This window comes from Natronobiforma cellulositropha (genome assembly GCF_025629245.1).
GTDB classification, from domain to species: Archaea; Halobacteriota; Halobacteria; order Halobacteriales; family Natrialbaceae; genus Natronobiforma; species Natronobiforma cellulositropha.
The window spans coordinates 278,772-386,756 of record NZ_JANZXN010000015.1; the positions used below are offsets into that span (position 1 = coordinate 278,772).

120 protein-coding genes, 2 tRNA genes and 1 pseudogene (2 of these 123 running past the window's edge) are annotated in these 107,985 nt (G+C 65.8%); 67 read left to right on the forward strand and 56 right to left on the reverse strand.

The window, feature by feature from the left end:
* Nucleotides 1-178: the 5' end (the start) of an AAA family ATPase gene (locus tag N0B15_RS07055; RefSeq protein ID WP_263018919.1), read on the reverse strand. Its footprint begins 773 nt before the window's first position; the window shows 178 of its 951 coding nt (coding positions 1-178); its start codon is at nt 176-178; its stop codon lies off the left edge, out of view.
* A 115-nt stretch (nt 179-293) separates the two neighbouring features.
* On the opposite strand from N0B15_RS07055, the gene N0B15_RS07060 reads away from it, so the two are divergent.
* The 3 genes from N0B15_RS07060 to N0B15_RS07070 all read left to right on the forward strand — a co-directional run bounded on the left by N0B15_RS07060 (nt 294) and on the right by N0B15_RS07070 (nt 4,861).
* Nucleotides 294-378, forward strand: a tRNA-Ser gene (locus N0B15_RS07060).
* A gap of 727 nt (nt 379-1,105) precedes the next feature.
* Entirely contained in the window at nt 1,106-4,012 is a 2,907-nt protein-coding gene (locus N0B15_RS07065) for a DUF1508 domain-containing protein (protein WP_263018920.1), read from the forward strand.
* 99 nt (nt 4,013-4,111) lie between these two features.
* A complete protein-coding gene (locus N0B15_RS07070) occupies nt 4,112-4,861 on the forward strand; it encodes a 4-phosphopantoate--beta-alanine ligase (RefSeq protein WP_263018922.1) in 750 nt (249 codons plus the stop codon).
* A gap of 14 nt (nt 4,862-4,875) precedes the next feature.
* Here N0B15_RS07070 and N0B15_RS07075 read toward each other — a convergent pair whose 3' ends face one another.
* The 3 genes from N0B15_RS07075 to N0B15_RS07085 form a co-directional block, all read right to left on the reverse strand.
* Nucleotides 4,876-5,277, reverse strand: a complete 402-nt coding sequence (locus N0B15_RS07075) for a hypothetical protein (RefSeq protein ID WP_263018924.1) — start codon at nt 5,275-5,277, stop codon at nt 4,876-4,878.
* Between the two features lie 74 nt (nt 5,278-5,351).
* Nucleotides 5,352-6,893 (reverse strand): flippase, encoded by a 1,542-nt coding sequence (locus N0B15_RS07080; protein WP_263018926.1) that lies wholly within the window; start codon nt 6,891-6,893, stop codon nt 5,352-5,354.
* Nucleotides 6,894-7,005: 112 nt separating this feature from the next.
* Entirely contained in the window at nt 7,006-7,389 is a 384-nt protein-coding gene (locus N0B15_RS07085; RefSeq protein ID WP_263018928.1) for an FxLYD domain-containing protein, read from the reverse strand.
* 333 nt (nt 7,390-7,722) lie between these two features.
* On the opposite strand from N0B15_RS07085, the gene N0B15_RS07090 reads away from it, so the two are divergent.
* Entirely contained in the window at nt 7,723-8,649 is a 927-nt protein-coding gene (locus tag N0B15_RS07090) for a sulfide-dependent adenosine diphosphate thiazole synthase (RefSeq protein ID WP_263018930.1), read from the forward strand.
* A 46-nt stretch (nt 8,650-8,695) separates the two neighbouring features.
* On the opposite strand, the gene N0B15_RS07095 is transcribed toward N0B15_RS07090, so the two are convergent.
* Entirely contained in the window at nt 8,696-10,531 is a 1,836-nt protein-coding gene (locus N0B15_RS07095; protein WP_263018932.1) for a histidine kinase N-terminal 7TM domain-containing protein, read from the reverse strand.
* Nucleotides 10,532-10,769: 238 nt separating this feature from the next.
* Between N0B15_RS07095 and N0B15_RS07100 the strand changes: the two genes are divergently transcribed.
* Nucleotides 10,770-11,537: a DUF7001 family protein gene (locus tag N0B15_RS07100; RefSeq protein ID WP_263018933.1), complete on the forward strand. Its 768-nt coding sequence runs from the start codon at nt 10,770-10,772 to the stop codon at nt 11,535-11,537.
* An 85-nt stretch (nt 11,538-11,622) separates the two neighbouring features.
* On the forward strand, nt 11,623-12,030 hold the full coding sequence (locus N0B15_RS07105) for an acyl-CoA thioesterase (RefSeq protein WP_263018935.1): 408 nt from the start codon (nt 11,623-11,625) through the stop codon (nt 12,028-12,030).
* Nucleotides 12,031-12,072: 42 nt separating this feature from the next.
* Here the strand turns inward: N0B15_RS07105 and N0B15_RS07110 are convergent, their stop codons facing one another.
* Both N0B15_RS07110 and N0B15_RS07115 read right to left on the reverse strand, forming a co-directional pair.
* Nucleotides 12,073-12,753, reverse strand: a complete 681-nt coding sequence (locus tag N0B15_RS07110) for a class I SAM-dependent methyltransferase (protein ID WP_263018936.1) — start codon at nt 12,751-12,753, stop codon at nt 12,073-12,075.
* Nucleotides 12,754-12,766: 13 nt separating this feature from the next.
* Nucleotides 12,767-13,669, reverse strand: a complete 903-nt coding sequence (locus N0B15_RS07115) for a thiamine-phosphate synthase family protein (protein ID WP_263018938.1) — start codon at nt 13,667-13,669, stop codon at nt 12,767-12,769.
* Nucleotides 13,670-14,152: 483 nt separating this feature from the next.
* Here N0B15_RS07115 and N0B15_RS18310 point away from each other — a divergent pair.
* Nucleotides 14,153-14,412 (forward strand): annotated as a pseudogene (locus N0B15_RS18310) (hypothetical protein); the annotation flags it as partial.
* Nucleotides 14,413-14,629: 217 nt separating this feature from the next.
* Here the strand turns inward: N0B15_RS18310 and N0B15_RS07125 are convergent.
* Together N0B15_RS07125 and dcd are read right to left on the reverse strand one after the other, a co-directional pair.
* A complete protein-coding gene (locus N0B15_RS07125) occupies nt 14,630-15,622 on the reverse strand; it encodes a transposase (RefSeq protein ID WP_263018940.1) in 993 nt (330 codons plus the stop codon).
* A gap of 64 nt (nt 15,623-15,686) precedes the next feature.
* Nucleotides 15,687-16,298, reverse strand: coding sequence for a dCTP deaminase (gene dcd, locus N0B15_RS07130; RefSeq protein WP_263018941.1), 612 nt, complete (start codon nt 16,296-16,298; stop codon nt 15,687-15,689).
* Nucleotides 16,299-16,449: 151 nt separating this feature from the next.
* On the opposite strand from dcd, the gene pth2 reads away from it, so the two are divergent.
* A complete protein-coding gene (pth2, locus tag N0B15_RS07135) occupies nt 16,450-16,788 on the forward strand; it encodes a peptidyl-tRNA hydrolase Pth2 (RefSeq protein ID WP_263018942.1) in 339 nt (112 codons plus the stop codon).
* A 71-nt stretch (nt 16,789-16,859) separates the two neighbouring features.
* On the opposite strand, the gene N0B15_RS07140 is transcribed toward pth2, so the two are convergent.
* Nucleotides 16,860-17,111: a hypothetical protein gene (locus N0B15_RS07140; RefSeq protein WP_263018943.1), complete on the reverse strand. Its 252-nt coding sequence runs from the start codon at nt 17,109-17,111 to the stop codon at nt 16,860-16,862.
* Between the two features lie 107 nt (nt 17,112-17,218).
* Here N0B15_RS07140 and truD point away from each other — a divergent pair, with 107 nt between their 5' ends.
* The 6 genes from truD to N0B15_RS07170 all read left to right on the forward strand — a co-directional run bounded on the left by truD (nt 17,219) and on the right by N0B15_RS07170 (nt 20,365).
* The gene (truD, locus tag N0B15_RS07145) at nt 17,219-18,559 is read left to right on the forward strand and encodes a tRNA pseudouridine(13) synthase TruD (protein WP_263018944.1); all 1,341 of its coding nucleotides are present in this window, start codon (nt 17,219-17,221) and stop codon (nt 18,557-18,559) included.
* Between the two features lie 74 nt (nt 18,560-18,633).
* On the forward strand, nt 18,634-19,350 hold the full coding sequence (locus N0B15_RS07150) for a DUF2103 domain-containing protein (protein WP_263018945.1): 717 nt from the start codon (nt 18,634-18,636) through the stop codon (nt 19,348-19,350).
* 53 nt (nt 19,351-19,403) lie between these two features.
* The gene (locus N0B15_RS07155) at nt 19,404-19,598 is read left to right on the forward strand and encodes a hypothetical protein (protein ID WP_263018947.1); all 195 of its coding nucleotides are present in this window, start codon (nt 19,404-19,406) and stop codon (nt 19,596-19,598) included.
* A 51-nt stretch (nt 19,599-19,649) separates the two neighbouring features.
* Nucleotides 19,650-19,919 carry an eL43 family ribosomal protein gene (locus N0B15_RS07160; protein WP_263018948.1) on the forward strand — a complete coding sequence of 90 codons (270 nt, stop codon included), beginning with the start codon at nt 19,650-19,652 and terminating at the stop codon, nt 19,917-19,919.
* A 29-nt stretch (nt 19,920-19,948) separates the two neighbouring features.
* A complete protein-coding gene (locus tag N0B15_RS07165) occupies nt 19,949-20,083 on the forward strand; it encodes a DNA-directed RNA polymerase subunit P (RefSeq protein WP_263018949.1) in 135 nt (44 codons plus the stop codon).
* 21 nt (nt 20,084-20,104) lie between these two features.
* A complete protein-coding gene (locus N0B15_RS07170) occupies nt 20,105-20,365 on the forward strand; it encodes a KEOPS complex subunit Pcc1 (protein WP_263018950.1) in 261 nt (86 codons plus the stop codon).
* 32 nt (nt 20,366-20,397) lie between these two features.
* Here N0B15_RS07170 and N0B15_RS07175 read toward each other — a convergent pair whose 3' ends face one another.
* A complete protein-coding gene (locus N0B15_RS07175) occupies nt 20,398-20,976 on the reverse strand; it encodes a cadmium resistance transporter (RefSeq protein ID WP_263018951.1) in 579 nt (192 codons plus the stop codon).
* A 164-nt stretch (nt 20,977-21,140) separates the two neighbouring features.
* Between N0B15_RS07175 and N0B15_RS07180 the strand changes: the two genes are divergently transcribed.
* The 5 genes from N0B15_RS07180 (at nt 21,141) to N0B15_RS07200 (ending at nt 23,652) form a co-directional block, all read left to right on the forward strand.
* A complete protein-coding gene (locus N0B15_RS07180; RefSeq protein WP_263018953.1) occupies nt 21,141-21,515 on the forward strand; it encodes a prefoldin subunit beta in 375 nt (124 codons plus the stop codon).
* Nucleotides 21,516-21,519: 4 nt separating this feature from the next.
* The gene (locus N0B15_RS07185) at nt 21,520-21,807 is read left to right on the forward strand and encodes a DUF3194 domain-containing protein (RefSeq protein WP_263018954.1); all 288 of its coding nucleotides are present in this window, start codon (nt 21,520-21,522) and stop codon (nt 21,805-21,807) included.
* A 119-nt stretch (nt 21,808-21,926) separates the two neighbouring features.
* A complete protein-coding gene (locus tag N0B15_RS07190) occupies nt 21,927-22,355 on the forward strand; it encodes a hypothetical protein (RefSeq protein ID WP_263018955.1) in 429 nt (142 codons plus the stop codon).
* A 1-nt stretch (nt 22,356) separates the two neighbouring features.
* Nucleotides 22,357-23,322 carry an alpha/beta fold hydrolase gene (locus tag N0B15_RS07195; RefSeq protein ID WP_263018956.1) on the forward strand — a complete coding sequence of 322 codons (966 nt, stop codon included), beginning with the start codon at nt 22,357-22,359 and terminating at the stop codon, nt 23,320-23,322.
* Between the two features lie 192 nt (nt 23,323-23,514).
* On the forward strand, nt 23,515-23,652 hold the full coding sequence (locus N0B15_RS07200) for a DUF7331 family protein (protein ID WP_263018957.1): 138 nt from the start codon (nt 23,515-23,517) through the stop codon (nt 23,650-23,652).
* A gap of 134 nt (nt 23,653-23,786) precedes the next feature.
* Here the strand turns inward: N0B15_RS07200 and N0B15_RS07205 are convergent, their stop codons facing one another.
* The gene (locus N0B15_RS07205) at nt 23,787-24,341 is read right to left on the reverse strand and encodes a GMP synthase subunit A (protein ID WP_263018958.1); all 555 of its coding nucleotides are present in this window, start codon (nt 24,339-24,341) and stop codon (nt 23,787-23,789) included.
* Between the two features lie 91 nt (nt 24,342-24,432).
* Here N0B15_RS07205 and N0B15_RS07210 point away from each other — a divergent pair, with 91 nt between their 5' ends.
* Together N0B15_RS07210 and N0B15_RS07215 are read left to right on the forward strand one after the other, a co-directional pair.
* A complete protein-coding gene (locus N0B15_RS07210; protein WP_263018959.1) occupies nt 24,433-24,570 on the forward strand; it encodes a hypothetical protein in 138 nt (45 codons plus the stop codon).
* A 76-nt stretch (nt 24,571-24,646) separates the two neighbouring features.
* Complete coding sequence (locus N0B15_RS07215; protein ID WP_263018960.1) at nt 24,647-24,844, forward strand: hypothetical protein; 198 nt, start codon at nt 24,647-24,649, stop codon at nt 24,842-24,844.
* 1 nt (nt 24,845) lies between these two features.
* On the opposite strand, the gene N0B15_RS07220 is transcribed toward N0B15_RS07215, so the two are convergent.
* The 3 genes from N0B15_RS07220 to N0B15_RS07230 form a co-directional block, all read right to left on the reverse strand.
* Nucleotides 24,846-26,372 (reverse strand): (R)-citramalate synthase, encoded by a 1,527-nt coding sequence (locus tag N0B15_RS07220; protein WP_263018961.1) that lies wholly within the window; start codon nt 26,370-26,372, stop codon nt 24,846-24,848.
* A 231-nt stretch (nt 26,373-26,603) separates the two neighbouring features.
* Nucleotides 26,604-27,251, reverse strand: a complete 648-nt coding sequence (locus N0B15_RS07225) for a class I SAM-dependent methyltransferase (RefSeq protein ID WP_263018962.1) — start codon at nt 27,249-27,251, stop codon at nt 26,604-26,606.
* A gap of 151 nt (nt 27,252-27,402) precedes the next feature.
* Entirely contained in the window at nt 27,403-27,750 is a 348-nt protein-coding gene (locus N0B15_RS07230; protein WP_263018963.1) for a DUF192 domain-containing protein, read from the reverse strand.
* 146 nt (nt 27,751-27,896) lie between these two features.
* On the opposite strand from N0B15_RS07230, the gene N0B15_RS07235 reads away from it, so the two are divergent.
* Both N0B15_RS07235 and N0B15_RS07240 read left to right on the forward strand, forming a co-directional pair.
* Complete coding sequence (locus tag N0B15_RS07235; protein WP_263018964.1) at nt 27,897-29,639, forward strand: hydroxysqualene dehydroxylase; 1,743 nt, start codon at nt 27,897-27,899, stop codon at nt 29,637-29,639.
* A 48-nt stretch (nt 29,640-29,687) separates the two neighbouring features.
* The gene (locus N0B15_RS07240) at nt 29,688-30,272 is read left to right on the forward strand and encodes a DUF7097 family protein (protein WP_263018966.1); all 585 of its coding nucleotides are present in this window, start codon (nt 29,688-29,690) and stop codon (nt 30,270-30,272) included.
* Here the strand turns inward: N0B15_RS07240 and N0B15_RS07245 are convergent, their stop codons facing one another.
* Nucleotides 30,273-30,470 carry a DUF5800 family protein gene (locus N0B15_RS07245; RefSeq protein ID WP_263018968.1) on the reverse strand — a complete coding sequence of 66 codons (198 nt, stop codon included), beginning with the start codon at nt 30,468-30,470 and terminating at the stop codon, nt 30,273-30,275. It abuts the gene before it with no gap.
* Between the two features lie 125 nt (nt 30,471-30,595).
* On the opposite strand from N0B15_RS07245, the gene N0B15_RS07250 reads away from it, so the two are divergent.
* The 5 genes from N0B15_RS07250 to N0B15_RS07270 all read left to right on the forward strand — a co-directional run bounded on the left by N0B15_RS07250 (nt 30,596) and on the right by N0B15_RS07270 (nt 36,135).
* Nucleotides 30,596-31,456 (forward strand): polymer-forming cytoskeletal protein, encoded by an 861-nt coding sequence (locus N0B15_RS07250; protein WP_263018970.1) that lies wholly within the window; start codon nt 30,596-30,598, stop codon nt 31,454-31,456.
* A gap of 170 nt (nt 31,457-31,626) precedes the next feature.
* Complete coding sequence (locus N0B15_RS07255) at nt 31,627-32,490, forward strand: electron transfer flavoprotein subunit beta/FixA family protein (protein WP_263018972.1); 864 nt, start codon at nt 31,627-31,629, stop codon at nt 32,488-32,490.
* 1 nt (nt 32,491) lies between these two features.
* Nucleotides 32,492-34,075, forward strand: a complete 1,584-nt coding sequence (locus tag N0B15_RS07260; protein ID WP_263018974.1) for an electron transfer flavoprotein subunit alpha/FixB family protein — start codon at nt 32,492-32,494, stop codon at nt 34,073-34,075.
* Between the two features lie 5 nt (nt 34,076-34,080).
* Complete coding sequence (locus tag N0B15_RS07265) at nt 34,081-35,775, forward strand: FAD-dependent monooxygenase (RefSeq protein ID WP_263019214.1); 1,695 nt, start codon at nt 34,081-34,083, stop codon at nt 35,773-35,775.
* 3 nt (nt 35,776-35,778) lie between these two features.
* Complete coding sequence (locus N0B15_RS07270; RefSeq protein ID WP_263018976.1) at nt 35,779-36,135, forward strand: DUF8055 family protein; 357 nt, start codon at nt 35,779-35,781, stop codon at nt 36,133-36,135.
* Between the two features lie 81 nt (nt 36,136-36,216).
* On the opposite strand, the gene N0B15_RS07275 is transcribed toward N0B15_RS07270, so the two are convergent.
* A complete protein-coding gene (locus N0B15_RS07275) occupies nt 36,217-36,723 on the reverse strand; it encodes a hypothetical protein (RefSeq protein ID WP_263018978.1) in 507 nt (168 codons plus the stop codon).
* Nucleotides 36,724-36,988: 265 nt separating this feature from the next.
* On the opposite strand from N0B15_RS07275, the gene N0B15_RS07280 reads away from it, so the two are divergent.
* Nucleotides 36,989-37,720, forward strand: a complete 732-nt coding sequence (locus N0B15_RS07280; protein ID WP_263018979.1) for a bifunctional helix-turn-helix transcriptional regulator/GNAT family N-acetyltransferase — start codon at nt 36,989-36,991, stop codon at nt 37,718-37,720.
* A gap of 25 nt (nt 37,721-37,745) precedes the next feature.
* Here the strand turns inward: N0B15_RS07280 and moaA are convergent, their stop codons facing one another.
* On the reverse strand, nt 37,746-38,714 hold the full coding sequence (moaA, locus tag N0B15_RS07285) for a GTP 3',8-cyclase MoaA (protein ID WP_263018981.1): 969 nt from the start codon (nt 38,712-38,714) through the stop codon (nt 37,746-37,748).
* A gap of 173 nt (nt 38,715-38,887) precedes the next feature.
* On the opposite strand from moaA, the gene N0B15_RS07290 reads away from it, so the two are divergent.
* The 5 genes from N0B15_RS07290 to N0B15_RS07310 all read left to right on the forward strand — a co-directional run bounded on the left by N0B15_RS07290 (nt 38,888) and on the right by N0B15_RS07310 (nt 42,028).
* On the forward strand, nt 38,888-39,547 hold the full coding sequence (locus N0B15_RS07290) for a helix-turn-helix domain-containing protein (protein ID WP_263018983.1): 660 nt from the start codon (nt 38,888-38,890) through the stop codon (nt 39,545-39,547).
* A gap of 67 nt (nt 39,548-39,614) precedes the next feature.
* Nucleotides 39,615-39,803 carry a hypothetical protein gene (locus tag N0B15_RS07295; RefSeq protein WP_263018984.1) on the forward strand — a complete coding sequence of 63 codons (189 nt, stop codon included), beginning with the start codon at nt 39,615-39,617 and terminating at the stop codon, nt 39,801-39,803.
* A 73-nt stretch (nt 39,804-39,876) separates the two neighbouring features.
* Entirely contained in the window at nt 39,877-40,998 is a 1,122-nt protein-coding gene (locus tag N0B15_RS07300; protein WP_263018986.1) for an amidohydrolase family protein, read from the forward strand.
* Between the two features lies 1 nt (nt 40,999).
* Nucleotides 41,000-41,365: a Rieske (2Fe-2S) protein gene (locus N0B15_RS07305; protein ID WP_263018987.1), complete on the forward strand. Its 366-nt coding sequence runs from the start codon at nt 41,000-41,002 to the stop codon at nt 41,363-41,365.
* A gap of 141 nt (nt 41,366-41,506) precedes the next feature.
* Entirely contained in the window at nt 41,507-42,028 is a 522-nt protein-coding gene (locus N0B15_RS07310; RefSeq protein ID WP_263018988.1) for a GNAT family N-acetyltransferase, read from the forward strand.
* On the opposite strand, the gene N0B15_RS07315 is transcribed toward N0B15_RS07310, so the two are convergent.
* The 6 genes from N0B15_RS07315 to N0B15_RS07340 all read right to left on the reverse strand — a co-directional run bounded on the left by N0B15_RS07315 (nt 42,021) and on the right by N0B15_RS07340 (nt 47,122).
* Nucleotides 42,021-42,767 carry a class I SAM-dependent methyltransferase gene (locus tag N0B15_RS07315; protein WP_263018990.1) on the reverse strand — a complete coding sequence of 249 codons (747 nt, stop codon included), beginning with the start codon at nt 42,765-42,767 and terminating at the stop codon, nt 42,021-42,023. The two genes, N0B15_RS07310 and N0B15_RS07315, sit on opposite strands and share 8 nt — an antisense overlap.
* Before the next feature lie 34 nt (nt 42,768-42,801).
* Nucleotides 42,802-43,110: an AzlD family protein gene (locus tag N0B15_RS07320; protein ID WP_263018991.1), complete on the reverse strand. Its 309-nt coding sequence runs from the start codon at nt 43,108-43,110 to the stop codon at nt 42,802-42,804.
* Nucleotides 43,103-43,852, reverse strand: a complete 750-nt coding sequence (locus N0B15_RS07325; protein ID WP_263018992.1) for an AzlC family ABC transporter permease — start codon at nt 43,850-43,852, stop codon at nt 43,103-43,105. Before N0B15_RS07325 ends, N0B15_RS07320 begins: the two co-directional genes overlap by 8 nt.
* 4 nt (nt 43,853-43,856) lie before the next feature.
* Complete coding sequence (locus tag N0B15_RS07330) at nt 43,857-44,969, reverse strand: mandelate racemase/muconate lactonizing enzyme family protein (RefSeq protein ID WP_263018993.1); 1,113 nt, start codon at nt 44,967-44,969, stop codon at nt 43,857-43,859.
* 86 nt (nt 44,970-45,055) lie between these two features.
* Nucleotides 45,056-46,516, reverse strand: a complete 1,461-nt coding sequence (locus N0B15_RS07335) for an RtcB family protein (protein ID WP_263018994.1) — start codon at nt 46,514-46,516, stop codon at nt 45,056-45,058.
* 78 nt (nt 46,517-46,594) lie between these two features.
* A complete protein-coding gene (locus N0B15_RS07340) occupies nt 46,595-47,122 on the reverse strand; it encodes an archease (protein ID WP_263019215.1) in 528 nt (175 codons plus the stop codon).
* A gap of 142 nt (nt 47,123-47,264) precedes the next feature.
* Here N0B15_RS07340 and N0B15_RS07345 point away from each other — a divergent pair, with 142 nt between their 5' ends.
* The 5 genes from N0B15_RS07345 to N0B15_RS07365 all read left to right on the forward strand — a co-directional run bounded on the left by N0B15_RS07345 (nt 47,265) and on the right by N0B15_RS07365 (nt 51,547).
* The gene (locus N0B15_RS07345; protein WP_263018995.1) at nt 47,265-47,744 is read left to right on the forward strand and encodes a GNAT family N-acetyltransferase; all 480 of its coding nucleotides are present in this window, start codon (nt 47,265-47,267) and stop codon (nt 47,742-47,744) included.
* Between the two features lie 60 nt (nt 47,745-47,804).
* Nucleotides 47,805-48,983 carry a DNA primase small subunit PriS gene (gene priS / locus N0B15_RS07350; RefSeq protein WP_263018997.1) on the forward strand — a complete coding sequence of 393 codons (1,179 nt, stop codon included), beginning with the start codon at nt 47,805-47,807 and terminating at the stop codon, nt 48,981-48,983.
* Nucleotides 48,984-49,101: 118 nt separating this feature from the next.
* A complete protein-coding gene (locus N0B15_RS07355; protein WP_263018998.1) occupies nt 49,102-50,019 on the forward strand; it encodes a hypothetical protein in 918 nt (305 codons plus the stop codon).
* 54 nt (nt 50,020-50,073) lie between these two features.
* Nucleotides 50,074-50,523, forward strand: a complete 450-nt coding sequence (gene bcp / locus N0B15_RS07360; protein WP_263018999.1) for a thioredoxin-dependent thiol peroxidase — start codon at nt 50,074-50,076, stop codon at nt 50,521-50,523.
* A 166-nt stretch (nt 50,524-50,689) separates the two neighbouring features.
* Nucleotides 50,690-51,547, forward strand: coding sequence for a dihydrolipoyllysine-residue succinyltransferase component of 2-oxoglutarate dehydrogenase complex (locus tag N0B15_RS07365; RefSeq protein WP_263019001.1), 858 nt, complete (start codon nt 50,690-50,692; stop codon nt 51,545-51,547).
* A 42-nt stretch (nt 51,548-51,589) separates the two neighbouring features.
* Here the strand turns inward: N0B15_RS07365 and N0B15_RS07370 are convergent, their stop codons facing one another.
* Both N0B15_RS07370 and N0B15_RS07375 read right to left on the reverse strand, forming a co-directional pair.
* A complete protein-coding gene (locus tag N0B15_RS07370) occupies nt 51,590-53,845 on the reverse strand; it encodes a CDC48 family AAA ATPase (RefSeq protein ID WP_263019002.1) in 2,256 nt (751 codons plus the stop codon).
* Complete coding sequence (locus N0B15_RS07375; RefSeq protein WP_263019003.1) at nt 53,842-54,090, reverse strand: DUF7127 family protein; 249 nt, start codon at nt 54,088-54,090, stop codon at nt 53,842-53,844. The genes N0B15_RS07370 and N0B15_RS07375 overlap by 4 nt, the downstream gene beginning before the upstream one ends.
* Before the next feature lie 295 nt (nt 54,091-54,385).
* Here N0B15_RS07375 and N0B15_RS07380 point away from each other — a divergent pair, with 295 nt between their 5' ends.
* A complete protein-coding gene (locus N0B15_RS07380) occupies nt 54,386-55,171 on the forward strand; it encodes an alpha/beta fold hydrolase (RefSeq protein WP_263019004.1) in 786 nt (261 codons plus the stop codon).
* Between the two features lie 141 nt (nt 55,172-55,312).
* On the opposite strand, the gene N0B15_RS07385 is transcribed toward N0B15_RS07380, so the two are convergent.
* The 3 genes from N0B15_RS07385 to panB all read right to left on the reverse strand — a co-directional run bounded on the left by N0B15_RS07385 (nt 55,313) and on the right by panB (nt 58,126).
* Nucleotides 55,313-55,981: a CPBP family intramembrane glutamic endopeptidase gene (locus N0B15_RS07385; protein ID WP_263019005.1), complete on the reverse strand. Its 669-nt coding sequence runs from the start codon at nt 55,979-55,981 to the stop codon at nt 55,313-55,315.
* A 128-nt stretch (nt 55,982-56,109) separates the two neighbouring features.
* On the reverse strand, nt 56,110-56,985 hold the full coding sequence (locus N0B15_RS07390; RefSeq protein ID WP_263019006.1) for a hypothetical protein: 876 nt from the start codon (nt 56,983-56,985) through the stop codon (nt 56,110-56,112).
* 328 nt (nt 56,986-57,313) lie between these two features.
* Nucleotides 57,314-58,126 carry a 3-methyl-2-oxobutanoate hydroxymethyltransferase gene (gene panB, locus N0B15_RS07395; RefSeq protein WP_263019008.1) on the reverse strand — a complete coding sequence of 271 codons (813 nt, stop codon included), beginning with the start codon at nt 58,124-58,126 and terminating at the stop codon, nt 57,314-57,316.
* Nucleotides 58,127-58,308: 182 nt separating this feature from the next.
* Between panB and N0B15_RS07400 the strand changes: the two genes are divergently transcribed.
* The 3 genes from N0B15_RS07400 to N0B15_RS07410 all read left to right on the forward strand — a co-directional run bounded on the left by N0B15_RS07400 (nt 58,309) and on the right by N0B15_RS07410 (nt 61,867).
* Nucleotides 58,309-59,088, forward strand: a complete 780-nt coding sequence (locus tag N0B15_RS07400; RefSeq protein ID WP_263019009.1) for an ABC transporter ATP-binding protein — start codon at nt 58,309-58,311, stop codon at nt 59,086-59,088.
* Nucleotides 59,085-61,517, forward strand: a complete 2,433-nt coding sequence (locus tag N0B15_RS07405; protein WP_263019010.1) for a type II CAAX endopeptidase family protein — start codon at nt 59,085-59,087, stop codon at nt 61,515-61,517. The genes N0B15_RS07400 and N0B15_RS07405 overlap by 4 nt, the downstream gene beginning before the upstream one ends.
* Nucleotides 61,518-61,612: 95 nt before the next feature.
* A complete protein-coding gene (locus tag N0B15_RS07410) occupies nt 61,613-61,867 on the forward strand; it encodes a DUF5822 domain-containing protein (RefSeq protein ID WP_263019011.1) in 255 nt (84 codons plus the stop codon).
* 34 nt (nt 61,868-61,901) lie between these two features.
* On the opposite strand, the gene N0B15_RS07415 is transcribed toward N0B15_RS07410, so the two are convergent.
* A complete protein-coding gene (locus N0B15_RS07415) occupies nt 61,902-62,447 on the reverse strand; it encodes an HAD family hydrolase (protein ID WP_263019013.1) in 546 nt (181 codons plus the stop codon).
* A gap of 84 nt (nt 62,448-62,531) precedes the next feature.
* Here N0B15_RS07415 and N0B15_RS07420 point away from each other — a divergent pair, with 84 nt between their 5' ends.
* A complete protein-coding gene (locus N0B15_RS07420) occupies nt 62,532-62,996 on the forward strand; it encodes a hypothetical protein (RefSeq protein ID WP_263019014.1) in 465 nt (154 codons plus the stop codon).
* A gap of 10 nt (nt 62,997-63,006) precedes the next feature.
* On the opposite strand, the gene N0B15_RS07425 is transcribed toward N0B15_RS07420, so the two are convergent.
* The 3 genes from N0B15_RS07425 to N0B15_RS07435 form a co-directional block, all read right to left on the reverse strand.
* A complete protein-coding gene (locus N0B15_RS07425; RefSeq protein ID WP_263019016.1) occupies nt 63,007-64,188 on the reverse strand; it encodes an acyl-CoA dehydrogenase family protein in 1,182 nt (393 codons plus the stop codon).
* A 64-nt stretch (nt 64,189-64,252) separates the two neighbouring features.
* Nucleotides 64,253-64,918, reverse strand: a complete 666-nt coding sequence (locus tag N0B15_RS07430) for a helix-turn-helix domain-containing protein (protein ID WP_263019017.1) — start codon at nt 64,916-64,918, stop codon at nt 64,253-64,255.
* A 168-nt stretch (nt 64,919-65,086) separates the two neighbouring features.
* Nucleotides 65,087-66,340, reverse strand: coding sequence for an HAD family hydrolase (locus tag N0B15_RS07435; RefSeq protein ID WP_263019018.1), 1,254 nt, complete (start codon nt 66,338-66,340; stop codon nt 65,087-65,089).
* A gap of 119 nt (nt 66,341-66,459) precedes the next feature.
* Here N0B15_RS07435 and N0B15_RS07440 point away from each other — a divergent pair, with 119 nt between their 5' ends.
* The 4 genes from N0B15_RS07440 to N0B15_RS07455 all read left to right on the forward strand — a co-directional run bounded on the left by N0B15_RS07440 (nt 66,460) and on the right by N0B15_RS07455 (nt 69,272).
* Complete coding sequence (locus N0B15_RS07440; RefSeq protein ID WP_263019019.1) at nt 66,460-67,533, forward strand: glucose 1-dehydrogenase; 1,074 nt, start codon at nt 66,460-66,462, stop codon at nt 67,531-67,533.
* On the forward strand, nt 67,530-68,165 hold the full coding sequence (gene gfcR / locus N0B15_RS07445) for a transcriptional regulator GfcR (RefSeq protein WP_263019020.1): 636 nt from the start codon (nt 67,530-67,532) through the stop codon (nt 68,163-68,165). The genes N0B15_RS07440 and gfcR overlap by 4 nt, the downstream gene beginning before the upstream one ends.
* A 65-nt stretch (nt 68,166-68,230) precedes the next feature.
* Nucleotides 68,231-68,572, forward strand: coding sequence for a glutaredoxin family protein (locus tag N0B15_RS07450; protein WP_263019021.1), 342 nt, complete (start codon nt 68,231-68,233; stop codon nt 68,570-68,572).
* A gap of 118 nt (nt 68,573-68,690) precedes the next feature.
* Entirely contained in the window at nt 68,691-69,272 is a 582-nt protein-coding gene (locus N0B15_RS07455) for a DUF7110 family protein (protein ID WP_263019022.1), read from the forward strand.
* Here N0B15_RS07455 and N0B15_RS07460 read toward each other — a convergent pair.
* Nucleotides 69,262-69,729 carry a hypothetical protein gene (locus tag N0B15_RS07460; protein WP_263019024.1) on the reverse strand — a complete coding sequence of 156 codons (468 nt, stop codon included), beginning with the start codon at nt 69,727-69,729 and terminating at the stop codon, nt 69,262-69,264. The genes N0B15_RS07455 and N0B15_RS07460 overlap by 11 nt on opposite strands.
* Before the next feature lie 104 nt (nt 69,730-69,833).
* On the opposite strand from N0B15_RS07460, the gene N0B15_RS07465 reads away from it, so the two are divergent.
* Complete coding sequence (locus N0B15_RS07465; RefSeq protein WP_263019026.1) at nt 69,834-71,069, forward strand: ATP-binding protein; 1,236 nt, start codon at nt 69,834-69,836, stop codon at nt 71,067-71,069.
* A 6-nt stretch (nt 71,070-71,075) separates the two neighbouring features.
* On the opposite strand, the gene N0B15_RS07470 is transcribed toward N0B15_RS07465, so the two are convergent.
* Together N0B15_RS07470 and N0B15_RS07475 are read right to left on the reverse strand one after the other, a co-directional pair.
* Nucleotides 71,076-71,711, reverse strand: a complete 636-nt coding sequence (locus tag N0B15_RS07470) for a hypothetical protein (RefSeq protein ID WP_263019027.1) — start codon at nt 71,709-71,711, stop codon at nt 71,076-71,078.
* Nucleotides 71,712-72,071: 360 nt separating this feature from the next.
* Nucleotides 72,072-72,731 (reverse strand): phosphate ABC transporter permease, encoded by a 660-nt coding sequence (locus N0B15_RS07475; RefSeq protein WP_263019028.1) that lies wholly within the window; start codon nt 72,729-72,731, stop codon nt 72,072-72,074.
* Nucleotides 72,732-72,940: 209 nt separating this feature from the next.
* On the opposite strand from N0B15_RS07475, the gene N0B15_RS07480 reads away from it, so the two are divergent.
* Nucleotides 72,941-73,912, forward strand: a complete 972-nt coding sequence (locus tag N0B15_RS07480; RefSeq protein ID WP_263019029.1) for a phosphoadenosine phosphosulfate reductase family protein — start codon at nt 72,941-72,943, stop codon at nt 73,910-73,912.
* 57 nt (nt 73,913-73,969) lie between these two features.
* On the opposite strand, the gene N0B15_RS07485 is transcribed toward N0B15_RS07480, so the two are convergent.
* Together N0B15_RS07485 and N0B15_RS07490 are read right to left on the reverse strand one after the other, a co-directional pair.
* Nucleotides 73,970-74,503 carry a DUF7122 family protein gene (locus tag N0B15_RS07485; RefSeq protein ID WP_263019030.1) on the reverse strand — a complete coding sequence of 178 codons (534 nt, stop codon included), beginning with the start codon at nt 74,501-74,503 and terminating at the stop codon, nt 73,970-73,972.
* Nucleotides 74,503-75,417, reverse strand: a complete 915-nt coding sequence (locus tag N0B15_RS07490; protein ID WP_263019031.1) for an RsmB/NOP family class I SAM-dependent RNA methyltransferase — start codon at nt 75,415-75,417, stop codon at nt 74,503-74,505. Before N0B15_RS07490 ends, N0B15_RS07485 begins: the two co-directional genes overlap by 1 nt.
* Before the next feature lie 133 nt (nt 75,418-75,550).
* On the opposite strand from N0B15_RS07490, the gene N0B15_RS07495 reads away from it, so the two are divergent.
* The 8 genes from N0B15_RS07495 to N0B15_RS07530 all read left to right on the forward strand — a co-directional run bounded on the left by N0B15_RS07495 (nt 75,551) and on the right by N0B15_RS07530 (nt 82,927).
* Complete coding sequence (locus N0B15_RS07495; RefSeq protein WP_263019032.1) at nt 75,551-76,249, forward strand: hypothetical protein; 699 nt, start codon at nt 75,551-75,553, stop codon at nt 76,247-76,249.
* 36 nt (nt 76,250-76,285) lie between these two features.
* Entirely contained in the window at nt 76,286-77,026 is a 741-nt protein-coding gene (locus N0B15_RS07500) for a proteasome assembly chaperone family protein (RefSeq protein WP_263019033.1), read from the forward strand.
* A 161-nt stretch (nt 77,027-77,187) separates the two neighbouring features.
* Nucleotides 77,188-78,558, forward strand: a complete 1,371-nt coding sequence (locus N0B15_RS07505) for a geranylgeranyl reductase family protein (RefSeq protein WP_425494214.1) — start codon at nt 77,188-77,190, stop codon at nt 78,556-78,558.
* Nucleotides 78,559-78,665: 107 nt separating this feature from the next.
* Entirely contained in the window at nt 78,666-79,895 is a 1,230-nt protein-coding gene (locus tag N0B15_RS07510) for a digeranylgeranylglycerophospholipid reductase (protein WP_263019034.1), read from the forward strand.
* A 97-nt stretch (nt 79,896-79,992) separates the two neighbouring features.
* Nucleotides 79,993-80,775 (forward strand): aldo/keto reductase, encoded by a 783-nt coding sequence (locus N0B15_RS07515; protein WP_263019217.1) that lies wholly within the window; start codon nt 79,993-79,995, stop codon nt 80,773-80,775.
* A gap of 137 nt (nt 80,776-80,912) precedes the next feature.
* Nucleotides 80,913-81,659, forward strand: a complete 747-nt coding sequence (locus N0B15_RS07520; RefSeq protein WP_263019035.1) for a hypothetical protein — start codon at nt 80,913-80,915, stop codon at nt 81,657-81,659.
* A gap of 76 nt (nt 81,660-81,735) precedes the next feature.
* Nucleotides 81,736-82,242, forward strand: coding sequence for a DUF411 domain-containing protein (locus N0B15_RS07525; protein WP_263019036.1), 507 nt, complete (start codon nt 81,736-81,738; stop codon nt 82,240-82,242).
* A gap of 58 nt (nt 82,243-82,300) precedes the next feature.
* On the forward strand, nt 82,301-82,927 hold the full coding sequence (locus N0B15_RS07530) for a universal stress protein (RefSeq protein ID WP_263019037.1): 627 nt from the start codon (nt 82,301-82,303) through the stop codon (nt 82,925-82,927).
* 71 nt (nt 82,928-82,998) lie between these two features.
* Here the strand turns inward: N0B15_RS07530 and acnA are convergent, their stop codons facing one another.
* The 3 genes from acnA to N0B15_RS07545 all read right to left on the reverse strand — a co-directional run bounded on the left by acnA (nt 82,999) and on the right by N0B15_RS07545 (nt 87,724).
* The gene (acnA, locus tag N0B15_RS07535; protein WP_263019038.1) at nt 82,999-85,746 is read right to left on the reverse strand and encodes an aconitate hydratase AcnA; all 2,748 of its coding nucleotides are present in this window, start codon (nt 85,744-85,746) and stop codon (nt 82,999-83,001) included.
* A 536-nt stretch (nt 85,747-86,282) separates the two neighbouring features.
* A tRNA-Glu gene (locus N0B15_RS07540) sits at nt 86,283-86,357 on the reverse strand.
* Between the two features lie 101 nt (nt 86,358-86,458).
* Complete coding sequence (locus N0B15_RS07545) at nt 86,459-87,724, reverse strand: helix-turn-helix transcriptional regulator (RefSeq protein WP_263019039.1); 1,266 nt, start codon at nt 87,722-87,724, stop codon at nt 86,459-86,461.
* 166 nt (nt 87,725-87,890) lie between these two features.
* Between N0B15_RS07545 and N0B15_RS07550 the strand changes: the two genes are divergently transcribed.
* Nucleotides 87,891-88,469 (forward strand): MBL fold metallo-hydrolase, encoded by a 579-nt coding sequence (locus tag N0B15_RS07550; protein WP_263019040.1) that lies wholly within the window; start codon nt 87,891-87,893, stop codon nt 88,467-88,469.
* Between the two features lie 28 nt (nt 88,470-88,497).
* On the opposite strand, the gene N0B15_RS07555 is transcribed toward N0B15_RS07550, so the two are convergent.
* From N0B15_RS07555 to rpl7ae, 7 genes are all read right to left on the reverse strand, one after another.
* The gene (locus tag N0B15_RS07555; RefSeq protein ID WP_263019041.1) at nt 88,498-88,770 is read right to left on the reverse strand and encodes a DUF5827 family protein; all 273 of its coding nucleotides are present in this window, start codon (nt 88,768-88,770) and stop codon (nt 88,498-88,500) included.
* Nucleotides 88,771-88,880: 110 nt separating this feature from the next.
* Nucleotides 88,881-89,483, reverse strand: coding sequence for a superoxide dismutase (gene sod, locus N0B15_RS07560; protein ID WP_263019042.1), 603 nt, complete (start codon nt 89,481-89,483; stop codon nt 88,881-88,883).
* A gap of 219 nt (nt 89,484-89,702) precedes the next feature.
* Nucleotides 89,703-90,065, reverse strand: a complete 363-nt coding sequence (locus tag N0B15_RS07565) for a DUF7344 domain-containing protein (protein ID WP_263019043.1) — start codon at nt 90,063-90,065, stop codon at nt 89,703-89,705.
* Nucleotides 90,066-90,430: 365 nt separating this feature from the next.
* Nucleotides 90,431-90,895 (reverse strand): nucleoside-diphosphate kinase, encoded by a 465-nt coding sequence (ndk, locus tag N0B15_RS07570; RefSeq protein WP_263019044.1) that lies wholly within the window; start codon nt 90,893-90,895, stop codon nt 90,431-90,433.
* Nucleotides 90,892-91,251, reverse strand: a complete 360-nt coding sequence (locus N0B15_RS07575; protein WP_263019045.1) for a 50S ribosomal protein L24e — start codon at nt 91,249-91,251, stop codon at nt 90,892-90,894. Before N0B15_RS07575 ends, ndk begins: the two co-directional genes overlap by 4 nt.
* A gap of 2 nt (nt 91,252-91,253) precedes the next feature.
* Nucleotides 91,254-91,478 carry a 30S ribosomal protein S28e gene (locus tag N0B15_RS07580; protein ID WP_263019046.1) on the reverse strand — a complete coding sequence of 75 codons (225 nt, stop codon included), beginning with the start codon at nt 91,476-91,478 and terminating at the stop codon, nt 91,254-91,256.
* Nucleotides 91,479-91,489: 11 nt separating this feature from the next.
* Entirely contained in the window at nt 91,490-91,852 is a 363-nt protein-coding gene (gene rpl7ae, locus N0B15_RS07585) for a 50S ribosomal protein L7Ae (RefSeq protein WP_263019047.1), read from the reverse strand.
* A gap of 471 nt (nt 91,853-92,323) precedes the next feature.
* On the opposite strand from rpl7ae, the gene tmcA reads away from it, so the two are divergent.
* A complete protein-coding gene (tmcA, locus tag N0B15_RS07590) occupies nt 92,324-94,618 on the forward strand; it encodes a tRNA(Met) cytidine acetyltransferase TmcA (protein ID WP_263019048.1) in 2,295 nt (764 codons plus the stop codon).
* Nucleotides 94,619-94,631: 13 nt separating this feature from the next.
* On the opposite strand, the gene N0B15_RS07595 is transcribed toward tmcA, so the two are convergent.
* Nucleotides 94,632-95,357 (reverse strand): SDR family NAD(P)-dependent oxidoreductase, encoded by a 726-nt coding sequence (locus tag N0B15_RS07595; protein WP_263019049.1) that lies wholly within the window; start codon nt 95,355-95,357, stop codon nt 94,632-94,634.
* A gap of 279 nt (nt 95,358-95,636) precedes the next feature.
* On the opposite strand from N0B15_RS07595, the gene N0B15_RS07600 reads away from it, so the two are divergent.
* The 3 genes from N0B15_RS07600 to N0B15_RS07610 all read left to right on the forward strand — a co-directional run bounded on the left by N0B15_RS07600 (nt 95,637) and on the right by N0B15_RS07610 (nt 96,911).
* Nucleotides 95,637-96,122, forward strand: coding sequence for a DUF456 domain-containing protein (locus tag N0B15_RS07600; RefSeq protein ID WP_263019050.1), 486 nt, complete (start codon nt 95,637-95,639; stop codon nt 96,120-96,122).
* Nucleotides 96,123-96,366: 244 nt separating this feature from the next.
* Nucleotides 96,367-96,561 carry a cold-shock protein gene (locus N0B15_RS07605; RefSeq protein ID WP_263019051.1) on the forward strand — a complete coding sequence of 65 codons (195 nt, stop codon included), beginning with the start codon at nt 96,367-96,369 and terminating at the stop codon, nt 96,559-96,561.
* A gap of 173 nt (nt 96,562-96,734) precedes the next feature.
* Complete coding sequence (locus N0B15_RS07610) at nt 96,735-96,911, forward strand: DUF8014 family protein (protein ID WP_263019053.1); 177 nt, start codon at nt 96,735-96,737, stop codon at nt 96,909-96,911.
* 231 nt (nt 96,912-97,142) lie between these two features.
* Here N0B15_RS07610 and N0B15_RS07615 read toward each other — a convergent pair whose 3' ends face one another.
* The 6 genes from N0B15_RS07615 to mvk form a co-directional block, all read right to left on the reverse strand.
* Nucleotides 97,143-98,861, reverse strand: a complete 1,719-nt coding sequence (locus tag N0B15_RS07615; RefSeq protein WP_263019054.1) for a glutamate--tRNA ligase — start codon at nt 98,859-98,861, stop codon at nt 97,143-97,145.
* A 68-nt stretch (nt 98,862-98,929) separates the two neighbouring features.
* On the reverse strand, nt 98,930-99,499 hold the full coding sequence (locus N0B15_RS07620) for a DUF8159 domain-containing protein (protein WP_263019056.1): 570 nt from the start codon (nt 99,497-99,499) through the stop codon (nt 98,930-98,932).
* 126 nt (nt 99,500-99,625) lie between these two features.
* Entirely contained in the window at nt 99,626-100,684 is a 1,059-nt protein-coding gene (gene idsA3 / locus N0B15_RS07625) for a geranylfarnesyl diphosphate synthase (protein WP_263019058.1), read from the reverse strand.
* A 1-nt stretch (nt 100,685) separates the two neighbouring features.
* Nucleotides 100,686-102,038: a ribonuclease J gene (locus N0B15_RS07630; protein WP_263019060.1), complete on the reverse strand. Its 1,353-nt coding sequence runs from the start codon at nt 102,036-102,038 to the stop codon at nt 100,686-100,688.
* A gap of 241 nt (nt 102,039-102,279) precedes the next feature.
* Nucleotides 102,280-103,038, reverse strand: coding sequence for an isopentenyl phosphate kinase (locus N0B15_RS07635; protein ID WP_263019061.1), 759 nt, complete (start codon nt 103,036-103,038; stop codon nt 102,280-102,282).
* A complete protein-coding gene (gene mvk, locus N0B15_RS07640; RefSeq protein WP_263019062.1) occupies nt 103,035-104,018 on the reverse strand; it encodes a mevalonate kinase in 984 nt (327 codons plus the stop codon). The genes N0B15_RS07635 and mvk overlap by 4 nt, the downstream gene beginning before the upstream one ends.
* Nucleotides 104,019-104,169: 151 nt before the next feature.
* Between mvk and N0B15_RS07645 the strand changes: the two genes are divergently transcribed.
* Genes N0B15_RS07645 through phnE form a run of 3 tightly spaced genes read left to right on the forward strand, consistent with a single transcriptional unit; the run spans nt 104,170 to nt 106,782 of the window.
* Complete coding sequence (locus tag N0B15_RS07645; RefSeq protein ID WP_263019063.1) at nt 104,170-105,111, forward strand: phosphate/phosphite/phosphonate ABC transporter substrate-binding protein; 942 nt, start codon at nt 104,170-104,172, stop codon at nt 105,109-105,111.
* A 17-nt stretch (nt 105,112-105,128) separates the two neighbouring features.
* Nucleotides 105,129-105,833 carry a phosphonate ABC transporter ATP-binding protein gene (locus tag N0B15_RS07650; protein ID WP_263019064.1) on the forward strand — a complete coding sequence of 235 codons (705 nt, stop codon included), beginning with the start codon at nt 105,129-105,131 and terminating at the stop codon, nt 105,831-105,833.
* Nucleotides 105,826-106,782 (forward strand): phosphonate ABC transporter, permease protein PhnE, encoded by a 957-nt coding sequence (phnE, locus tag N0B15_RS07655; RefSeq protein ID WP_263019065.1) that lies wholly within the window; start codon nt 105,826-105,828, stop codon nt 106,780-106,782. The genes N0B15_RS07650 and phnE overlap by 8 nt, the downstream gene beginning before the upstream one ends.
* A 52-nt stretch (nt 106,783-106,834) precedes the next feature.
* Here phnE and N0B15_RS07660 read toward each other — a convergent pair whose 3' ends face one another.
* Entirely contained in the window at nt 106,835-107,746 is a 912-nt protein-coding gene (locus tag N0B15_RS07660; protein ID WP_263019066.1) for a phosphate/phosphite/phosphonate ABC transporter substrate-binding protein, read from the reverse strand.
* A 225-nt stretch (nt 107,747-107,971) separates the two neighbouring features.
* Here N0B15_RS07660 and N0B15_RS07665 point away from each other — a divergent pair, with 225 nt between their 5' ends.
* On the forward strand, nt 107,972-107,985 hold the 5' end (the start) of the coding sequence (locus N0B15_RS07665; RefSeq protein ID WP_263019068.1) for a thiamine-phosphate synthase family protein. 919 nt of this gene lie beyond the right edge of the window; the window shows 14 of its 933 coding nt (coding positions 1-14); the start codon lies at nt 107,972-107,974; its stop codon lies off the right edge, out of view.

Genomic DNA, 107,985 nt, shown 5'->3' on the forward strand with positions numbered 1-107,985 from the left:
TCGCGACGCTCTTGGCGGTGAGCGTCTTTCCGGTGCCGGGGACGTCCTCGAGTAAGACGTGGCCTCTCCCGACGACACCCAGGAGGACCGTCTCGAGGAACTCGCGCTCACAGATCACCGCACCCCCGATTTCGTCGAGGACGGTCTCACACTCTCGACTCGCTTGCGTAACGTCCATAGTCGATGCTCTGGGTGAGGGTCCATATCTCTTCTGGATCGCTGTCACTTCGACCCTCGCTCGAGGCCGGACGAATCGAAACCCATAAAATCGATACCCGGGTAGAAGGAAGTGAGCCGAGATAGCCTAGCCCGGCCAAGGCGGTAGATTCGAAATCTACTGTCCTCACGGACTCGGGAGTTCAAATCTCCCTCTCGGCGCTTTTCCGCGAACACTACCGCCGAGCACCGCGTAGCGTGTGCTCGGCAACCCGTGAGCGGAAAACGTGAAACAGGGAGATTTGAATCAGGGAGGTCGCACGCTCGCGAACGAATGTGAGCGAGACCGTCCGACCGTGGTTCAAATCTCCCTCTCGGCGCTTCTACGGCGCCCACCACCGATGAGCGGCGCGCAGCGACGCGAATTATCCGGTCGCCGTGAACGACACCGGGAATTTGAACGATACAGAGGTTCTGCGCGCAGCGCAGGTTCTCTGGAGTAGTTCAAATCTCCCTCTCGGCGCTTTTCCGCGAACATCACCGCCGAGCACCGCGTAGCGTGTGCTCGGCCCATCCGTGAGCGGAAAACGTGACACAGGGAGATTTGAATCAGGGAGGCCGCACGCTCGCGAACGGATGTGAGCGAGACCGTCCGACCGTGGTTCAAATCTCCCTCTCGGCGCTTCTACGGCGACCACCACCGATGAGCGGCGCGTGGAGGTGAGGTGGCGTGTCCCGTCGGCCTATTCCCGGCGAATCGGACCGCTCGAGAAGGTTCCATCGGTGTCGGGTCGCCGAGCGATCACGACTGGACGGGGGTCGATCACGCGACCTCCGTTCCGGCTACCGGTTCGCTCGTCGCGAGCGGGGGTTGAACCTTGTGTATTTTTCTTGATGGATAGCCAGAAGCTTATTACAGTTCGATTCAGTTATCGGCTCGAAATCGAAAATGGTCGGAAATACAGGCATCCGGAACGAACTGTACCGGTTGTACGAACACTACGTGGGAGAGCCGGATTCGGCGAAGGACGTCTACGGCTACTGGCTGTTCATCGTCGGCTACGTCGTGGGGGCGGCGGGCATCTTCGCGTTCATCGTCGGCTACGCTGGCGACATCGACTCGCTGATGTTGATCCGCATCTCTGGCGTGATGGCCGCGTCGGGACTCTCCGTCTTGCTGTTCGGTATCGTCCTCATGCTGCCGGTCAGAAAGCGCGGGATTCAGGCGAGTGCGGTCGGACTGGTCATCGCACTCGTCGGCGTCGGCTTCTTCGCGGCGGTCTATCCGAGTGACTGGTACGAACACGGCGCCGACTACAGCGTCGAGGTGACGGCCGTCTACGCGACCGGTATCGCGATCATCGCTGGCGTGACCGCACTGGTGCCGATCATCACCGGCCAGAAAGGCAAGTTCGTCGAGGAGGAGGGCGTGACCGACGAGCCGGCGATTCTCACCGGAGACTCGCTCGAGGCCGCCCAGTTCGCCGTCTTCCGCGACGAAGCGGGCGACTGGAAGTGGCACATCTTACACCTCGAGGCGCTCGCCGCCAGTGAGGGCTCGACGATCAACCGTCCCGAGACCGAAGCGAGCATCGAGCGGGTCAAATCACAGATCGGCTCTGCCGGGCTGATGGAGCTGACGACCTCCGCGTTCCGCCTCTACGAGGACCGCGAGGGGACCTGGCAGTGGACGCTCGTGCGCGACGACGGCAGCGTCGTCGGTGCGTGCGCCCAGCACTTCCCCGACCGCGACGGGGCGGAGCAGTCGGTGAGCTTCCTCAAAGACCGCGGTCCCGACGCGGACGTCATCGAAATCGATGGGGCGGCGTTCACCTACGTCGAAGAGCGCGACGAGTGGTACTGGCAGCTGCTCGACGACGACCGCCTGCCGCTGGCCTCGAGTGAGACCGGCTACTTCACTCAGAGCGACGCCGAAGAAGCCGCCCAGCGGTTCGCGGCGCGATTCGACCAGGCGCGGTTGCTCGACCTCGGCTCCGTCGGCGTCGAGCTGCGCGAGCGCGACGACGGCGGCGAGAGCTGGTGGTTCTGGCGGTTCGTCGACGAACACGACGAGGTGTTCGCCGAGAGTTCCGACGAGTTCCCCTCGCGCAGAGACGCCGAGGAGGCGGTCGAAGCGCTGTTGCCCGAACTCGAGTCTGCCTCGATCACCGTCGCCGGTGAGCCGACGTACGAACTGTATCAGGTCGGCGAGCGCTGGTCGTGGCGGCTCATCGACGAGACCGAACACCGTATCGCCGAGATTCCGGGTGCGGTCGAGAACGAATCCACGGCGAACGAGGGCGTCGGCAAGTTCCGTAGCCACGCGGAGGCAGCGGACGTCGTCGAGATCGAAGACGCCGAGTACGAGATCTATCCGACCGAGCCAATCGGCGAGAGCGGCCTGCCGGTCACCGCCGACGACGACGAGGCGGATTCCGAACCGACGCCCGTCCACGACGGCGGCGTCGAGACGGAGGAGCCTGCCGAACCGACGACCGACTGGAACTGGCGACTCGTCACCGAGGACCGGGAGGTCGTCGCCGCGAGCAACGAACCCCACGACGACCCCGAGACCGCGACCGAAGCGATCGACCGCGTCCGCGAACAGGCTCGAGAGGCGGACCTGATCGAGTTCGAGAACGCCGCGTTCCAGGTCTACGAGGCCGACTCCGGCGAGTGGCGCTGGCGGCTCATCGACGAAGACGGCAACGTCCTCGCCGACAGCGGCGAAGAACACACCAGCCGCGGTGACGCCGCCCAGGCGATGATGACGCTCAAAGAGCAGGCACCCGACGCCGAACTGCTCGAGATCGACACCGCGGCGTTCGAACTGTTCGTCGACGAGGACGGCGAGTGGGGCTGGCGACTCATCGACGAGGGCGGGAAACTCGTCGCCGAGGATCCGGCGACACACCCGACGCGCGCCGCGGCGAAGGCGGCGATGGACCGACTGCTCGAGCACTTAGAGTCCGACGTGCGGACGATGGACCGGGCGATCTTCCAGACGATCGCTGAGGAGGCCTGGCACTGGCAGTTCGTTCTCCCCTCCGGCGAGGTCGTCGCCGTCGACGCCGAGGCACACGCGACGCGTGACGAACTGGTCGAGTCGATTCCGGCGATCAAGGGGGCCGCGAGTGCGGGCCGAAGCTACACCATCGGCGACGTCGCCGTGCAACTGTACGGTACGGGTGAGTGGGGCTTCCGCCTGCTAGACCGCGACCGCGAGCTGCTCGCCGACTCGACGGTCACCTACGCCGACCGCGCCTCGGCGATGACCGCCGCCCAGCGCCTCGAGCGAAACGTCGCCGACGCGCCGGTGTTCAGCATCGAGGACGCGGCGATCCGGCTGACCTCGAGTGGTGGCTGGGGCTGGGAACTCGTCGACCGCGACCGCGAGGTGCTCGCGGGGTCGGTCGAAGCCGAACCGACGAAGGAGAACGCGATCGCCGCCGTCGAGGAGATCAGACGGCTGGCACCGCTCGCCGGCCGCGTCGACTTCGACGTCGCCTCGTTCGAACTGTTCGCCGAGGAAGAAGACTGCTGGCGCTGGCGGCTCATCGACGAGGACGGACGCACCGTGGCGACGGGTGCCGAGGAGTACGCCTCGAGCGACCGTGCCAACCAGGCGCTTGCGGGCGTGCGTGAGCTAATCGGCGAGGCGAGCATCCTCGAGATCGACAGCGTCTCGTTCGAACTCCACGCCGCCGAGGGTGGCTGGAAGTGGTCGCTCGTCGATAAGTACGGCGTGCAGATGTCCGAGAGCACGCAGGTCTACGAGACGCGAACGGCCGCCCGCGAGGCGATGAACGCCGTGAAGGCACACGCGCCCGACGGCTGGATCACCTTCACCGAGTAGACCGGGTTCCCGGTTCGACCAGCTTTTTTCGGCACGTCGACCCACGGCGAGTGAACCGAGAGTGTTTTTTCGTCTCTCACTCGAGTGCTCACCTGAGAGATGGACCGAGAGACGGATATTCCGGAGAGTCACCCACGGTACGAGTCGCTGCTGACGCGCCACCGGATCGAGGCGGGCGTCGAGAAGGGGATCACGAGCAAACAGGGGCTGATCGCCCAGGGGCGCGGCGAGGCGTTCGACTACCTGTTGGGTGAGGAGACGACCGAGAGCGCCGATGGTGCCGCCCGCGCCGCGGCGGCCCACCTCCTGCTGGCCGAGCGGCCGGTGCTCTCGATCAACGGCAACGTCGCCGCGCTGGTACCCGGAGAAGTCGTCGACCTCGCCAACGCCGTCGACGCAGCGCTCGAGGTCAACCTGTTCAATCGGACGGAGGCACGCATGGAAGCGATCGCCGAGCACTTACGCGAGCACGGAGCGACCGCGGTGAAGGGGCTGGCGGGAGACGGTGAGATTCCCGGACTCGAGCACGCGCGTGGGACCGTCGACGCGGACGGGATCTACGCGGCCGACGTCGTGCTCGTTCCGCTCGAGGACGGCGACCGTGCGCAGGCGCTCGCGGAGATGGGGAAAGTCGAAATTGTCATCGATCTGAACCCGGCGTCGCGCTCGCCACAGGTGGCGGACGTGCCCATCGTCGACAACGTGATGCGAGCGGTTCCGAACATCACGGCGCACGCGCAGACACTCGAGGGGACCGAGCGGGAGTCGCTCGAGCGCATCGTCGCCGAGTTCGACGCGGACGAGGCGCTCGAACGGGCCGAGACACGGATCCGAACCGGCCGGTTCTGATGGAGACGGGTCGGTTACCGATTCGTTCGCTGTGTCCGTTCGCTCTCGAGGCGATGACAGCCGACGACCAGTTGCTCGGGTATCTCCTCGACGGTTCGATAGAGGCTATCGAAGACGACGGCCACCTCGTCGAAGTTCGGCCCGCGCCTGGCCCGGAGCGGATCGTCGTCCCAGTGGACGAAGCCGCCGTCCTCGAGCAGCGGTAGATGCTGGTGTCTGAGACGGACACGCAGTTCTGCAGGGTCCGTCGACAGACCTGGGGAGGTCGCTGCTTCGGGGAGTGAAATGCAGCCATCCGGTGAGGCGTCGTCGAGCGCGACGAGTAGCTGTCGGCGCGGTTCGGCGGCCAGGGCCTCGAACACCCGGTCCCACCGTAGCGCCACGCGTTCGACCGTGTCGAGTGGCTCGATAGTCATCGTATGTGACTATTGCTAACAGACTATAATAATTGTGTGAAACACTCCCAGCGTGGCAGGTCGGTTCGGGGCGGTCACCGGGTGAGCCAGGAGACCACTTTTCCGAAGAGCCGTGACTCGAGGAGTTTGCGGATGCCGGGGCTGAACTGGGCGGCCATGCGGGCGTCGGCGTCGGTGAACGCGTCAGTCGCGATCAGCGAGAGGACGTAGGTGGTGAGGACGACGAGCGGGAGGGTGGCGACGATCAGGACGTCGGAGTCGAGGACCAGGACGACGGCCCCACCTGCGGCCGTCGCCGGAATCCCGGAGAGCACCACCTTCGCGAACTCGACGGTGAACAGGTGGACGCGGTCGAGGTAGTACAGTTCGCCGATGGTGAGGAGACCGACGAGGACGAGAGCACTGGCGGAGCCGATCGCCGCGCCCTCGATGCCGTAGATGGGGATCAGGAGAAACGAGAGGACGAAGTTCGCACCGAAGAGGACGAGCGTGTTGACGAAGACGATACGCGCGTAGCCCATCCCCTGTAAGAGCGTACTGTCCGGCCCGCCGAAGGTGACGTTGAACAGAAACGCCACGCAGAGCAGCGCGACGACGGTGCTCGCGGCCGCGTACTGTGGAGTGTAAAACACCGAGAGGAACGACGCCGCGCCGAGCGAGAGCGTGATGGCGATCGGCAGGGTGAAGCCGGCGATCCAGCGGGCAGCGACGCGAAAGCGCTGTTCGACGAGGTCGGTGTCGTCTCTCGTCTCCGCGATGAGCGGCTTGAACACCGGGGCGAGCGAGTTGAAGATGATCAGGAGTGCCGAGCCGACCATGTAGCCGACCCGGTAGATGCCGACGTCGTCGGACTCGAGGAAGAAGCCGAGGATGAAGTAGTCGACGTGGCCCATGAGGACGAAGACGACGCTCGTCATCGCCAGCGGGACGGAGTAGGTGAGCAGCGGCCACGCGGGGACGAACTCGGTGTCGACGGTGAGCAGCGGCCACGCTTTGTAGAGGAAGACGGCCGTGCCGACACTGATGGCGACGAACAGGCCGACGATGTAGCCGCCGATGAGACCGAGCAGTCCGAAGCCGACGAGCAAGAGGACGATAGTGGCCGTAAACCGGACGATCGGCCGGACGAGATCACGCATGATCACCCGGTACTGGAGCTTCTTGATGCTGTAGTAGGACGTCAGGAGCACGTTGTAGATAGCGAGCATCGGGATGGTGACGCTCAACAGCAGGAGGGCGATCTGGAGCGATGGCTCGTTGAAGAACGACCCGACGAACGCGGCGCTGTAAGCGAGGGTGGCTGCGACGAGCGTCGACGTCACCAGCACGGTCGCAGTCACCTGGACGATCACGCCCTTGGCCTTGCCGTGGTCGCCGTCGTCGAGGTACTGGGGAACGAAGTAGTCGATCGCCAGCGGCAAGCCGAGGTTCGCGAACACCTGCATGAAGAGGATAATCGACGTCGCCAGCACGAACAGGCCGTAGATCGACGGGCTGACGTACCGCGTGATCACCATGACGATCGCGAAGCCGAGGACACCGTTGATGACGTTTCCGGCGAACGTGATGCTCCCCTGCTTCGCCAGCACGGAGACGCCGTCGTCGTGATCTGTCATGCCAAGTGTGTCGGTTCCGACCCCCTTCCCGGTCCGTCTCTCTCGTCCCGTCCGGAGCCACCTGGTCTCTCGCGCTGTGTCAGCTCGTGGCCAGTATCCGACGCTCCCTCCCTCACACGGCGGTGATGACCTCGAGTTCGTACGCGTCGACCGCAGCGGCGCGCTCGCCGAAGTCGGGGAACTCGATCTCGAAGTGCCACTCCTCGTCTTCGGTCACTTCCGGGACGTTCTCGATGACGCGCTCGAGTTCCTCGTCCTCGTCGTCGTAGAAGGTCGCCCGGATCTCGACCAGGCTCAGTTCCCGCTCCCCGATGTTCCGGGCGACACCCCAGACGTAGACGCGTTCGTCTTCGGTCCCCGGATTGTCCCGCACGAGTTCGTCGTAGACGATCCGTACGTCCCGGGGTTCGGTGATCTCCTCTCCGTTCTCCTCGAGGACGTCGAGACAACCCGCGGTCGCCGCGACGGCGCAGACGAGGAACGCGCGCCGATACATTCGCAGTGATCCGTTGGACTGGCCGACTCTTGAGCGTTCGGGCGTCACCACGGCGGGTGTGGCGGTTCATCGCCACCGACACCCGGGAGCGCCGCTCGCAGTGGTCGGTCGCTCACACGGCGAGTTCGTCCGTCCCGGCCGACGCCGTCGCTCTCGAGCGACCGGCTCTCGCCCCTCGAGTGCGGTCATCGTTCTCACTCATCGGCGAGTCGACCATCTACTTTTCCACTCTGGATCCGCCGGTTTCGGCGAGTTTCAGCCTCGAGAGAGCGTATCTCGATCACGGGCGAGACACGACACCTTTTTCAACATTCAGTGGTATTACTCGGTTGTATGAGCGAGTTCGAGAAGTTCAGCGACGTCGGTGAAGCGGACGTAACGCGTGCGATTGGCCAGGAGTGGACCGAGGAGTTCATGGATTTCTCCGATTCGGACGTCATCATCATCGGTGGCGGCCCGTCGGGGCTGATGGCCGCGAAGGAACTTGCCGAGCGCGACGTGAAGACGATGGTCGTCGAGAAGAACAACTACCTCGGGGGTGGTTTCTGGCTCGGCGGCTTCCTCATGAACAAGGTCACCGTCCGGAGTCCCGCCCAGGAGGTCCTCGAAGACCTCGACGTCGACTTCAAGCAGTCTCGAGACAGCGAGGGACTGTACGTCGCGAACGGTCCCCACGCCTGTTCGGCGCTGATCAAAGCCGCCTGTGACGCGGGCGCGAAGATGCAGAACATGACCGAGTTCACGGACATCGTCATCCGCGAGGACCACCGCGTCGCGGGAATCGTGATGAACTGGACGCCGGTCCACGCCCTCCCACGCGAGATCACCTGCGTCGACCCCATCGCCGTCGAGTCCAAACTCGTCATCGACGCGACCGGCCACGACGCGATGGCGATCAACAAACTCGACGAACGCGGCGTACTCGACGCCCCGGGAATCAAGGCCGCGCGCGAACGCGGGCAGGTCATGGACAAGACCGGCGGCGACACCTACGGCGCACCCGGCCACGACTCGCCCGGCCACGACTCGATGTGGGTCGGCCGCTCGGAGGACGCCGTCGTCGAACACACCGGTCTCGTCCACGACGGCCTGTTAGCCTCCGGGATGGCCGTCGCCACTGCCTACGGTCTCCCGCGCATGGGTCCCACCTTCGGTGCCATGCTCATCTCCGGCAAACGCGTCGCCCAGGTCGCCCTCGACGAACTCGGCGTCGACGCACCCGACGTCGAACTCTCGAGTCGCGTTCCCGCTGACGACTGAGGTCTCACCACTGCGACAGACACGCACACTGCTTTTTGGGCCACGATCACCGCGAGCGGTCGCTCGCTGCCGGCGAGACGACACTCGAATCGGTCACGGCCCCGACTGGCGTCCCCACTCCACGCGCCTCACCCGCCGACCCGTTGCCGAGGCTACTGCCGTCGCCGTCACCCGAGTGAGGCGGGCGGACGTTCGCGATCTCGAAGCGAGCACCGCCGTCGTCGCTCTCGGTGACCGAGACGCTCCAGCCGTGAGCGGTAGCGACCGAGGCGACGATCGAGAGCCCCAGGCCCGTTCCATCCGCTGACGTGTAGCCGTACTCGAAGACTCGGTCACCGACCTCCGGATCGATCCCCGGCCCGTCGTCGGCGACAGCGAACCCCGTTCCCGACTCGAGTGGCTCGACGCGGACCGTCTCCGCGCCGTGGTCGGCGGCGTTGCGAAAGAGGTTCTCGAGCAGCGTTCTGGTGCGCGAGGGATCGGCACGAATCCGGTGTCCCGGCTCGATCGCGTTCTCGAAGACGACCGTACGCGTGTCACTCGTCAGCCACGCCTCCTCGACGACGTGGACGAGCGAGACGCGCTCGAGTTCGTCGATCGTCTCACCCTCTCTGGCGAGCGTCAACAGGTCGTCGATCGTCTCCTCGATGCGCTCGAGTGCGGCAGTGGCGTCGGTCAGGTGCTCGAGGTCGCCCGTCTCGCGTGTGAGTTCGACGTAGCCGCTCGCGACCGACACCGGATTTCGCAGGTCGTGTGAGAGCGCGCTCGCGAAGCGCTCGAGTTGCTCGGTCTTGTGTTCTAACTCGAGGGCGTGGCGCTCGAGGTCGGTCACGTCGCGCATGATGAGCGCGTAGCCGCGGGGTTCGCCGCGGCTCGAGACCTCGGAGACACTGATCCGGAGAGTGCGAGCCGAGTCGTGCGTCGAGACGCGGATCGCGTCCGCGAAGCCGGTCGCTCCGTTCCGGTCGAGTCGTTCGACGACCGCCCCCGTCCCGCCGCCATCACAGCGAGAGCCATCCGTGGGGGCGAGCAGTTCCGGGTGTGCCGCCTCGAGCGGGTCACCGATGGATTCGTGGAGGGTCGGGAAGAGGTCGTTCGCCGCCTCGTTGAAGTCGACCAGGATGGTGTTCGTATCGACGACGATGACCGCGTCTTCGATGGACTCGAAGATGGTCTCGTGGGCGAGCGGTGAGACGGTGAACAGGCCGGTACGAAAGAGCGCGATAGCCACGAGCACGCCGAAGACACCGCTTCCGTACTGGGTGTAGGGAAACCCCGGTGCGGGCACGAGCGTCGTGTCGCTGACCCAGGCGCTGGCCCAGATGACCAGGATGCCGACGAGTACCGCTCCCGCCTTCCAGCGTGAGTGTCGCCGCGGGAAGAAAAACTGCTGTGCGAAGAGGACGAACGCGACCATCGGAAAGAGACCGAGTACGGTGAACACGGCAACCCCGGTCGGGGAAAACTCGTGTGTGACGCGGTCGAACGGCTCGGTTTCGAACGCGAACCCCGTCGACATGACGCCGAGATACGGGTCCGTCACCCAGAGACCACCCGCGAGGAGTGGACTCGCGACGAGCAGTGCCCAGACCGGTCTCGTCAGCCAGTAGTCCCGTCCCGTGTAGTAGACGGCGAGGAGGAACCAGACCACCGGCAACAGCAGGCCAATCGAGAACCAGGCTCGGTACCAGAACACCTGCCACGCCATCGTCGGCCCCAGAAACTGGACGAGCGTGAGCAGCGCCATCGTCGCGTGGCCGACGAGCAGGACGACCATCGTCGTCCCCGCTCGAGTCCGAGTCCGCCCGCGGACCCACCACGCCGCGACGAGCGAGACGAGACCAACCAGTAGTAATCCGAATAGGTGAGCACCGTAGAGCACATCCACCTCTCCCAGGGGAACAGCAATACCTGTTGTGACATCGTCACGCGGGCGAGTCATCTACAGGCTGAGCAGGCTGAGTGCCTCGGGATCGTCCGAGAATCTCCGATTCTCGGGATGACGAGACGCCTTTGGTGTCTCGAACCACTGGACCCCGAGGCGGTTCACCGTTTTTTCCGATCTGACTGGCACGGGACCGTAACGCTTTCACGCTGTGGTATCACTGATGAATATATCGATGCTCGAGCGCGTCTGTCTCTACCGGGCCCCGACGACCGTCTGCGACGTCGACGCCGTCGCCGACTGGCTACGCGACCGTCTCGCGACTCCCGTCTCCATCCGTGAGCGCTTTCTCGAGCGCCACCGGAGCGACGACCTCGCCGAACACTTCGCACGGGCGCGGGTGCGCTCGCCGTACGACCGCGAGACGGGGAACACGATGCTCGGAACGATCCGGTACGAAGAGCGCGCACTCGAGCAGCCCGAATGCACGGGTGGCGTCCTCTACGACGGTTCGCAGGTCGCGCGGGCGCTCAACGTGGTCCTCCCCGCCGACGAACGCTCGCTCGAGACCGCCCACGTCGTCTTCCTCGACCGGGCGCTCGCGACCTGGGGCGACCACGACGGCCGCTGGCACAAACGGGTGAGTGTCCTCGGCCATCCGACGCTGCTCTCGGTCCCTGGACTCTACGAAGCACCGGCGAAACCGGAGGCGTACTACAAAGCACAGCAGAGTCAGGCCCTGCTCTCGGGTGACGCCCCGCCGCGGGAGGTCCTCGAGAGCACCGTCGACGGCGAGTTCCTCGTCGAAGACGACCCCCGAACCACCGAGGCACTCTGTGGCTACGCCCTGCAGGCGGTCCACTACCTCGAGACGGGCGAGGCGTTCTGTGACGACGAGCGCTGTCGCCTCTCCAACGCCCACTACCACGAAACGCTGATCCAGGCACAGCTTCGCGAGCCCGAGTTCTGTCCGCGCCACGCCCGCCGGTACGCACTCGAGTGAGTTCGCTCCGGGCGGCCGTGAGAACTCGCGACCGGCGGACGACGCAAACCGGTGGTCCCTTCCGCTCGACGCCCCTCTTCGACCCATGGACGACCCGTTCACCGTCGACGTCCACGTTCGCTACAACGACCTCGACACCTACGACCACGTCAACAACGCCGTCTACGCGACCTACCTGGAAGAGGCGCGCATCGCCTACCTCCACGAGGTCCTCGAGAGCGACCTCGAGACGTTCACGTTCGTCGTTGCCGACCTCGCCCTCTCGTTCGAACGTCCCGTGACGCTCACCGACGACCTCTCGGTGGCACTCGAGACGACGAGTCTCGGCCGTGCGAGTCTGACGATGGCCTACGAACTCACCGTCGGTGGCGGCGAGCGCGTCGCGACCGGTGAGACCACGCTGGTACACGTCGACCCCGAAGAGAAGCGGCCAGCATCGATCCCCGACGACGTTCGCGAGCGGGTCCTCGCCTACGAGGGACTCGAGGCGTAGCAGTCGGTACTCACCCGCCAGTCAGCCGAAGACGCCCACCAGCTAGCGGACGCGTCCGCCGGTCAGCCGAACCACACCACCGGTGTGCGTCTCGTGGGCGAGTGCCGCAGACCGTTCTCGCAGGCGCGCGTGAGCACTCGAGATTCGCCCGTCGAGCAGCCGTCTCGGATCGCGCTCGTAGCGAAGGCGCGTCGTCGGCGGCGTCGAGAGGACGACCACGGCGTGAAACAGTGCGTTCACCGGCGGCGCGTACCACGCTTCGCTGCTGGCGGCGTTGACGAGGACGACGTGGCCGCCCGGCCCGACGAGGCCACACCAGTCGTCGACCGCACACGCTGGCTTCTCGAGCATCCCCGTCACGAACGTCGCGAGCACGGCGTCACAGCGCTCGAGCGGCGGGGCGGTCGCGTCACCGCGGACGACCTGTACGTGCGGGTAGTCGGCGGTGAGCGCCTGCGCCCGTCTGAGCACCGGCTCGGTGAAGTCGACGCCGATTACGGTTCCCTCGGGACCGACGCGCTCGGCCAGATAGGGCAGGTTCGCACCCGTCCCACAGCCCATCTCGACGACCGTGTCGCCGCGCTCGAGTCGACAGGCGTCGGCGGCGCGCGCTCTGAGTGCGGCGATGCCCGGAGTCCGTCGCGCCAGCAGGTCGTAGAGGCGCGCCCACCGGCCGTAGAACGCCTGTGCGTCTTCGTCGCGCTCGCCGCTGCGATCACGCATAGCTACCCGTCACTCACGAGAGGAGGCGTTGAATCGTTTCCGCCACGGACTCCGGGTCGGGACCGAGGACGTACGTGATCGGCTCGATGCCGTCGGCACCCGTCTGATAGAGCACCGTCGCCTCGGGGTGGTCCTCGATGGCCGCGCCGACGCTCGAGGCGACGTCACCCGACTCGTCGAACTCTGCCGCGACGTGGCCCGCGTCCTCGAGCGCTGCCACCAGCTCCGGATCGTACCTGATGTTGCCCGCCGCTGCGGCCTCAGATCCGTGCCGACGCGCCGCGAGGAGGACGCTCGCGACGTGGCCGGAGACGCCGAACTCGGGTTCGCCCGGAATCGTCGCCTTCCCCTTCACGTCGAAGATGCGCCCCGGCACGCCCGCGACGTCGTCGACGTCCGTCGCGTCGGGCACGCACGCGACGAGGTTCGACCCGACGGCGGGGAGCAGTCCCGCGAACCCGCTCGCGTTCTCGAGACTGCGAAGGCCGCGCCGGAGCGAGGAGAGCACCCGCTCGCTCGTGCGTAAGTCGCTGTCGGGGTCGTGGACGCGAAAGCCGGCGTCGTGTGCCGTGAGCGCCGGGACAGCGTCCTCGTGGAGGGCTGCGAGAACGTCGCCCCCGGTCTCGAGTTCGCGGATCAACACTTCGATCTCGACGAGCGCCTGGACCGGGGTGACGTCACCGCTCGCCAGCCCGTCTGCGAGCTGGGTAACCAGTGCGTCGACGCGCTCGTCGGTGGCGATCTCTTCGTTGATCGTGACGTCCCCGTGGGCGTACTTCGACACCGCGCTCTGGCTGATCCCGAGCACCTCGGCGACGTCGCTCTGGGTGAGTCCCTGGGACCTGAGTTCGCCGGCCAGCTGCGAGCGGACGGTGGGTAAGAACTCCTCGACGACGATCTCTTCGACGAATTTCATTCAGTGGCCGTGGATAAGGGACCCCGGGGAATAACTCTGCGGTCGTGAACCGACGGAGGGTCCGGGAGAGGGTGTCATACAATTCATCTCATGCCACGAGCTTGGTTCGACCCGGATTTTCACCCTGTTCGTAGTTCGTGATGGCAACGATCACTCGGAGACACAGTCCAAGANCGAATGCTTTTACCAAGAAGGTTTGTACCAGCCGAACGAACGGTGTCTTCGCCTCAGATCATATGATTAGTTGATAGGTGTCGTACTCAAATAACTGGTCTGGTGTTCTGGTTCATGACCGACGCGCTCGCACGGTATCTCACCGTCGAGAGCGAGGATGATCTGACCCGGATCGTCTTCGGCGTTCTGGAGCTGCTCGCTGGAATCCTCGAGTTGCCCGAAGGAGTGTTTTCGACCGGCTGCGATGTCGATTTCTATATCCGCATCGACTCACGGACCTCTCAGGCCCCAGACACACTGATTTTTGCCGTCAACGGCTTTCTCACCGACGAGTTTGGTGGGACAAACTTCCCGCTCATTCACGCGTGTTCCAGGGGACCGCGAATCGTCCCGACGCCGCAACTAATCTTCGACTAAGTCCGGAACAGCCATATGGCCCGCAAGGAAGCGCGAACGCTACTTAGCGCGATCAGCCCCACCGGAGCTGGGACAACAGCCCATACGTCACCCAGTTGGTGCACTTCTGGAGGAGTGGGTTCATTCGCCCTCGAGCTCGTCGAAACAGTTGACAGCACGTGCTATAAGCTGGACGACGTCACGCAATTCCTTCGCGAGGTTCGCACCCTCGCTGAAGAACACTGACGCCCTGTGGCGATTCATCAACCCCCGAAAATGGACCTCGAGCACACCTTCTGCCGGTCGGTTTTTGTGCGCCCCGAGGGCTGAGGCGCACTTCCAGTTGCCTCGAGATTACCGATGAGTACCGAGGGTGTCATACAATTCATCTCATGCCACGAGCTTGGTTCGACCCGGATTTTCACCCTGTTCGTAGTTCGTGATGGCAACGATCACTCGGAGACACAGTCCAAGATACACTTCTACCCGCGCATGGGCGCGGCCTCGGGCGCGCAGCGTCCCGAGGCCGCAATCTGAACACGCACCAAACGTTCGCTCAACTTGCGTTCGGCGCTTGTACGTCTCAGCGAGGATCGAACGCTTGAGCGTGACATCCTCGGTAAATTCATTGATTCGGTCTTCGATGCGGTATTCGATATCGAGCGGATCAGTGGTGTTTCGTGCGTTGTACGGGGCGATCGGCACGACTCCTGCTTCCAGCAGGAAGTCGTGCCAATCGAGGATGTCGTAGCCACTGTCTCCGAGCATCCAGATCGGTTGCTTGACGGCGAGCGCGTCACGGGTGACGCGCATCGCCGTCTCCTTCGAGGCCTGTTTCGCCTGCGTAAACTCCGCTGCGATCGGAATCTTTGGCCCTGCGGAAACGATCGACAGGCCGAACCCGTAGTAGTACTCTTCGGCCGTTGGGTCGTAGTTCCACGAAGCGTCATCGTTCCACGCGAGGGCTTCGAGATCAGTCGAATCGATTCGGAAGGTAGAGTCGAGCAGGCCGCAGGCAGCGGCCTGTTCGACGAGGTGGCTGAACACGTCGTCAACGACGAGTCCGAGATCGGTGAGGAAGCGATCGACCGCGTCTCTTGACGGCGGTCGATCGAAGCCACAGCTGAACCAGACGGCCGTATTCTGGAGTTCTCGGGTAACTGGACGAGGACCGTAGATCCCCTTGTAGTGGCAGTGAAGAAACCCTCTGAAGAGTTCTGGCGGATGGTGGTCTCGTGTTCGCCCCCGCTCATCGGGGGCGAACACGTCATACTCACTGAGAAAGTCAAAGTCGAGGTATTCGAAGAGCGGAAGCGTCTCGACTGCCACGAGATTAAAGAACTCGTCTATCCAAGGCTCATCTTGCAGGGTCGCTGAACTCATTCCACCTCAGCGTTCACCCTGCTCTTTGGTATGCTAACTGTTCTATGACACCCTCTCCGGGAGGCTACTCGAGGTCGCGCCCGCTCGAGCGCTGGTCGCCGCCGAACTCGTGGTCACCGCCGATCCGCGAGGCCTGCGGGCCGTCCTGGTCCTGGTACTTCGAGCCGCGCCCGCTGCCGTAGGGGCGCTCTGCGGGCGTCTTCAGCTCCGTGAACGTCAGCTGTGAGACGCGCATCCCCGGCGTGAGCGCGACGGGTGCGGTGCCGAGGTTCGAGAGTTCGAGGGTGATCTGACCTCTGTAGCCCGGATCGCACAGCCCCGCCGTGGCGTGGACGACGACGGCGAGGCGGCCGAGCGAGGAGCGCCCCTCGACGTGGGCGATCAGGTCCGCGGGAATCTCGACGCGCTCGTGGGTCGTCCCCAGCACGAAGTCGCCGGGGTGGAGGATGAAGTCCTCGCCGTCGTCGACGACCGTCTCCGTCACGTACTCGTCGACTTCGTGGTCGGCCCCCGGGTGGATACACGGGATGTTCGTCCGCCGGAACTCGAGGAAGCGCTCGCCGAGGCGCAGGTCGACGCTCGCGGGCTGAATCTGGAGGTCGTAGTCGTCGATCGGCTCGATCACGAGGTCGCCCGCCTCGAGTCGGTCGAGGATGTCGGCGTCGGAGAGGATCATTACTCGCCAGTCGAAGCACCAGTCCTAAAACCTTCGCGAAAGGGAACCACTCGTTTCGCGAAAGGGGACCAACTCGCTCGCTCGAGGTCCCACTACAGCGCCAGCGCACGATATCACCGCGCATATAGCCCCGGAGACCCTCTCTCGAGCCATGAAACAGGCCATCGTCGCCAGGACCGACATCGGCATGGGGACCGGAAAGCTCGCCGCACAGGTCGCACACGCCTCGCTCTCGGCGTTCGAAAAGACCGACTCGAGGGCGGCCTCGGCGTGGAAAGGCGGCGGCCAGAAGAAGGTGGTCCTGAAGGCGAGCGACGAGCGAACCCTCTACGAACTCGCCGAGATCGCCGACCACGAGGGCGTCCCGAACGCCGTCATCCGCGACGCCGGCCACACCCAGTTAGAACCGGGCACCGTCACCGCCCTCGCGGTCGGTCCCGCCGAGGACGACCTGGTCGACCGCGTGACGGGCGACCTCTCCTTGCTGTAGTCTTCTCGGTGCGCACCGCTGGCGGGGGTTCTTCGGCGTCTCCGATGGAGTCTCCTCCGTAGGCGCTGTCGTCACCCAGTCACGGAGAGCCACAGCGCGACGGCGACGAACACACTCGAGAGGACGAGTGCGCCAGCGATGCCAGCCCGCTTCTCGAGTGCGCCCTCGTCGTACTCGAGGAGGGCGATCAAAACGGTGGCGGCGAGCACGCCGCCGATCGTGGCGGCGCTCACGCCGCCGCCGCTCAGCACGTTCGTGGCGACGAGTGTGGTGACTGCGACACCGATTATCGTGAGCCGCTCGTTCAGGGTCGTCGTTGCCATCGTGGGTTGGTCTGGGTTCGACCGCCCGGAGCTTAAGCCCACCAGACACAGCACGCACACACGAAACCCGAGGAGTCTTTTGGCCGTCGGACCCGAGAGGGAGACGAATGCGCCCGGCACACCCACTCGAGCAGGCCGTCGGCATCGAACACTACGTCAGCGACACCGACGGCGTCGGCGGCCGCCTGCGCGCGAGCGACGCCGACTTTCGCGTCCGCGAACTCGAGCGCTTCTCGACCGAGTCGCTCGAGGCGACGACGGACGCCTACCCCCACCTCGTCGTGCGGGCGACGCTCTCGGGCTGGGACACCAACGACTTCGTCTCCCGGCTCTCCGACGCGCTGGGGATGAGCCGCAGACGCGTCTCCTGGGCTGGTACCAAGGACAAACGGGCGATCACCACCCAGCTGTTTTCGATCTACGGTGCGGAACCCGCCGACCTCCCCGAGATCCGCGGCGTCGACCTCGAGATCGTCGGCCGAGCGGGGCGCGCACTCGAGTTCGGCGACCTCGCGGGCAACGCCTTCGAACTGGCCGTGAGCGACGCCGACCGCCCCGAGAACGCCCCGGCGATCACCGACGAGTTGCGCGCCTTCGCGGACGCCGACGGCGACCAGATCGGCGTCCCCAACTTCTTCGGCCAGCAGCGCTTCGGGAGCAGGCGCCCGATCACCCACGAGGTCGGACTCGAGATCGTCCGTGGCGACTGGGAGGGCGCGGTGATGGCCTACCTCGGCGGGCCGACGGCGAGCGAACCCGAGGAGACCCAGGCCGCCCGGGCGTTCGTCGAGGAGACGCGCGACTGGCAGGCGGCGCTCGAGCGCTTCCCCCGGGGACTCGGCTACGAGCGCTCGCTGCTCCACGGCCTGGCTGAGAGCGGCGAGGGCAGCGCCCCCACCCAGGAGACGTTCCGTGCGGCGCTCGAGCGTCTCCCCGACAACCTCCAGAAGCTGTTCGTCCACGCCGCCCAGTCCTACGCGTTCAACCTGATCCTCGGCGAGCGCCTCGAGCGCGGCCTGCCCTTCGACCGGCCGGTCGAGGGTGACGTGGTCTGTTTCGCGGATCGACAGGCACCCGAGGGGCTGGCGCTGCCGGACGTCGGACGCGAGCAACGCGTCTCCGAACGCCGCCTGCGCTCTGTCACCCGTCACTGTGAGCGCGGCCGGGCGTTCGTCACCGCCCCGCTGGTCGGCACCGAGACCGACGTCGCCGCGGGCGAACCCGGTGAGATCGAACGCGACGTCCTCGCGAGACTCGACCTCGAGCCGGGGGACTTCGACCTCCCGGACGACCATCACTCGAGCGGGACTCGACGGGCGATTCTCGTCACCACGGAACTCGAGACCGAGGCCGACCCGCTCTCGCTCGCGTTCTCGCTGCCGAAGGGCTCGTACGCGACGGTCGTGATGCGGGAGTACCTGAAGGTGGATCCGATCGACCTCGGCTGAGCGGACGCTCGCCCGAGCGCCCGAGTCGGGCGGTGAAACACACCGGTTTTAGGGAGCGACCACGAACGCCCGCTATGGAGTGTCGCCAGTGTGGTTCGCCCCTCGAGAGACCCGGGGACTTCTGTCTCGTCTGTGAGGGGGCGAACGCCGACGCGGTCGTCCTCGCGGCCACGCGCGAGCGAGCGACGCTGACGGTACTCGAGGGCGAGGAGGTGCTCGGCGAGACGACGATCACGACCACGCCCGAGGAGGGTGAGAACGAGGTCGTCGAACTGCGAAACTTCGCCGGACTGATCGGCGACGAACTGCGCCGCAAGCGCCCCGAAGAGGTGTTCGCTGCAGGCGATCGGGACGTGGTACGGAGCGTTCGCGAGGACGTCCACTACGCCTTCTACCGCGTCGACGAGACGGACCCGGTGGGGGACGTGCTCTCGCGTCGCGGGACGCGCGCGCTCGACGTGGTCGAGCGCCCCGTCAGCGAGAAGATCGGCGGCAGTCACACGACGCTCATCGGCGGCCGAGACGGGATGGGCGTCATCGCGTCGGTCGCGGCGCACCCGCACGTGAAGAAGGTGATTCCGGGACCGATCGACGCCGGCGGCAAAGGCTCGCAGTCGGGCCTGCGCGCGAAGGTGACCCGTTCGGACGACGGCGGGAACCTCAGACTGCTCGTCAGAGACGGCTCGAGCGTCCAGGAGAACCGCATCGTCACCACGGCTCGAGACCGCGAACTCGGCGAACGCGTCCGCGAAGACCTGAACGACGCGCTCGCCGAGGACGGGTTCCGGTGACCGACTCGCAGCCCCCAGCCTTTTCGGTCTCGATACTGTCAGATTCCTCCACCATGGTCGCCCGCGAAGACGCCGTGCTGGCGCTCGTCGCCGTGCTCGCCCTCAGTGGTCCCCTCCTCCGGACGTTCGTCACCGTCTCGGGACGGGGGACGGCCGTGCTCGCGATTCCGCTCGTCCCGGCGGGCTTTCTCGCGGCGCTCCTGGTGATCGTCGGCGAACTGTTCGTCGCCCAGCGCGTCGTCTCGTGACGACCGGAACTCAACAGGTTTAAGCGTCCCCTGCGGGTAGCATCGGGTATTATGGCCAAGCAAGGGAAGCGAATTGTTGGCAGTGCAGGCCGCTTCGGCGCGCGCTACGGCCGCGTCGCCCGACGACGCGTCAGTGAGATCGAACACGACATGAACCACGCAGAAGTCGACGACACCGACGTCACCCGCGTCGGCACCGGTATCTGGCGCAACGAGGACACCGGCGAACTGTTCACCGGCGGTGCCTACCGGCCGGAGACGCCCGCTGGCCGGACCGTCACGCGCTCGATCCGCGCCGCACTCGGCGAAGACAACGAATAAACCCCACCGGTTCGTATCTACACCGTCACATGAGCTACAAGTGCTCCCGCTGTAAGCGAGACGTCGAACTGGACGAGTACGGTGGCGTCCGCTGTCCCTACTGCGGACACCGCGTCCTCCTGAAAGAGCGCAGCCGCGACGTGAAAGAAGTCTCGGTGCACTGAGAAGCCGCACACCGCCTTCGAGTGTCTTCTCACACCGCCTCACTCGAGTTCGAAGCCGACTCCACCGAGAGCGCCCGCCTCCTCACCGCGAGCGTCGCTCGAGAGGTCGGCCAGATCGACGACGAACGCTCGGCGACGACCATCCGTCGTGAGGGCTCGACCGTCGTCTGTGAGGTCACGGCGACGGACGTAACCGCGTTGCGTGCGGCGCTCAACACCTGGTTCTCGCTCGTCTCCGTCGCCGAGTCCGTCCACGCCATCGGTGAGCGGGCGCTCGAGTGAACCGGGAACCGCTGCACCGGCTACCGAGCCCGTTAGGCGACGGCGAATCCGCTCACGAGGACGTAGCCACCGACGAGCACTAACACCGTCGAGACGAGCCACCGGTCGAGTCGCTCCGAGATGCCGTCGACGACGACGCGCGAGACGACGAGACGGGCGACGAGGAAGACGAAGCCAGCACCGATCACGTACGACGTGACGACGAGCGCCAGTTCGCTCCTCGAGAGGTCGGCGAAGAACGGGATGTAGACGGCGAGGTTCTCACCGCTGAGACCGATGCTCGCGCTGGTGACGACACCGACCCGGCCGACAGCGTTCGGCACGGGAATGGACTGTTCGACCGTCGTCTCCGGCGGGCGACGGAAGAGACCCCAGAGACCGATGCTGAGGGGGAGGACGCCGAGGAGGAACGTCCACTCGTGAAAGAGTTCGGCGGCGACGGCCGCGCCGACGACTGCGGCGACGAGTCCGACACCGAAACCGACGGAGTGGCCGACGAACACCTCCCAGCTCCGATACTCGTTGTCCGCACAGAAGACGCCGACAACGAGGAGCGCATCGAGGTTCGTCACGACGAACAGCCACAGACCGACGAGCAAGAGAGTCTCCACGGACGGTACGAACGTCCCACCGGACCCGTATATCGCTTCCTCTCTATGGCGCTCGCTCGCCGGTGTGGCGACCGTCAGACAGCGCGCCACGTACCCTGCTCACCCCACGCGGTCGGACATCGATACCGCCGGGGTTTATCAGTCAGGGACTCGAGGGTCGAGGTATGCAGGGTAATCTACCACCAGAAGCGCAGGAGAAAATCGAAGAACTACAGGGACTCCAGGAGACCGCCCAGACCGTCGCGGTCCAGAAACAGGAGTCACAGTCCTCGCTCACCGATGCGGAGAACGCACTCGAGGAACTCGAGAACATCGACGAGGACGCCCAGATGTACCGGCAGGTCGGCGAACTCCTCGTCGCGACCGACTACGACGACGCCCAGGACTCACTCGAGGAGAAAGTCGACAGCTTAGAGATCCGTCTCGAGACGCTCGAGAAGCAAGAACAGCGCGTCCAGCAGCAGTTCGAGCGTCTCCAGGGCGAGCTCGAGGGACTCCTCGGCGGCGGCATGGGCGGCCCGAGCGCGGGCGGCGCCTGAGCCGATGACGCACCCGGCCCGAGCGGTCGCCGATGGTGGCCACGACGAACCGTCAGACGAAGCGGTCGTCACCGCTGCCTCGGAGGCCGCAGAGGGCGTCATCTTCGACCACTACAAACAGTCGGCAGTTCGTGACCTCGACGTCACCGTCACGTTCGAGGAGGGCGTCCTCGAAGTCGACGTCTACCTGAACGTTCCCGGGGCGGACGAGACGACTGCCGACCCCGAGACCGTCACCGACGAGGCCGTCGCCGCGGCACGCGACGCCGTCGACACGCTCTTCGGCGAGTAAGGTCTCGTTACACCCACTTTTCGCGGTCCGTGACCGTCAGTGATTTCTCTCCGATGGTGTCGGATGTTAATGTGTGAGCTATATACTCGTTCTCGGTGCAGCACATCGGTGGTGATACAGTGAACGAAACCGAACTCGGCACCCACGAGTGGTGGGAGACGTACAAGGAGACGGTGAACAGCGATCCGGAACTCGAGGTACGCGGTCACGACAAATTCAACGAAAATTTCTACGTGCAGATGGGCGACGAGCGCGTCCTCCTCGAGATGGCAGACGGCAAGATCGACACCGTGGTTCCGAACCCGACGCTGAACCACCGCTGGACGTTCGGGGTCGAAGGCGACCGCGAAGCCTGGGAGGAGTTCGTCCAGGAGACGCCGCCACCGTTCAACCACGAGATCATCGCCTCACACTATCGGACGGCGGTCCGAAACGAGGACGGCCACCTGCAGCTGACCGGTGACAACAAGAAGATCTTCCAGAACCTCAGGGCGTTCCAGCGGACGCTCGAGTTGATGCGTGTCGCCCACAACAACGGAGGTGCCTGAGATGAGTTCCGCCCACCAGCCAGGCGAGGTCGAACCGATCACCGGCAAGTACGTCTACGCCGACATCGGGGGCGTCACCCACCGGGTGTACGTCGAGGAGAACGGTCCCGAGAACGGAACGCCGCTGCTCTGTCAGCACACGGCGGGTAACAACTGCCAGGAGTGGCGTCACGTCCTCACCGACGAGGAGATCACCGACGAGTTCCGCGTCATCGCCTACGACCTGCCGTACCACGGCAAGTCGGTCCCGCCAACCACCCAGGAGTGGTGGACCGAAGACTACACCATGACCGCGCGGAAGTTCGCCGACTCCGTCGTCGCCATCGCCGACGCGCTCGACCTCGAGGACCCCATCTACATGGGCTGTAGCATGGGTGGCAACCTCGCGCTCGAACTCGGTGACTGGTATCCCGACCGGTTCCAGGCGCTGATCGGTCTCGAGTGTTCGGCCTACAGTCCCGGCTTCTACATCGACTGGCTCGACCACCCACACGTGAACACGACTGAGGTCAACGCCTACTCCTGCTGGGGCCTGATGGCTCCGCAAGGTCCCGAAAGTGCCCTCCGTGAGACGATGTACCTCTACGAGCAGGGCGCGACGGGCGTGTTCAAAGGCGACCTCTACTACTACTCGGTCGACCACGACTACCGTGACAAACTCGATCAGGTCAACGCCGACGAGTGCCCGCTGTTCATCGTCAACGGCGAGTACGACTACCTCACCACGCCCGAGGACGGCCGCACGGCCGCCGAAGGCATCGGTGAGGGCGCCACCGCCGTCGAGATGAAGGGCATCGGCCACTTCCCGATGAGCGAGAACCCGGAACTGTTCAACGCCTACATCAAAGAGGTGCTCGCGGCCGTCACCGGCGAGCGCGAGGAGGACCTCCCCGACGAACTCACTCCCGAGGACGTCGGCATCGAATACCACCCACCGGGTCCCACTCGAGAGAAACCGGCCGAGTAGCCACCGACTCGGCCCGTTACGTCAGAGATGCGTCGAAATCCCCGTCTCAGGGGCTGACTCGAGACCACGCCTGTTTTTTTGCGGTTGATCCACGGTCGCTTTCCCCAACTCGAACGAATCTCACTCACAGAGATCATTCCGGTAATCTCCTCTTGCAAAAGAACTATATGACATCTGTTCGTTCACCGACCCATGCGAGATGTGAGCGCGCGTCGCGGCCGGTACGTCCAGGACGAGACGGCCGACGGGAGCGTGCGCATCTACGACACCGAGAACGAGCAGGCCTGGATCGAGTCCGACATGGCGCTCTCGATCGCCTGGCTCGTCTGAGAGGTGCGTAGCGTGGGGGGATTCGTCCGAGCCAGCAGCGAGCGCACGCTACCGTTTACACCACCGCGGTCCAGAGACTCGCGTCTCACGCACTCGAGCGAGACCGGTGGCGATACGCTCGAGCGAATCCGCGCTCAGATCGACTCACAGATCGCGAGGAAGTTCTCGAACACTTCGTCGCCCTCGTCGGTGTGGGCGACTTCGGGGTGCCACTGGACGCCGTAGAGGTGGCGCTCGGTGTCGCTCATCGCCTCGACGCCACAGACATCGCTCTTCGCGGTGCGCGTGAACCCCTCCGGGACCTCCTTGACCTCGTCGGCGTGACTCGCCCAGACGCGCGTCTCGGGGGCGAGCGAGCCGATCAGCGGATCGTCCTCCTCGAGTACGTCGACGGTGACGTCGGCGTAGCCGCCGTACTCGCCGCTGCCGACGCGGCCGCCGAGTTTCTCGCCGATGATCTGCATCCCGAGACAGATGCCGAGGACGGGCACGTCGCCCTCGAGGTAGTCGGCGCTGTGGCCGATCCGGTCCATGTCCGGCCCGCCCGAGAGGACGATGCCGTCGGCGTCGACCTCTTCGGGGGGCGTCTCGTTGTCTATCAGTTCCGTCTCGATCCCGAGGTCGCGAAGCGCCCGGTGTTCCAGGTGGGTGAACTGCCCGTGGTTGTCCACCACGACGATCTTCGTCATTGCCCCTCGGTAGCGAGGGAAGCGATAAAAACCGTCCGAAAGGCGCATCTCGCCCGCCACACTTATCGCTCGCGCTCGAGTCTCCACACCCATGCCCGTCGACACCAGCCAGTACGAACACCCGGCGTGGACGAGCGCGCTCGCGACGGTCGGTGGCTACCTCCTCGTCCTCGCGCTCCTCTTTCTCGCGCTGTTCGTCCTCCCGTGGCTCCTGTTCGCGCTGCTCTGAACGCGTTCACACTCGAGTAGGCCACCGTGATCGCCACTCGTCGCATTCATACCGCTCCCCCCGAAACCCGGATCGTATGGAGTTCCGTCAGCGACTCGTCGTCGCCTGTCTCTGGTTCGCCGTCGCGGGCGTGATGGCGCTCTCGCTCGAGCCGACGATGCCCTCGAGCGGCAGTGAGTACGCCCGCCTCGGCGTGATCGCCCTCGCGTTGCTGTTGGCTGTGATCTACCTGACCAATCCGAAGGGGTACGTCAGTAAGAGCCGCTTCGAGTGAGTTAGTCGTCGGCGAGCGCGCGCGTCGCGTGCTCGTCGGCGAGCAGTCGGTCGAGCGCGTCGACCATCGCGGTCACGCTCGCGCGAGTGATGTCGGCCTCGCTTCGGGCGACGCTGACGGTGCGGTCGTCGCGGCTCATCGTCACCTCGACGGTGACGACGGCGTCGGTACCGCCGGTGATCGCGTCGACGTGGAACGCCTCGAGCTGGGCCTCCCCGGCGGGACCGAGCGCCTCGCGGACGGCCGAGACGGCGGCGTCGACGGGACCGGAGCCGGTGCCTGCGGCGACGCGTTCTTCGCCCGCGACGTCGAGACGGACGCTCGCGGTCGGGACGGGACCGCCGCTCGTCGCGTTCAGGTCGAGCAACCTGACCATCCGCTCGTGGTCGTCGCCGGTGACGTCTTCGGCGACGGCCAGGAGGTCGGCGTCGGTGACACGGCGGCCGCGGTCGCCGAGTTCGGTCACGCGGCGGGCGACCTCGGCGACCTCCTCGTCGCTGGCGTCGAAGCCGTGTTCCTCGAGTGCGGCTCTGACGCCCGCGCGCCCGGCGTGTTTGCCGAGGGCGAGGCGGCGCTCTCTGCCGACGGTCTCGGGCGGGTACGGCTCGTACATCGCGTCGTCTTTTAGCGTCCCGTCGGTGTGGATGCCGCTCTCGTGGGTGAAGGCGTTCTCGCCGATGACGGCCTTGTTGGGTGCGAGCGGGATGCCGGTCGCCCGCGAGACGGTCTGGGCGAGGTCGTAGAGCTGTGTCAGGTCGACAGTCTCGACGCCGTAGACGTGGGAGAGACTGATCGCGACCTCCTCGAGTGCGACGTTGCCCGCGCGCTCGCCGAGTCCGTTGACCGTACAGTGGACGAGATCGGCACCGGCGGCGATGGCCGCGAGCGCGTTCGTCACGCCCAGGCCGAGGTCGTCGTGGGTGTGGGCGCTGACGGGACCGAGGTCGGCGAGTCGGGAGACGGTCTCGTAGGTCCGTTCGGGACCAGTGTGGCCCACGGTGTCGGCGAAACAGACCCGGTCTGCGCCCGCCTCGAGTGCGGTGCCCATCAGTTGCTCGAGGTAGTCGAGGTCGGCGCGCGAGCCGTCCTCGCCGATGACTTCGACCCAGAGACCCTCGTCTTTGGCGTAGGCGACGAGGTCTGCGGTCTTTTCGCGGACCTCCTCGCGCGTCGAGCCGACCTTGCCCTCGACGTGGCGGTCGCTCGCCGGGACGACGAGGTGGATGCCGTCGACGCCACACTCGAGTGCGAGGTCGACGTCGCCTCTGATACCGCGACAGAAGCTCGTCACGCGGGCGTCTAAGTCGAGTGCGGTGACGCGGGAGATGCCCTGGCGTTCGCCGGGACCGGTACAGGCGCTTCCGGCTTCGATGACGGAGACGCCGGCGCGCTCGAGTGCCTGGGCGATCTCCACTTTTTCGTCCGGGGAGAGCGAGACGCCTGGGGCTTGCTCGCCGTCACGGAGTGTCGTATCGAGAAGTTCTATCGTCCGGTCGTCGGAGACGGACAGTGAGTCGCGACCAATCATGAGTGGAGGTTCGTCAGTACCGTCGAATTTCACGGCCAGCCGCCTGGGGGCGACTTCGTCTATCCTCCACAGTGGGCGTATCGTCTGCCATGTGTACTCCTATGTCTGCGCGTCACGATAGTTAAGGATAGTGGTTTCGAGGGCCGTACAGTACGGGCGTTCGATCCGGTATCGCTCGACTGGGGTGATCGGCGACACCTCGCACGTGTCCCTGTCGGAGGGCGCTGGCACTCACTCGGTCAACGAAGCGACGACGACGTTCTTTCCTTTCGTGTCGTCGGGTTTGTACTCCCTGATGGAGACGTCGTACCGATCGTCGAGCGCTGAGACGACACACCGAGTCGGTACGCCGCGCTCCGGGTGTGTCTCACAGAGTATCGTCTCCGGGAGGGTACCCAATCCAGAAATGATACTCTGCTCTGCCCCCTCGCAGTCGAGTACGAGCACGTCAGCCGACGACAGCTCAGACGGGGACGTAACCTCGACATCCCCGTGTTCGCCGTAGACGCCGATCGGGTCGCCGACGATCGTGTGGACGACGTCGACGCTGGAACGGTTCACCCAATTCGTCTCGAGGGTCTCCGTCCCTCGCCGGATCATGCTCGCAGACCCATCGTACGCGGTCACGTGTGCTGCGCCACTCTCGAGCGCGTGTACCGTCGACACGCCGCGGCCGAATCCCACGAGTTCGACTGTATCACCCTCGCCGACCCGTTCGTGAATAGCGTTTATTAAACCCTTCTTATAATCTGATTTTTCGTCAGTAATGTCGAAGAGTGGTTGATCACGTACGGCCACACCCGCGAGCACGCGGTACTTTAGCGGTAAGTATCCGCGGATAGTCCTATTGTAGACATATTTTGGAACCTGTATGACCATAGGAGACTGAGCACATTTACGACAGTTAAATATAATTGCCGTAGAGGAACAGCTTCTGGTATCGAGACGTGCCGTCTGTCCCGACAGTTCACACCAGAATACGACAACAATTTCGAGCTAAAGTGGTGGTCGAGCACTGTCTCGAGCTGTCTCACTCTGTGAGAGTGAGTCGATCACCGGCGGTCACCCCATCGGCAGCCCCCGCAGGAAGTTCGACGATGGTGTCCGCACGCGCTCGAGCGTAGCTGACGAACGGCCGCATGCGCTCGACGCGTTCGACGACGCCGTCGACGAGCCAGCAAACGTCGAGGGGGGCGAAGACGAACAGCATGTGGATGTCGCGCGTCTTCGCCGTCTCGAAACGGAAGACGAGCGCGTACTCCTCGGGAATCCGTCGCCGGAACATCAGCCCGCGTGTCTGGCTCACGAGCGAGTCGGCGAACTCGAGGTCCGTCGCCAGGACCTCCGTGTCACCGTCGCGTTCGGCGATGAGTCTCACGACTGGCGGTCGTCGGCGGCGGCCAAAAAGGTTCTCGCCGCCGGCGCTCGTAAGGGGCAATGGATTTAGTTTCGACGTGCGTACTCGCGGACAGATCCGATGGCTCGAGTACCGACGTACCGGGGGAGTGGGGTGAAACAGCAGCGATGACACGAGTTGCGGTTCTCGGCGGCGGCGTCGCGGGACTCTCCGCCGCACAGGAACTCGCCGAGCGCGGCTTCGACGTCACCGTCTACGAACGAAACGACCGCTTCGGCGGGAAAGCCCGGAGCATTCCGGGACCGACCGTCGACGGCGGTTCGAAAGCGCTCCCGGCCGAACACGGCTTCCGGTTCTTCCCGGGCTTTTACCGCCACGTCGTCGAGACGATGGAGCGCATTCCGGCCGGCGAACACCGTGAGGGGGATGCCAGCCCGGATCGCCCGGGGCAGACGGTCGCAGACCACCTCGTTCCGACCGATCAGATGCTGCAGGCGATGGTGACGGCCCCCTCGAGAGTCGTCAGCACGGAGTCGCCACAGTCACTCGGTGAGTGGCGCGAGCGACTCGTCACGGTGTTCGGCAGCACCAACGTCCCGCCCGACGAGTCGGCCTTCTTCGTCGACCGGCTACTGACGCTGCTGACGAGCAGCGAACGACGCTGGGACGAGGAGTACGAACACGTCTCCTGGTGGGAGTTCGTCAACGCCGAGGCGATGTCGTCCGCCTACCAGGCCCACCTCGCCTACGGCATCACGCAGTCGCTGGTCGCGATGCGCCCCGAGGTCTCGAGTACACGCACGATCGGCCGGATATACACGCAGATGCTGCGCGGCCTGTTCGACGGGCGCGTCCACGCCGACCGACTGCTCGACGGCCCGAGCAACGCCGTCTGGATCGACCCCTGGGTGGCCCACCTGCGCGACCTCGGCGTCACACTCCACCCGAACGCGACGGTGACGGCGCTCGAGTACGACCCGGCCGACCGGTCGAGCGCGGGCGGTCTCTCGGGTGTCCGAATCGACCACGACGGACGCGAGCGCCGGGTCGAGGCCGACTACTACGTCCTCGCGGTCCCCGTCGAAGCCGCGAGACGGCTGGTTACGTCCGAGATGGCGGCCGACGCGCCCGCACTCGCCGACCTCGAGCGGATCGACACCGCCTGGATGAACGGTCTCCAGTTTTACCTCGCCGAGGACGTACCGACCGTCCGCGGCCACGGCATCTTCTACGACTCGCCGTGGGCGTTGACGTCGATCTCACAGCGACAGTTCTGGCCCGCGTTCGACCGCCACGTCGACGGCGGTGTCGAGGGCATCCTCTCGGTGATCATCTCCGAGTTCGACGCGCCGGGTGTCGTCTACGAGAAACCCGCCCGCGAGTGTACCCGCGAGGAACTCGCGACCGAGGTGTGGACACAGCTCAAACAGCACCTCAACCGTGAGGAGACGGTTCTGTCGGACGACCAGCTCCTCGAGTGGATCGTCGATCCGGCGCTACGCGAGACCGACGAGGGGACGCTCGTCAACGACGAGCCGTTGTTGATCAACACCGTCGGGACGCGCCAGTACCGCCCGCCGGCGGACGTCTCGCTCTCGAACCTCGTGCTCGCGGGTGACTACGTTCGCACGCACACCGACCTCGCCAGCATGGAGGCCGCCAACGAGGCTGCCCGCCGCGCCGTCAACGCCATCCTCGAGCGCGAGGGCCGCAGCGACCGGTGTCGCCTCTTCACCTTCGAGTGGCCAACGGTGCTCGAGCCAGCGCGTCGCGCCGACGACGTGCGCGTCCGCCTGGGTCTGCCTCATCCGGGTATCGCCTCACCGGTCATCTGGGACGGCTACCGGCGCGTCCGCGACGCCGGTCCCGCGCCGGTCGCGCGGCTGCTCGGTCTCGAGCGCGGGCGCTGACTCGAGCGGCGGAGGCTTTTCGTCCATCGCTCCCGTATCCCCGCGAGCATGGAGAAAACGCCGCGGGGGACCGCCGTCGGCGTCGACGACCCCTACGAGTTCGCGGGCGTCTGTGACCACCTCACGGACGACGGGCGCTGTCGCTACGCCGTCGACCACTTCGCACACGACCCCGCCTTCGCCCGAGAGCGAGCGCGCGAGGCGTACGCCTGCCCGGTCGTCGACCCCGATTCGAACACCGACAGCGCCGGCCACGACTGGGCGGCGTGTCCCCACTTTCGCTCGCGGAGCGACGGACGCGAGTGCGTCCGCTGCGGACTCGAGGAGCGCCTCGACGCCCACTCGAGCGAGCGGCCGCTGCTCGAGGAACACCACCTCTCTTACGCCGGGGGACTTGAGGCGGCAAGCGCTGGTGCGTCAGAACCCGACGGCGAGCGCCCGAGCCACGAGATTACGGTCTCGCTCTGTCGGTGGTGTCACGCGAAGGTCCACACCTCGTGGGCGCGCCTCACCGACGACGTGTCACCCGACCCGGAGGCTATCGCCGCACTCGAGACGCGTCGGGGCAAGGAACTCGAGGAGACGACGTTCGAGTCGGCGGCCGAGCGCTACGAGCGCCGCCGTGACGGGTGATCAGTCGATGATGTCGCCGATCTGTCGGGGTTCGCCGCGTAGCGTCGGCTGTTTGGCGACGATTTTCAGCACGTCGTGGTCGGTCACCTCGTGGTAGGGTTTCTCGGTCGCCTCTTCGATCAGGTCGCGCTCGAGGCGGAACTCGGTTCCTTCGTAGACTACGTCGACGCCGTGGTCGTCGAATGCGAGTGTCGTCATAGCCGGGGCTATGGCCTGCGACGAGAAAAGCGAGCGGGATGCGTTCGACGGTCGTCGGCCGTCCGTCAGACGCGTGGCGCACGGCGCGCGGGGTTTATTATCCGGGGGTCACATTGGGTCAGAGTGTGGCGTTCAGTAGCGATCCGCTCGACGAACTGCGCGTTCCCGACGGCACGAGTGCCCAGGAACGCGACCTCGTGACCGACGGTGACGTGATCGTCGGTGCCCGGTCGACGGTCGAGTTCGGCGTTCGCGGACACAACGTCCTCGCCGGTGAGGGGACCCGATTCGGCGGCTCGATCGAGGCGAGCGGCGACTGTCGGCTCGACATGTGGTGTGACGTCGCGGACAACGTCCTGGTGGGAGAGAACGCCTACCTCGGCGAGCGCGTCCACATCGCCGGCGAGTTGAAAGTCGCAGGCGACCTCGACATCGGCGACGACGTCGAAATCGAGCAGGGCTTCGAAGCCAACGGCTGGATCGTCATCCGGAACCCGATGCCGACCATCGTCTTCCTGTTCGTCTACCTCAAGCACCTCCTGTTGATCGGCGAAGACGACGCCGCCCAGCGCCTGCTCTCGCAGTTGACCGACGGCGGCGAGGAGGCGGCGCCGGTCGGCGACCCACTCGTGATCCCCCGCAACGCCTCGGTCAACGACGACGCCTGGCGCGTCTCGACACCCGCGACCATCGGCGACGAGTGCCGTCTGCACGGTAACGTCCGCGCTCAGACCATCGACGCCGGCGAACGGAACAACATCTTCGGCAGCCTCCGCGCCCGCGGTGACGTCGCCGTCGGCGAGGGGACGAAGATCCACGGCGACGTCACCACCCGCGACGGCTCGGTCAGCCTCGGGCCGGACGTACGCGTCCTCGGTGACGTCTCCTGTACCGACCTCGAGTTAGGACCCGGCGCGGAGGTCGACGGAACGATGCGCGCCGACGGCGAGATCACGATGCAGACGACCGAGCGCGACCTCGAGTGAGACCGGTCGAACGCGGCCGCAGCCTCGAGTACCGGACCAGTCGAATACGGCGACTGTCCCCTCGAGCGTACATTCAGGACCTGTCACCACCCACACTCTTAATAGCGACAGTTGTGATAGAGTGACATACGCATGGGAGAAGCAACCATAACACACCGACGGAGGGAACCGTGCGATCTGTCGTTCTGACGAAAGGTGTCCCCGACTTCAGCGAGGGAGCCGTCTCCTTCAACGAAGAGGGTCACTTAGAGCGCGGGAAGACGCCGACGGTCATGAACCCGAACGACCGCTTCGCACTCGAGGCGGCCCTCCAGACGCGGGTACGACACGGCGGGCACGTCAGCGCGATGAGTATGGGACCTCCCGGCTACGCGAGCGTACTCGAGGAGGCGATGGCCGACATCTACGCCGACGACCTGTACTTGCTCTCTGACCGCGAACTCGCCGCCTCCGACACCTGGGCGACGGCGATTACACTCTGTAGCGCCATCGAGAAGTACGAACGCGAGGTTGCCCCCGTCGACCTCGTGTTCGCCGGCTTCAAGACCGCAGACGGCGAGACCGGCCAGACCGGCCCCCAGACCTGCTGGGGGCTCGAGTGGCCAATCGTCACCCACGTCCTCGCGCTCGACATCGATCCCGACGAGGGCCGGCTGCGCGCGAAACGGCTGGTCGAGGGCGACGTCGACGAGATCGAGACCGTCGAAGCGCCCTTACCCTGCGTCGTGGTGGCGGACCCCGAGTTCGCGCCGACCTACCGCAAGGCGTCTCACCGCCTCGAGCACAAGCGCCTGCGCGCCGAGACCGAAGCGCGCGGCGAGGAGTACGAAGACCACCTCACCACGTGGGATCACGTCGACCTCAATCTCGACTCCGAGTACATCGGTCTCGACGGCTCGCCCACCATCGTCTCCTCGGTCGATCCGATTCCGAAAGCGCCCGCCGAACGCGAGGCGACGATGGTCGACCCCGACGACGGCGAGGCGATGGAATCGGTGTTCGAGGAACTGACTGCGTTCGCCGGAGGTGACTGAGATGGGACTCGACCCCGAGGAGTTCACCGTCGACGAACTCACCGACGAACTCGAGACGGTCGACGACGCCGACGAACTCAGCGCCGTCCTCGAAGCCGAACGCGCCGGGCAGAACCGGAAGACCGCTCGAGAGGCGATCCACCGCAGACTCGAGGCGGTCGACGCCTTCGACGACGCTGGCAGCGACGGGGCAGACGAGGCGAGCGAGGAGGCGGAGACCGAAGGCGAGTACGAGGAGACCCGCGAGGAGGTAGGGGAGGCGGCCGAGGGCGAAGCGGAAGAGGCTGCGGAGGAAGACGCGGCCGACGCCGAGGGCGGACCTCGTGAGCCGAGCGAAGCGGCCCAGGAGGAAGACGGTCTCAGCCACCCGACCGCCGACAAACGCCACGTCCGGGCGCTCAGCGGCGGCGACTACCGGGACATGTGGGTCTTCTGTGAAGTCCAGCAGGGGGAACTGCTCGAGGTCTCGAAGGAGATGCTCGGGAAGGCCCGCGAGTTGATGGACCAGTACGCGGCGGACTACGAGGAAGAGCACGTCGTCGCCTTCCTGATGGGCGACGACTGTGAGGGACTCGCCGAGGAGTGTATCGCCTACGGTGCGGACGTCGCCGTCTACCACGACGACGACCGCCTCGAGCGCTTCCTGCACAAGCCCTACAGCGAGATCGCCGCGCACATGGCGCGCGGGCAGGGGACGGTCGAGAGCACCGACTGGCGCGCGTACGACGAACCGCGCTACGTGCTGTTTCCGGCGACGAACAACGGCCGGGACCTCTCGGCGCAGGTCCAGGCCGAACTCGACTCGGGGCTGGCCTCCGACTGTTCGGACCTCTACATCGAGGCGACCGAGATCTCGAATCCCGTCAAGACCGGCGAACCGGGCGTGAAGAAGACGTTCGAGCGAGTCTTACACATGAAACGGCCGGACTTCTCCGGCTTCGAGTACTCGACGATCCTCTGTCTCGACAACCCCGACCGCGACTTCCACCCGCAGGGGTGTTCGGTGATCCCCGGCAGTTTCGAGCCGATGGATCCCGACCCAGACCGGGAGGGACTCGTCGTCGAACACGACATGGAACTCGAGGAGGAGTGGTTCGCCGTCGAGGTGACCGAACACGACGAACTCGAGGCGGGCGTCGACCTGACCGGCCACGAGGTCGTCGTCTGTCTCGGCCGCGGCATCGGCGACGACCCGACGCTCGGCGTCGAACTCGGTCTCGAGTTGGTCGACGCATTCGACGACGCCGCCCTCGGCATCACGCGGGGCATCGTCACCTCCTCCTACCAGTTCGAGGGCCACGTCGAGGAGTACACCAAAGAGGAGCGCCAGATCGGCGAGACCGGCCAGATCGTCGCGCCGCCGCTGTACATCGCCGCCGGCGTCTCGGGGGCGATCCAGCACAAAGTCGGAATGGACGAATCGGAGACGATCGTCGCGATCAACACCGACACCGACGCCCGCATCCGTGACTTCAGCGACTACTTCATCGAAGGCGACCTCTTCGAGGTGTTGCCACGGCTCACCGAGGCGCTCGAGGCGGGCGAACTCGACGTGACGGCCGTCGCCGACGGAGGTGAGGACTGATGGCGATGCGCCGGACCGACGGCGGCGCTGAGGAGGGCTACGAACACTACGAGGCGATCGTCGTCGGCTGTGGACCCGGCGGGGCTGCCGCCGCCTCACGGCTGGCCGACCACGGCGTCGAGACGCTGGTGCTCGAGCGCGGCGTCGAAGCCGGGTCGAAGAACGTCTCGGGTGGGCTGATCTACGCCGAGGAGTCGGCCCCCTACACGATCGACGACCTGTTTCCGGGGATGCGCGAGGCGGTCGGCGAGCGTCCCATCACCGACTACTACATCCACAACATCGCGGGGAAGAAGGTCAAGACCTACGACCTGACCCGCCTCCACGAGCACGACACCGACTGGTGTGACGCCGTCCTCAGGCGGCGGATGGACGCCTGGCTCGAGGCGCGCGTCCACGAGAAGACGAGCGAGACCGGCGGCGGCGTGCTCACGGGCGTCCGCGTCAACGGCCTGTTGCGCGAGAACGGCGAGATCGTCGGCGTCACGTGTGACGAACTCGATCCGATCACGGCGGACCTCATCGTCGCCGCCGACGGCGTCAACTCCGAACTCGCACGCGACGCCGGACTGATGGACTGGGAGGAACCCGACGAGTGGTTCCAGGGCGTCAAAGCCGTCGTCGAGATGGACGGCGAACGCATCGAGGACCGCTTCGCCATCGGCGCGGACGAGGGGGTCGCCCACCTGTTCTCGGGTGACCTCTTCGAGGGCGTCCGCGGCGGCGGCTTCCTCTATACGAACGCCGACACGCTCTCGATCGGGACCGTCTTCCACCTCGACAGCCTCGTCGAAGAGCGCGCCGAACCGCACGAACTGCTCGACGCGTTGCTCACCCATCCGCTGCTCGCGCAGTGGCTCGGCGAGGAGTACCGTGAACTCGAGTACTCGGCAAAACTCGTCCCGGATTCGAAGAAGGTGGCTCACCGCGAACCCTACCGCGACCGGCTGGTGCTCGTCGGCGACGCGGCCGGACAGATGCAGGCACAGGGACCGATCATCAAGGGGATGAACCACGCGGTCACTGCGGGTGCGCTGGCGGCCGACGCCTTCGCGCGGACCCGAAGGGACGCGGACACCGAGTCCGCCGGTCGGGCCTACACTTCGATGCTCGAGGAGTCGGGAACGATGGGCAAACTCCGGCCACGGCGCTACGAGTACACGAGCGTCGTCAGCGAGCGCCCGCTCGTCACCAGGGTCGTCGAGGGCGTCTTGAACTCGCCCGTCGGCGGCGTCGCGGTCGGCAACCCGCTCGCGAAGCGCCTGCTCGGGCGGGCGTACAACTCGCCGCTGCTCGTCGGGATGTTACCCGACACCGAGACCGGCTACGTCACGCTGCCGTCGGTCATCGGTGAGAAACTCGGGCGGACGGTCCACTGGGAGAACGAGGTCGAACCGCCCGCGCTGGTCGACCGGATCGGTGAGCTGACCTACGATACTGACGTCGGGAACCCGCACATCCGCCTGCGTGACGAGTCCTACGCGGCCAGCGGTGCGGCGGTCACCGCCTGTCCCGTGAGCGCCGAGGACTTCGGCGGTGGCTGTTACCGTGCGGAGACGGTGAAGACCAACGGCACCGAAGAGACGCTCGTCAGCCTCGACACCCAGCCCTGCGTCGAGTGTGGCACCTGTGCCATCGTCGCCGACACCGAGTGGGAACACCCCCGCGGTGGCAAAGGCGTCGAGTTCAGACAGGGCTGAGCGATGGCGACCTACGGCCCTCGGATCGCCGCCCTCGAGCGCCGGGCCGAGCGCGACCGCGAGGCGTTCGACCCCGAAGCAGCGACAGCCGACGACGCGACGGTCTACCTCCGTGAGGGGGCGGGCCAGGCCATCTGGCTCTACGTCGAGGCGCGAACCGGGGGTCGTCTGGTCGCGTTCTCTCCGGCGGAACTGCGGGCGCTCGAGCGCGCGATGAACACCTGGTTCGAACTCTACGCTCGCTGCCACGGCGTCGAGTTGGCGGCGGCGTTCTCGATCCGTCAGGCGGCCGAACTCCTCCTGGATACGCGAAACGTCCTGGATACGGCACAGCTATTGACGCACGTTCCACCTCGATGAATCACCGTACTGGCAGGATACGCGACCCAGTGAGACCCACCTCGCGAAAACGGCCAGTCAGGAGACCGGCCGCGACGACCGTCAGTCGGCGCGGGAAGTGGTGGGTGAGGTAATCGGTGCGTCCTCGGCCGGGGCGTCCCGCTCGAGTGTGTCGGCGGGTTCGTCAGCGTCCGCCAGCGCCTGGTGTGCGTAGAACGCGACGGCGAAGTCGCGCGGACTCGGAATCGCACAGGCGAGCCACCCGATCACGGCCGCGTTCACGGCGAGAGGGGTCGCCGGTGTGAGTCCGCCCGTTGCGGCCAGCAGACAGACCGGGAGCGTCAGCGAGAGCGGCATCAGTGCGGCCACGCGAAGCACCCACGCGGGTTCGTCACCGGTCGGGTTCGGTGTGACGACCGCCAGTGGGCGGCGCAGGTGCGCGCTGAACCCAGCCTGTCCGGCCGCTGCCGGGTCGGGGACGAACTCGAGCGTGTACTCGATTCGGGCGAGGCGCAACACGGCGGCGTGGGCGAGTTCGTGGACGACGATGCCGAGACCGACGGCGAGTACGAGGGCGACGCCAGCAGCGACGGCATCGAGACCGGTCATCGGTGGTCTCCACTCGTCACACCGCCCGTCTGCTCGCCGTGTCGGTCGCCGACTGCCCCGTCTGCGGACGTACTGATCACGCACGCTGGCAGAAACACGCTGGCCGCATGGGAGTGAGGCTTCACGTGTCGGTACATTATTACGGCGGACGAGTCTCGAGCCGCCTCGAACGCTCGGACCGGCCGCTCCGGGTCGGCCGGGTAGGTGCGCCCGCGCACAACCCACCCTATTAACAATTAAGTAGTGTGCGGTGTTATGACATCCCATGGCATTCACGGGAGAGCTCGAGTTCGGTCACGACGACCGCAGGCGGATCTACGAGTACGTCGAGCGCCACGGAGCGGCCGACCTCGACGAGACGTGCGAGCGCCTGGGTATCGATCCGGGTGGCTTTCGCCACCACGTTGCCATCCTCAAACGCGACGGGCGGCTGGAGGAGACCGACGGAACGCTCCGCGTCGCCCTCGACGCGGGTGCCGAAGAGGAGTACGTCACCGACGACTTCGAGTTTCACATCCGACCGGCGATCCAGGAGGACCTCTCGGGCATCGTCGGCGCGATCAGGCAGGTCGTCGACGAACGGACCTACATCGTCGCCGAGAGCGTCGCCGACGAGGTCGACCACCAGGACGCGCTCTTGCGCCACAACGAGTTCGAGTCGCGGATGTTCTTCGTCGCGACGGTCGCCGACGAGGTCGTCGGCTGGGTCCACCTCCACGCGCCAGAACTCGACAAACTCGCCCACACCGCCGAACTCACCGTCGGCGTCATCGAGGAGTACCGCGGCCGCGGCATCGGCTCACACCTCCTCGCACGCGGACTCGAGTGGGCGGGGGCGAACGGCTACGAGAAGGTCTACCAGAGCGTGCCCTCGACGAACGAGGAGGCGATCGTCTTTCTCGAGGATCACGGCTGGGAGATCGAAGCCGTCCGCGAGGGCCACTACAAACTCGACGGCGCGTACGTCGACGAAGTGATGATGGCGATCGGTCTCTGATCTTCTTCACACCTGCTTTCCGCTGTCAGTTCACTCGCGCTTCGACGTACTCGTCGTTGAGTTCCCACTCTCCGTCCTCGCCCCGGACCATGTACTCGCCGTAGAAGGGGACACGGTTCGCTGCCACCGTCTCGAACGCCGCGCGAATCTCGTCTCTGCCCAGTTCGCCCATCGGTTCGAGGTCGTCGTTTCGGTTCAGACACCCTTTCAGGTAGCCGTCGTGGGTCACCCGGATGCGGTGGCAGTTCGCACAGAACGACGCGTTCTCGACGGGATCGACGATCTCGACCATGCCGCCACCGATCCAGTACCGCCGCCGGCCGTGCATCTCGCGGCGTTCGATCTCGTCGGCCTGTTCGGCGAGCCAGTCGTGGACGCGTTCGATCTCGATCGCCCACTCCGGCCTGCCCGTCAGCTCCGGCATGTACTCGATCAGCTGTAACTGGAGGCCGTCGTTTGCGGCGACGTGCTCGACCATCTCCGGGACGTAGCCCGCGGTCTGCTCGAAGACGACCATGTTCAGCTTCACCGGGTCGAGACCCGCCTCGAGTGCCGCGTCGACGCCCTCGAGCACCCGGTCGTAGGCGCCGGTCTTCGTGACAGCGGCGAAGGTCTCGGCGTCGAGGGCGTCCTGCGAGACGTTCACGCGCTCGAGTCCGGCCTCGACCAGCGCCTCGGCGCGCTCCGGGAGGAAGGTGCCGTTGGTCGTCAGCGAGACCGCCATCGACGCCGGGACGCGCGAGACGATCTCTTCGACGTCCTGGCGGAGCAGCGGCTCACCGCCGGTGAATTTGACGCTGTCGATGCCGAACTCGGCAGCGACCTCACAGACGCGGACGACGGCGTCAGTGCTCATCTCGTCGTCCTGCGGCTCCATCGGTCCACGCGTATCCCCCATTCCCTCGTTGTGACAGTAGACACAGTCGAAGTTACACCGGTCGGTGAGCGAGATCCGAATGCCCGTGACCTCGCGCCCGAACTCGTCGGCCAGCATACCCCTCGCTTGTGGGTGAATCCGCTTAAACACGCGGTCGGAATCGGCCTCGAGTAACCACTTTTGATTACCCCCTCCGGCAGTCTCGACGCCGGTACCAGTGGCAGCGGACGGCAGCAGGGTCCTTCGAGACACCCCACACCACTCATACCGCTGGCCGTGGTGGACTCCCCATGAGTACGATCGCGGAACTCACCGTGCCGGCCGACGAGTTCGCCCTCCGACGGACACTCGAGCGCCTCGAGTCGCTCGTGGTCGACGTCGAACGCGTCGTCGCGTACGATCCGGATCACCTCATGCCGTTCGTCTGGCTGGCGGGCAACGAGGCGGAGATAGCCGTACTGGACGACGAACTGCACCGCGATCCGAGCGTCGAGTCAGTCACGCTGTTGACCGACCTCGGCGACGAACGCCTCTACCGGATGGAGTGGGTCGACGACGTCACCGTCCTGTTACACGTACTCACCGAGGAGGAGGCGACGGTGTTGCAAGCGACGGGTGAGCACTCGCAGTGGCGACTGCGCATCCTCTTTCCCGAACGCGATGCGCTCTCGCGAACGTACGAGTTCGCCACCGACCAGGGCTTCTCGCTCGACATCCAGCGCATCCACGAACTCGACGACGATCGCTACGGCCGTCACGGACTCACCGACGCACAACACGAGACGCTCGTCAGAGCACTCGAGCGGGGGTACTACGAGATTCCACGCCACGCAGACATGGAGGAACTGGCCGCGGATCTCGGTATCTCTCACCAGGCGCTCTCGGAGCGACTTCGTCGCGCACACAAACGCCTCGTCGAGGATGCGATCGAACTCGGCCCGCGGGAGTGACCGGTCCTGAACGTTCCTCGTTTCAGTGAATGAAAAAGCATACCCACGCGCAGCCGAACACGTCACCATGGACGACGAAACTCTCAGGGAGCAGCGCCGACTCGTCGAACTCATCTCAAAGGAGGGGTGGAACGTCACGAACGTCGAACTTTCCGTTTTCGACTACCAGCTTCCAGACAGACAGGGTCCTGAAGTGACCATGACGATCACCGCCAAAAAGCCCTGCGACGACGACAACCCCTACCGAGTGAAGTGAGCGAGGCCCCAGGACCTATCCATTGGTTATATTCTACGGAACTATTTAGTGGTTGTACAGTATACAAACAATCATGGGCGAGAACGACCGAACGATTACCCACATCGGTGAGGTCGAGCGGATCGTCGACACCGACTTCCACTTGACTGAACAGCAAGAGACGATTCTCCCGTATCTCGAGGAGCCGTTCGACAAGGTCCTCAACGTCGATTCGGGTCGCGTTCGCGGGCAGGTGGATGGTGGCTACCTTGGCCAACTCTACCCGTCCGCGGGACATCTGACGCCGACCGACACCGGAAAAGCGGAGTCAGACGACATCCGTACGCCGGAAGACGTCGAGCGCGGGATGGACCTCATGGGCGTCGACGAGGCGATTCTGACGCCTGGATTGAACCTTCGACTCGGACTCGTCCACCACGACGAACTCGCCGCGGCGTTCGCGACCGCGTACAACAACTGGCTCCTGGATGCGATACTCGACGCCGACCGATCGTTCTACGGGGCGATGACGGTCGCACCCCAGGAGCCAGCGAAGGCGGCCGAAGAGATCGAGCGGCGAGCGGGTGAGAAGTCGATCGTAGCGGTACAGATCCCCGGCGGCGGTGTCACCCCGCCACTTGGGCGCGAACGGTACTTCCCGATATACGAGGCGGCCGAACGGGCGGGTCTGCCGGTCATGATCCACAACGCCGCGACCGGAATCGTCGGGAACTATCCCCTCCAGTGGCGGGGAACGAAACGCTACATCGACGTCCACGTCCCCTACCATCCCGCCGAGCAGATGTGGCACCTGACGACGCTCCTCACCGCCGGGGTTCCCGTCCGATTTCCCGACCTGACGTTCGTCATGCAAGAGTGTGGCATTGGCTGGATTCCCTACTTCATGCGCCGCTACGACAACGAGTACGCGAAAAAGAGCGAGGACGCCCCACTACTCGAGAAGACGCCGAGTGAGTACCTCGACGACCAGTTTTACTTCACGAGCCAGCCGACTGAAGGCGCGAACGACCCGGAGTACCTCTGTGCCGTCGTTCGGCTGTTCAACGGCGCACAGAACCTGCTGTTCTCGTCCGACTATCCACACTACGACTTCGATTATTCGGATACGCTGTTGAAGGCGTTACGCCCGGAGTTTACGGACGAAGAGATCGAGAACGTGTACGGACGAAACGCCGCCGACGTATTTGCCCTCTAAGATGGAACCGAACGAACCGCTCCACTACGTCGCTGAGACGGACGAACTCGAGGAGGGCGGCCGCCTCATCACCAGCATCCGTGGCCGGGAAATCGCCGTCTTCAACCGCGAGAACGAGTACTACGCGCTCGCAAACTACTGCGTCCACCAGGGTGGTCCCGCTTGCGAGGGTCGCCTCTCCGGCCGCCTCACCGAGGACGAGCGCGGGGAACTCGTCTACGAGGACGACGACGAGTTCGTCTGCTGTCCCTGGCACGGCTGGGAGTTCAACATCGAGACTGGGCGCAGTCTCGCCCACCCCGACCGCTACCGAGTACCGACCTACGAGACGGCCGTTCGCGACGGAAAACTCTACGTGAGACTCTAGAATGTTCAGCACCTCCTCCAGCCAGAACGTCGGCGAACTCCCCATCCGGCGACACGACACACCACCGCTCGGCCACCAGCGCATCGTCTACGGTCTCTATATCCGGCCATGGTCACGTGCGCTCCGGCGGGACGAGTACCGATGAGTGACGTCGCCTTCATCGAGGGCGAGCGCGTCTCGCTCCGTCCGCTCGAGGAGACGGACGTCGATTTCCGCCACCGTTGGGAGAACTCGGCGCACGTTCGTGCGGCGATGCGGGGCCACGGCCCGAAACCTCGTCACGCACTCGAGCGAGTCGACGGCGACGCGTTCGAGTTCGTCGTCGTCGGCGAGGGCCGTCGCGTTGGCTACGTCGCCGTCCACAGCATCGACACCTACGACGGCCACGGGACGATCAGCTACTGGATCGCGAGACCGTATCAGGACCGTGGCTACGCGACGGAGGCGGTCTCGTTGGTAGTCGAGTACGCGTTCACCGACCTGCGTCTCCACCGGGTCCGCGCCGACGTACGCGACTTCAATACCGCCTCACAGCGAGTGTTAGAGCGCATCGGGTTCGAACGGGAGGGCTGTCTGCGAGAGAGCCGGTTCGTCGACGGTACCTACTGCGATCGGTACTGTTACGGCCTGCTCGCATCGGAGTGGGGACGAGACCTCAGCTGACCAGTCCGGCCCCCAGTTTGTCGTTCTCGACCGTGCCACCGTCTCGCTGGAGAGACTTCTCGGCGTTGACGATCGAAGTTGTATTGTGGAGGTACTCGGCGGCGAACTCCGCGAACGCGTCGTTGTACTCGACGTTGTCGGCGAGGAACACACCGTCGGTAGCCATCGCGGGCCGCACCGTCGAGAACTCGAAACGCATGTGGTCTGCGTCGTGGCACGAATCGTGGAGGAACACGTCGACTGTCTCCTCCTCGGCGACGGTCGGCAATACCGCTCGCGCATCGCCGATCCGTAGGTCCCACCACTCTCTGAGTGTCTCGGACACGACCCAGCCAGTTTCCCTCGACTCGAGGTCCGACGGGAGCAACTCGGTCTCTTCGACGTCGATCGAAATCAAGGTTCCACGGCCATTGTCCGCGAGCGCCTGGAGGAAGTACGCCGAACTGAGACCGTCGAACACGCCGGTTTCGACGACCGTCTCCGGTTCGACGATTCGTACGATGACGTACAGCAGGTCGCGCCAGGTTTCGCCAACTTCAGTCGGCCGGTGCTCAGTTCGCTCGAGCGCCGACTGCAAGTCGCCGTAGAACGTGTCGTTCGACCGGAGCGCCGACCGGTACCGGCGGACCGTCTCCGCATCGGTCCCGAGTAAACTTTCGGTAAATGCTGCTAGCTGTTCATCCGAGAGTTCAATCTCGAAGTTGTAGAAGCAGTCGGGATATGGACTGTCGGATTCCATAGTATTCGTACAACATACAATTCCTTAAATGTATTCAGAGAACGGGTGGACCGTGGCGGACGGCCCAGACGATGGCGATGCCGACCGTCATCGCGAGGAGGATACTGCCGCTCTTCCAGGCGAGGAGGAGGACGGCAGCAGTCGCCAGCCACTCGGGAGGGCCACCGGTCACGACGGCCGGGGCGACGATGGCGACGATCACCGCCCCGGGAATCGCCTCGAGCCAGTGCGTGACGGTCTCCGAGAGGTCTACTTTCCCCATCGCCCAGAGACCGCCCGCCTTCGTCGCGTAGGTGACGACCGCCATACCGAGGATCGTCGCGAGGACGACACTACTAAGCACGGCGACTCACCGCAGCGAGGCTGCCGAACAGTCCGCCGACCACGATGTACCACGACCCGGGGAGGACCTCGGCGGCGACGATCGCGCTCGAGCCAGCGACCGCCCAGGGAAAGAGATCACCCGTTCCGTCCCAGATACCGACGAGGAGCGTGAGGAACACGGCGGTAAACGCGAAGTCGAGTCCCCACCGCTCCGGGTCGTCGACGGCACTCCCGGCAGTCACGCCGACGACCGTCGCCACGATCCAGAACGAAAAGATCGCCAGACCGCTGCCGAGTAAGAACGCACCCTGAACGTTTCCCGAGCGGTACTCCGCGATGGTCAGCGCCCAGTTCTCGTCGGCCATGAAGAACGCACTCGAGTACGCCTTCGACGGCGAGAGCGCCTCGAACCAGGGCCTGAGCGCTGCCCCCATCAGGAGATATCGGAGGTTGACGACGAGCGTGGTCAACACGATGGCGAAGACGGGAACCGGGTCGGCCCACATCTCCATGGCGATCAACTGCGCCGCGCCCGCGAGAACGGCCGCGCTCATGAGCGCGGCCTCGACGGCGGTCAGCCCCGCCTGATTCGCCAGCACGCCGAAGACGAGTCCGTAGGCGAACACGCCGAGTGCGATCGGAATACACTTGCGGTAGCCGTCGACGACGCCCGCGACGGTGAACGGAACCTCCTCGGTCGAGACCACCTCCGGTGTGTCACTCGAGCGCACGTTCTGTGTCACCCCTTCCTCTGTCTCCATGTGTTCAGTCGATTCGGTACGCTTCGACCTGCTCTTCGTCGACGGTGACGCCGAGACCCGGCCGGTCCCGGATGAAGAGCCGTCCACCGTCGAACTCGAAGGGAGTCTCGATGATGTGGTCCTCCCACGAGTAGTAGACCGAGTCGACCGGCAGGTTGATCGCCGGAGTCGTAGCGACGAGTGCGAGAATCGCTGCGGTCTTGATCCCGAGGTCGAACGCACAGTGGTGTGAGAGCGAGATGCCCGCGTCGTCGGCGAGACCAGCGAGTTCCTTCGCCGCGAGCAACCCACCGGCTGGCACGAGGTCGATCACCCCGACGTCGATCGCATCTCGTTTGACGAGTTCGAGCAGATTGTGTCGGAAGTAGGTGTCCTCGTTCACCGCGATCGGCGTTCGGAGGCGTTCACGCAGGCGCTGGTACGTCCCGAAGGTGTCGATCCGAATCGGCTGCTCGAGATACTGCAGGTAGACGCCGGCGTCCTCGAGCGCAGCACCGACGCGGACGGCGTCCTCGACGGTCCAGCCCTCGTTGGGGTCCAGTCGGAACTCCAGTTCACCGTCGACCTCGTCGTCCATCGCGACGATGCGCTCGACGTCCGTGCGCCAGTCGCGCCCCGCCTTGGTCTTCAACACCGAGAACCCCTCCTCACTTGCGCGAGCGGCGTACGTACGTGACGCTTCTGGCTCGAGGATGCCGAGACAGGAGGCGAACTCGACGCCGTCGTCGACGTTTCCGCCGAGCAGGTCGGCGACGGGGACCCCGAGTGACTTCCCGTAGGCGTCCCACATCGCCATCTCTACACCACCGACGAACGGATCGATGTCGAAGTACTGGTAGTGGTCGAACGCGACGCGGAGGGACTCGACCGAAGAGACAGGGCGGCCGATCACCTCCGGGGCGAGTTCGTTCTCGAGGATGGTCTTCGTCGAGTCGACCGAGAGCGTCGAGCGCATCTCACCCCACCCCGTCACGCCGTCGGTGGTGGTGAGCCGGATGAGGACCCGTTCCATATCCCAGAACTCCGTATACCGCGTCACGTACGGCGCGATTCCGCCGTCCTCGAGCGGCGTCACGTCGAGACGGACCGGGAACACGTCGAGGGCTGTAATTTCCATATGGAGAATACTAACGTACGGACGTTATTCCTTTTGGTACAGGTAATTACCATTGGGCCGCAGCTCCAGTCACCCCGCCGATCGGCTCATCCCTTGATATTACAGACTGGAAACGTCCGCGCCACCCGGTGGCCGATGCCGAGTGCGTCCGAGACGCGGACCACCTCGTCGACGTCCTTGTAGACACCCGGCGCTTCTTCGGCGACGGTCGCTCCGGACTGGGCCTTCACGTAGATCGCCTGTCCCTCTCGCAGGTCGTCTCGCACGTCCTCGCCCCAGTAGTCGCGCTTGGCCTGCGTTCGACTCATCAGCCGACCCGCGCCGTGGGCGGTCGATCCGAAGGTGAGGTCCATCGACGCCGCACCGCCACAGAGGACGTAGCTGCCAGCGCCCATGCTCCCCGGGATGATCACTGGCTGGCCGACCTCGCGGTACGCCCGTGGAACCTCGGGGTGGCCCGCCGGGAACGCCCGCGTTGCACCCTTTCGGTGGACGTAGAGATCGCGTTGCTCGCCGTCGACCGTGTGGGTCTCCCGCTTGGCGATGTTGTGCGCCACGTCGTAGAGGAGGTCCATCTCGAGGGTCTCCCACGAGCGCCCGAAGACGTCCGCGAACACCTCGCGCGTCCGGTGGGTGAGCAGCTGCCGGTTCACCCAGGCGAAGTTGATCGCGGCGTTCATCGCTCCGTAGTACTCGTCTGCGAGCCGGCTCCCCGCCGGTGCGGCGGCCAGTTCCTTGTCGGGCAGCCGTGCTAACAGCGACCCGTGTTCGCGTTCGATCTTCCGCAGGTAGTCGGTGCAGGTCTGGTGGCCGAGTCCGCGCGAACCGGTGTGGATCAGGATCACGATCTGGTCCGCCGAGAGACCGTAGGCCGCCCCGACGGTCTCGTCGAAGACGTCCGTCACCCGCTGGACCTCTAGGAAGTGGTTTCCCGATCCCAGCGAACCGATCTGGGTCGCCCCCCGTTCTTTCGCTCGCTGGGTGACCATCGAGGGATCCGCGCCCGCACGCATCCCCTCGTCCTCACAGTGGCGCAGGTCCGACGCGACCGCGTACCCGTGCTCGAGCGCCCAGTCGACACCACGGGCGAGGATCTCCTCGACCGTCCCGACGTCGGTCTCGACGACGCCACCGCCACCGAGTCCCGACGGAATCGCCTCGAAGAGCGCGTCGACGAGTTCCTCCTCGCGGCCGCGAACGTCCGCGTAGGTCAGGTTCGTCGTCACCATCCGCACGCCGCAGTTGATGTCGTAGCCGACCGCGCCGGGCGAGAGACAGCCCTCCTCGGCGTCCATCGCGCCGACGCCGCCGACCGGGAAGCCGTACCCCTGGTGGCCATCCGGCATACAGACCGCGTAGTTCGTGATCCCCGGTAGCTGCGTCGCGTTACGCAACTGCTCGAGCGTCTTGTCCTCGGCGATCTGTTCGAGAAGTGCCTCGCTCGCGAGCACGCGCGCTGGCACACCCATCTCACCCTGTCGTGGAATCTCCCAGACGAACTCACGAATCCGCTCGAGCGTGAGACCGTCCGCGTCGAATGTGGCCATACCTAGTCCTCGGCCGTCGAGACTGAAAGAAGTGTCACCCGGCTCTCGGACGAGCGCAGCCAGCGACTGGTCGCTCGCTCAGACGTCGAAGACCACGTACGCTTCCCACCCCGACGCACGCTCCTCGAGTCGCATCTCCGAGTACGTGACCGCCTTCACCTCGCGTGCATCGACCGAGTCGAGCGGGACGCCGCGAGCGCTCCCCTCGAGCGTCCACGCGTCTTCGTCCGCGCCGCCGTCTACTCCATCCTCACTCGAGCCGCCGTCTACTCCATCCTCACTCGAGCCGCCGTCTACTCCATCCTCACTCGCGCTGCCGTCCACCCCATCTCCCCGTCCTTCGGGGATGGTGATCGACACCTGTACGTCGATGGGAAACTCGAGGCGGACGTCGCGCTGGAAGAGCAGTTCGTCGAGGAAGTCGAACAGCAACGCCTCCCTCGACTCGGCGCTCACCGCCAGCGGGAAGCGCTCGCCCTCGGCCGGAAACGCGTCACAGGAGGCTGCTGCCAGTCCATCGGCCAGCGAAGCGAAGACGTCCTCGAGCGTCTCCCCGGTCGCGAAGACGGCCACGTCGGCGGTGTGTGCCCGCAGTTCGAAGCCCATACACGCAGCCAGGTCGCGTGCGATGGTAGTTCCATCGGACCGGTCTCGGCTCACACGGCGGTCCACCGATTCGGTCGACAGCGGTGCGTTCCGCCCGAGGGTGCCGGTGGAATTATATCCGCGTCCCTGTTACGAAGAGGTAGTGAGCGTCAACATCGACAGCCGTGTCGTCGCCCCGGGGAGCGGCGAGTTCGTCGAGGAGGCCTGGGACCTCAAAGAGCGCATCCACCGCAGTGAGGGGGTACTCAAGCAGCGCCGGTCGTTCTTCACCGACGCCTACCGCCGCTCGACCGTCCACTGCTACCTCCAGAACGGTACCGACCTCGTCGGCTTCGCCGCCGTCCGCCGCGACGGCTACATCCTCTTTCTCGCCGTCGACCCGACCTGTCGGGGAGAGGGCATCGGCAAACGCCTGGTCGCCCGCGTCGTCGAAGACCACCGCTCGGTGACCTGTCACGCCCGGACGACCAACGAGAACGCCCTCCAGTTCTACGAGAACTTCGGCTTCGAGATCAAACGCCGCATCGACAACTACTACGAGGACGGCGGCGACGCCTACTACCTCAAACTCGGTGCCGACGGCGGCATCGCCGACCGAATCTCCGACCTCGTCCGCCGGTAACCTCTGGTCTCCGGGACGGACCCGGCAGTGTTTTAACGACCCCAACGAGTACTCGAGTCGATGGAGGAGCGAACGCGGGCGTACCTGCGGGGTCGGTTTCGCGACCACTACCGGCGCACGGAGATCACCCCGCCGCCGGACGCGAACGAACGCGAGTGGGGCTTCATTCCCTGGACGCAGAGCCCCGGCACGACGATGGTCCGTCACCGCTCGCTCCTCGAACTCGGCGACATCGGCGACTTCCTCGAGCGAAAACGCCCGCGTCACGTCTACTTCTCGGCCGGGCGCTACACCGACCCCGGCGCGGGGTCGATGGCGGCGAAGGAGTGGCGCTGTTCTGACCTGATCTTCGACCTCGACGCCGACCACCTCCCCGGTGTGACCCTCGGCGAGGACAGTTACGCAGAGATGCTCGCGACCTGTAAGGGGGCGCTGTTTCGCCTCCTCGACTTTCTCGAAGACGACTTCGCGTTCACTGACCTCGAGATCGTCTTCTCGGGTGGCCGGGGCTACCACGTCCACGTCAGAGACGAGGCGGTCTTACACTTAGAGCGCGAACACCGCCGCGAAATCGTCGACTACGTCCGCGGCATCGGTCTCGAGTACGACGACCTCGTCGCGCACGAACCCGTCGCCGGACTCGGACGAAAGACACCCACCCACCGGCGGACGCTCGAGACGAGCGGTGGCTGGGGGAAACGCACCCACGACCACTTCATGGCGTTCGTCGACGACCTGCTCGAACTCGACGACGAGGAGGCGCTCGCCCGCCTCCAGGAGTTCGACGGCATCGGTGAGGGGAAGGCGACGGCGGTGCTCACCGCCGCGCGCGACAACCGCGAGGGACTCGAGGCGGGCAACGTCACCGTCCACACCGCGGTCTCACAGCTCGCAGAGCGCTTCTCGATGCTCGCCGTCGAACGCGACAACGCGCCCATCGACGAACCGGTCACCACCGACACCAACCGCCTCATCCGCCTCCCCGGCAGCCTCCACGGCGGCAGCGCACTCGAGGTGTGTCGCCTCGAGCGCGACGAACTCGACGCGTTCGACCCGCTCGTCGACGCCGTCCCCGAGACGTTTCGCGGCCACGAGATCGCCGTCGACGTGAGCCGTGACGGACTCGTCGAGGTCGGTGGCGAGGCGCTCGAACTCGAGGCTGGCGTCCAGACGCTCCCGGAGTACGTCGCCGTCTTCCTGCTGGCTCGTGGCTGGGCGGAGAAGGAGAAAGAGCAGTGAGTGCTCGACGCCGTGACCGTCGTGTCAGCGAGTCCGTCCGTCCGTCGGACGATATCTTTACGTTACAGGGTACTGTTCACTCAGCCCAGGACTCTCCCAGAGTCGGTGTGGTGGAAGGATGAACCTCGACGAGTTACGCACGGTGCAGAGCAAGGAGCGCCAGAAAGACAGCCTCCAGCACCTGCGCCCGTCGTTCTACCAGGAAGTCGCCGACTACATCTCCGAGTTGAAAGCCGAGCGCGAGCGGGTCGCCGCCGCCGCTGACGATCCCTTTTCGTCGCCGGAGGTCGGCCGCCTCACCGACGAGATCGAGACGGCCAAAGACGTCGTCGAAGCGATCTACGAGCGCCGGATGGGAAAACTGGTCAAACAGGCGAGCCTGACGGCTGCAGGGATGTCGGGCAACGACGAGGGGCTGACCGCCGAGGAAGCCGATCTGTTCGACGACCTCGTCGAGCGGATTCGCACGAACAAGGGCCGGGTGCTCGACGTACTCGCAGATGGAGCGACCACACCAAGCGACGCCGCTCCGTCGGGTCCGGCCACAGACGTGGCCGGGTCACCAGCCAGTGCGGAGCCGACTGAAACGGCCACCGCCGACGACACGCCGCCCGTTCCGCCGGACGAGCCGCCTCGAGCGGACCCCCCGGAAACGGACGCCCAGTCGGCCGACGAAGCGGGCGTCAGCGTCGCCGACGTGATGGGAGGCGATGGACCACCACTCGCTGCAGACGGCCCGGCCGATGGCGACCCAAACCAGGCCACCACGGACGGTGGAGACGGTCTCGAGAAGGCGTCGGCGGACGGTCTCGAGACCACGGACGAGAGCCACCCCTCGAGCGGCGACGACTCGACTGACACCGGTGCCGGCCAGCGCGGAACCGTCGACCGTCTCACCGTCCGCATCACCCGCGATGTCGGGTCGATTCTCGGTGTCGACGACCGCGAGTACACGCTCTCGAGCGACGATGTCGTCACTCTGCCGCGCCAGAACGCGACGCCGCTGCTCGAGCGCGACGCCGCAGAGCCGTTGTAGCCGGGTGCGACGGACAACCGGAAAACCTACCTCGGACCGGTCGAACACACCGCTATGCTCGAAGTTGGGGAGGTGGCGCCGGAGTTCGAACTGCAGAATCAACACGGGGAGACAGTTTCGCTCTCGTCGTTCGAGGGGCGGGTCGTCGTCTACTTCTATCCGCGGGCGAACACGAGCGGCTGTACGACGCAGGCGTGTGAGTTTCGCGACGAGCGTCCGCGCTTCGACGAGCGAGACGTCGCCATCGTCGGTATCAGTGACGACCCCGTCGAGGACCTCGAATCGTTCGCCGAGGAGTACGACCTCCCGTTCGACCTCGTATCGGACGAACACGGCGAAGTGTCGACGCTCTACGACTCCTACGGCGAGAAACAGATGTTCGGCAACACCTTCGACGGCGTCTTCAGAAATACCTACGTCGTCGGTGCCGACGGACGGATCGAAGCCGTCTACGAGGACGTCACGCCCGAGGGCCACGCCGAATCGATTCTGGCCGACCTCTGAGAGCGGTCCCTCACGGTCTCTCGTAGTACAACCGGGACAGTCTACGAACTGATCACGTATAGTGAGTGTTTCCAGTAACACGGAGTTTCACTGGACGATCATCCTTACACGATCTTTCATACTACCTATATGTACACCGACGGTGTGAGATACTGTCGTCGTAGCAATGACTACCAACGGTAATTCCGACCTCTCACGACGATCGATTCTCAGACGCAGTACGACCGCCGCCGTCGGTCTCTCCGCACTCGCCGTCGCAACACCGGCGACGGCTCAGGACTGCGAGAGCCGCGCGCTCGGGACGGTGGCACTCGACGACCCGGACCTCCCGATTCGACGCACCGAATCGGAGTGCGTTCCGAGCGGCGTCCCGGGTACGTATACACTCGAGCGCGTCTCACTCTCCGGACCGAACGCCGACGAGTTCAGACTCGAGGGTGTGCCCTCGTTGCCGGTGACGCTCGGCTCCGGCGAGTGCCTCGACGTACAGGTGGTCTTCGATCCGACGAGTCCCGGCGAGAAGGCCGCGGTCGTCACTGCCGAGGGTGAGTGTGTCTCCGAGGCGTTCGGTGCCTCGCAGCAACGATCGGAGTGTGTCCGGTATACGGCGACGGTAACGCCAGCGAGTGGGACCGACGAGTCACCGGAACCTCCTGCCGATCCACCAGAGTCACCGGAATCACCTACCGATCCACCGGAAGAGCCGCCGGAGTCATCCGAATCTCCTACCGATCCACCAGAAGAGTCACCAACGTCGCCGGAGGAATCCGACGACGGGTCCACAGATCCGCCTGAACCGACACTGGAGGAGCCGTCGGTGGTCACACAGGAGTCTACCGAAACCACGTCGGAGGCGACCTCGGCGTCGTCTACGGACTCGTCAGACGACGTCGGAGACCACCTCGAGTCAGTACAACATCGCCTCTCCGACCGTCTGGGTGACTCCTCGAGCGAAGACGAAGACACAGAAACGGGCTACATCGACGACCGTCTCGGACAGGTGTTCAGTCGGCTGTTCGGCTGACGAGTGCGTCGGTTCCAGCGAGGGTATTCTCGCCCGACCGCCTCACTGGAAGGTGCGGCCGACTTCGCGCTCTTTCGGTTCGGCCTGCTGGAACTGCTCTTCGATCTCGTCGTAGCGCTCGCGAGTCTTCGGGGTCACACTCGGTGGGACTTCCTCGAGTGCGTGCTCGAAGTGGTCGGCGCCGATGCGGACGTTGCCGACCGTATCGGGGATGTCCTCCGGGTCGACCGTCTGGATGAACTCCCGGCTCGCGGCCATCGAGGCCTCGCGGCAGACGGCTTCGATGTCGGCACCGACGTAGCCGTCGGTCTCGGCGGCGAGCCACTCGAGGTCGACCGCGTCGGCCAGCGGCTTGTTGCGGGTGTGGACCTCGAAGATCGCCCGGCGGGCGTCCTCGTCGGGGACGGGCACGTGGACGTGGCGGTCGAGTCGCCCCGGACGGAGCAACGCGGGATCGATCAGGTCCGGCCGGTTCGTCGTGGCGATCACGACGACGTCCTCGAGTTCCTCGAGACCATCGAGTTCGGTCAGCAGCTGCGAGACGACGCGCTCGCCAACGCCGGAATCACCGGTTCGCTGGCCGCGTTCGGTCGCGATCGAGTCGATCTCGTCGAAGAAGATCACGGTCGGCGCGTTCGACCGTGCCTTCTCGAAGACCTCGCGGACGCCGCGTTCTGACTCGCCGACGAACTTGTTGAGCAGTTCGGGACCCTTGATCGAGATGAAGTTCGACTGGGCCTCGTTGGCGACGGCTTTCGCGAGCAGGGTCTTCCCGGTGCCCGGTGGGCCGTACATGATGACGCCCTTGGCGGCCTGCATGTCCATCGCCTCGAACACCTCGGGGTACTCGAGTGGCCACTGGATCGTCTCTCGGAGGCGCTCTTTGGTGTCGCCCAGGCCGCCGACGTTGTTCCAGGTGACGTCGGGAACCTCGACGAACACCTCGCGCAGCGCCGAGGGCTGGATGCCCTTCAGCGCCTCTTTGAAGTCGCGCTCGGTGACGCGCAGTGACTCGAGGACGTCGGCGTCGATCTCGTCCGACTCCAGGTCGAGTTCGGGGCGGATGCGTCGGAGGGCGTTCATCGCGGCCTCCCGGGCGAGCGAGGCGAGGTCTGCACCGACGAAGCCGTGGGTATTCTCGGCGTACTGCTCTAAGTCGACCGAGTCCGATAGCGGCATGCCACGGGTGTGGACCTGCATGATCTCCTTGCGGCCTCCCTTGTCGGGGACGCCGATTTCGATCTCGCGGTCGAAGCGGCCGCCACGGCGGAGTGCGGGATCGATCGCGTCGACGCGGTTGGTCGCGGCGATGACGGTGACGCGGCCGCGTTCCTCGAGTCCGTCCATCAGGCTCAGTAGCTGCGCGACGACGCGGCGTTCGACGTCGCCACCGGCCTCTTCACGTTTGGCCGCGATGGAGTCGATTTCGTCGATGAAGACGATCGCGGGGGCGTTCTCTTCGGCTTCCTCGAACACCTCACGCAGTTGCTCTTCCGATTCGCCGTAGTACTTCGACATGATCTCCGGGCCGGAGATGGTCTCGAAGTGGGCGTCGATCTCGTTGGCGACCGCCTTCGCCATCAGGGTCTTCCCGGTGCCCGGTGGGCCGTGCAGCAGGACACCCTTCGGCGGCTCGATGCCGAGCTGTTGGAACAGCTCCGGGTGGCGCATCGGCAGTTCGATCATCTCGCGAACCTGGTCGAGTTCGCCGTCGAGACCGCCGATGTCCTCGTAGGTGATGTTGGGAACGCTGTCGCTCCCTGGACTGCCGGTCGAGATCTGCTCCGCTGGCGTCTCCGAGATCTCGATCGTCGTCGAGTCGGTGATGACGACGGTTCCGCTGGGGGCCGTCTCGGCGACCTTCAGCGGCACCGACTGGCCGGAACTCGCCATCGGGCCGAACGAGAGCGAGAACGGGACCGTCTGCCCCGCGGTGACGGCCTGTCCGCTCAGCTTGTCGCGGACGAGCGGGCCGATGTCACCGCGGATGCGGAGGTTCTGTGGGAGCGCCACCGTGACCGACGACGCGGGGTTGACGTCCGCCGCGTCGACCGTCACCCGGTCGTCGATGCCGACACCGGCCTCCTGGCGCAGGCGACCGTCGATGCGAATCACGCCGCGGCCCTCGTCTTCGGGGTAGCCGGGCCAGACGCGCGCGACCGCTCGCCCCTCACCACCGCCGTCGATGAGAATGTAATCGCCGTTCTCTAACTCGAGTTCACGCATCGACGCGCGGTCGATCGCGGCCAGTCCGCGACCCGCATCCTTCTGTTTTAAGGGTTTGACGGTAAGTTTCATCGCTGAGCCTCCAGTTCGATACTCAGTACGCCGTTTTTCATAAACGTGTGCGCCTCGTCGGTCTCGTCGGGGAGGTCGAACTCGTACTGGTCGTCCTCGAGGACGACGATGACGGTTCCGTCCGCGACGTCGACCGATGCCTCCTGGCCGCTGGCACCGAAGTCGATCGCCAGTACGCGCTCGTCTCCGTAGGTGTACTGACGGACCAGGTGTCCGCTATCTCGGGTGAGTTTCTCGAGAGTCATGTTCAACTAACCCGAGGTAAGCCACACAAGTATATAAATGTTTCGCTGGCTAATCGCAGCACGTGACGACGGTGGCAGTTTATCGGTAGGATTGCGGTCCACACCTGATCGTACGCTTTCAGGGAGTGATATCGTCGACGCGTGTACCGGCCGGCGCGAGGATCCGGGTGCGACCGTGGTCGGTCTCGAGGGTCCAGTAGCGACGAGGAGTACACACTCGAGCGGGTTCGCGACGACCCCGCCCGGCTGCCGACCACATCCGAACGTTATACCGGCGACGCCCGTAGGTGTCACCATGGGACAGACCGAGACCATCTCACATCACGGACGAACGACGGCCTACCGTGGGACCGGCCGCGACCGCCCGGGCGAGACCGTCCTCTACGTCCACGGCAGCAGCGCGACGCGCGACCTCTGGCGGGCCCAGCACCGCCTCGAGCGCGACCGGCCGGTCGTCTCGCTCGACCTCAGCGGCCACGGCGACTCGAGCGACGTCGACGCCGACCCCGGCTACACGGCGCTCTCGGCGTACGCCGACGACGTCATCGCCGTCGCCGAGGCGACCGACGCTCGCACGCTCGTCGGGAGCTCACTCGGCGGCGCGGTCGTCCTCCACACCCTGCTCGAGCGCGCCTTCACCCCGGAGGCCGTCGTCCTCGCGGGCACGGGTGCGCGCATGGGCGTGCTCGAGGACCTCCTCGAGTGGCTCCGCACTGACTTCGAGCGCGCCGTCGAGTTCCTCCACCGCCCGGACTGTCTCTTCCACGACGCCGACGACGACCTCCGCGAGCGCTCGATGCAGGCGATGTACGAGACGGGACAGGCCGTCACCTCTCGGGACTTCCTGACCTGCCACCGCTTCGACGTTCGGGACCAGCTCGGAGCGGTCGACGTGCCAACGCTCGCGGTCTGTGGGGAGCACGACCAGCTGACCCCGCCGTGGTACCACGAGTACCTCGCCGAGGAGATTCCCGACGCCGACTGGGTCACACTCGAGGGGTGTGCACACCTGACGATGCTCGAGCGACCCGAGGCGTTCACCGAGGCGGTCAGTGGCTTTCTCGCCGACCGAGGGTTGTGACGGCGATCACCGAGACGGGGCCGTCGTTTCTTACACTCGAGTTTCCAGGTCTCTAGAAAACCACAAACTGTGATGGTCCAACGAAGACCGATAGAGCGCCTGCTGAGGAGTGTCGTTCAGGAGGTGAGTGCTATAGATTCATCAAGCAAGACCCAGTGCAGGTACGAGTAGCAACGAATTGCCGAGTAAGTGCATGATCATACACGCGACGAGGTTCCGACGCCAGACGTAGAGGACGTAGAGGAGCACGACGTTTGCGCCGTTAGTAACGAGCCACAGCGGCCCAAAAAACGTGACGTGCGGAATCAGGAAGACGACGAAGCTAAACCCAACCGCCAGCCACAATCGGCCGGTGAGTTCCTCCAACCGCTCGATTACGTAGCCTCGAAAGAGAATCTCTTCGGTAGTCGCCGTCGTCAGGATCAGTGCGACGATGATGGGAAGTGAGAGGGCAACTATCGTTTCCGTCCCCTCAGGTGATGGGTTCAGAACGGTGGTCGTACCCATCTGCACGACGATACCGGTTAGTCCGAAGACGACCGCCCACAGTACATCCTTTCGATTCGGTCGGGAGAGACGAATTGAGCCGAGTCCGCGACCCTCGACCCGGAAGATGTAGGTCAGCAGGAGTACGACAGCGACCCAGTTCCAGAGAATAACGGATGGCGGCCCCTGCGGCCCAACTTCGAGTCCAGCCAGCCGAAGGACTCGTGAAATGTAACTCGGAATATATGCGATTACGAGGCCAAGAAGAACGATTTTCCAGCACGCTGGACTCGTAGATTCTCGTCCGGATTCGATATTTTTCATCGTCTGCCACCACTGATTTGTACGTATCTATGTCTTCCTCGAGAGTCACTCGGACAAATCAGGACGTACGCCAGTGTACGACGGCCAGCCGACCCTACCGACACGACGATTCGATGACCAGAGTCGTCTCAGACGAGGCCCCACTCCCCTTCGACCCGTGCGACCCGTCCGTCGATTTCGGCGTGACTGACGGAGTGTGCGATCGTCTTGAGTTCTGAAAGCGCCTCTTCTGTCAGATCGGACTCATCAGGGAAGAGAAACACCCAGTTGGTTTCGATACGGTCGTCGGGACCATCGGGCAGGTCGTCAGGGTCGTTCGACAGCCCCAAGACGTACTGCCCGTCGACGTCGAGGTCGACGCCGGGTGGGAGCCCGTACTGGCCCGAAATACTGTGATCCTCGGGGAGTTCCTCGAAGACACGCGCGAAAGCGGGATCGGCAATCTCGAGCGGGTCTCGATCTCCTTCGTAGACTTCGAGGGGAATCTCGAGTCCATCTGCACTGTCACCGAGAATAATGGCGTGCTGACCGATCGCGATCCTCTCGTCGACGATCGTGAACGCACCGCGCTCACCGGTCTCCTCGTAGTCGGCATCGTCGGCCAGGCTATCGAGGATGTCTTCGGCGTCGAACGACCCGAGGTGAATCACGTTCGCGTGCTGTACGAGTGTCCCCTCGACGCTCTCTTCGGTGACCTCGACGAACTCGGGAACCGTTTCGAACAGGTCGGGCTCGTACCCGTGGGTGTAGTCGAACCGGAGGTTCATCTCCGGCTCGAGTTGTTCACTGTTCAGCCAGAATCGAAAGTTGGTGGGATCTTCAGGATCCGCCTCCTCGACGCCCCAGTCGACGTCTGCTACGTCGATGTGTCCGTCTTCGTCGAGCCAGATCGGCTGACTCTCGTCCGCTTCGGGACGGTCCTGCTCATCACCCGAACCGAGACAGCCAGCCAGTCCCGCACTCACTGTCGCAATGCTCAGCGTCGCAAATTCTCTTCGTCTCATACAAAATGACAGTGGGTGCACGAAAAAACGCTGTCGGTCCATGGTGATGGCCAATAGAAATTCGCCACACTGCGGGTACACGGGACTGTTCACATTCATTCCACCGCTCGAGCGATGTCCGTGAACTCGAGCCTCTCGTGCGACCCGAGGCGTTCGCGCGCGACGTGCCAGCCTCCGCGCTCGGCGCGAGTATCGTAACAACTGCAACGATTCACACACTGATCGCCGACTCGTCCGGCGATCAGGTGTGCACTGACTTGCAGTGGCTACTTTCGCTGTGACGTGAGCGCGGGCGCTCGAGGCGGCTGGAAGAGGGCGGTCCGGGAGATCAGTAGAGTTCGTCCAGGTCGGCCTGCTCGTGGCTGTGCTCGTCGGCCGGGAACGCACCGCTCTCGACCGCCGAGACGTAGGCGTCGACCGCGCTCGTCATCTCTCCGCGTACGTCACCGAACTGCTTCGAGAACGAGGGACTCCACTCGGTCAGCCCGACGGCGTCGTTGAACACGAGCACCTGTCCATCGCAGTCGGGTCCGGCACCGATCCCGATCGTCGGAATCTCGAGTGCGTCGGTCACCTCGGCTGCGAGGTTCGAGGGGACGTGCTCTAAGACGAGCGCGAACGCACCCGCGTCCTCGTGCTCGCGAGCCAGCTCGAGGATGGTCTCTGCCGCCTCCTGGGTCGTCCCCTGGCGTGGATAGCCGCCGAGTCGGTTGACGTGCTGGGGGGTGAGACCGAGGTGTGCCAGCACCGGAATCCCCAGCTGGACCAGCTTCCGGGTGAGCGCGACGGTGTGGGGACCGCTCTCGAGTTTGACCGCGTGTGCGCCCTCGTCTTTGAGCATCCGCCCGGCGTTTCGGACGCTCTCTGCCTCGTCGACGCCGTAGGAGAGAAACGGCATGTCGGCGACGACCATCGCCTCATCGACGGCTCTGGCGACGGCTCCGACGTGGCTCGCCATCTCGTCGACGGTGACCGGCAGCGTCGTCTCGTAGCCGAGCGCGGTGTTGCCGACGCTGTCACCGACGAGGATCACGTCGATACCTGCCTCGTCGACGATCCGCGCCGTCGAGGCGTCGTACGCGGTCAGCATCGTGATCGGCGTCTCACCCGCCTGCTCCTGGAGATCCCTCACCGTGACCATACCACCCTATTCGAGGCGAGCGGGTAAACGTCACTGGTCTCCACTCGAGTGCGGTTGTCGCCGATCCGTACGCGCCTGTGCGTCTTCTCGGGTGGTCTCTTTCGAAACGTACTCCGAGCGCGCCACGGAGCCGGGGCTCGAACACAAGCTTTTTTCACCCGCTCTAACAATTGTGTGTTGACATGATTGTCGCCGATGGTCTCACGAAGCGCTACGGAGACGTGACTGCAGTCGATAGACTCGATCTGCGAGTGGACGGCGGAACCATCTACGGGTTTCTCGGCCCGAACGGCGCCGGCAAGACGACGACCATCGGGATGCTCACGACACTGGTCGAGCCGACCGCTGGAGGGGCGACAGTCGCTGGTCACGCCACCACCGACCGTGACGCGGTGAAACCCCACATCGGCTACCTGCCCGACGAACCGCCGGTCTACGACGCGTTCTCCGCCCGCGAGCAACTCGAGTACGTCGCGACGATTCGAGGGCTCGAGGAGGGGTGGGCGGCCGAGCGTGCCGAGCGCCTGCTCGAGCGTGTCGGGTTGGGAGACAGTGCTGACCGACGGATCGACACCTACTCGCAGGGGATGCGCCAGAAAGTTGGTCTCGTGCAGGCGATTCTCCACGACCCGGCGGTGCTCTTTCTGGACGAACCGACCAACGGCCTGGACCCACGTGCCGCCCGCGACGTGGTCGACCTGATCGCGCAACTCACAGACGACGGCACGACCGTCTTCCTCTCGACGCACATCCTGCCGGTCGTCGAGGAACTGGCCGACACGGTGGGCGTCCTCCACCAGGGCTCACTCGTCGCCGAGGGATCACCCGCCGAACTCACACGCCGGGTGACCGACGCAGACGAGTCGACGCTCGAGCAGGTGTTTCTGACCGTCACGGACGACGACTCACGCCTTGCGACGAAGACACCGGGCGAGCGTCTCACCCCTGGTGAGGGAGAGTGACCGACGAAGAACCGGTCCCCGCCGGCGGGGACACGGCGACGACGAGTGGGTCCGCACAGTCGGTCTCGAGCGTCGACACCGCGCCGGCCGCTCGCGGCGGGCCATCGCCGATCGCGGCGATCCGTGCGATCTCACACGCAGAACGGGCGCAGTTCGACTACCGACACACCTCGACGCGGCGGAAGAAGGCCCTCGTGTACGTGCTGTTCGCGGCGATGCTCCCGGTATTCGCGCTGTTGCTCTGGGGTGCCTACGGTATCGGCCAGCGGGTCGGCGCGGGCGAGGCCGACGGCCTGCTCGAGCTGGCCCGGTGGTACCTGCCAGCGGCGGTCGCGATGTACGTGTTCGTCGGTGCGACGGAGGCGACGAAACGACTGGTCGGCTTCGAGGCCCGCGAGTTACTGCTCACCACCGTCTCGGAACGGACGCTCGTTCTCGGACTGCTCGTTGCGGACTTCCGCCAGTCGATGTGGGGGTTCATCGGCCCGACAGCCCTGCTGGTAGCGGTGTTCGCCATCGGCGCTGGCTCACCGACCGTCGTCGTCGCCGCGACCATCGCCGCCCTCTCGCTCGCGGTCGCCTCGATGCTCGCGGGCTACCTCCTCGGCCTGGGTGCCCGCCTGGCCCTGCGACGGGCGGGTCTCTCGAGTACGCTCCGGTCGCTCGCAGGCGGTCTCGGCGGCGTCGGTGTCGTCGTGCTCTCGGCGGCCGGCGGTGTGCTCGTCGGCCGGACCGGGGCAAACGTCAGCTTCGGCGATCAGGCGTCGTTCGCAGCGATCACGCCGGACGGTCCGCCACCGATTCCGCTGGCGTACTACGCCGATCTGTTCTTCGTCGGCACACCACTCGTCGACACCCCGCCGCTGCTCGCGCTGGCCAGCGGCGTTCTCGTCGTCGCGACGGTCCCGGTTTCCCTCTGGCTTCTCGTCGCGCTCACACCACGGCTGTGGTACGCAGAGTCGCCAGCACCAGCCGATGACACCGACGCCACGGTCTCGCAGACACCGCCCACCGACGGCCGCGAGTGGCCCTGGCTCGAGTATCCGGTGGGCTACGTTGCCGACCGGACCGTCCGTCGGTCGGTCCGCACGCCACAACGACTGGCACACCTGCTGTACTACGCCGCCGCGGTGGGGATGCTCGTCGTCATGGGTCTCGCCGATCCGGCGCTCCCGTTCGTGAGTGTCGTGGGCGGGGCGCTCGTCTGTCTCGGAATCTGGCTCGCCGGTGGGACCGTCGGCCTGAACCCGCTCGGTGACGAGGGAGCGATGCTCGAGCAACTCGTGCTGGCCGAGCTCTCACCGGCGTCGTTCGTCCGCGCTCGCGTGCTCGCGGGGACGGTGATCGCGCTCCCGTTCGTCCTCGTCGGCACGGCGCTGTTGGCGGTGTACACACTGTCGCCGACCGACGCGCTGCTCGTCGGCGGCTTCCTCACACTCCTGACGCCGGCGAGCGCCGCTATGGCCGTCGGCGTCGGCTCACTGCTCCCGAAGACGGAGCCCGGCCGCGTCCTCGAGCGGATCGACGCCCGGCCACCCGAGAAACTCGCGATGCTCGCCCACGGTGCGGTGACGGTCGTCCTCGCTGCCGGCGGTAGCACGCTCCTGGTCGTGGACGCGACCCCATCGGTGCGCCTGGGCGGTCTCGCCGTCGTCGCCCTCGCGACGGTGGTCGCAGCCGACAGCGGGTACCGGTTCGCGGTGAGCGCGCTCGCCGACTACGGCCGTCCTCGCCGACCGGACCCGATCTACGCGCTCGAACTGGCCGTCGGTCTCGCCCTCCTCGGTCTCGTACTCTCGGTCACTGTCACGGAAGGCGTGGTCCTCTTGGCGCCAGTCTCCGGTTCGGGTGCGTTCCTCGTCGCGTTCGTCGCGGGGTTCGTCGGCTGGGCGGTGGCCGGCGTCGCGTTCGTCCTCGCGGCTGGCTACGGCAGAGACGCCCTCGATATCAGGCTTCCCACCGCTCGAGATGGCCGATACCTCGTCGGCGGCGTGGTGTCGTCAGTCGCGGTGTACGGGGCGGTCGTCGCGGCCGTCTCGGTTCTGGACGCTCCGGTCGTCGAACACGCGATCGTCGAGGAGGTCCTCGCCGGTGGTCCCGCGTTCGTGCTCGCCCTGTTCGTCCTCGTCCTCCTGGTCAACGCTCCCGTCGAGGAGTTTCTCTTCCGCAACGTGATCCAGAACCGGCTCGCACGGACGATTCCTACTGGGTGGGCGATCGCCGTCACCGCGGTCGTCTTCGCGCTCGTCCACCTCCCGGTCTACGCCAGCGCCGACCCCGTCGCCGTCGCAGTCACGCTCACTCCGCTGGCCGTCCTCGCAGCCATCTGGGGGTGGGTCTACAGCCGGACGGAGAACCTCGTCGTTCCGACACTGTGTCACGGCGTCTACAACGTCGTCTCGCTCGGCCTGTTGTACGCGCTGCTCTAGCGCGCTACCGCCCCTCCCACGACCTCTCTCCGGTGGCACCACCACGATCGGACGGAACGGCGAATTTAAGCCCCTCGCCTCGAGACCTCTCGCCTGTGCCGGAACCCGTCGAAACGACCGATCCCGAGGGCGTCGACTACGGCTGGGTGATGCAGACGACGTTCGTTCTCACCATCGTCGTCGGCGCGCCGATCGTCGCCCTCCTCTCGGTCAACGCAGACCTCCCGACCTGGGGCGCTCGCGCCGAGTTCGCGATTCGCGTCGGCGCGGTGGTCTGGATCCTGACGGCGCTCTCGGTGTTCGCCTACGCGAAGTACACGCTCACCGACGACCCGCTCGAGGACCAGTGAATTTGCGCGCCTCGAGAACGCGCATACTCGAGAGTCAGTAGGTTCTGGGACCGCCGTCGACGTACGCGAACGCCGTCCCCGCCCGGTCTGCGGTCAGCTTATCTCTGCGCGTGTCGCCGACGAAGAGGGCCCGTTCCGGCGTCGCTTCCAGTCCGTCGACGGCCGCGAGTAGCGGTTCGGGGTCGGGTTTCTGCGTCTCGACGGTGTCCCTGCCGACGACCGTCTCGACGGCGGTGAGCAGTCCGTGACTCTCGAGGGCGATCCGGCAGGCCGCCTCGCAGTTGAGCGAGCAGACACCGACGGGCACCGACTGCGTCGCCACGTCGTCGGCGGTGGCGAGACGGGTGGCTGTGCGCGCGCCGTCGCGCTCGTGGGCGGCGATGGCCGCCTCGACCGGGTCGGCGAGACCGTACTCGGGCGCGGCGAGCAGGAGGTCCCAGAGGTCTCGACTCGGTACGTCGACGGCCGCCGACTCGTACACCCCGAGGACGTCACTCGCGACCGCACCCCAGTCGACGTCGAGGTGGACGAGCGTGCCGTCGAGGTCGTAGACGACTGCATCGTAGGAAGCGTCTCTCACGGCTCGCCCTACGCCGGGCGGGTCGAAAGCGATGTCGGTCGGCCGACCACCACCTACTTCTCCTATCCGGGCGTCTCGAGCGATATGTCGACGAGCGACGCGCGTGTGAACGCTGGCCGTCTCGTGACCGCCTGGAAGGCACTCGAGCGACGCGTGGCGAACCCGCTCCTGCGGCGCGTGCTGCGTTCGCGACTGCACTGGCCCGCGAGCAGGTGGCTCCTGCTCGTCTCCTACGACGGGCGACGCTCGGGCGTCCGGTACTCGATTCCCGTCCTCTCCACCCGACTCGACGGTGCGTTCGTCGCCGTCACACCCACCGAGGAGACGAGATGGTGGACGAACTTCCGTGACGGCAGACGCTGTACACTCTGGACGCGCGGGCGGCCCCGACCCGGCGTCGGGACGGTCGTCAGGGGTGACGAGCGCGAGCGCCTGCTCGAGGCTCACTTCGACGCGCAGCCGCTGCTCCGCTGGCTGTTCGGAGCGCCGGCGGACGCTCGAGTGGACGCGTTTACCGTCCTCCGATTCGAGCAGCTGGACGAGCGCTGAGGGCACCTCCCTACGGCTCGAGCGAGACGCCTCCCTCGAGGAGCTGCTTGGCGATGATCGTCTTCTGAATCTCGGTCGTCCCCTCGTAGATCTCGGTCACCTTCGCGTCGCGGTAGAGACGCTCGACGTCGAACTCCGAGACGTAGCCGTAGCCGCCGTGAAGCTGGACGGCGTCGTTGGTCACGGCCATCGCCGCCTCACTCGCGGTGTACTTCGCCATGCTCGCGAGCGTCGCGCTCTCGCGGTGGTCACCGGAGTCGCCGCGCGCGCGGACCCGCGCGGCGCGGTGAGTTAGCTGGCGGGCGGTCTCGACGCGGGTCGCCATCTCCGCGAGTCGGTGTCCGACGGTCTGTATCTCGGCGAGTGGCTTGCCGAACTGGGTACGTTCCTGGGTATAGCTGAGTGTCTCCTCGAGTGCGTGTCTGGCGAGGCCGACCGACTGGGCAGCGATGCCGAGGCGGCCGTCGGTGAGGATGTGGAAGGCGGCTGAGAGCCCCTCACCGACGGGCGTCAGGCGGTTCTCGGCCGGAATCTCGACGCCGTCGAAGCTGAGGGCGGTCGTGTCACTCGCCCGCAGACCGAGTTTGTCCTCGGGTTCGCCGACGGTGAGTCCGTCGGCGTCGGCCGGGACGAGAAACTGCGTGATCGTCTCCGGGTCGGTACGGTCGGTCTTCGCGAAGAGGACGATCACGCCCGCGCGCTCGCCGTTGGTAATCCACTGCTTCTCGCCGTCGAGTACGTAGCCCTCGACGGTCCCGTCGGCCGTCTCGAGCGGCCGGGCTTGCGTCGAGAGTTCGGCGGGGTTCGATCCGGCGTGTGGTTCCGAGAGGGCGAACGCGCCGACCGGTCGGCCCGCGGCCATCTCCGGGAGCAGGCGCTCGCACTGGGAGTCGCTCCCGAAGGCCGCGATGGCCGACGTGGCGAGACAGTGGACCGAGAGCGCCGTCGCGACCGCGAGCGACCCCGCGGCGACCTCCTCGTAGACGAGCGCGGCGGTCAACGGGTCGGTCTCGAAGCCGCCGTAGGTCTCGGGGACGGTCAACCCGGTGAGTCCGAGGTCCGCCATACCGTCCCAGACCGCTTCCGGAAACTGTCCGCGTGCGTCTGCCTCGGCAGCGACCGGGCGAATCTCCTCGCGGGCGAACTCGCGAACGAGTTCTCGCACTGCCTTCTGTTCGTCCGAGACGTCCATACCACTTCCTGCGGTCGGAGCCGGCAAAAGTGTCACCCGGGAACGAGCCGTTCTCGGTCGCTGCTCACCCCGTCGCGGTTTCGGTGACCCGCTCGCCCGCGAGCACCTTGTTCGCTCGCCGGAGGCGCTCCGAGAGCGCCTGGTGTGAGATGTCGAGTTCGTCCGCCAGTTCCTCGAGTGAGACGCCCCGGGGAACGTCGTAGTAGCCGCGCCGGTACGCCTCGCTGATCGCCTCCTCCTGGGGTTCGGTGAGCATCGCGGTCTCCGTCAGGTCGCCGTCGCGTCCGGCCTCGACCAGCCGTCGCACGTCGACGCGCGCGCCGGCCGACTCGAGCGCCTCGACCGTCCCCGACAGCAGGTCGCGGTCGGGAAAGAGGAGGCGAAACGTCCAGCGGTCGCTCGAACAGCCAGCGTCGAGAATCGTTCCGTCGTGGTCGTAGATACACCGGCAGCGCTCGCCGACGCTCTCGGTGTACTCGAGTCGGTAGAGCCACTCGCCCGCCTCCGGGTCCTCGAGTAAACAGGTCGCCCGGTCGACGCTGTGGTCGCTCGCGAGCGCCGCGTCGAGCTCCTCGCGCGTCGCCCCGCACATCCAGACGAGCGGCATCGTCTGCAGCGGCCCGTCCGCGACCACGCTCTTGACGCGTACCTCGAGGTCGGGGAGCGCCTCGAAGGTCCCGGCGAGGGCGACGTCACCGATCGGGAGGGTGACCTCGGCGACGGTCGTCATCGGTTCTCACCCCTGGCCGTCCTGCCCGTCCGTGTTCCACCCGTGCTCGTCGTGCGCTGACACCGTCTCGCCGTCTCTGTGCGTGGACTCATGATGAGAGAACGACCTCGACAGAGACCTAGCGTTCTCGGGCGGTTGACCGGCGGGCTTGAGTGTTCCTGCCCGTTATCACCGGAGCCGTGCGAACTGGTTCAACGCGTAGACGATGCGGAGGACGTCGACGCTCCGTCCGCGGCCGAAGACGAGTTCGTCGGTACGGATCACGTGATCGAGCGTCGCCCGCGAGGCGTGTTCGGGCGCGGCGACGATGCCCGCCTCGGCGTCGCTCACCCACTCCATCACCCGGAGGTCGCTCTTCGAGTCACCCATGACGAGCGAGAACGGGTCGTCACAGCCGAGCACCTCGAAGGCGTGTTCGACGCCTGTAACCTTGTTCAGCTCGAGACTGGTGATCTCTGCGGCGTCGGCCTCGTAGTAGCCCACGTCGATCCGCTCGAGGACGTCACGGACCGCCTCGGGAACGTCTTCGGCGGTCAGGTCGGGCGAGACACCGGAACGCTCGAGGACGGTCCCGATTTCGGGGTCCGCCTCGGCGTAGACTGCGCGCGTCCAGTCGGCTGGTTCGCCGTCGTCCTCCGGTTCGACGTCGGTCGCCCCCGTGACCGCGTCGGCGAGCACCTCGAGTAAGTAACACAGCGCGTCGTCGACGATCTCGCGCGCTTCGCTCGAGCCGGTCTCGTAGTTCGGCTTGAGCGTCACGTTGAACTCGTTACCCTGGAGGTGACAGCCACGCCGGAGGCGTTCAGGTGCGTTCGGCAGCACGCTCGAGCGGACGTCGTCGAAGACGGTGCGAATCTCCTCGTCGAGCGCCTCGTAGAGCAGCCGTTTGGTGTCGCCGCCGTGGCCCGGTGTGAAGACGCCGGTCCCCGCCTCGTAGACGATCGAGACCGATCCCGAGTGGACGATCTCACTGCCGAGACCCTGGATCGCGAACCCCTTGACGTTCTCGAGGGTTTGGCCCGTACAGATGACGATCGGCACCCCGAGTTCGTGAAACTCCGTCAGCATGTGGAGGGTGTCACGCGGAATCTCGTTGTCCGTCCCGCCCGCAGAGCGTAGCGTCTCGTCGACGTCGAGGACGAGGACGTCGACCGCACGCTCGTACTTCGCCTCGAGGTCGAGCGCGGTGAACGCCTGTTCGCGCGTGGCGTGGGCGGCGACCTCGGCGAAGGTCTCGCCGGTGGCAAACGCGTCGCGGATCTCGCCCTTGCGTCGCTCGAGTTCGTCGCTCGCTTCCCGCCAGTGCTCGAGGACGACCCTCGAATCGATCGCCGGGAAGAGGTCGACGAACTCCTGGTACTCCCGTAGCGTCGCCGTGTCGAACTCGTCGTAGAGCCGGTAGACGAGATCGTATCGCTCCATGCCCGTCCACACGCAGGGAGGACGATAACTGTTGTTCAACGCCGCTACGACGCGGTTTTGCGGACATTGTTACTCGAAAATGAATACCTATTTTTGTCGAACCCCCCTACCCGCTCGTAATGAAGACTGTTGCAGTCGAACCCGGCGCGGGCGAACCCGTTATCCTCGAGAAACCAATCCCGGAGCCTGCGGCCGGCGAGGCGCTCGTCAGGACCCTCCGCGTCGGCGTCGACGGGACGGACCACGAAGTGATCGGCGGCGCACACGGCGGTACCCCGCCGGGCGACGACCACCTCGTCCTCGGCCACGAGGCCGTCGGCGTCGTCGAGGACGCCAACGGCACCGACCTCGAGGAGGGTGCCATCGTCGTCCCGACGGTTCGACGACTCCCCGAGGGGGCAGCGACGAACGAGTACTTCGAGCGCGGCGAACCGGACATGGCTCCCGAGGGGGCGTACGCAGAGCGCGGCATCGTCGGCGCACACGGCTTCATGGCCGAGTACTTCACCAGTCCCGCCGAGTACCTGGTTCCGATCCCCGAAGACCTCGCCTCGCTCGGCTTCCTCGTCGAGCCGATCAGCATCACCGAGAAGGCGCTCGAGCACGCCTACGCCTCGCGGTCGGCCTTCGAGTGGACACCCGAGTCGGCGCTCGTCCTCGGCAACGGCAGCCTCGGCCTGCTCACGCTCGCGATGTGTGAACTCACGCTCGGCTTCGAGCGCACCTACTGTCTGGGACGGCGGGACCGTCCCGACCCGACGGTCGACATCATGGACGAACTCGGCGCGACCTATATCGACTCGCGCAAGACACCGATTCCGGAAATTCCAGAGACCTACGAGGGAATGGACTTCATCTACGAGGCGACCGGCGTCGCTCCTCACGCCTTCGAGACCATCGAAGCGCTCGCACCCAACGGCGTGGGGGCGCTCCTCGGCGTGCCCGGCTCCTGGGAGTTCGAGATCGACGGCGGCCGCCTCCACAACGAGTTCGTTCTCCACAACAAGGCGCTCGTCGGCAGCGTCAACTCCCACCGCGGCCACTTCGAGTCGGCCGTCGACACCCTCGCACAGCTTCCCGACTGGTTCGTCGACGACCTCGTCACCGGCGTCTACGGACTCGCAGATTTCGAGGCAGCGTTCGAAGACGACGATACGACTATAAAAACGGCGATCGAATTCAGCCGTATATGAAAAACGTCGACGACCTGATCGAGAGCGCGTCCGAACTCGCAGAACGGGGTCTCGCCAAAGGAGAGATCGCAGACGAACTCAACGTCTCCCGGGAGACTGCCAGCTGGCTCGTCGAGCGCAGCGGCACCCGGGCGCAGGCGACGAGTCGCCCCTCGACGGGCGGCCCACAGGACATCCACGTCGACTGGAGCGCCATCGGCCGCGACAGCAAGCGCATGAGCGCCATCGCCGAAGCGATGGCCGACATGCTCTCGAAACACGGCGAGGACGTCGATCTGACGGTCGGGATCGAGAAGGCCGGTGCACCGATCGCGACGCTCATCGCCCACGAACTCGGCACCGATCTGGCGACGTACACGCCCGCGAAACACCAGTGGGAGGAAGGCGATATCGCCGACCTCGGCGGGACGTTCTCGCGGAACTTCGCGACCATCCGCGACCGCGAGTGCTACATCGTCGACGACACGGTCACCAGTGGGACCACCATGCGAGAGACCATCGACGCGATCCGCTCGGAGGGTGGCGACCCGCTCGCCTGCATCGTCCTCGCCGACAAACAGGGCGTCGACGAACTCGACGGCGTCCCCGTCTACTCGCTGTTGCAGGTCATCAGTGTCGGCCAGGAGGAGTAAACCACCGGACGTCTCTCGAGACCGACGACGTAACAGCTATCCGACGGAGGTCCCTACTCACCCCTATGACGTTCCAGCCAAACCGGAGCCTTCCACAGGAAGACGTCGACGAGCGCGTCGAGCGTGCGATCACCGAGAACGACGTCGTCCTCTTCATGAAAGGAACCGAACTCATGCCCCAGTGTGGCTACTCCCAGCGCGCCCTCGAGTTGATCGGCACCTACCGCGAGGAGTTCGAGACCGTCGACACGCTCGAGTCGCTCGCGGAGTTCCGTACGGCGCTCTCGGAACACAGCGGCTGGGAGACCATCCCCCAGACGTTCGTCGACGGCGAGTTCGTCGGCGGCTCCGACGTGCTCGCCGAACTCGAAGAGCGCGGCGAACTCGCGGCGACGCTCGAGGCGTGACCCTCGCGCGCACGCGAGCCAAAAGGTACAAACGGTTCACTTCGGAATGTAACAGCAGGCCATATATGCCTCGCGCTCGTATTCCGAACGAGAGACTATCGCTTCACACCTCCCCACCATGTCAACAGAGGACTCCAGACACGTTTATCGGCTCCACTCGACGCTCGAACTGCCACTCGAGGACCTTCGTGACCACATCGACGACGCCACCTTCCCGGAGGGCGTCACCGACGTGGAGATCACTCGACGAAACAACACCCTGATCCTGAAAGCCGTCGCCGAAGACGAGACGGTCAGTAAGTACACGCCGACGGCTCAGCTGAAAGCCAGCGTCACCGAGGTCCGCGTCTACGAGGAGGATCCCGACGAGCGTCGCAACTCCTTCCGCTGGGACGAGGAGGAAGAAGAAGAGATCGAGTCCGAACTCGTCGAGTTCGCCGCGTTCAAAGGCGACCGCGAGACCGTCCTCCAGAACTCGCTGCTCCAGTACGAGATGTTTCTCGTCCTCTGTGACATCGCTCACCAGGCCGAGAAAGGGACGCTGACGGCCATCTCCGAACGCGGCGGCGAACTCGAGGCGACCCGGATCGTCGACGGCGAGGCGCGCCCGGCCGACGTCGAGGTCGTCGAAGGCCCGCGCGACCGGAAGGCCAGCAAGGCGGGCGTCAACTGGCGGGACAACAAGTTCATCAGCGACTGAGTAAATCGTCGCTCCTCTCTTCTCTCGAGGGTCGTGAGTCGCCGGTAAACTCCCGCCAGTGGCGGAGGCTCCACATGCCGAGACCGGTACAGACGAGTCCAGCGGCGACGAAGTAGACCACCAGCTGGGTCGCGACGACCTGCTCGGGGTTCGTGACGCCGAAGATGGCTCCCTCGACGGCCAGCGCGACCAGCACGCCGCTCGCGAGGGCGATGCCGCCGCTCGCGATCAGGACGGTCATCCCGTCGACGCTGTCGTCGTCGAGTCGCCAGAGCGTCGCGACGAACGCGACGGCGGCCACTAGCGCGTAGTAGGGGAGCCGTCCACTGATGGCGCTCGTCTCACTCGAGATGAGGGCGACGACGCCGACCATCGCCGCGGTCAGGACGACCGTGACGCCGACGACGGCCCCGACGACTCGCACCGGTACGCGCGCTGTAACTCGTGCCCAGTCCATGTGCGCAGAAGCGGACCCGCGAGGGCAAAAACGTTGAGGCTTCCGGACCGGTCCTCGGTCGGACAGGAAGCATTTATAGACTGCCTGCGAACGCCCGCCAACGGATGGCCGAATCGATCGAGCGCTTGGCGGTCTCGGCGGATGGCTTCACGCTCCCCGTCGAGGACGTGCTCACGGGCCGCGGGTTCGTCACCGGCAAGTCGGGTAGTGGCAAGTCGAACACCGCGAGTGTCGTCGCCGAGGAACTGCTCGAGCGCGGTCTCGGGATGCTGATCGTCGACACCGACGGCGAGTACCGCGGCCTGAGCGCCGAGTACGACCTGCTCACCGTCGGCTGTGGCGAGGAGTGTGACGTGGACCTCGAGTCGAGCGACGTCGACCGCCTCGTCTCGCGCGCGCTCGAGGAGCGGATTCCGATGGTACTCGACCTCTCGACGTACCTCGAGACCGAGTCGGCCGAAGACGCCCTCTACGCGGTCGTGCGCGCGCTGTTCGCCGCCGAAGGCGAGTACCGCCTGCCCTACCTGCTCTTTCTCGAGGAGGCCCACGAGTTCCTCCCCCAGAGCGGCGGCGCGAACGCCGAGTTGAAGCGGCTGCTCGTCCGCGTGGCCAAGCGTGGCCGGAAACGTGGTCTCGGCATCTGCTGTCTCTCCCAGCGGCCGGCGGCGGTCGATAAGGACTACGTCACCCAGTGTGACTGGTTCGTCTGGCACCGCCTGACCTGGGAGAACGATACGGCGGTCGTCGGGCGCATCCTCGGCGGCGACGCCGAAGACACCGTCCAGTCGCTCGCCGACGGCGAAGCGCTCGTGCTCACCGACTGGGACGAGTCGGTCGAACGCGTCCAGTTCCGGCGCAAGCGCACCGAAGACGGCGGGTCGACACCCTCGCTCGAGGACCTCTACGCCGACTCGCGGGAGACGGCACTCGAGCGCGTCGAGGAGGCGTCCTTCTCGGACGAATCGGCGGCCGACGAGTCCACACCGGAACCGGCGGCCGACGCGGGTTCGGACGACGAGGTGTCGGAGAGCGCTGGTGACGCTTCGAACGAGGGGCGCACACGCCACGAGACGCCACCGAGTGCGGGTGATCCTCTCTGGGAGGTCGCCGCGATGGTCGTCTACCTCTACGATTCGCTGGCCGCCGTCCACGGCCGGGCGCTTCGACGACTCGAGCGTGCGCTCGCGCGGGCGGTCGTCCGTCTCGACGACCTGGTGGTCGGCCGGCCCCGAGCGCGGCGGGCGAGTCGTCTCGAGCGGGTACTCTACCGCGTGCTCGCGCTGTCGATCGTCCTCGGTGCGTACGCGCTCGCGCTCTTCGTGCTGTTCTCGGTGGTCTGACGGAGCTTACCTGCTCGCCTGCGAGCGGTGTGAGTCGCTGGTCCGGCGGCGTCTGTGCAGCCAGTAGACCGGCCCGGCGACGACCGAAGCGAGCGGGAGCGCGACGACCGCGTTCCCGAGCAGGTAGACCCCCGGTGTCGAGGGCGTGGTCCCGGTGACCAGGAGTTCGACGATGCGCAGGCAGACGAGCGTGAGCGCGCCGCCGCCGACGTAGAGCCACGGATTCGGCCGCCAGTCGCCACCCCGTTCGACCCGTGCTGTGGCCGCGGTGTACAGTCGGGCGGTCGCGTAGCCGGCGAGGTGGAGCAGGACTCCCAGTGCGACGAGCGCGAGCGCCCCCGCAGGGTGTGGCCGGCCGGTGTCGAAGGCCGCCGGGCCGACGGCCGCGTACACGCCGAGGTACCCGACCGAGAGGAGGGCCGGCGCGAGTAAGACGCTCGAGGGTACCTGCGCGGTGCTCGCGTCGCCGCCGTCGGCCGTGTGACCCGTCTCCAGCGTGCGATTCTGGGCGCTCGAGACGCACCGACTGCGTCGGCGCCCGGACGATTCCTGCGTGTCGAACCGGTTCCGCGCTCGCTCGCCGTCCGGGAGCGAGTGCAGGCCGGTTTCGACCTCCCACTGTCTGTGTCGTCTGTGACTCATGTCTCTCGGGTACGGCAGTGACACCCCGCCGGACGCCTCGCTCGCCGTCGGCCGCTCGCGGGCCGCCGGTAGTGACAGACGGCGTGACCACTCGAGCGGAAAGGCTTATGGCGTCGGAGGGAAAAGACAGAGGCGTTCCACTTCCTTCGGTCTTTTCCACGGTGAGCGTGTGCTGTCTTAGCCCCCAGGAACCCCGCTCGCTTTAAATTTTTCACACTCGAGACACATGACCCGGTGGTGACAGTGCACGCTCGAGCGGCGGCGGCCGAATCCGGCGCTCCCTGCCAGGGGTTTTCACTCACGACGCCAAAGCCGTCTAGAAATATGTACTGTTTGTGACAGCGCTCACGTCGGGGGTGTTCAGGCCGGCTCGGTCTCGTCCGAGCCACTGCGGCCGGGCAGGACCGTGAGACCGGGGACGATCGCCGCCAGTTTCGCCACGTAGCCGAACTTGAACAGGCCGATCTGGGTGAGCACGCCGAGGACGACCAGCGCCAGAAACAGCGGCGAGGTGACGTCGAACAGGAGGGGCTCGAGCGCGAGTGCCTCCTGGGCGGCCTGGAACTGTCCCACCGTCAGCGACGCCGAGGCGAACGACGCGCCGACGACGGAGGTGACGACGATCAGCATCGAGCGGGTGAGCAACAGGCCGAGGAACGCCGCCGCGGCACCGACCGCGAGCGCGAAGGCGATCTCGACGTACCAGGCCTCGGAGACGACCATCGAGGCGGTCAGTAAGCCGACGAAGGTGCCGACGACGAAACTGAGCGCGGCGACGGTGAACGAGAGGAGCAGGTAGCCGAGGACGCCACCGACCGCTGCGCCGACGACGACCGCCGCACCGATGGCGACGGTGCCCTCGAGTCCGACGACGCCACCGACGGTCGGCGCGAGGAGGTAGCCCCCGCCGCCGCCGAGGACGGTTCCGAGCAGGACGACGCCGTAGACCGAGAGTGCCGCGCCGGCGAACAACAGGACGAGTCCGCTCGCGATCAGTGCTGCCGTGACGATATCTACCATACCACCTCTACCGAGTCACGATTCATGAAAGTACCTGTATCGTGTCTTTCACGATTTCGAGCGAGTTTTTGGTGTTCGGACACACCGTTCGCACGGCCTGCGACAACACGCCGTACTTAGGGCAGATGCTGCCGTCACTCCGGACAGGCGACAACGCCTTCCGAACCCCGAAAAGCTATACGGCTCCTAATTATATTTAATTACACGAGATGACAGCCACGTTCCCCGATACGATCAACGTCGACTACACGGACGGCCAGAACGAAGACCCCGAGGACTACCCGAACCTCCAGGAGAAGGTCGAGAAAGCGATCGAGGTCACCGAGACCGCGCTGACCGAGTACGAGAACCCCGCCGTGATGTGGACCGGCGGCAAGGACTCGACGCTCGTCCTCTACGTCGTCAAGGAGGTCGCCGACCAGTACGGCTTAGAGCTTCCGACGGCGATCTTCATCGACCACTACCAGCACTTCCAGGACATCCACGACTTCGTCGACCACTGGGCCGACGAGTGGGACACCGAGGTCTACTACGCGCGCAACGAGGACATCGGCTCCTACGTCGAGGAGAACGACCTCACCCCCGGTGACGACATCGAGATCGACGCGCTCTCCGAGCACAACCGCCACCACGTCGAGAACATCCTCGAGTACGAAGACGAGACCTTCCCGTTCCTCCTCGACACCTACGCGGGTAACCACCTGCTGAAGACCGTCGCGCTCAACGACGCCTTAGAGGACCTCGAGGTCGACGGCGTCATCTCCGGCGTCCGCTGGGACGAACAGGAAGCACGCGCCGACGAGACGTTCTTCTCGCCGCGTCACGACCCCGACATCTACCCGCCACACGACCGCATCCAGCCCATCCTCCACTTCGACGAGGCGGCCGTCTGGGAGGCCTTCTGGCACTACATCGTCCCCGACTGTGTCGAGGGATTCCCCGAGGAGGGCTTCGTCCCCCAGAACGCCGACGACCTCCCTGAGGGCGTCGGCCAGGACGACATCCCCGTCTCGCCGAAGTACTGGGAGGGCTTCCGCTCGCTCGGCAGTGAGGTCTCCACCCAGAAGTCGGACGACGAACCCGCCTGGCTCCAGGACCTCGAGGGAACGACCGAACGCGCCGGACGCGCCCAGGACAAAGAGGACCTGATGGAGCGCCTGCGCGACCTCGGCTACATGTAACCGTCGGCCGACGACGCGCTCGCCTCGCATCCGATCACCGTTTTCGCGACGCAGAGCCTACTCGAGCGCTCGCTGTCGGCCCTTCGGCACCATCGAACGGAACTCGCCGTGGACGTAGAGACCGACGCCGAGCGGTTCGCGCTCGCCCGCCAGCTCGCAGGCGGCGATCAGGTAGCCCCAGTCGCCGTCCCACGGCAGTTCCTGGTCCTCACCGCGGACGAACCGGGCGGCCTGCTCGCGCGTGAGGTCGATCACACAGCGCGTCGCGTGGTGGCCGAAGCGGGCGACGAAGTCGGTCGTCGGCTTCCAGTGTTCCTGACGCGTTCGTAGACAGGTCATCCCGAGTGCCTCTACGCTCGTCGGCGTCGGAGCCTCGCCCGCGTAGATCCAGATCCGGCCCGACCCTTTCTCCCAGAAGGTGTACTCCTCGAAGGTCTCGAGTGGCATCCCGAAGCGCTCTTCGAAGTAGGTACAGACCTCCTCGCGGCTGACTCTGCCCTCGACACGGCGCTCGTCGGCTGTCGCTGGCAGTCTGTCGAAGCGCTGGCCGACGTTTTCCGCGAGCCCGTCGCCGTCACCGTTCTCGCCCATTAGCTCCCCACCTCCAGTTTCGCGACGAAGAAGCCGCCGGTGTCGTTCTGATGGGGGTAGAGACGGATCGCCCGCTCGAGGCGCTCGTCGTAGGTCTCGCCCTCCCACGCGGTGATCCCCGGTGAGTGCTCGAGGTCGATCTCGATCTCACGGAGGTGACAGTCCTCGGCGTCGAGGACGTAGTCGACGACGGCCTCGTTCTCTTCGGGGGCGAAGGTACAGGTCGAGTAGACGACGGTGCCGCCCTCGCGCGTCGCCTGCACCGCCCGCCGGAGGATGCCCTTCTGGACGCCGGAGACCGACTCGAGGTGGGCTTCGCTCCAGCCGTCGAGCGCGTCGGGGTTCTTGCGGATGGTCCCCTCGCACGAGCAGGGTGCGTCGACGAGCGCGCGGTCGAACTCGTCGAAGTCGAAGGGCTTCAGCGAGAAGTTCCGGGCGTCCTGGTGGGTGACCGCGAGCGCGCTCGCGCCGAGACGTTCGGCGTTAAATCGTAGCGAGGAGAGCCGGCCCAGGTTGCTGTCGTTCGCGACGACGGTGCCGCAGTCGTCCATCAGCGCGGCGATCTGGGTCGCTTTCCCGCCGGGGGCCGCACAGGCGTCCCAGACGCGCTCGCCCGGCTGAGGGTCGAGGACGACCGGCGGCACCGCGGACACCTCCTCCTGGCCGTGGGTCATTCCGCAAAATGAGACCCAGGTCGAACCCGGTCCCTGCGCGTCGTCGGTGAGGCGCAACACGTGCGGGTTCCACGCCGCTGCCTCGAACTCGACACCCTCCTCGCGCAACACGGCGGTCGCCCGCTCGAGCGACGCCGCGATGGTGTTGACGCGCACCACGCTCGGGAGCGGGCGTGCACACGCCTCGAGGAACGCCTCGAAGTCGTCGATAATCGGCCGGTAGCGCTCGAGTGGCTCCATCTGACTCGAGTTCGAACGGGGTGCGCTTGTGGGTTTCGAAGCGGTCCGTCTGCACAGGCTGTGCGTCTCACTCACAAACCATGGCCACAATTATACATTAGTGTACACATACGGCCATTAGTGAACGAAACCGATGACTACGAACACCAGCTTCGACGTCGACGACGTGGCGGTGATCGGCCGCACGTTCGAGGAGTACTGCCGCTTTTTCGACCTGGAACCCGCCGACCTCGTCGGCCGGACGGTCCTCGACTGTCCCTCGGGTGCCGCCTCCTTCGTCGCGAGCGCACACGAGCACGGGATCGACGCCACCGGCGCGGACGTGACCTACCGCCACTCACCCTCGTCTCTGACCCGGCTCTGCCGTGAGGAGTACGACGAGATGTACGCACAGCTGGCGACCCAGCCCGACGTGTTCAACTGGGAGGAGTACGGCGGTCTCGAGGAGCGAGCACGCTGTCTGCGGGAGGCGAAGGAGGTGTTTCTGGCCGACTACCCCGAGGGGCGGCTCGCGGGCCGCTACGCCTACGCCGCGCTGCCCGAGTTGCCGTTCGCTTCGGAGTCGTTCTCGCTCGTCCTCTCGGCGCACTTTCTCTTCCTCTACGGCGACCGCTTCGACGCCGCGTTCCACCGCGAGAGCCTGCGCGAACTCGTGCGCGTCGCGCGCGACGAGGTTCGGGTCTACCCGCTCGTGGGTCTCGACGGCGAGCGCTACCCCGAACTCGAGGCCCTACTCGAGACGCTCACCGACGACGGCGCTCGAGCGCGCGTGCGTGAGACGCCCTTCGAGTTCTTCCGCGGGGCGAACGAACTGCTCGTGATCGAACCCTGAGGTGGATTTATACTCCCGCCGTGGGTCGTGTGACCTATGGCACAGATCCGCATACAGGGTGAGCCGATCGGCTTCGAGAACCCGACGCTGCTCGAGGGCTTTCCGGGAATCGGGCTCGTCGGCAAGATCGCCACCGACCACCTGATCGACGAACTCGAGATGGACTACTACGCGAGCGTCCACTGCGAGGGACTGCCACGCGTCGGCGTCTACCGGACGGGTGATCCGACGGTCCGCCCACCGGTACGGATCTACGCCGACGAGGAGTCGGAACTGCTTGCGCTCCAGAGCGACACGCCGATCGCCGCCCAGGCGGTCGCGAACGTCTCCGCCTGTCTCAGTTCGTGGATGATCGACCACGGCATCAGGCCGGTCTTCCTCAGCGGCTTCCCGAGCGAGCGAGACGGTGAGCCGGACCTCTACGGCGTCGCGACCGGAGCGGGGAGTGGTCTCCTCGACGCCCACGACATCGCCGATCCCCCCGAAGACGGCGTCGTCGCCGGGCCGACGGGTGCGTTGATCAACCGCGCGGCCGAACTCGGTCTCGACAGCGTCGGACTCGTCGTCGACGCCGACCCACAGTTTCCCGACCCCGAGGCCGCCCGCGTGCTCATCGAGGAGGGAATCGCCCCGCTCACCGGTCTCGAGGTGGACGTGACCGACCTCGTCGAACGGGCGGGCGACATCCGCACCCAGCGTGAACAGCTCGCAAAGCGGATGCGCGACGCCGGTGAACAGGAGAGTTCACAGGCGAAGCCGCTCCGTATGTACCAGTAGCGGTCGCCACCAGCCAGTCCCCGCCGTTCGACTCGTACACTCCCGCGAGGCGGCGGCCGGCCACCTCCTGGCGTGGCGTACGGTCGCGATTTCGTGGTTGTCACCCGGTCAGAACATATCCAACGCCTTTTGTATCCCGCCGGATATCGGACTGGATAGAGATGTCTACGCAATCCCACGACATGGTCGTCGTCGGCGGTGGAACCGCCGGCTGTTTCGCGGCGGTGACCGCCGCCCGCGAGGGTCTCGACGTCGTCCTCGTCGAGCGCAAGACCGAAGAGGAGGGGGGACACATCGCCTGCGGTGACGGCATCAAAGGCGCGAGTTCGTTCCCGGACGTGATCGACCACGACCGACTCGAGGAGGCGTTCACCAACCGTGGGATCACCCGTGCGGTGTTCGAGAATCCGGCGACCGGCGAGGAGATCGACATCCCGTTCAACGAGACCGGCGGCGTCGTCGACCGCTACAAGTACGGCCAGATCCTCTTAGCGGAGGTCGACCGGGCGGGTGTCGAAGTTCACTACGAGACCGTCGTCCAGGACGTTCGTCAGGACGGCGATGGGGTCGTGACGGGTGTCGAGACCCGGCGCAACGGCGAGTCGGTGACCTACGAGACCGACGTCGTCGTCGACGGCGCGGGGTCGCTCTCGTTGCTCCAGGACAAGATCGACTTCTCGGGGTCGCACTTCGATACCAACGTCAACTACTCGCAGTTCTGCTCGGCCTACCGCGAAGTGGTCGAACTCGAGGAGCCAGTCGACTGGGACGACGCACTGGTCTTCAAACCGACGGAAGAACTGGGCTACCTCTGGTACTTCCCGCGCTCGCCCACCGAGATCAACGCCGGGCTGGGCTTCCAGATGAACAAAGAGCCGATGGAACTCGTGAAGGTGCTCAAAGCGGACCTCGAGAGCCGAGCGGAGTTCGCGGGCGCGACGGTGAAGAACAAACTCGGTGCTGCGCTGCCGACGCGCCGGCCCTACGACTCGGCGGTTCACCCGGGCTACGTCGCCGTCGGTGACGCAGCGGCCCACGTCAACCCCTGTACGGGTGGCGGGATTCCAGGAGCCGCGAAGGCGGGCCACTGGGCGGCGAGCGTCGCCGCCGACGCCATCACCGACGGCGACGTCTCCGAGTCCGCTCTCTGGGAGTACAACCACCGCGTCCAGACCGGCTTCGGCAAGCGCTTCGCCGCGATGGACCTCTACAACATCTTCGGCGGCGCACACGACATCGACGAACTCGTCTCGGTCATCACCGCCCTCCCCGGCCAGCAACTCGTCGACGCCATCGGCAAGAAGGGGACGGCCTCGATGGGTCTCGGCCTGAAGCTGAAGACGCTCGTGAAGACCTTCGGCCACTGGGACGTCCTCTACGAACTCCACCGGGTCCAGAAGACGGCTGCCTCGCTCAAAGACGTCTACGACACCTACCCGAACACGCCCGACGGCTTTTCGGCCTGGGAGGGCGAACGTGACGCCGTGATGGACCGCCTCTACGAGATCACCGGCGCTGACGCGAAGTACTGACTCCGCCGCTCACCACCCACACGACGCCGTTTTCTCTCCGTATTTCACCAGACGGGGCTGGCGAGGAAGTCAGCAACTTTCATATAGGTCACTGCGTAGGAGAGATTATGCGCGACCGCTTTGACGTGGCTATCGCCGGTGCCGGTCCTGCCGGCGCACAGTGTGCACGTGATCTCGCTGCGAGGGGGTACGACACGGTCGTTCTCGAGACCGAATCGGAAGCGGAGTTTCCACGTCAGAGCAACAAGTCGACCGGGGGCACCTTCCCGTCGATGATGGCCGGGTTCTCGATTCCCGACGACGTGGTGATGCACTTCACCGACAGCGTCGTCATCGAGTCACCGACGCAGTACTTCGCCCAGGAGCAGGCCGGGGCCGTCCTCGAGTTCGCCGACTTCAAGAAGTTCCTCGTCGCCGACAGCCAGGAGAAGGGCGCCGAGTACTGGTTCGACGCCCGCGTCTCGAAGCCGATCACCGAGGGCGGGAGCGTCGTCGGCATGCAGTACAACGGCGACGGGGAGGTCTACGCCGACGTCGTCATCGACGCGACGGGACCGGCGGCCCCGCTCGCGAAGGCACTTGGCGTCAGCGACCTCAAACACAAGAACCAGGCGATCGGTCTCGAGTACGAACTCGAGGGTGTCGACCTCGACGCGCCCGGCTACGCCGACCTGACCGACGCGATGATGCTCAGACTCGACCACGAGTACGCGCCCGGTGGCTACTCCTGGATCTTCCACACCGGCGCGGACACCGCGAAAGTCGGCGTCTGTTACATCCAGAACGAGACCTACCAGCAGTACGCGAAGAACCGGACGATCGACGGCTACCTCGAGCACTGGCTCGAGACCGACCCGCGCTTCGAGGGGACCGAACGGATCGAGGGCAAACACCACCGCGGGTCGGCACACGTCCAGCAACCCGGGAAACTGAGTACGGACGGCTTCATCGCCATCGGCGATACGGTGCCGACGGTCGACCCGCTCTGGGGTGAGGGCATCCACCAGGGAATGCGCTCTGCGCGCGCGGCCGCCATCGCCGTCGATCACTGTCTCACGCCCGACGACCCCGACACCTCGGCGGAGAACATCTCGCTGTACGACACCCTCTGGCACCGCGAGGTCGCCCCGAAGATGGACGCCCGGCTGTTGATGACGCAGCTGCTCTACTTCGCGGCCAACGAGCGCTACGACGAACTGCTCTCCGATCTCAACCGTCTCGACCCGGACACGCTGAGTAAGGCGAACCAGGGGAACAAACTCGCCATCGCCAAACTGCTCCACCTCACGGACATTCCGCTGCTCACCCGGTTCGCGCGCCACCGCCTCGGCGTCTGAGCCGACTGCCTCTTCCCGAACTCCTTTTCGCGTCCCTGCCGTCAACCGGCACGTGACCGACGAGATACCACCCGAACGCTGCCCGACTGCGGGACCGATGCCGATGCTCGGTCTCGGGACCTGGCAGAACACCGACCCCGAAGAGTGCGCCGAGACCGTCCGCGCCGCCCTCGAGATGGGCTATCGCCACGTCGACACCGCCCAGGGCTACGACAACGAAGCCGCCGTCGGCGAGGGCATCGCGCGCGCCGACGTCGACCGGGAGGAGGTCTTTCTCGCGACCAAGGTCTCGACGGAGAACCTCGCCTACGAGGACGTCCTCGAGACGACCGAGGCGAGCCTCGAGCGCCTCGGCGTCGACCAGGTCGACCTCCTCTACGTCCACTGGCCGACCCACACCTACGACGCGGAGGCGACACTCGGCGCCTTCGCCGAACTCGCAGACGACGGCCTGATCGACCACGTGGGTGTGAGCAACTTCGAACCCGAGACGCTCGAGACCGCACTCGAGGTCTGTGACGTGCCGATCCTGGCCAACCAGGTCGAACTTCACCCGCTGTTGCCCCAGCGCGACCTGCGCGCGGCGTGTGCGGACCTCGGTGTCGAGGTCGTCGCCTACTCACCGATCGCTCGCGGCGAGGTGTTCGACGTCCCCGAGATCAGCGCCGTCGCCGAGAAACACGACACGAGCGAGGTCGCCGTCACCCTCGCCTGGCTGCGCCAACACGGTATCACGGCGATTCCGAAAGCGACCGGCGACCACGTCCGTGAGAACTGGGCGTCGCTCGCGCTCGAGCTAGCCGACGAGGACCTCGAACGAATCGACGGCATCGAGCGGCGCCACCGCCTCATCGACCCCGCGTACGGTCCCTGGAACTGACGGCGCTGTGGCCCTTCTCCCGGTCGCTGGCTGGGTCTGTGACGTGCTGGTCGGTCTCTGTGACAGTTCTCTCCACTGATGGGTTCGGGAACGAAAAGCCGGAAAGTTAACGACAACCCAGAAGAGTGGAATTTCGTATGGCTACCCGTACACGCAGCGGCGGTGGCGGTATCGTCGGCGCGATCCGCGTCGACCTCGCGCAGTTACACGGGGCGTGGATGGAACTCGTCTTCCCCCGACAGCGCGGGCGCGGCCACTCCGTCATGGGCAAGTGGAAACCGGAGACGCTCCCCCAGAAGATCGGCTACTACGGCTGGAGTCTCCTCGGCGCGCTCGGTCTCCTGATCCTCTACCCGCTCACCGTCGTCGGACTCGCGACGCGATTCTACGCGGTCAAACTCGACTCGACGACGACGCGAATCGGCATCCTCGGGATCACCGGCGTTGCCCTCCTGGTCTGGGGGGCACTCACGGTACTCGCCCACCTCAGGCTGCCCTTCGACGCCTTTCTCGCCGTCGCCGCAGCTAGCGCCGTCGCCACACTCGCGACCGCCCTCGCCGCGGTCTGCTCGAAGTTCGGCGGCCGCGTCGTCTCCGTCCTGTTCGCCTACCCGTTCGCGATGACCGCCATCTTCCTCCCGCCGGTCGTCGCCGCTCTCGTGACGCCCTCGCTCGAGCCGTACGTCTTAGAGCCGAGTTACGACCTCGCCGTCTGGCTGCTCGACAACGTCCTCGTCGTCGGCGGTCTCAACGAGTACCTCCGTGCGGAGTACGATCTGGAGGGGGTCGCCTACGCGCTGATGTGGGTCGGCTTCTCCTTCCCGCTCGGCTGGCTCCTCGGAATTCTCGTCTCGCTCGCGAACCTCGTCCGCCCCTCCGAGTGACCGCGGGAGACCTGTTCGGGCCACCGCCAGGACAGTCACCGCAAGAACGATAGTTCCAGCCGTGTAACTAATCGCTATGGCCGCCCCCTCTTCGACGCGGCGATCCCTGCTCGCCGCCGGTGTCGGGACGCTCACGGCCGCCCTCGCCGGCTGTCTCGGCGGTAGTGACGCCTCGGACTTCGAGCCCTGGAACCGCGACGAGCCACTCGACGCCCAGCACGTCACCCAGTACAACGCTCCTGGCTGTGGCTGCTGTGGCGAGTACGCCCGGTACTTCGAGAACCACTTCGAGGGTGAGTTCACGGAGACGACGCCCGAGGACATCAACGCGCTCAAACGCGAGTACGGTATCCCCGACGACCTCTACAGCTGTCACACGCTCGAGGTCGACGGCTACGTCGTCGAGGGCCACGTCCCCGTCGAAGCCATCGACACCCTCCTCACCGACGAACCCGACCTCGTCGGGATCGCCCTCCCCGAGATGCCCTCGGGTTCACCGGGCATGCCCGGCGACGTCGAGGAGACGTTCGTCATCTACGGCTTCGACGCCGACGGAACCTACGACGTCTACACCGAACTCTGACCGGCCAGTAGACCGGAGTCGCCGAGGCTTATACCGCCGGGTCGCGAAGACTCCCGACATGTACAGCGACCTCTTGCTCCCGACCGACGGCAGCGACGGCACCCGCCAGGCGATCAGACACGGTCTCGCCATCGCCGACCGGTTCGAGGCGACCGTCCACGCCCTCGCCGTCCGCAGTGAAGGTCCCTACGGCTCGCTCGAGAGCGACGCCGAACGGGAGGCGGTCGACCGGGAAGTCGAGCGCGCGCTCGAGCGCGTCGGGGCGGACGCGCGACGCCGTGGTCTCGAGACGGTCACCGCCGTCCGTGACGGCGTGCCACACGAGGAGATCCTCGCCTACGCCGACGAGACCGGTATCGACGTGATCGTGATGGGGACGCACGGGCGGACGGGTGTCGACCGCGTCCTCGTCGGCAGCGTCACCGAGCGGGTGGTCCGCGAGGCGGCCGTTCCGGTCGTCACGGTTCGCGCTCGCGACGACCCACAGATCAACGACCCCGAGACGGCCGTATCGATCGCCCGGGAGGCACTCTCCGGGCGCGACTACGAGACGGTCGCGCTCACTGACGATCCCCACCGGACCAGCGGGTCGTGGATCGTTCCGCTCGAGGCCGACGGCGAGTCGATCCACGTCCACGTCGACGCGACGACACGCGACGCGCGCGTGGCGCATCTGGATAGCTGAGGGCTGGAGAACGCTCGCCACTCGAAGTCCGATACCGCCTCGAAAAATTCGGTTCTCGGCTGTCGCGTCGGCTACGAGGTGAGCATCCGGCGCAGGACGAGGTGGAGGATGCCACCGTTCTCGACGTACTCGACGGCCGCAGGCGTTCCGACCTGGGCAGTGACGTCGAACTCGACCTCGCTGCCGTCCTCGAACTCGGCGGTGACGGTGAGTTCGTCCTCGACCTCGAGTCCGTCCTCGAGACCCGTGATCGTGAACACTTCACTGCCGTCGAGACCGAGCGACTCCCAGCTATCGCCCTCCTGGAACTGCAGCGGGAGGACGCCCATGCCGATGAGGTTGTCTCGGTAGATGCGCTCGTAGCCCTCGGCGATGGTCGCACGGATGCCGAGCAAGGAGGTGCCTTTCGCCGCCCAGTCACGGCTCGAACCGGTACCGAGTTCGATGCCGGCCACGACGACGAGCGGCGTCTCGTCCTCGCGGTAGCGCTCTGCGGCCTCGAAGACGGTCGTCTCCTCGTCAGTCGGGTGGTGGACCGTGTAGCCGCCTTCTTTCCCGTCGAGCATCTCGTTCTGGATGCGGACGTTCGCGAAGGTGCCGCGCATCATGACTTCGTGGTTGCCGCGCCGGGAGCCGTAGGTGTTGAACTCGTAGGGTTCGACGCCGCGCTCACTGAGCCACTGGCCTGCGGGTAAGTCCGAACTGAACGGCCCGGCGGGGCTGATGTGGTCGGTCGTGACGGTGTCGCCGAGGGTGAGCAGACAGCGCGCGCCATCGATATCGGAGACGCCGGGTTTCTCGAGCGGGAAGTCCTTGAAGAACGGCGGTTCGCGGATGTAGGTGGACTCGCCGTCCCAGTCGTAGGTGTCGCCGGTGGGTGCCTCGAGGCTCTCCCAGCGCTCGTCGCCTTCGAAGACGCTCGCGTACTTCTCCTCGAACATCTCGGGGGAGACGCTCTCGTGGATGGTCTGGCGGATCTCTTCTGCGTCCGGCCAGACGTCGGCGAGGTAGACCGGTTCGCCCTCGTCGTCGGTGCCCAGCGGCTCCTCTTCTAAGTCGATGTCCATCTTGCCCGCGAGACCGTAGGCCACGACGAGCGGTGGGCTGGCGAGGTAGTTCGCGCGGATCTTCGGGTGGATGCGCGCCTCGAAGTTGCGGTTGCCCGAGAGGACGCTCGTCGTCCAGAGATCGTGTTCGTCGATGGCCGCCTCGATGGGGTCTGCGAGCGGACCGGCGTTGCCGATACAGGTCGTACAGCCGTAGCCAACGACGTGGTAGCCGAGTCCCTCGAGGTCGTCGAGCAGTCCCGACGCCTCGAGATACTCGGTGACGACCTTACTGCCCGGTGCGAGACTCGTCTTGACGTAGTCGGGAACGTCGAGACCCTTCTCGAGGGCGTTACGCGCGAGCAAGCCCGCGGCGATCATCACCGACGGGTTCGAGGTGTTCGTACAGCTCGTAATCGCGCTGACGAGGACGCTCCCGTGGCCGATTTCGACCTCGGTGCCGTCCTCGAGCGTGACCGGGACTTTCTCCTCGAGGTCGAGCCCTGGCTGGGCCATCACCGCACCGCCGTCGCCGCCGGAGTCGCCGCCGACGGCCGACCCGTCGGCGTTCACGACGCCCTGCTCTTCGAGCAGCGCGGGGAAGTGCTCGTCTAACTCGCCCATCGGGATGCGCGCGTGCGGTTTCTTGTGGCCGGCGAGGCTGGGTTCGACGTCACCGAGGTCGAACTCGACGACCTCGGTGTACTCGGGTTCTTGCTCGCCGAAGAGTCCCTGTGCCTCGAGGTACTCGCGGACCATGTCGATGTGGTCGTCGTCGCGGCCGGTGAGTTCGAGGTACTCGAGGGTCTTCTCGTCGACCGGGAAGACGCTGATCGTCGACCCCTGTTCGGGTGCCATGTTCGAAATCGTCGCGCGGTCGGCCACGGAGAGTTTCGAGACGCCGGGACCGAAGAACTCGACGAACTTGTCGACGACGCCGACCTCGCGTAGCTGTTCGGTGATGTGGAGCACGAGGTCGGTCGCCGTCGCCCCCTCGGGGAGTTCGCCCGAGAGGTGGACGCCGACGACGTCGGGGAGGCTCATCGTGATCGGCTGGCCGAGCAGTGCGGCCTCCGCTTCGATTCCACCGACACCCCAGCCGACGACGCCGATGCCGCCGATCATCGGGGTGTGGCTGTCGGTACCGACGAGGGTGTCGGGCAGCAGCCACTGCTCGCCGTCGATTTCGCGCTCGTGAACGACCTGTCCCAGGTGCTCTAGGTTGACCTGGTGGACGATCCCCGTTCCCGGCGGCACGACGTTGAACTCCTCGAAGGCCTGCTGGGCCCACTTGATCGCGCGGTAGCGTTCCTCGTTGCGCTCGTACTCGAGTTCGACGTTCTTCTCGTAGGCGTCTTCGGAGCCGAAGTAGTCGACCTGTACGCTGTGGTCGATCACGAGGTCACAGGGCACCTCGGGTTCGACGACCGCCGGGTCGACGCCTTTACGCTCGGCCGCCGAACGCAGTGCAGCGAGGTCGACGACGGCGGGGACACCGGTGAGGTCCTGAAGGACGACTCGGGAGACGGTGAACGGCACCTCGACGTCCGGGACGTCCGGTTGCCAGGAGGCTGCGTTCCGTACGTCGTCTTCGGTGATCTGTTCACCGTCGACGTTGCGAAGCACCGATTCGAGGAGGATTCTGATGCTGACCGGGAGCTTCGAGAGATCACAGAGTCCTTCGTCCTCGAGAACGGAGAGGTCGGCCATCCGATAGGACGTGCCATCGACCTCCAGTTCTCGGATTGCACCGAGTGGATTCGTTTCGGCCATACTCACGGTTAGGAGGGGTGGGTTTTCAATTGTAGTGTTTTGGTCGCGTCCATGCTATACGTTCGACACCCGTCCTCACTCGAGGCATACGTTTCACCAACCGTGACCGTTCGACTCGAGCAACACGGACGTTTTCGAGACGACACCTGGTGTTCTGTAATACAGTATTCCCATCGTCCTAAAGGCGTGTCTCATTCGCTATCGAAGAACGTCAGAGTGTCCGGCAAGGACAGTGATATATTCGGGCAGCAGGAACCGTCGAATTCGTTCCGCTCGCAGAATCGTTCATTGGAGTGTGCGGAGAGTGATATAAACGTCGCGGAGGCGTGCTCGCTCACTCCGGCCGTGGATACGGGCTGTGACGGCTGGATTACGAACCCAGAGCGACCACCAGTAGCTCACGAGTCGGTCGCCGTAGAAGTGCTCCGTCAGGGATTCGAACCACGCCAAGACGTGCTCGCGACGCTGCGCGCGACTCGTCTGATTAGTATCTCTGAGTGTCGCTTTCCGCTCCTCACGTACGTTCGTCGCAGAAGTGCTCCGTCAGGGATTCGAACCCTGGTCATTGCCGTGAGAGGGCAATATGATTGGCCGGACTACACCAACGGAGCGTCTTACACTCCTCTCTTTCGTCGTGTGGTGTTTAAGCATTCCGTTTCGGACCCGCAGTGTATCGGTGTGACACGGCGCGAGCATGCGCTCGACGCACCGCTCACTCGTCGAACGGTGACTTCGCGGCTTCCGGTTCGAAGCCTTCGAGGCTGATGATGTTCTCACGGCCGACGCGGAGTTTACTGATCGTTCCGTCGTCTTCCATCTCCGAGAGGAGCATACTCACCTTCGACTTCGACCAGCCGGTCTCCTCGACGATGTTCACCTGTTTCATTCGGCCGCCGTTACGACGGATCAGCGCGACGACGCGGTCGTCGTCGGTCAACAGTTCCTCGTCGGGAACCGACAGCGGACTCGCGGCCGGGTCGTGCTCCGATTCACTCGCCGGCGGGAGGTTCTCGAGGTCGACCTCGAGACGCGCCGAGTCTCCCACAGGCTCGGGGTCCTCGTCGCGCTCGCCGTCGTCCACCGTCGGTTCCGTCGGTGAGCGAGCGGAAAGCCGGTACCCAGCGTAGGCGACGCCACCCACCGCGAGGAGTGCGACGAACGCGGCGAGGAGCCAGCCGGCACGGTCAGCCGGTGTGTCGCTCTCGTCGGTCGTCTCCAGGTTCGTGCCCGGGTCGGCGTTGGCGATCTCGGGCGGGAGGAGGACGACCGACCTGATCTCGACGGAGTCGCCGTCACCGCTCCAGCTCACGGTCCGACTCTCCTCGAGTGAGTCTCCGCCGTAGTGGCCGCTGGGATCCGTCCGGTCGAAGACGAGGTCGTCTTCGGCCGTGATCGTCAGCGTCTGCCCCGGCATGACGATGATGCCGGGGTCGAAGACGTCGCCGATAGTGACCCTGCCGTCGTCGTCGACGTGTGCGAACCCGTTCCAGGTAAACTGCATCTCGACGACGCCCATCGCGCTCGGACGGTGGTCGATGCCTGCGCTGCGTTCGAACGACTCTGCCTCCATCTCTCGGTCTGTGTGCTCGTAGCCCGTCGAGGTCAGCGCCTGGGCCTGGTGGACGAAGCGCTCGTAGAGCGGCGTCTCCTCGGCTTCGAACTCTTCGGCGAACGTTCTGAACTCCGCCTCCTCGCTCGCCGTCTCGAGGTAGCGTTCGTAGCGAAACGTCCAGGTCGCGGTGCCGTCTTCGTAGACGACGATTTCGAAGCGCGTCGTGTCGAACTCACCCGCGGTCTGTACGTTCGCGCTCGTCGTGTCGAATCGGTCACTCGGAAACACCTCGAGCGTCGACGCGTCCCCGTGTTCGGTGTCGGCGGCTCCACTGCCGACGGACACGCCGGGTCCACCGACCGCAGCGCCTGCACCGACGGTCACGACCAGGGCGGCGAAAACGACGAGCACTGCCGACCGATGCATTCGTCTATCACTACGTGGCCCGGCTAAAAGACCTTGTGAATACTCCGTTGACAGTCCGTTCTGGAGGGTCTCGACACCCTGACTGTCCACTCGAGCGGAACTGGGGACCGACCACGGCGGTAGGGAGGTCGATACGCACAAACCGGCCGGTCCCCAACCGGACGCTATGATCACCAACGTAGCGGCGGGCGTCCAGGCGTTTACGAGTAACGCGTTTCTCGTCGATGGCAGCCGTCACGTCCTCGTCGACACCGGCGCGAACTTCGACGTCGTGAGCACCCTCCGCGAGCACGTCACCGACCTCGACGCCGTGGTCGTAACGCACACACACCCGGACCACGTCGGTAATCTCGAGGCGGTCACCGACGCCTTCGACGTCGAGGTCTGGGGGTTCGATCCGACGGCCGACGGTATCGGCCACCGGCTTCGAGACGGCGAGACGGTAGCGATGGGAGACCACACCTACGAGGTCCTCCACACGCCGGGCCACAAAGACGACCACGTCTGTTGTTACGCTCGCACACCGGGCGTCCTCTTCGCGGGCGACCTCGTCTTCCAGAACGGGAGTTTCGGCAGGACCGACCTCCCCGAGGGCGACCGCCAGACGTTGATCGAGAGCATCGACCGCCTCCTGGCGGCGGTCGACCCGGACCTCGCCGAGATGCACACCGGCCACGGACCGAGCGTGACGACCGATCCGTACCGTCACGTCGAACTCGCCGCACAGATGGCCCGACGGGTCTGATTCTCGCGTTTTCGGACGTGGGAAGAAGTCAGAACTCGTCTTTCAGTCCGTAAAAGCCCGGTTCGTCGTCACGTCGCGGCTCGGCGACCACGAGGTCGTCGGCGTTGACCACGACCCAGGGAATCGCCCAGTCGAGCAAGATCACTTCCGTCTCCGGCTCGAGTTCGGCGTCGGGCTCGAGTCCCTGGAGGAGGCGAGCGATCTCGTAGACGGTGTACATCTGGTCGGTCTCGAGTAACTCCGCTGGTGTGTAGAAGTCACACGGCGGGAGTCGCTCGAACTCCGATTTGGCGACTGGCATACCCCGACTACGGCGGTCGTCGTCTAAACGGTGCGGATTTCGCCCTCGGCGGGCGCCGTCGCTCTCCGGTCGAATCCGTCGCAAAAATGTCGAAGATCAGGTCTCGTCGACTACTCGAAGTGGTCGAGGCACTTCTGGTACTCTTCGCTCACCTTCTCCCAGTTGACGACGTCGAAGAAGCCCTCGATGAAGCTGCCACGGTCCGGACCGTAGTCGTGGTAGTACGAGTGCTCCCAGACGTCACACGCCAGGATTGGGTGGGCACCCCACAGCGCGTGGAGGTCGTGTTTGTCGACGGTGAGGTTGCGCAGTTGCTTGGCGACGGGGTCGTAGACTAACAGCGCCCAGCCGCCGGCGGCACCCGCTGCCGCTTCGAACTCGCCTTTCCAGGCGTCGTAGGAGCCGAAGTCGGCTTCGATCCGCTCGGCGAGTGCACCCTCTGGCTCGTCGCCGCCCTCTGGTGACATGTTCTCCCAGAACAGCGTGTGGAGATAGTGGCCACAGCCATTGTGGGTCACACTCTTCATCGCGGCGGGACTCCCGCCGAAGTCGCCGCTCTCGCGGTTCTCCGCGAGCGTCTCCTCGGCACTGTTGAGTCCGTTCACGTACCCCTGATGGTGGGTGTCGTGGTGCCAGGTGACGACCTGTTCTGAGATGGCCGGTTCGAGCGCGTCGTAATCGTACGGAAGTGGTGGAAGTTCGTGATCAGTCATTGTGAACACCTCTACGGTTTCTGCATCGTCCGCTCGCCTGTTAAATATTGAGGAGTGGAATGCTATCACGACGCACGAGCGGCTGGCCGTGACGGCCGCCTCCTCGTCCTGCGAGCAGCAACCACCACCCGTTTCGAGATAAAGCTTACAACCGCGCTCGCGGGCACCTGACGGTCGGTTTCTGTGACAACACACGACGGTGTTCGTCGGCGGCGTCGGCTACTCTCCCTCTTTGTGCTGGGCGTGTTCGAGCCACTCCTCGAGTGAGGGCTGGCCCCAGTAGCGGACCGTCGCACTCCGAATGTCGTGCTCGAGTACGCCTGCGTCCGCGAGTTTCGGGAGGTGGACGTGCTGCAGTGTCGTGAGGACTTGCGTCCGATGGTCGTCGGACGGCGGACTGTCCGTCTCGAGTCGGAGGACGTACTCTGTAATCTCGGAAACCGTCGCGACGCCGTCGGGCATGTCGTAGAGGTAATACAGCGCGTACCGTCGCCGTTCGTCCGAGAGGACGTCGAAGACGAGGTTGAGCGGGAGCGTCTCGGCTTCAGAGAGGGTTGCACTCCCTCGCTCAGTTTCACGCATCCGTAAACCACCTACCGTGAGTTACCATTCGAAACCACCAAGGGACCCTACTCCACCATCTGCATTAGATGTTGCGTCTATCTAGAACGGTATATGTGTTCTCCCTGCCACCACTTCGAATCGAACACGACTCGAGAAACAGCGCTCGAGAGTGCTCCTAGATCTCACTCTCCGGCCGGCACACTAGATACAAAATCTGAGAGATCCGTCCACGTCACGGCCCGGGTGGACGGTCACCGTCCGCTTGTCATAAACGGGAACGCGAGTTGACGAGTGTCGACAGGGGAGTCCGTCCCGACGGGCGCGGTCGCTCACCGGTCTCGAACACGCGAAAAATCGACTCGGCCGCGCTCGGGCGACGCTGGTTACTCGTAGAGCCAGCCAGCGTCGTGCTGGTCGTAGTCGATGAGCTCGTCCTCGTCGAAGTGGATCGCGATCTCGCGTTCGTTCGCGCCCTCGTCCTCGTGGTCGGCGGCGTGGACGACGTTTCGGCCGAGGTCGAGCGCGTAATCGCCGCGGATCGTTCCCGGCGCTGCCTCGAGCGGATCGGTCGCGCCGATCATCTGGCGAACCTGACGCGTCGCGTCCTGGCCCTCCCAGACCATCGGGACGGCCGGTCCCGACGTGATGAACTCGATGAGGTCGTCGAAAAAGGGCTTGTCCTCGTGTTCGGCGTAGTGCTCTTCGGCCCGCTCACGAGGCATGTTGATGACCTTGATTCCGACGAGTTTGAGCCCGCGCTCCTCGAGTCTCGAGACGATTTCGCCGACGAGTCCGCGTGCGAACGCGTCCGGCTTGACCATCACGAAGGTGCGCTCGTCTGCACTCATTGGCCGTCCTCGTCGCCCGCTTCGGTGTCGGTCTCGTCAACCGTTTCCTCTTCGGCGTCTTCCTCTGCCGCCGCCTCGTCGTCTTCGTCTTCGAGGTCTGCCTCGGTCTCGAGGTCTTCGTCCTCGCTCGCCTCGACCTGCTCGTCGCTCTCGTCTGCGTCGCTCTGGACGGGCGTCTTGCCACGGCGGCCTTCGGCGGTCCACTCGAGGTCACGCGGTTCGCGCCCGAGCAGGTAGTTTTTCTCCGCTTTCGAGTCGGCGAAGTGTAAGACAGTGCCGTCGTTGCGGACGTACATGATGCCCGTTCCGGGTTCGATCTCTTTGCCGCTGTAGTCGCAGGTTCGGTGCTCGACCATCGTCACTGTCCTCCAATGGAGTCGGCCTCTCGGGCGGTCTCACGAAGCTGTAAGATGTCGCCTTCGCGGACCGGTCCGAGACAGTTTCGGGTGATGATTCGGCCTTTGTTCTCGCCCTCCTGAATCCGGCACTTGACCTGCATGGCTTCACCGTGCATGCCGGTCTTGCCGACGATCTCGATGACCTCGGCGGACGTGGAACTGCTTTCTCCCTCTTCAGCGCTCATCTTCGATCACCTCAGCTGAGGTCCTCGAGTTTTCCAGCGATGTCCTCGACGTCGCTCGAGGCCTCGCCTGCGCTGACGATTGCGGCAGCCGCAGAGCCGACTTCGAGCCCTGCTGCGTGGCCGACGTCGTCCTGCGTCTCGACGAAGACGACGGGGATTCCCTTCTCGGCGGCGAGTTCGGGAATGTGCATGACGATCTCCTCGGGGGAGACGTCTTCGGCGACGTAGACGAGGTCCGCGTTACCGCGCTCGATCGCTTTGGTGGTCTCGTTCGTTCCTTTCTTGACGCTGCCGGTGTCTCGAGCGACCTCGAGCGCCTCGAGGGCGTCGTCGGCGAGGTCGGCTGGGACGTCGATTGTAACGTATACTGACATTGGTTGTTCACCTCTTCTACGCGTGGGCTCGCGCTCCCCTGCCGTCCGGAGCCGCAGTGACGTGACTCCGTGCCGGAACGTTCCGGCGGAGGTCCTGTGGGGCTAGGAGCATCATCAACCCCGCGTAGGGTGTACGCCAGAGTAGCCCCGCCCCCCTTAAAAGCGTGTCCAAACGGTCGACGGTGTGAGACTACTCCTCACGGTCACCCGAGTGGTGCACGTGAGTGTCGTCGCCCGCGAGCGGCGCGTGCACGAACGGCCAGTTACGGCCCGAAAGGACGCGGTTTCGTTCGGCCGGTAGTGGCTGCACCGAACGCTCGTCGTCGTTCTCCTCCCGTAAACATATCTCTCTGCGGTCGTGTCAGCCAGGCGCTCGCAGCCGACGGCTCGCCTTCGACCGGAGCGCGTAACGCCGACCGACGAGGAGTGACAACCCATACGCTCTTGAGGCACCTCCGACCACTAGACGCCATGACCGTCGATATCGGCGCGCTCGCCGACTCCCTCCTGGCGGAGGCGACCGCGACGAACGAGCGACGGGCGCTGGTGCTCGCGGGCGGGCGCGAGCGAGGATACGAGGCGCTCGAGTCGCTGCTCGCCCACCTGCCGATCCCGATTACGGAAACGACGCTCGTCGGTCCCGACGACCGCCTCCGCTGTGCGCACTGTCCGCAGGCGAACGCGACACGGCTGCTCGGCACGACTCGTACAGTGGTCGCCATCGACGCCCACGCGGAACTCCGGCCGAACGCGCTCGGAAGCGTCGTCGGCGCGGTCGACGGCGGCGGTCTCTTGGTGGTGCTCACCCCATCACTCGAGCGCTGGCCCGCTCGTCGCGACGGCTTCGACGAGTCGCTCGCCGTCCCCCCGTTCTCCGTCGAGGACGTCACCGGCCACTTCCGTCGGCGTCTCGTCGAGACGCTCGAGAGCCACCGCGGAATCGCACTCGTCGACCTCGAGCGCTCGCGCGTGCGCGCCGATGGACTGGTTCACCCACCGCCGACACGCTCGACGGCGAAGCCGACGGAGACCGACTTCGAGCGGGTCCGACCGGACTCGAGCGTCTTCCCTCGCGCTGCCTACGAGGCCTGCTACACCACAGACCAGGCTGACGCCCTCCACACGTTCGAGCACCTCGCCGACGGACCGACCGCCGTCGTCCTGGAGGCCGACCGCGGCCGGGGGAAGTCGAGCGCCGCGGGACTGGCGGCCGGTGCGTTCGCCGCCGCAGGCGAGGACGTCCTCGTCACCGCTAGCTCGGCGGCGAACGCCGCCGAAGTGTTCGCCCGCGCGGGCGACCTGTGCGAGACGCTCGACTGTACACTCGAGACCGCCGAAACGGCCGCCGCTGGTGACGGCTCACCGCTCGTCCGTACCGACACCGGCGGCCACGTCCGGTTCGCGCCGCCGCTCGAGACCGTCGACGCCTGTGCCGACGCCGACGTGGTCCTCGTCGACGAGGCCGCGGCGCTCCCCGTGCGCGTCCTCGAGTCACTGCTCGCGGCCGACCGCATCGCCTTCGCGACGACCGTCCACGGCTACGAAGGCGCAGGTCGGGGCTTCTCGGTCCGGTTTCGCGACCGACTGGCGGAGGCTCGCCACGCCGTCGAATCGTACACGCTCGCTGATCCGATCCGGTACGCGGCGGGCGACCCGCTCGAGGTCTGGGCGTTTCGCGCGCTCTTACTCGACGCGCGCCCGCCCGTCGACCCGCTCGTCGCCGAGGCGACGCCCGAGACGGTCAGCTACCGGCCGCTCTCGGCCGCCGACGTACTCGCCGACGAGCACCTCCTCCGGGAGGCGTTCGGCCTGCTCGTCCTCGCACACTACCGGACCGAGCCGAACGACCTCGCCCGACTGCTCGACGCACCGAACCTCGAGATCCGTGCGCTCTGTCACGAGGGCCACGTCGTGAGCGTCTGCCTGCTCGCGCGCGAGGGCGCACTCCCGGCCGAGGTCCGCGCCGAGATGTACGAGGGCGGGCGCGTCCGCGGAAACATGCTTCCCGACGTGCTGACGAGCCAGCTACGCGACGAACGGGCGGGAGCGCCGGTCGGCCTGCGGGTGATGCGCATCGCGACCCACCACGCCGTCCGCTCGCGCGGACTCGGCTCGTACCTCCTCGAGCGCGTCCGCGAGGAGTTCGAATCCGCGGTCGACTGGCTCGGCACCGGCTTCGGGGCCACGCCCGACTTACTCGACTTCTGGGCACACAACGGCTACGGGACGGTCCACGTCTCCACCCGCCGCAACGACGCCAGCGGCGAACACTCGGCGATCATGCTCTCGCCGACGAGTGAGGCGGGACGCGCCCTCGCCGAGCGCCACGCGGCGTGGTTCGCCCGCCGGGTTCCCGCCCTCTGTGCGGACAGCCTCGCGGCTCTCGAGGCGGACGTCGTTCGTGCCGTCCTCCGAAGTGTGGCCCTCGACGACCCGCCAGCGCTCGAGGTGACGCCCCACGAGTGGCGCGTCGTCGCGGGCGCGGCCTACGGCCCGGGGCTGTTCGACGTCGATCCCGGCCCGTTCCGCCCGCTCGTCGTGCGCTACTTCCTCGACACAGAAACAGCGGGGGTGCTCACCGCGCGCGAGGAACGCCTCCTCGTGGAACGGATCCTCCAGGCGCAGACGTGGGAACGAGTCGCCGCCGACCTCGAGTACCACTCGACGGGAACCTGTATGCGCGCCTTCGGCGACGCGCTCTGTCCGCTCGTCGACCGCTACGGCACCGAGGTCGCCCTGGACGAACGCGAGCGCTTTCTCGAGTGACGCGGGGCGCTTCTCAGGAGAACAGCCGGCCGAGCGCGCGCTCGGGCATCGCCTTCAGGAGCCAGGCGACCAGCCGCCAGCGCCGCGTGACGTAGACGTGGCGACGCTTGCGTCGAATCGCCCGTGTAATCTGTGCGGCGGCCGTCTCCGGCGTCGTCTCCCAGAACAGGTCCTCACCCATCGCCATCGCCGTGTCGACGAAGCCGGGTTCGACTGTCGTGATCGTCACGTCCGCCTCGCGCGACCGCCCCCGGTAGCGAAGTCCCTCGAGGTAGGTGCTGACGAACGCCTTCGAGGCGTTGTACGCCGGAGACGAACCGTTGCCGAAGGCGGCGGCGACCGACGAGATGCCGACGAGGTGGCCGCCGCCGCGCGCCTCGAAGTGTTCCATCGCCGCGGTCGCGAGCGCACAGAACCCTCGGACGTTGACGTCGACTGTCTCCCGCTCGGGTTCCCACTCGAGGTCGCGGTTCAGGTGGCCAACGCCGGCCGAGAGGACGACGAGCGAGACGTCGTCCATCGCGCCGACGAGTTCGTCGAACCCCTCGCGTGCGTCTGCGGTGTCGGTCACGTCCATCGTCGCGACGTACGCTTTCGTCGGCAGTGACTCGCCGACGGCGACGAGGCGCTCGGTTCGTCTCGCTGCCAGTCCGACCTCGTAGCCGTCGGCCGCCAGCGCTCGAGCCAGCGCCGCGCCGATTCCAGAGGACGCCCCCACGATGATCGCACCAGGTGCCATAGGTCGCGTTCTCGCTCACGACTCCTAACCGTTCTGTGTCGAGACCGGTCGAACGCGCGTCGCCGCCTACTCGTCCCACTGTGTCGAGATGTAGAGCAACGCCAGGAGACAGAGGGTGACGACGATCACCAGCGCGGCGGTCATGAGCTGCGGTTCGGTCATACTCGACTCTCGGTGGGAAGTCGCCAAAATGCTGTTGGTCGTCCGACTCGTGACCAGGTGTTCGCTGGTCGACGGCCCAACACCAGGGCTTTCCCACTGCCGCCCCTCTCGAGGCGTATGGTCGATGCGTTCACGCTGCTCGCCGTCGTGCTGGTCGCCGCCGGCGTCGTCGGCACGCTCGTCCCGCTCGTCCCCGGCGGCCTGCTCTCGCTGTCGGGCGTCTACCTCTACTGGTGGCACAGCGGCTTCACCGACCCCGGTCTGCTCGCACTCGCCGTCTTCACCGTCCTCGGGGTCTGTACGCTCCTCGCGGAACTGTTCGGTGGGGCCGTCTCCGCGAAAGCCGGCGGGGCCTCCTGGGAGACGACCGCCGTCGCCGCCGTCGTCGCCATCGCCCTCCTCTTCGTGGTTGGCCCACTCGGTCTCCTCCTCGGTCTCTTCGGCACCGTCTTCCTCCTCGAGTTCGCGAGCAACGGCGACCTCGAGTCGAGCGCGCGCTCGGCCACCTACGCGACGGTCGGGACGCTCGCCTCGACGGCCGTTCAGGTGCTGTTGACGGTGACCATCCTCCTCGGCTTCCTCCTCGTGGTGTTCGTCCTCTAGGTGTCTCCGGGGGCGCGATCGGTGGTATTTCCGAGTCGAACACACCGAACTGAACGTCGAAACTGTGGTTCCATCGGAACCACCTCGCCGTTGTGCTACATCGGACACAATACAACAGATCGTTGCCCTATGTAGACAAATATCTCTTATCTGGTGGTTGTTTTGGACATGTTGTTACATATTAGCTCGATTTGAGGACGAATACACAAGCTTTATCCGCATACCAGCACTCTGAACAATTGCAATGGCAAACGGTAAAGTTGATTTCTTCAACGACACAGGCGGCTACGGTTTCATTTCGACGGACGACGCGGACGATGACGTTTTCTTCCACATGGAAGACGTCGGCGGCCCGGACCTCGAAGAAGGCACCGAGATCGAATTCGACATCGAACAGGCCCCCAAGGGTCCCCGCGCGACGAACGTCGTCCGCAACTAAGTTCTGACTTCACTGTCGTTTCGGCGACCGTGAATACACAGTTTCTCACGCCCGCTACGCCCGCGTATGCCTCGCTCAGGACGCTCCGACACCGAGCGTGCGGTGTCTCGAGTGCGTCCATTTTCACCTAGGGTGGGGCAAGGTTCAACCGCTGGCCGCTCGAGCGAATACCTATGGAGTGTGCGGAAGCCGACTGCGAGCGCCCGGCCGCCGTCGAGTTGCACATCCCGTGGGCGGCGAACCGCCTGGTCTGCGCTCCGCACGGCCGAGTTCTCGGCCAGCGCGAGGGCGTCGTCGTCGAGGCGCTCCCGGACAGCGGGAAGTACTTACTCGAGGACGAACGCGACTAGTACCCTCCCATACGTCGACTGATGAGTGAAACCGGACGACCACCATCGGTTTCACTCATCCGTTCAGGCTTGCCAAAACGCGATAGTAACAACTGAAACGGTTTACACACTGATCGCCGATACGTCTGGCGATCAGGTGTGCACTGACTTGCAGTGGCTACTATAGTTCCTGCGGGCGCCTCGAGAGCCTCACAACCGTCAGTACACCACCAGCAAAATCGGTCGGGCCGGTCAGGGGTGGGCGTAGTACGCCACCGTCTCCGCCTCGTCGTGGCGGTCGATTCGCGCGAACCCGACGCGCTCGAACTGCACCACGGAATCCGCTTCGAGCGTCGCCACCCCCGGTTCGGCCCGTCCCTCGACGTCGCCCTCGGGCGTCCGTAAGCGGAGGGGGACGCTCTCGTCGGCGGGCACCCAGTGGATCACGTCGACACCCTCCTCGCGGACGGCGTCGATGTCGTCGCCGGTGTACTGGAGCGCGTCACGCGTGTAGCGGAAACAGCCGAGTCCCTTGAGCCAGATGCGCTCCTCTCGAGTCGGGAGGTCCTCCTCCTCGAGCAGGACGGCCTGGCCGACCGGGATCTCGCGGACGCCTCGTTCCTCGTCGTTTGGATGTAACGGCGGGTTCGCCTCGTCGGGTGGGCTCCCGGCGAGCGGGAGTTCGACGCCGTCGCGGACGAAAAAGCGCCGGTCGGTCTCCTCGTCGATCAGGTCGCGGTTGTTCGCGTAGACGGTGCTCATCGCGAGGTCGACGTCGCTCGTCGAGGTGCCGAGACCGACCATCGCCTCGGTGATCGCCTCGCCGCGGATGCCGCGGCGGCGGACGCTCGAGATAGTCGGCGCGCGGGGGTCGTCCCAGCCGTCGAGGTCCCCGGCGGCGATCAGTTCGCCGATTCTCGAGGTGCTCATCTTCACGTCGTAGGCGTCGACCTGGACGTGGCCCCAGTGGAGCACTTCGGGGTACTCCCAGCCGAAGTAGTCGTAGACGAAGCGCTGGCGTTTCGCCGAGTCCTGGAGGTCGATGCCACGGATGATGTGGGTGATCTCGAGGAGGTGGTCGTCGACGCCGGACTGGAAGTCGAGCATGGGCCAGCAACGGTAGTCGGCGGCCGTCTCGCGTGGGTGAGGCGTGTCGATCATGCGGAAGGCGACCCAGTCGCGGAGCGCAGGGTTCTTGTGTTCGATGTCGGTCTTCACCCGGAGGACCATCTCGCCGCTCTCGTACTCGCCGTCGACCATCGCCTCGAACTCCTCGCGGACGGTCTCGACGGGCTTGTCGCGGTGCGGACACGGCTCACCGGCGTTCTTGAGTTCGCTGAACTCCTCACCCGAACACGAGCAGGTGTAGGCTCCGCCGAGGTCGATCAACTCGCGGGCGTAATCGTAGTAGGTCTCGAGGCGGTCACTCGCTCTCAGCGTCTCGTCGGTCTCGAAACCGAGGTACGAGAGGTCCTCGAGAATCGCGTCGTAGGCGTCGAGGTCGGGCCGTTTCGTCTCGGGGTCGGTGTCGTCGAAGCGGACGCAGAACCAGCCGTCGTAGCGGTCTTTGTAGGTGCCGATGACCGCGGGCATCCGGGCGTGGCCGAGGTGCCAGGGACCGTTCGGGTTCGGCGCACACCGCATCCGCACCTGGTCGTACGCCTCGACGTTCGGCAGGTCCGAGAGCACATGGTCGTCGGTCTCCGCGTCGGCTTCCATCTCCGCGAGCGCGTCGGGGGCGAGTTCCTCGAGTCGCTCGCGGCGTTCCTCGGCGCTGCGGCCGTTCACGTCCGCGACGACACCGCCGACGACGCCGGGGACCTGGTCGGCGTGTTCGCGAAAGGCGGGGTTCTCGCCCATCAGCGGTCCCATCACCGCGCCGACGTTCGCCTCGCTCTCGTGTTTGACGGCGTTCAACAGCGCGTGCTTCTCGGCCTCGCGCTCGACCCGTGACCGTAACTCGTCGTCCATTGGTGGGAGGTTTTCCCTCCCGGGTCAAAACTACCGCGATGTGATCGACGGTCCCCGCTCGACGGCCGTCACTCCTCGTCTGGCTCAGCTATGCCGTCGCCGTCTTCGACCGGTTCGATGGGTGTCGACCCCAGTTGCTCGCCATCGCCGTCGACGCGCGAACCCAGGATGCTCCCGAAGACGGCCATCTCGTCGGCTTCGCCCTCGTTGTACGCCTCGAGTAGCCACGGCTCGAGCCCCCAGCCGTGGGCCTGTCCGTCGAACGGGTTGCGAATCTCGGCGATGAACAGCTCGAGGTCCGTCCCGTGTGCGACGATGATCGCGTTGAACACCTGGACGACGACACCGATCTCTTCGATCGACTCCTCCTCGGTCTCGGCGTTCGAGTAGTACTCGAGAATCAGGTGGTCGCCGTCGCGGGTGAGCGCCTCGACCTGGAGGTCGTTTCGCTCGAGCAGTGTGTAGAACTCGCCGGGGGTTCCTCGCCGCGGTTCGCTCGGCTCCTCGGGTTCGATCGCCTGTGGGGACGACCCGAGGACAGCGTCGAGACAGCCTGCAGTCGCCGTGAGTCCGGCGACGCCTGCGGCGGCGAGAACCGAGCGCCGCGTGCGCCACACCGGTGGGGGGCTCCGTGTCATACCCACTCTCGTGGGTCCGGGGGGAAAAACGCATGCACGATATCGAGCCGTGAGTCGCGAGTCGATACGCGTGTGTCCGGGAGACCCGCTCGCACGCGTGATCTGCCGAGGGAGATTCGGTGGCCGTCAGTAGCCGCGTTCGATCAGGTAATCTGCGAGTTCGAGCAGCAGGTCCCGTGCCTCGTTGTCGGGGACGACCTCGAGTCGCGCTTTGCCGCGGGCGACGAGGTCACGTGCCATCTCGTTGGCGTACTCGATCGAGCCACTCTCCTCGAGCGTGGCGACTGCGTCGTCGATCTCGGCTTCGGTGACGGTGTCGACGTCGGTCGTGTCGATCAGGTCGTCGACGTCGACGCCCTGCTCGCGTGCGTGGACGGTGATCAGCGTCTGTTTGTTCTCGACGAGGTCACTGCCGCGCTGTTTGCCGAGTTTCTCGCTGGGGACGGTCAGGTCGAGGACGTCGTCCTGGATCTGGAACGCCTTTCCAACGTCGAGACCGTAGCCGTAGAGCGCGTCGATCGTCTCCTCGTCCGCGCCGAGTAAGACGGCGGGGAGGCTGGCCGCGGCCGCGTACAGGACGGCCGTCTTCTGCTCGACCATCTCGAGGTACTCGTCGGTCGTCACATCGTCGCGTGCTTCGAAACTCACGTCGTGTGACTGGCCCTCACAGATCTTCGTACAGGTCGTCGCGAGGATCTCGAGCGCCTCGACGGCCCGTTCAGGTGGTGCACCGGTCTCGAGCATGATCTCGAACGCCTTCGAGTAGAGTGTGTCACCGGCGAGGATGGCCGTCTCGAGGTCGTAGGCCTCGTGGACAGCGGGGACGCCGCGACGGAGGTCGTCGTCGTCCATGATGTCGTCGTGGATGAGCGTGAACGACTGGATGACCTCGACGCTGACGGCACCGGCCATCACGTCGACGGTGGCCGTCGGCTCGCGCCCGAGGTCGGGAAACGTCCGGTAGTCCGTCGAGAGCGGGGCGACGTCGGCCAGTGCCTCCGCGGTGGTCAGCAAGACGGCCGGCCGGAGGCGCTTGCCGCCGGCGTCGAGGAGGTACCTGGAGGCCTCGTAGAGCCGTTCCGGGCGCTGGATCGGGAGCGCTTCGGGAATCGCCTCGTTGACTAGCTCGCGCCGCTGTCTGACGGCCTCGAGCACCGCTTCTTCGCGTGCCTCTGGAGTCGTCATGTCAGTCGACGAGCTGGATGAGGTTCCCGTTTCGCGTTACGTGGACGTCACGGCCCATCCGGTAGCCCTCGCTCTCACAGAGACCGACGTAGCCTGACAGTCCCTTGAGGTTCTGGTGGGCGGGGATGACGTGCTGTGGCTGGAGCGCGTCGAGCATCTCGTAGTGCCCCTCCTGGCAGAGGTGGCCGGAGACGTGAATGTCGGTGTAGATGCGCGCACCCTGCATACCGAGGAGTTTCTCGGCCTGGTAGCGCTGGCCCTCGTTGGTCGGCTCCGGGATGACGCGTGCGGAGAAGACGACCTTGTCGCCGTTGTCGAGTTCGTAGGGGGTCTCGCCGCGGGCCATGCGGGTGAGCATCGCCCGTGGCTCGCCCTGGTGGCCGGTGACGATCGGCAGGAAGTTCTCCTTCCCTTCGTTCATGATGCGCTTGAACGTGCGGTCGACCGACTTTCGGTGACCGAACATCCCGAGGTCGCTCGGGAAGTCGACGAAGTTGAGTCGCTCTGCAGTGCCGGAGTACTTCTCCATCGAACGCCCGAGCAACACCGGCTGACGGCCGATATCTTTCGCGAACTCGACGAGGCTGGTCACACGCGAGATGTGTGAGGAGAACGTCGTCGCGACGATGCCGCCGTCGTAGTCCTCCATGCTGTAGAGGGTGTCTCTGAGGTGTTCGCGCGCGACGTTCTCGGAGGGCGTCCGGCCGGGCTTGTTCGCGTTGGTACAGTCTTCGATGTAACAGAGGACGCCGTTGCCCTCGCGGCCGATCTCACGGAAGCGCTCCATGTCGATCGGGTCCTCGATGACCGGCGTGTGGTCCATGCGCTTGTCCAGTCCGTAGACGATGGCCCCCTCCGGCGTGTGGAGGACGGGGTTGATCGCGTCGATGATCGAGTGGGTGACGTTGACGAACTCGAGTTCGACCTTCCCGGAGTCACCGATCGACATCGTCTCGCCCGCGCTCATCTTCACCAGATCGTTGTCGACGCCGAACTTCTGCTCGCCTTCGATCTGCTGTTTGACGAGTTCGATCGTAAACGGCGTCGCGACGATCGGTGCGTTGTAGCGGTGTGCGAGTTTGCTGATCGCGCCGATGTGGTCCAGGTGGCCGTGGGTGGGGACGATCGCCTGGACGTCGCCCTCTAAGTCGCTCATGACCCGGTCGTCGGGAATCGCGCCCATGTCGATCAGGTCCAGACTGTGCATCCGTTCTGTCTCGACGTTGTCGTGGATCAGCACCTGCGAGAGGTTCAGACCCATGTCGAAGATCACGACGTCGTCGCCCGCGCGGACGGCAGTCATCTGCCGGCCGACTTCCTCGTAGCCGCCTACCGTTGCAATTTCAATTTCCATGGTTGTAGCACTGAAAGCCGCGTCGAAACGCTCGCTCTCATCGAAACGTACCGCGGACTCCTACTCGTTCGGCTCCTGTCGCTGCCGTCGGATCCCGCTATGCGCTCGAGGGCGATGCCCCAGGTTCGGTCTCGGGAACCCCGTGACCGACGAGCGCACTTGCCCGCGGGTTTCGCTAGGTCGACCTACACAGCGCTATCGTATAAACTCCGTGGGTTGGTCGCTCACACACCCCGCCCGCTCACTCGATCGTCGTTCCGGGCCGAGCGCCCTCGAGAAACGCTGCGAGGTCGTCGGGACCGAACACCGAGGCGGCCGCCTCGAGTTCGAGCAACGTCCGCACCTTCGCGGCCATCCCGCCGGTGACGTCGGTCGACTCGCTCTCGCCGAGCGCGCTCGCAACCTCGTCGTAGTGCTCGATGCGGGGGACGACCTCGCCTGCCGTATCCAGGACGCCCGGCACCGTCGAGCAGAGACCGACCCGGTCGGCCGCGAGCGAGCGAGCCAGCGTGGTGACGAGTTCGTCGCCGCTGAGGACGGTGACGCCCTCCCCGGCCTGGACGACCCCGTCGCCGTGGAGCACCGGCACGAACCCCTCGCCGAGCATCGTCTCGAGTTGGGCACTCGGAACGTCGGTCTCTCCGTCGGCGTCACGGGAAGCGGCCGAGAACGGGTGGACCGGCAGCGCCGGAACGTCGCGCTCCCGGAGCGCCGCGAGCACCGCGGCGTTGAGCCGCTTCATCGCCTCGTGGATCGCGAGTGCGGCCGCGGCGTCGTGCGTGCCTGCCGTCGTACTCACCCCGTGTGCGCTCGCGTGGTGGTGGCCGAAACTGCCGCCGCCGTGGACGAGGACGAGGTCGATCGCACCCGTCTCGAGGCTCGCAGCGACCGCGTCGGCGACGCGCTCGAGCGCCGCCTCGTCGACCGTCTCGGGGGTGTCCTTGTCGGTGATGACGCTGCCGCCGAGTTTGAGGACGACACGCTGTCGGTCGGTGCTCATTCGAGCCGTTTCACCCCCTCGTCGGCGAGCGCCGCGCGGAACGTCTCCTCACAGCCCGGCGTGTACTTGAGGGCGGTCTCGGTCGCCTCGGTCGGATCGAGCGCGACGATACAGCCGCCGCCACCCGCGCCCGTCAGTTTCGCGCCGTAGGCCCCCGCGTCGCGGGCCGCCCAGACCATGTCGTCGAGCGAGCGCGCGGAGACGCCGAGCGCCGAGAGCAACCCGTGGTTGAAGTTCATCAGCCGGCCGAGTTCCTCGAGGTCCCCGTCGGCGAGGGCGGACTCGCCTTCGCGGACCACGTCACCGATCGCTTCCACGGTGTCGGCGGCGAAGCCGTACTCCTCGCGCAACGCTCGGACGCCCGCGACGAGTTGCCCCGTCTCGCCCGCCCCGCCGTCGAAACCGATCACCAGCGGGAGATCCGGGGCCTCGAGCCGTCGACACGCCTCGCCCTCGACGCGCACGGCACCGCCTGCGGTCACACAGAAGGTGTCCGCCCGCGAGGCCTGTCCCTCCTGGACCTCGTACTCGGTCCGAAACGCCCGGTCGGCGAGTTCGGCCGTCTCGAGCGTGACGCCGAGTTCGCGCGTCGCCGCGTCGATGGCGGCGACGACGACCGCCGCCGACGAGCCGAGTCCGGCCCCGAGCGGAATGTCGCTCTCGATGGTGACGTCGAAGCCGACGTCGGGTTCGCCGGTCACCGCTCGTACCTGCTCGATCGCTCCGTCGACGTAGCCCATCGCCGCGGCGACCAACGACTCGGAGACGTTCACGTCGGGCCCGTCGTCGCGGCGGCCGTACTCGACGGTGAAGCCGTCCAACGTGAGGTCTTCGGCGTGGACTCGCAGCCGGCCATCGGAGCGCTGGTCGACGCGCACCCGGGCGCGTCGTTCGATGGCACACGGAACCGCAGGCTCGCCGTACACCACTGCGTGCTCCCCGAACAGATACACCTTCCCGGGAGCGCTCGAGCGTGTCATACCGGGGCGTTGGACCGACGAGCGTTAATAGCTGTGTGGTTCGCTTCCACTCCCCCGGCGCAGTAATCGCTGCTCGAGACTCGAGGTGTGTACCCGGTGGTTCGCGAGTTGTATTCGAGGGTGTTATCTCTGAGTGGTGGCGAGTGGCGGTATGAAACGACGAACCTTCCTCTGTGGGCTCGCTGGCGCGGCGGCCGGGGGCGTAGCAGGCTGTCTCGCGAGTACTGACGACGGCGAGAGCGACGCGACCGTTGGCTCGTGGTCCGGGGGGACGATCGAGTTCGCCCTCCCGCCGTTTCAGGACGCAGAAGACCTCCACGCACAGTACGCAGGCGTCTTCGAGTGGCTCGAGGACGGCTTCGACGGTGTCGACACCGTCGAGGGCGTCCCGACGACGGACTACAGCGGGGTGATCGAGAGCGTCGTCCACGGCCACACCGAGCTGGCGAACCTCGCACCGATGATCTACGCCCTCTCGGCCGACGACGGCATCCACCCGCTGGCGATCAACTGGTCACACGGCGCGGAATCGTACCACACCTACATCGCGACACGAGCCGACACCGGCATCGACTCGCTCGCGGATCTCGAAGGGACGCGGATCGCGATGGTCGACCCCCTGAGCGCGAGTGGCGGCATGTTTCCACGGTATACCATCTCTCAGGCCGGTCTCGACGCTGGCGACATCGAGACGGAGCCTGCCGACTTCGACATCGAGTGGGCGGGCGGCCACGACGCCGCCCTGGCCGCACTCGAGGAGGGCCACGTCGACGCGGCGGCCTACGGCGACTTCCAACACCCCGACACCGACGAGATTCAGAAGGTCGCACGGAGCGATCCGATTCCGTTCGACGCCGTCGTCGCCAAGCCCGACACGCCCGAGCCAGTCCGCGAAGCCCTGATCGAGCGGCTGGTCGAGACGCCGCCGGAGGCGCTCGAGGAACACCGTATCGACCGCTTCGGCGAGATCGAACCCGGGACCTACGACCCCGTCCGCGACATCGCCAGGGAGATGGGCGTCGAAGTCGCCGACCTCGAGGAGGACGAGACCGAAGACACGAACGGAAACGGAGATACCGACGGCGACGAGTAGTCGAAGGGACGACCGACATGCTCAGCGTCACCGCCCTCGAGAAGCGCTTCGGGGCCACACCCGTGCTCGAAGACGTCTCGTTCGACCTCTCTCCCGGCGAACTGGCCGTCCTCGTCGGACGCTCGGGTGCCGGGAAGACGACGCTCCTTCGCTGTCTCGACGGTCTCGAGCGGCCGGACGCCGGGACGATTCGCTTCGACGGCCGGCCACTCGAGACGACGGAGACCGCGTTAGTCTTCCAGGAGGGGGCGCTGATCGACGGAAAATCCGCACTCGAGAACGTCCTCGACGGGGCACTCGGCCGAGAGCCGGCCTGGCGCGAGGTACTGGGGTGGCACACGCCCGAGGAGAAGCGTCTGGCGATCGAACAGCTCCACGCCGTCGGGCTGGGTGGCTACGCGGACCGACGCGTCGGTGACCTCTCCGGCGGGCAGCGCCAGCGCGTCGGGATCGCGCGAGCGCTCCAGCAACAGCCCGCGGTGCTCCTGGCCGACGAACCGGTCGCCTCGCTCGATCCGGCGACCGCGGATTCGGTCCTGGCCCGACTGTCGGCAGCCGTCGACGACCACGACCTGGTCGGTCTCGTCAGCCTCCACCAGCCCGGCCTGGCGGCGACGGTCGCCGACCGGTACCTCGGCGTCGTCGACGGCCGTCTCGTCCTCGACGCACCCGCAGCCGCGGTCGACGCCGACCGGATCGCCGAGGTCTACGACGATGGGTGAGCGTACGCAGGGACTCGAGACCGACGAGCGGCCGAACTCGAGACCAGACACAGCTGTGGACATCCCATCGGAGCCGGCCGCGAACCGAGAACCGGACGCGAGTGGGGAGACAGTCGACGCCGAATTCGACAGCATCCAGCGCCAGTGGGCGGCCCGGCTCGCCGTTCGCACACTGCTGACGGTCGCGCTGCTCGCCGGCGTCCTCGCCACCGGCTGGTGGCTCGGCTTCGACCTCGCGTACCTCTACGCCCACCGCGGGAACCTCAGATCGGTCCTGTTCGAGGAGATGCTCGAGCCGACGGCTCTCTGGGCACAGCTCCAGGGCGACGCCCCGAGACTGTTTCCAGCGGCGCTCGAGACGCTCGCCATCGCGACCGTCGGGACGGCGATCGGGTTACCGCTGGCTTTCTGTTTCGGGATTCTCGCAGCCAGCAACGTCACCCCGCGACTCGTCCACACGCCGATGCGACTGTTCCTCGGTGGCGTTCGCGCCGTCCCGAGTATGGTGTACGCGCTCCTGTTCGTGATTCTGGCAGGATTGGGGCCCGTCGCTGGGACGCTCGCGATCGCGATGGGGACGGTCGGCGACCTCGGCCGACTGTTCGCCGACGAGATGGAAGAGGTCGATCCCACGCCGGTCGACGCCGTCCGCTCGAGCGGTGCGGGCATCGTCGCGACGACGGCCGCCGCCCGGCTGCCACAGGTGACGACCGCCTACGTCGCCTGGACGCTCTTTTACCTCGAGCTCAACGCCCGCAAGAGTTCGGTGCTCGGAATCGTCGGTGCAGGCGGCATCGGCTACCCGCTGATCATGGCCTTTCGCGCCAGAAACTACACGCGTGTGATGGCCGCGATCGTCGTCATCTTGGTCCTCGTCGTCGGCGTCGAGACGGTCGCGAACCGGGTGCGTGACCGCCTGGATACGGACCGGCGGGCCGCTCGAGTGTGATCGGCGGGCCCGTCTTCGGAGACACACGTGACTCCCTCGAGTGTAGGTAAACTCACTCCTCCGCGTCGAGGTCACTGACCGAGAGCCCGAACTCGTCGGCGATCTCCCGAACGATCTCGTAGTCCGCGGGATCGTATTCGCTGAAGCCGGTGACCATGTGCTCCTCGAGTGATTCCTCGGGCGTCTCGTACAGCCGTTCAGTGAGCGCAGCCCGGACCGATTCGGGTGTGTCGGGAGTCGCGACGGCCGCCGCCAGTGGGATCGGCTCGCTCTCGGCGACTGTGACGATCTCGTCGCCGTCGGGGTGTTGGAAGTCGCCGTAGGCCGCCGCGTCGACGTGGCCCTCCTCGAGCGCCGCCAGTGCGGCGCCGTGGCCGCTCAGCGTCCACTCGATCTCGAGGTCCGTCGGCTCGCCGTCGACCCCGCCAGTGTCGAATCCCGCCTCCTCCAGCATGTACAGCGGGAAGAGCCCGCCGCTCGTGCTCAGGGGGTCGACCATCGCGATCCGCGTCCCCTCGAGATCCGCGAGCGAGTCGATGCCGGTGTCGGCTCGCGTCGCGATGTAGGCGTGATACGAGGACTTACCGTGGAGTTCGTTCACCGCGAGTGGGTGGATGCCCTCGTCGGCGGCCATGACGTAGATCAGCGGCGAGAGGTTCGCCAGCTCGGTGTGGCCGTTGGCGACACTCTCGATCACACTACTGTAATCCGTCGTCGGCACGCCCGTCACCTCGACGCCCTCGAACCCGTCCTCGAGCCACGCGAACAGTCCCGCGTACTCACGCTCGAGTTCCTCTGCGTCCTGAAACGGCGGGAGACCGAACTCGAGGTCGCCCCCCGACCACTCGGCGACGGTGACGTCTTCAGATCCCACCACTGCGTCGTCGCCAGTATCATCTGCGAGACAGCCCGCCCCTACCATCACTGCGCCGGCGACCGCAGCGACGTACGTCCGTCTGTTCATGCGAGCTGTATAATTCGGTTGTATTAGTATCTTGTAGAATCGTCGCCGGCTGCTCGGATGAGACGAGAGACACAGACCGGCCGAGTCCGGACCGTGTGATCACGAGCGGGGCGTCCGCCGACCGGTGCCGAGACCTCGAGCGGAACCGTGACCGAGTACGGCGACGATCAAGGCGTCTCTCCCGGTGTAGCCGGACTTATACCGGTGTCTTTCCAACCTCGGTCCATGTCACTCGTCTT

Bases quoted from the DNA above. Each gene is read 5' to 3' on its own strand.
- N0B15_RS07065 (WP_263018920.1), top strand. From the start codon at position 1,106: ATGGTCGGAAATACAGGCATCCGGAACGAACTGTACCGGTTGTACGAA.
- N0B15_RS07070 (WP_263018922.1), top strand. From the start codon at position 4,112: ATGGACCGAGAGACGGATATTCCGGAGAGTCACCCACGGTACGAGTCG.
- N0B15_RS07075 (WP_263018924.1), bottom strand. From the start codon at position 5,277: ATGACTATCGAGCCACTCGACACGGTCGAACGCGTGGCGCTACGGTGG.
- N0B15_RS07080 (WP_263018926.1), bottom strand. From the start codon at position 6,893: ATGACAGATCACGACGACGGCGTCTCCGTGCTGGCGAAGCAGGGGAGC.
- N0B15_RS07085 (WP_263018928.1), bottom strand. From the start codon at position 7,389: ATGTATCGGCGCGCGTTCCTCGTCTGCGCCGTCGCGGCGACCGCGGGT.
- N0B15_RS07090 (WP_263018930.1), top strand. From the start codon at position 7,723: ATGAGCGAGTTCGAGAAGTTCAGCGACGTCGGTGAAGCGGACGTAACG.
- N0B15_RS07100 (WP_263018933.1), top strand. From the start codon at position 10,770: ATGCTCGAGCGCGTCTGTCTCTACCGGGCCCCGACGACCGTCTGCGAC.
- N0B15_RS07105 (WP_263018935.1), top strand. From the start codon at position 11,623: ATGGACGACCCGTTCACCGTCGACGTCCACGTTCGCTACAACGACCTC.
- N0B15_RS07110 (WP_263018936.1), bottom strand. From the start codon at position 12,753: ATGCGTGATCGCAGCGGCGAGCGCGACGAAGACGCACAGGCGTTCTAC.
- N0B15_RS07115 (WP_263018938.1), bottom strand. From the start codon at position 13,669: ATGAAATTCGTCGAAGAGATCGTCGTCGAGGAGTTCTTACCCACCGTC.
- N0B15_RS07125 (WP_263018940.1), bottom strand. From the start codon at position 15,622: ATGAGTTCAGCGACCCTGCAAGATGAGCCTTGGATAGACGAGTTCTTT.
- dcd (WP_263018941.1), bottom strand. From the start codon at position 16,298: ATGATCCTCTCCGACGCCGACATCCTCGACCGACTCGAGGCGGGCGAC.
- pth2 (WP_263018942.1), top strand. From the start codon at position 16,450: ATGAAACAGGCCATCGTCGCCAGGACCGACATCGGCATGGGGACCGGA.
- N0B15_RS07140 (WP_263018943.1), bottom strand. From the start codon at position 17,111: ATGGCAACGACGACCCTGAACGAGCGGCTCACGATAATCGGTGTCGCA.
- truD (WP_263018944.1), top strand. From the start codon at position 17,219: ATGCGCCCGGCACACCCACTCGAGCAGGCCGTCGGCATCGAACACTAC.
- N0B15_RS07150 (WP_263018945.1), top strand. From the start codon at position 18,634: ATGGAGTGTCGCCAGTGTGGTTCGCCCCTCGAGAGACCCGGGGACTTC.
- N0B15_RS07155 (WP_263018947.1), top strand. From the start codon at position 19,404: ATGGTCGCCCGCGAAGACGCCGTGCTGGCGCTCGTCGCCGTGCTCGCC.
- N0B15_RS07160 (WP_263018948.1), top strand. From the start codon at position 19,650: ATGGCCAAGCAAGGGAAGCGAATTGTTGGCAGTGCAGGCCGCTTCGGC.
- N0B15_RS07165 (WP_263018949.1), top strand. From the start codon at position 19,949: ATGAGCTACAAGTGCTCCCGCTGTAAGCGAGACGTCGAACTGGACGAG.
- N0B15_RS07180 (WP_263018953.1), top strand. From the start codon at position 21,141: ATGCAGGGTAATCTACCACCAGAAGCGCAGGAGAAAATCGAAGAACTA.
- N0B15_RS07185 (WP_263018954.1), top strand. From the start codon at position 21,520: ATGACGCACCCGGCCCGAGCGGTCGCCGATGGTGGCCACGACGAACCG.
- N0B15_RS07195 (WP_263018956.1), top strand. From the start codon at position 22,357: ATGAGTTCCGCCCACCAGCCAGGCGAGGTCGAACCGATCACCGGCAAG.
- N0B15_RS07200 (WP_263018957.1), top strand. From the start codon at position 23,515: ATGCGAGATGTGAGCGCGCGTCGCGGCCGGTACGTCCAGGACGAGACG.
- N0B15_RS07205 (WP_263018958.1), bottom strand. From the start codon at position 24,341: ATGACGAAGATCGTCGTGGTGGACAACCACGGGCAGTTCACCCACCTG.
- N0B15_RS07210 (WP_263018959.1), top strand. From the start codon at position 24,433: ATGCCCGTCGACACCAGCCAGTACGAACACCCGGCGTGGACGAGCGCG.
- N0B15_RS07215 (WP_263018960.1), top strand. From the start codon at position 24,647: ATGGAGTTCCGTCAGCGACTCGTCGTCGCCTGTCTCTGGTTCGCCGTC.
- N0B15_RS07220 (WP_263018961.1), bottom strand. From the start codon at position 26,372: ATGATTGGTCGCGACTCACTGTCCGTCTCCGACGACCGGACGATAGAA.
- N0B15_RS07225 (WP_263018962.1), bottom strand. From the start codon at position 27,251: ATGGTCATACAGGTTCCAAAATATGTCTACAATAGGACTATCCGCGGA.
- N0B15_RS07235 (WP_263018964.1), top strand. From the start codon at position 27,897: ATGACACGAGTTGCGGTTCTCGGCGGCGGCGTCGCGGGACTCTCCGCC.
- N0B15_RS07240 (WP_263018966.1), top strand. From the start codon at position 29,688: ATGGAGAAAACGCCGCGGGGGACCGCCGTCGGCGTCGACGACCCCTAC.
- N0B15_RS07245 (WP_263018968.1), bottom strand. From the start codon at position 30,470: ATGACGACACTCGCATTCGACGACCACGGCGTCGACGTAGTCTACGAA.
- N0B15_RS07260 (WP_263018974.1), top strand. From the start codon at position 32,492: ATGGGACTCGACCCCGAGGAGTTCACCGTCGACGAACTCACCGACGAA.
- N0B15_RS07265 (WP_263019214.1), top strand. From the start codon at position 34,081: ATGCGCCGGACCGACGGCGGCGCTGAGGAGGGCTACGAACACTACGAG.
- N0B15_RS07270 (WP_263018976.1), top strand. From the start codon at position 35,779: ATGGCGACCTACGGCCCTCGGATCGCCGCCCTCGAGCGCCGGGCCGAG.
- N0B15_RS07275 (WP_263018978.1), bottom strand. From the start codon at position 36,723: ATGACCGGTCTCGATGCCGTCGCTGCTGGCGTCGCCCTCGTACTCGCC.
- N0B15_RS07280 (WP_263018979.1), top strand. From the start codon at position 36,989: ATGGCATTCACGGGAGAGCTCGAGTTCGGTCACGACGACCGCAGGCGG.
- moaA (WP_263018981.1), bottom strand. From the start codon at position 38,714: ATGCTGGCCGACGAGTTCGGGCGCGAGGTCACGGGCATTCGGATCTCG.
- N0B15_RS07290 (WP_263018983.1), top strand. From the start codon at position 38,888: ATGAGTACGATCGCGGAACTCACCGTGCCGGCCGACGAGTTCGCCCTC.
- N0B15_RS07295 (WP_263018984.1), top strand. From the start codon at position 39,615: ATGGACGACGAAACTCTCAGGGAGCAGCGCCGACTCGTCGAACTCATC.
- N0B15_RS07300 (WP_263018986.1), top strand. From the start codon at position 39,877: ATGGGCGAGAACGACCGAACGATTACCCACATCGGTGAGGTCGAGCGG.
- N0B15_RS07305 (WP_263018987.1), top strand. From the start codon at position 41,000: ATGGAACCGAACGAACCGCTCCACTACGTCGCTGAGACGGACGAACTC.
- N0B15_RS07310 (WP_263018988.1), top strand. From the start codon at position 41,507: ATGAGTGACGTCGCCTTCATCGAGGGCGAGCGCGTCTCGCTCCGTCCG.
- N0B15_RS07315 (WP_263018990.1), bottom strand. From the start codon at position 42,767: ATGGAATCCGACAGTCCATATCCCGACTGCTTCTACAACTTCGAGATT.
- N0B15_RS07325 (WP_263018992.1), bottom strand. From the start codon at position 43,852: ATGGAGACAGAGGAAGGGGTGACACAGAACGTGCGCTCGAGTGACACA.
- N0B15_RS07330 (WP_263018993.1), bottom strand. From the start codon at position 44,969: ATGGAAATTACAGCCCTCGACGTGTTCCCGGTCCGTCTCGACGTGACG.
- N0B15_RS07335 (WP_263018994.1), bottom strand. From the start codon at position 46,516: ATGGCCACATTCGACGCGGACGGTCTCACGCTCGAGCGGATTCGTGAG.
- N0B15_RS07340 (WP_263019215.1), bottom strand. From the start codon at position 47,122: ATGGGCTTCGAACTGCGGGCACACACCGCCGACGTGGCCGTCTTCGCG.
- priS (WP_263018997.1), top strand. From the start codon at position 47,805: ATGGAGGAGCGAACGCGGGCGTACCTGCGGGGTCGGTTTCGCGACCAC.
- N0B15_RS07355 (WP_263018998.1), top strand. From the start codon at position 49,102: ATGAACCTCGACGAGTTACGCACGGTGCAGAGCAAGGAGCGCCAGAAA.
- bcp (WP_263018999.1), top strand. From the start codon at position 50,074: ATGCTCGAAGTTGGGGAGGTGGCGCCGGAGTTCGAACTGCAGAATCAA.
- N0B15_RS07365 (WP_263019001.1), top strand. From the start codon at position 50,690: ATGACTACCAACGGTAATTCCGACCTCTCACGACGATCGATTCTCAGA.
- N0B15_RS07370 (WP_263019002.1), bottom strand. From the start codon at position 53,845: ATGAAACTTACCGTCAAACCCTTAAAACAGAAGGATGCGGGTCGCGGA.
- N0B15_RS07375 (WP_263019003.1), bottom strand. From the start codon at position 54,090: ATGACTCTCGAGAAACTCACCCGAGATAGCGGACACCTGGTCCGTCAG.
- N0B15_RS07380 (WP_263019004.1), top strand. From the start codon at position 54,386: ATGGGACAGACCGAGACCATCTCACATCACGGACGAACGACGGCCTAC.
- N0B15_RS07385 (WP_263019005.1), bottom strand. From the start codon at position 55,981: ATGAAAAATATCGAATCCGGACGAGAATCTACGAGTCCAGCGTGCTGG.
- N0B15_RS07390 (WP_263019006.1), bottom strand. From the start codon at position 56,985: ATGAGACGAAGAGAATTTGCGACGCTGAGCATTGCGACAGTGAGTGCG.
- panB (WP_263019008.1), bottom strand. From the start codon at position 58,126: ATGGTCACGGTGAGGGATCTCCAGGAGCAGGCGGGTGAGACGCCGATC.
- N0B15_RS07400 (WP_263019009.1), top strand. From the start codon at position 58,309: ATGATTGTCGCCGATGGTCTCACGAAGCGCTACGGAGACGTGACTGCA.
- N0B15_RS07420 (WP_263019014.1), top strand. From the start codon at position 62,532: ATGTCGACGAGCGACGCGCGTGTGAACGCTGGCCGTCTCGTGACCGCC.
- N0B15_RS07425 (WP_263019016.1), bottom strand. From the start codon at position 64,188: ATGGACGTCTCGGACGAACAGAAGGCAGTGCGAGAACTCGTTCGCGAG.
- N0B15_RS07430 (WP_263019017.1), bottom strand. From the start codon at position 64,918: ATGACGACCGTCGCCGAGGTCACCCTCCCGATCGGTGACGTCGCCCTC.
- N0B15_RS07435 (WP_263019018.1), bottom strand. From the start codon at position 66,340: ATGGAGCGATACGATCTCGTCTACCGGCTCTACGACGAGTTCGACACG.
- N0B15_RS07440 (WP_263019019.1), top strand. From the start codon at position 66,460: ATGAAGACTGTTGCAGTCGAACCCGGCGCGGGCGAACCCGTTATCCTC.
- gfcR (WP_263019020.1), top strand. From the start codon at position 67,530: ATGAAAAACGTCGACGACCTGATCGAGAGCGCGTCCGAACTCGCAGAA.
- N0B15_RS07450 (WP_263019021.1), top strand. From the start codon at position 68,231: ATGACGTTCCAGCCAAACCGGAGCCTTCCACAGGAAGACGTCGACGAG.
- N0B15_RS07455 (WP_263019022.1), top strand. From the start codon at position 68,691: ATGTCAACAGAGGACTCCAGACACGTTTATCGGCTCCACTCGACGCTC.
- N0B15_RS07460 (WP_263019024.1), bottom strand. From the start codon at position 69,729: ATGGACTGGGCACGAGTTACAGCGCGCGTACCGGTGCGAGTCGTCGGG.
- N0B15_RS07465 (WP_263019026.1), top strand. From the start codon at position 69,834: ATGGCCGAATCGATCGAGCGCTTGGCGGTCTCGGCGGATGGCTTCACG.
- N0B15_RS07470 (WP_263019027.1), bottom strand. From the start codon at position 71,711: ATGAGTCACAGACGACACAGACAGTGGGAGGTCGAAACCGGCCTGCAC.
- N0B15_RS07475 (WP_263019028.1), bottom strand. From the start codon at position 72,731: ATGGTAGATATCGTCACGGCAGCACTGATCGCGAGCGGACTCGTCCTG.
- N0B15_RS07480 (WP_263019029.1), top strand. From the start codon at position 72,941: ATGACAGCCACGTTCCCCGATACGATCAACGTCGACTACACGGACGGC.
- N0B15_RS07485 (WP_263019030.1), bottom strand. From the start codon at position 74,503: ATGGGCGAGAACGGTGACGGCGACGGGCTCGCGGAAAACGTCGGCCAG.
- N0B15_RS07490 (WP_263019031.1), bottom strand. From the start codon at position 75,417: ATGGAGCCACTCGAGCGCTACCGGCCGATTATCGACGACTTCGAGGCG.
- N0B15_RS07495 (WP_263019032.1), top strand. From the start codon at position 75,551: ATGACTACGAACACCAGCTTCGACGTCGACGACGTGGCGGTGATCGGC.
- N0B15_RS07500 (WP_263019033.1), top strand. From the start codon at position 76,286: ATGGCACAGATCCGCATACAGGGTGAGCCGATCGGCTTCGAGAACCCG.
- N0B15_RS07505 (WP_425494214.1), top strand. From the start codon at position 77,188: ATGTCTACGCAATCCCACGACATGGTCGTCGTCGGCGGTGGAACCGCC.
- N0B15_RS07510 (WP_263019034.1), top strand. From the start codon at position 78,666: ATGCGCGACCGCTTTGACGTGGCTATCGCCGGTGCCGGTCCTGCCGGC.
- N0B15_RS07515 (WP_263019217.1), top strand. From the start codon at position 79,993: ATGCCGATGCTCGGTCTCGGGACCTGGCAGAACACCGACCCCGAAGAG.
- N0B15_RS07520 (WP_263019035.1), top strand. From the start codon at position 80,913: ATGGCTACCCGTACACGCAGCGGCGGTGGCGGTATCGTCGGCGCGATC.
- N0B15_RS07525 (WP_263019036.1), top strand. From the start codon at position 81,736: ATGGCCGCCCCCTCTTCGACGCGGCGATCCCTGCTCGCCGCCGGTGTC.
- N0B15_RS07530 (WP_263019037.1), top strand. From the start codon at position 82,301: ATGTACAGCGACCTCTTGCTCCCGACCGACGGCAGCGACGGCACCCGC.
- acnA (WP_263019038.1), bottom strand. From the start codon at position 85,746: ATGGCCGAAACGAATCCACTCGGTGCAATCCGAGAACTGGAGGTCGAT.
- N0B15_RS07545 (WP_263019039.1), bottom strand. From the start codon at position 87,724: ATGCATCGGTCGGCAGTGCTCGTCGTTTTCGCCGCCCTGGTCGTGACC.
- N0B15_RS07550 (WP_263019040.1), top strand. From the start codon at position 87,891: ATGATCACCAACGTAGCGGCGGGCGTCCAGGCGTTTACGAGTAACGCG.
- N0B15_RS07555 (WP_263019041.1), bottom strand. From the start codon at position 88,770: ATGCCAGTCGCCAAATCGGAGTTCGAGCGACTCCCGCCGTGTGACTTC.
- sod (WP_263019042.1), bottom strand. From the start codon at position 89,483: ATGACTGATCACGAACTTCCACCACTTCCGTACGATTACGACGCGCTC.
- N0B15_RS07565 (WP_263019043.1), bottom strand. From the start codon at position 90,065: ATGCGTGAAACTGAGCGAGGGAGTGCAACCCTCTCTGAAGCCGAGACG.
- ndk (WP_263019044.1), bottom strand. From the start codon at position 90,895: ATGAGTGCAGACGAGCGCACCTTCGTGATGGTCAAGCCGGACGCGTTC.
- N0B15_RS07575 (WP_263019045.1), bottom strand. From the start codon at position 91,251: ATGGTCGAGCACCGAACCTGCGACTACAGCGGCAAAGAGATCGAACCC.
- N0B15_RS07580 (WP_263019046.1), bottom strand. From the start codon at position 91,478: ATGAGCGCTGAAGAGGGAGAAAGCAGTTCCACGTCCGCCGAGGTCATC.
- rpl7ae (WP_263019047.1), bottom strand. From the start codon at position 91,852: ATGTCAGTATACGTTACAATCGACGTCCCAGCCGACCTCGCCGACGAC.
- tmcA (WP_263019048.1), top strand. From the start codon at position 92,324: ATGACCGTCGATATCGGCGCGCTCGCCGACTCCCTCCTGGCGGAGGCG.
- N0B15_RS07595 (WP_263019049.1), bottom strand. From the start codon at position 95,357: ATGGCACCTGGTGCGATCATCGTGGGGGCGTCCTCTGGAATCGGCGCG.
- N0B15_RS07600 (WP_263019050.1), top strand. From the start codon at position 95,637: ATGGTCGATGCGTTCACGCTGCTCGCCGTCGTGCTGGTCGCCGCCGGC.
- N0B15_RS07605 (WP_263019051.1), top strand. From the start codon at position 96,367: ATGGCAAACGGTAAAGTTGATTTCTTCAACGACACAGGCGGCTACGGT.
- N0B15_RS07610 (WP_263019053.1), top strand. From the start codon at position 96,735: ATGGAGTGTGCGGAAGCCGACTGCGAGCGCCCGGCCGCCGTCGAGTTG.
- N0B15_RS07615 (WP_263019054.1), bottom strand. From the start codon at position 98,861: ATGGACGACGAGTTACGGTCACGGGTCGAGCGCGAGGCCGAGAAGCAC.
- N0B15_RS07620 (WP_263019056.1), bottom strand. From the start codon at position 99,499: ATGACACGGAGCCCCCCACCGGTGTGGCGCACGCGGCGCTCGGTTCTC.
- idsA3 (WP_263019058.1), bottom strand. From the start codon at position 100,684: ATGACGACTCCAGAGGCACGCGAAGAAGCGGTGCTCGAGGCCGTCAGA.
- N0B15_RS07630 (WP_263019060.1), bottom strand. From the start codon at position 102,038: ATGGAAATTGAAATTGCAACGGTAGGCGGCTACGAGGAAGTCGGCCGG.
- N0B15_RS07635 (WP_263019061.1), bottom strand. From the start codon at position 103,038: ATGAGCACCGACCGACAGCGTGTCGTCCTCAAACTCGGCGGCAGCGTC.
- mvk (WP_263019062.1), bottom strand. From the start codon at position 104,018: ATGACACGCTCGAGCGCTCCCGGGAAGGTGTATCTGTTCGGGGAGCAC.
- N0B15_RS07645 (WP_263019063.1), top strand. From the start codon at position 104,170: ATGAAACGACGAACCTTCCTCTGTGGGCTCGCTGGCGCGGCGGCCGGG.
- N0B15_RS07650 (WP_263019064.1), top strand. From the start codon at position 105,129: ATGCTCAGCGTCACCGCCCTCGAGAAGCGCTTCGGGGCCACACCCGTG.
- phnE (WP_263019065.1), top strand. From the start codon at position 105,826: ATGGGTGAGCGTACGCAGGGACTCGAGACCGACGAGCGGCCGAACTCG.
- N0B15_RS07660 (WP_263019066.1), bottom strand. From the start codon at position 107,746: ATGAACAGACGGACGTACGTCGCTGCGGTCGCCGGCGCAGTGATGGTA.